Annotated in this window: 103 protein-coding genes (2 of these 103 cut by a window edge); 63 read left to right on the top strand and 40 right to left on the bottom strand. The window is 67.4% G+C overall.

The genetic code is table 11. From position 1 onward, the window contains the following. The 5 genes in view from AC5P8U_RS10505 to map (AC5P8U_RS10485) are tightly spaced (at most 31 nt apart) and all read right to left on the bottom strand, a layout consistent with a single transcriptional unit that may run on beyond the window. On the bottom strand, positions 1-362 hold the 5' portion of the coding sequence (locus tag AC5P8U_RS10505) for an arsenate reductase (RefSeq protein WP_172412123.1). Its footprint begins 10 nt before the window's first position; only the first 362 of its 372 coding nucleotides appear in the window; it begins with the start codon at positions 360-362; its stop codon lies beyond the left edge, outside the window. Between the two features lie 31 nt (positions 363-393). Continuing rightward, on the bottom strand, positions 394-1260 hold the full coding sequence (locus AC5P8U_RS10500; protein ID WP_088496942.1) for a hypothetical protein: 867 nt from the start codon (positions 1258-1260) through the stop codon (positions 394-396). Between the two features lie 2 nt (positions 1261-1262). Further along, a complete protein-coding gene (dapD, locus tag AC5P8U_RS10495) occupies positions 1263-2342 on the bottom strand; it encodes a 2,3,4,5-tetrahydropyridine-2,6-dicarboxylate N-succinyltransferase (RefSeq protein ID WP_088496941.1) in 1080 nt (359 codons plus the stop codon). Next, entirely contained in the window at positions 2342-4951 is a 2610-nt protein-coding gene (locus AC5P8U_RS10490; protein ID WP_447897401.1) for a [protein-PII] uridylyltransferase, read from the bottom strand. Before AC5P8U_RS10490 ends, dapD begins: the two co-directional genes overlap by 1 nt. A gap of 20 nt (positions 4952-4971) precedes the next feature. Next, complete coding sequence (map, locus tag AC5P8U_RS10485; protein WP_032955117.1) at positions 4972-5757, bottom strand: type I methionyl aminopeptidase; 786 nt, start codon at positions 5755-5757, stop codon at positions 4972-4974. Between the two features lie 230 nt (positions 5758-5987). On the opposite strand from map (AC5P8U_RS10485), the gene AC5P8U_RS10480 reads away from it, so the two are divergent. The 24 genes from AC5P8U_RS10480 (at position 5988) to AC5P8U_RS10365 (ending at position 34177) form a co-directional block, all read left to right on the top strand. After that, a complete protein-coding gene (locus AC5P8U_RS10480) occupies positions 5988-6518 on the top strand; it encodes a Csu type fimbrial protein (RefSeq protein WP_072166807.1) in 531 nt (176 codons plus the stop codon). Next, positions 6518-7267 carry a fimbrial biogenesis chaperone gene (locus AC5P8U_RS10475; RefSeq protein ID WP_072166808.1) on the top strand — a complete coding sequence of 250 codons (750 nt, stop codon included), beginning with the start codon at positions 6518-6520 and terminating at the stop codon, positions 7265-7267. Before AC5P8U_RS10480 ends, AC5P8U_RS10475 begins: the two co-directional genes overlap by 1 nt. 7 nt (positions 7268-7274) lie before the next feature. Next, entirely contained in the window at positions 7275-9647 is a 2373-nt protein-coding gene (locus AC5P8U_RS10470) for a fimbria/pilus outer membrane usher protein (RefSeq protein ID WP_188241140.1), read from the top strand. Next, positions 9644-10681, top strand: coding sequence for a Csu type fimbrial protein (locus tag AC5P8U_RS10465; protein ID WP_072166810.1), 1038 nt, complete (start codon positions 9644-9646; stop codon positions 10679-10681). The genes AC5P8U_RS10470 and AC5P8U_RS10465 overlap by 4 nt, the downstream gene beginning before the upstream one ends. Before the next feature lie 42 nt (positions 10682-10723). Continuing rightward, positions 10724-11050, top strand: a complete 327-nt coding sequence (locus AC5P8U_RS10460; RefSeq protein WP_245884942.1) for a hypothetical protein — start codon at positions 10724-10726, stop codon at positions 11048-11050. Then, positions 11050-11748, top strand: coding sequence for a fimbrial biogenesis chaperone (locus AC5P8U_RS10455; protein WP_334271697.1), 699 nt, complete (start codon positions 11050-11052; stop codon positions 11746-11748). The genes AC5P8U_RS10460 and AC5P8U_RS10455 overlap by 1 nt, the downstream gene beginning before the upstream one ends. A 219-nt stretch (positions 11749-11967) precedes the next feature. Then, positions 11968-12774: a 30S ribosomal protein S2 gene (gene rpsB / locus AC5P8U_RS10450; RefSeq protein WP_005408748.1), complete on the top strand. Its 807-nt coding sequence runs from the start codon at positions 11968-11970 to the stop codon at positions 12772-12774. Between the two features lie 124 nt (positions 12775-12898). Continuing rightward, positions 12899-13774 carry a translation elongation factor Ts gene (gene tsf, locus AC5P8U_RS10445; protein ID WP_053463562.1) on the top strand — a complete coding sequence of 292 codons (876 nt, stop codon included), beginning with the start codon at positions 12899-12901 and terminating at the stop codon, positions 13772-13774. Between the two features lie 259 nt (positions 13775-14033). Beyond that, positions 14034-15569: a GGDEF domain-containing protein gene (locus AC5P8U_RS10440; protein ID WP_005415855.1), complete on the top strand. Its 1536-nt coding sequence runs from the start codon at positions 14034-14036 to the stop codon at positions 15567-15569. 120 nt (positions 15570-15689) lie between these two features. Then, entirely contained in the window at positions 15690-16418 is a 729-nt protein-coding gene (gene pyrH / locus AC5P8U_RS10435; protein ID WP_005415854.1) for a UMP kinase, read from the top strand. 96 nt (positions 16419-16514) lie between these two features. Then, on the top strand, positions 16515-17069 hold the full coding sequence (gene frr, locus AC5P8U_RS10430) for a ribosome recycling factor (protein WP_005415853.1): 555 nt from the start codon (positions 16515-16517) through the stop codon (positions 17067-17069). A gap of 5 nt (positions 17070-17074) precedes the next feature. Further along, complete coding sequence (gene uppS / locus AC5P8U_RS10425; protein WP_049412139.1) at positions 17075-17842, top strand: polyprenyl diphosphate synthase; 768 nt, start codon at positions 17075-17077, stop codon at positions 17840-17842. Continuing rightward, entirely contained in the window at positions 17839-18675 is an 837-nt protein-coding gene (locus AC5P8U_RS10420; protein ID WP_061480179.1) for a phosphatidate cytidylyltransferase, read from the top strand. Before uppS ends, AC5P8U_RS10420 begins: the two co-directional genes overlap by 4 nt. A gap of 2 nt (positions 18676-18677) precedes the next feature. Then, positions 18678-19868 (top strand): 1-deoxy-D-xylulose-5-phosphate reductoisomerase, encoded by a 1191-nt coding sequence (locus tag AC5P8U_RS10415; RefSeq protein WP_072166812.1) that lies wholly within the window; start codon positions 18678-18680, stop codon positions 19866-19868. Between the two features lie 55 nt (positions 19869-19923). Then, a complete protein-coding gene (gene rseP / locus AC5P8U_RS10410) occupies positions 19924-21282 on the top strand; it encodes an RIP metalloprotease RseP (RefSeq protein WP_061480177.1) in 1359 nt (452 codons plus the stop codon). A 74-nt stretch (positions 21283-21356) separates the two neighbouring features. Next, positions 21357-23720, top strand: coding sequence for an outer membrane protein assembly factor BamA (gene bamA, locus AC5P8U_RS10405; RefSeq protein WP_053497093.1), 2364 nt, complete (start codon positions 21357-21359; stop codon positions 23718-23720). A gap of 435 nt (positions 23721-24155) precedes the next feature. Further along, the gene (lpxD, locus tag AC5P8U_RS10400) at positions 24156-25178 is read left to right on the top strand and encodes a UDP-3-O-(3-hydroxymyristoyl)glucosamine N-acyltransferase (RefSeq protein WP_072166813.1); all 1023 of its coding nucleotides are present in this window, start codon (positions 24156-24158) and stop codon (positions 25176-25178) included. Further along, positions 25175-25633 (top strand): 3-hydroxyacyl-ACP dehydratase FabZ, encoded by a 459-nt coding sequence (gene fabZ, locus AC5P8U_RS10395; protein ID WP_005415845.1) that lies wholly within the window; start codon positions 25175-25177, stop codon positions 25631-25633. Before lpxD ends, fabZ begins: the two co-directional genes overlap by 4 nt. A gap of 16 nt (positions 25634-25649) precedes the next feature. Beyond that, on the top strand, positions 25650-26441 hold the full coding sequence (gene lpxA / locus AC5P8U_RS10390) for an acyl-ACP--UDP-N-acetylglucosamine O-acyltransferase (protein ID WP_447897399.1): 792 nt from the start codon (positions 25650-25652) through the stop codon (positions 26439-26441). 53 nt (positions 26442-26494) lie between these two features. Further along, complete coding sequence (lpxB, locus tag AC5P8U_RS10385) at positions 26495-27697, top strand: lipid-A-disaccharide synthase (protein WP_227836671.1); 1203 nt, start codon at positions 26495-26497, stop codon at positions 27695-27697. Further along, entirely contained in the window at positions 27694-28353 is a 660-nt protein-coding gene (gene rnhB / locus AC5P8U_RS10380; RefSeq protein ID WP_049416727.1) for a ribonuclease HII, read from the top strand. Before lpxB ends, rnhB begins: the two co-directional genes overlap by 4 nt. 237 nt (positions 28354-28590) lie before the next feature. Then, positions 28591-32178: a DNA polymerase III subunit alpha gene (gene dnaE, locus AC5P8U_RS10375; protein WP_072166815.1), complete on the top strand. Its 3588-nt coding sequence runs from the start codon at positions 28591-28593 to the stop codon at positions 32176-32178. Between the two features lie 56 nt (positions 32179-32234). Then, positions 32235-33104, top strand: coding sequence for a YajG family lipoprotein (locus tag AC5P8U_RS10370; RefSeq protein WP_088496935.1), 870 nt, complete (start codon positions 32235-32237; stop codon positions 33102-33104). Positions 33105-33217: 113 nt separating this feature from the next. Then, on the top strand, positions 33218-34177 hold the full coding sequence (locus AC5P8U_RS10365; RefSeq protein WP_072166817.1) for an acetyl-CoA carboxylase carboxyltransferase subunit alpha: 960 nt from the start codon (positions 33218-33220) through the stop codon (positions 34175-34177). Between the two features lie 275 nt (positions 34178-34452). Here the strand turns inward: AC5P8U_RS10365 and AC5P8U_RS10360 are convergent, their stop codons facing one another. Further along, positions 34453-34908 carry a CopD family protein gene (locus AC5P8U_RS10360; RefSeq protein ID WP_227836664.1) on the bottom strand — a complete coding sequence of 152 codons (456 nt, stop codon included), beginning with the start codon at positions 34906-34908 and terminating at the stop codon, positions 34453-34455. Between the two features lie 187 nt (positions 34909-35095). Between AC5P8U_RS10360 and AC5P8U_RS10355 the strand changes: the two genes are divergently transcribed. Together AC5P8U_RS10355 and AC5P8U_RS10350 are read left to right on the top strand one after the other, a co-directional pair. Next, entirely contained in the window at positions 35096-35686 is a 591-nt protein-coding gene (locus AC5P8U_RS10355; RefSeq protein WP_111008404.1) for a class I SAM-dependent DNA methyltransferase, read from the top strand. A gap of 93 nt (positions 35687-35779) precedes the next feature. Then, on the top strand, positions 35780-37087 hold the full coding sequence (locus AC5P8U_RS10350) for a polyhydroxyalkanoate depolymerase (protein ID WP_061480170.1): 1308 nt from the start codon (positions 35780-35782) through the stop codon (positions 37085-37087). 110 nt (positions 37088-37197) lie between these two features. On the opposite strand, the gene AC5P8U_RS10345 is transcribed toward AC5P8U_RS10350, so the two are convergent. Beyond that, positions 37198-38187: a sensor domain-containing protein gene (locus AC5P8U_RS10345; RefSeq protein WP_061480675.1), complete on the bottom strand. Its 990-nt coding sequence runs from the start codon at positions 38185-38187 to the stop codon at positions 37198-37200. Next, complete coding sequence (locus AC5P8U_RS10340) at positions 38184-38549, bottom strand: PadR family transcriptional regulator (RefSeq protein WP_004150914.1); 366 nt, start codon at positions 38547-38549, stop codon at positions 38184-38186. The genes AC5P8U_RS10345 and AC5P8U_RS10340 overlap by 4 nt, the downstream gene beginning before the upstream one ends. A 136-nt stretch (positions 38550-38685) precedes the next feature. Here AC5P8U_RS10340 and AC5P8U_RS10335 point away from each other — a divergent pair, with 136 nt between their 5' ends. Further along, positions 38686-39588, top strand: coding sequence for a peptidylprolyl isomerase (locus AC5P8U_RS10335; protein ID WP_227836663.1), 903 nt, complete (start codon positions 38686-38688; stop codon positions 39586-39588). A 564-nt stretch (positions 39589-40152) separates the two neighbouring features. On the opposite strand, the gene AC5P8U_RS10330 is transcribed toward AC5P8U_RS10335, so the two are convergent. Next, positions 40153-41025, bottom strand: a complete 873-nt coding sequence (locus tag AC5P8U_RS10330) for a DMT family transporter (RefSeq protein WP_005415833.1) — start codon at positions 41023-41025, stop codon at positions 40153-40155. Positions 41026-41140: 115 nt separating this feature from the next. Here AC5P8U_RS10330 and AC5P8U_RS10325 point away from each other — a divergent pair, with 115 nt between their 5' ends. Beyond that, positions 41141-42085 carry a LysR substrate-binding domain-containing protein gene (locus tag AC5P8U_RS10325; RefSeq protein WP_088496930.1) on the top strand — a complete coding sequence of 315 codons (945 nt, stop codon included), beginning with the start codon at positions 41141-41143 and terminating at the stop codon, positions 42083-42085. A 68-nt stretch (positions 42086-42153) separates the two neighbouring features. Continuing rightward, positions 42154-42447 (top strand): hypothetical protein, encoded by a 294-nt coding sequence (locus AC5P8U_RS10320; RefSeq protein ID WP_005415831.1) that lies wholly within the window; start codon positions 42154-42156, stop codon positions 42445-42447. Between the two features lie 31 nt (positions 42448-42478). On the opposite strand, the gene AC5P8U_RS10315 is transcribed toward AC5P8U_RS10320, so the two are convergent. Together AC5P8U_RS10315 and AC5P8U_RS10310 are read right to left on the bottom strand one after the other, a co-directional pair. Next, positions 42479-43291 carry a DUF4349 domain-containing protein gene (locus AC5P8U_RS10315; protein WP_111008401.1) on the bottom strand — a complete coding sequence of 271 codons (813 nt, stop codon included), beginning with the start codon at positions 43289-43291 and terminating at the stop codon, positions 42479-42481. Next, positions 43288-43644 (bottom strand): GFA family protein, encoded by a 357-nt coding sequence (locus AC5P8U_RS10310; protein ID WP_072166825.1) that lies wholly within the window; start codon positions 43642-43644, stop codon positions 43288-43290. Before AC5P8U_RS10310 ends, AC5P8U_RS10315 begins: the two co-directional genes overlap by 4 nt. Positions 43645-43756: 112 nt before the next feature. Here AC5P8U_RS10310 and AC5P8U_RS10305 point away from each other — a divergent pair, with 112 nt between their 5' ends. After that, positions 43757-45565 carry a DUF885 domain-containing protein gene (locus tag AC5P8U_RS10305; protein ID WP_072166826.1) on the top strand — a complete coding sequence of 603 codons (1809 nt, stop codon included), beginning with the start codon at positions 43757-43759 and terminating at the stop codon, positions 45563-45565. Positions 45566-45649: 84 nt separating this feature from the next. Here AC5P8U_RS10305 and AC5P8U_RS10300 read toward each other — a convergent pair whose 3' ends face one another. The 3 genes from AC5P8U_RS10300 to AC5P8U_RS10290 all read right to left on the bottom strand — a co-directional run bounded on the left by AC5P8U_RS10300 (position 45650) and on the right by AC5P8U_RS10290 (position 49617). Then, the gene (locus tag AC5P8U_RS10300; protein WP_088496928.1) at positions 45650-45886 is read right to left on the bottom strand and encodes a hypothetical protein; all 237 of its coding nucleotides are present in this window, start codon (positions 45884-45886) and stop codon (positions 45650-45652) included. Positions 45887-46066: 180 nt separating this feature from the next. Next, complete coding sequence (smrA, locus tag AC5P8U_RS10295) at positions 46067-47899, bottom strand: multidrug efflux ABC transporter SmrA (protein ID WP_088496927.1); 1833 nt, start codon at positions 47897-47899, stop codon at positions 46067-46069. Positions 47900-48054: 155 nt separating this feature from the next. Further along, positions 48055-49617: a serine hydrolase gene (locus tag AC5P8U_RS10290; protein WP_447897067.1), complete on the bottom strand. Its 1563-nt coding sequence runs from the start codon at positions 49615-49617 to the stop codon at positions 48055-48057. Positions 49618-49727: 110 nt separating this feature from the next. Between AC5P8U_RS10290 and AC5P8U_RS10285 the strand changes: the two genes are divergently transcribed. Together AC5P8U_RS10285 and AC5P8U_RS10280 are read left to right on the top strand one after the other, a co-directional pair. Then, positions 49728-50171: a VOC family protein gene (locus tag AC5P8U_RS10285; protein ID WP_353761730.1), complete on the top strand. Its 444-nt coding sequence runs from the start codon at positions 49728-49730 to the stop codon at positions 50169-50171. Next, on the top strand, positions 50168-51040 hold the full coding sequence (locus tag AC5P8U_RS10280; RefSeq protein WP_111008399.1) for a DUF72 domain-containing protein: 873 nt from the start codon (positions 50168-50170) through the stop codon (positions 51038-51040). Before AC5P8U_RS10285 ends, AC5P8U_RS10280 begins: the two co-directional genes overlap by 4 nt. Here AC5P8U_RS10280 and AC5P8U_RS10275 read toward each other — a convergent pair. Then, entirely contained in the window at positions 50961-51575 is a 615-nt protein-coding gene (locus AC5P8U_RS10275) for a Pr6Pr family membrane protein (RefSeq protein WP_072166832.1), read from the bottom strand. The genes AC5P8U_RS10280 and AC5P8U_RS10275 overlap by 80 nt on opposite strands. Positions 51576-51654: 79 nt before the next feature. Here AC5P8U_RS10275 and AC5P8U_RS10270 point away from each other — a divergent pair, with 79 nt between their 5' ends. Continuing rightward, positions 51655-52602 carry a DMT family transporter gene (locus tag AC5P8U_RS10270; RefSeq protein WP_005415820.1) on the top strand — a complete coding sequence of 316 codons (948 nt, stop codon included), beginning with the start codon at positions 51655-51657 and terminating at the stop codon, positions 52600-52602. 30 nt (positions 52603-52632) lie between these two features. Here the strand turns inward: AC5P8U_RS10270 and AC5P8U_RS10265 are convergent, their stop codons facing one another. From AC5P8U_RS10265 to AC5P8U_RS10240, 6 genes are all read right to left on the bottom strand, one after another. Further along, entirely contained in the window at positions 52633-53793 is a 1161-nt protein-coding gene (locus AC5P8U_RS10265) for an AAA family ATPase (protein WP_061479505.1), read from the bottom strand. Between the two features lie 117 nt (positions 53794-53910). After that, the gene (locus AC5P8U_RS10260) at positions 53911-54981 is read right to left on the bottom strand and encodes a sensor domain-containing diguanylate cyclase (RefSeq protein ID WP_227836659.1); all 1071 of its coding nucleotides are present in this window, start codon (positions 54979-54981) and stop codon (positions 53911-53913) included. A 134-nt stretch (positions 54982-55115) separates the two neighbouring features. Then, on the bottom strand, positions 55116-55838 hold the full coding sequence (locus AC5P8U_RS10255) for a pseudouridine synthase (protein ID WP_019659152.1): 723 nt from the start codon (positions 55836-55838) through the stop codon (positions 55116-55118). Positions 55839-55872: 34 nt separating this feature from the next. Further along, positions 55873-57537 (bottom strand): sensor domain-containing diguanylate cyclase, encoded by a 1665-nt coding sequence (locus AC5P8U_RS10250; protein WP_447897065.1) that lies wholly within the window; start codon positions 57535-57537, stop codon positions 55873-55875. A 108-nt stretch (positions 57538-57645) separates the two neighbouring features. Further along, positions 57646-60069 (bottom strand): putative bifunctional diguanylate cyclase/phosphodiesterase, encoded by a 2424-nt coding sequence (locus tag AC5P8U_RS10245; protein ID WP_353761736.1) that lies wholly within the window; start codon positions 60067-60069, stop codon positions 57646-57648. A gap of 218 nt (positions 60070-60287) precedes the next feature. Beyond that, positions 60288-62234, bottom strand: coding sequence for a DEAD/DEAH box helicase (locus tag AC5P8U_RS10240; RefSeq protein ID WP_053497041.1), 1947 nt, complete (start codon positions 62232-62234; stop codon positions 60288-60290). Between the two features lie 268 nt (positions 62235-62502). Between AC5P8U_RS10240 and AC5P8U_RS10235 the strand changes: the two genes are divergently transcribed. Continuing rightward, positions 62503-62724: an RNA-binding S4 domain-containing protein gene (locus AC5P8U_RS10235; protein WP_014036469.1), complete on the top strand. Its 222-nt coding sequence runs from the start codon at positions 62503-62505 to the stop codon at positions 62722-62724. Positions 62725-62735: 11 nt separating this feature from the next. Here AC5P8U_RS10235 and ubiM read toward each other — a convergent pair whose 3' ends face one another. The 4 genes from ubiM to AC5P8U_RS10215 all read right to left on the bottom strand — a co-directional run bounded on the left by ubiM (position 62736) and on the right by AC5P8U_RS10215 (position 66163). Further along, positions 62736-63914: a 5-demethoxyubiquinol-8 5-hydroxylase UbiM gene (gene ubiM, locus AC5P8U_RS10230; protein WP_088496920.1), complete on the bottom strand. Its 1179-nt coding sequence runs from the start codon at positions 63912-63914 to the stop codon at positions 62736-62738. A 79-nt stretch (positions 63915-63993) separates the two neighbouring features. After that, positions 63994-64383 (bottom strand): MAPEG family protein, encoded by a 390-nt coding sequence (locus AC5P8U_RS10225; protein WP_072166838.1) that lies wholly within the window; start codon positions 64381-64383, stop codon positions 63994-63996. An 11-nt stretch (positions 64384-64394) separates the two neighbouring features. Beyond that, positions 64395-64940, bottom strand: a complete 546-nt coding sequence (locus tag AC5P8U_RS10220; RefSeq protein WP_111201443.1) for a DUF4019 domain-containing protein — start codon at positions 64938-64940, stop codon at positions 64395-64397. 59 nt (positions 64941-64999) lie between these two features. Next, positions 65000-66163: a COG3904 family protein gene (locus tag AC5P8U_RS10215; RefSeq protein WP_061479514.1), complete on the bottom strand. Its 1164-nt coding sequence runs from the start codon at positions 66161-66163 to the stop codon at positions 65000-65002. Between the two features lie 534 nt (positions 66164-66697). Here AC5P8U_RS10215 and AC5P8U_RS10210 point away from each other — a divergent pair. The 3 genes from AC5P8U_RS10210 to AC5P8U_RS10200 all read left to right on the top strand — a co-directional run bounded on the left by AC5P8U_RS10210 (position 66698) and on the right by AC5P8U_RS10200 (position 70202). Next, a complete protein-coding gene (locus AC5P8U_RS10210; RefSeq protein WP_445391447.1) occupies positions 66698-68176 on the top strand; it encodes an AlkA N-terminal domain-containing protein in 1479 nt (492 codons plus the stop codon). After that, the gene (locus tag AC5P8U_RS10205; RefSeq protein ID WP_061479516.1) at positions 68173-68664 is read left to right on the top strand and encodes a methylated-DNA--[protein]-cysteine S-methyltransferase; all 492 of its coding nucleotides are present in this window, start codon (positions 68173-68175) and stop codon (positions 68662-68664) included. Before AC5P8U_RS10210 ends, AC5P8U_RS10205 begins: the two co-directional genes overlap by 4 nt. A gap of 287 nt (positions 68665-68951) precedes the next feature. Beyond that, on the top strand, positions 68952-70202 hold the full coding sequence (locus AC5P8U_RS10200; RefSeq protein WP_227836653.1) for an alkaline phosphatase family protein: 1251 nt from the start codon (positions 68952-68954) through the stop codon (positions 70200-70202). 132 nt (positions 70203-70334) lie between these two features. Here the strand turns inward: AC5P8U_RS10200 and AC5P8U_RS10195 are convergent, their stop codons facing one another. After that, positions 70335-70514 (bottom strand): 30S ribosomal protein THX, encoded by a 180-nt coding sequence (locus AC5P8U_RS10195; RefSeq protein ID WP_004150462.1) that lies wholly within the window; start codon positions 70512-70514, stop codon positions 70335-70337. A 110-nt stretch (positions 70515-70624) separates the two neighbouring features. After that, positions 70625-71038: a MerC domain-containing protein gene (locus AC5P8U_RS10190; RefSeq protein WP_005415804.1), complete on the bottom strand. Its 414-nt coding sequence runs from the start codon at positions 71036-71038 to the stop codon at positions 70625-70627. 135 nt (positions 71039-71173) lie between these two features. Here AC5P8U_RS10190 and AC5P8U_RS10185 point away from each other — a divergent pair, with 135 nt between their 5' ends. The 4 genes from AC5P8U_RS10185 (at position 71174) to AC5P8U_RS10170 (ending at position 77040) form a co-directional block, all read left to right on the top strand. Continuing rightward, positions 71174-73381, top strand: a complete 2208-nt coding sequence (locus AC5P8U_RS10185) for a TonB-dependent receptor (protein ID WP_439426699.1) — start codon at positions 71174-71176, stop codon at positions 73379-73381. Positions 73382-73635: 254 nt separating this feature from the next. Then, on the top strand, positions 73636-74202 hold the full coding sequence (locus AC5P8U_RS10180; RefSeq protein WP_005415802.1) for a TetR/AcrR family transcriptional regulator: 567 nt from the start codon (positions 73636-73638) through the stop codon (positions 74200-74202). Beyond that, positions 74202-75875 (top strand): MFS transporter, encoded by a 1674-nt coding sequence (locus AC5P8U_RS10175; protein ID WP_227836651.1) that lies wholly within the window; start codon positions 74202-74204, stop codon positions 75873-75875. Before AC5P8U_RS10180 ends, AC5P8U_RS10175 begins: the two co-directional genes overlap by 1 nt. Positions 75876-75885: 10 nt before the next feature. Next, a complete protein-coding gene (locus AC5P8U_RS10170; protein ID WP_072166845.1) occupies positions 75886-77040 on the top strand; it encodes an HlyD family secretion protein in 1155 nt (384 codons plus the stop codon). Positions 77041-77134: 94 nt separating this feature from the next. Here AC5P8U_RS10170 and AC5P8U_RS10165 read toward each other — a convergent pair whose 3' ends face one another. The 7 genes from AC5P8U_RS10165 to creB form a co-directional block, all read right to left on the bottom strand. After that, positions 77135-77626 carry a Fur family transcriptional regulator gene (locus AC5P8U_RS10165; protein ID WP_005415799.1) on the bottom strand — a complete coding sequence of 164 codons (492 nt, stop codon included), beginning with the start codon at positions 77624-77626 and terminating at the stop codon, positions 77135-77137. A 34-nt stretch (positions 77627-77660) separates the two neighbouring features. Next, a complete protein-coding gene (gene gltX / locus AC5P8U_RS10160; protein ID WP_072166846.1) occupies positions 77661-79064 on the bottom strand; it encodes a glutamate--tRNA ligase in 1404 nt (467 codons plus the stop codon). Positions 79065-79219: 155 nt separating this feature from the next. Next, positions 79220-80812, bottom strand: a complete 1593-nt coding sequence (locus AC5P8U_RS10155; RefSeq protein WP_447897064.1) for a M20/M25/M40 family metallo-hydrolase — start codon at positions 80810-80812, stop codon at positions 79220-79222. Positions 80813-80966: 154 nt separating this feature from the next. Further along, positions 80967-81377 (bottom strand): hypothetical protein, encoded by a 411-nt coding sequence (locus AC5P8U_RS10150; protein ID WP_227836649.1) that lies wholly within the window; start codon positions 81375-81377, stop codon positions 80967-80969. 10 nt (positions 81378-81387) lie between these two features. Continuing rightward, positions 81388-82707, bottom strand: coding sequence for a cell envelope integrity protein CreD (creD, locus tag AC5P8U_RS10145; RefSeq protein ID WP_088496914.1), 1320 nt, complete (start codon positions 82705-82707; stop codon positions 81388-81390). An 81-nt stretch (positions 82708-82788) separates the two neighbouring features. Further along, positions 82789-84249 carry a two-component system sensor histidine kinase CreC gene (gene creC, locus AC5P8U_RS10140; protein WP_005415794.1) on the bottom strand — a complete coding sequence of 487 codons (1461 nt, stop codon included), beginning with the start codon at positions 84247-84249 and terminating at the stop codon, positions 82789-82791. 3 nt (positions 84250-84252) lie between these two features. After that, positions 84253-84978 (bottom strand): two-component system response regulator CreB, encoded by a 726-nt coding sequence (gene creB / locus AC5P8U_RS10135; RefSeq protein ID WP_072166850.1) that lies wholly within the window; start codon positions 84976-84978, stop codon positions 84253-84255. A 35-nt stretch (positions 84979-85013) separates the two neighbouring features. Here creB and AC5P8U_RS10130 point away from each other — a divergent pair, with 35 nt between their 5' ends. The 4 genes from AC5P8U_RS10130 to AC5P8U_RS10115 all read left to right on the top strand — a co-directional run bounded on the left by AC5P8U_RS10130 (position 85014) and on the right by AC5P8U_RS10115 (position 90789). Further along, a complete protein-coding gene (locus AC5P8U_RS10130; protein ID WP_072166851.1) occupies positions 85014-85871 on the top strand; it encodes a 23S rRNA (adenine(2030)-N(6))-methyltransferase RlmJ in 858 nt (285 codons plus the stop codon). 95 nt (positions 85872-85966) lie between these two features. Continuing rightward, positions 85967-86512, top strand: a complete 546-nt coding sequence (locus AC5P8U_RS10125) for a GNAT family N-acetyltransferase (protein WP_004150340.1) — start codon at positions 85967-85969, stop codon at positions 86510-86512. 149 nt (positions 86513-86661) lie between these two features. Further along, the gene (gene mfd / locus AC5P8U_RS10120) at positions 86662-90126 is read left to right on the top strand and encodes a transcription-repair coupling factor (RefSeq protein ID WP_353762313.1); all 3465 of its coding nucleotides are present in this window, start codon (positions 86662-86664) and stop codon (positions 90124-90126) included. Positions 90127-90171: 45 nt separating this feature from the next. After that, positions 90172-90789, top strand: a complete 618-nt coding sequence (locus AC5P8U_RS10115; RefSeq protein ID WP_088496912.1) for an HD-GYP domain-containing protein — start codon at positions 90172-90174, stop codon at positions 90787-90789. Between the two features lie 68 nt (positions 90790-90857). On the opposite strand, the gene AC5P8U_RS10110 is transcribed toward AC5P8U_RS10115, so the two are convergent. Next, a complete protein-coding gene (locus tag AC5P8U_RS10110; protein WP_088496911.1) occupies positions 90858-92951 on the bottom strand; it encodes a M13 family metallopeptidase in 2094 nt (697 codons plus the stop codon). Between the two features lie 209 nt (positions 92952-93160). Next, positions 93161-93910: a 2,3-diphosphoglycerate-dependent phosphoglycerate mutase gene (gene gpmA / locus AC5P8U_RS10105; protein WP_014036448.1), complete on the bottom strand. Its 750-nt coding sequence runs from the start codon at positions 93908-93910 to the stop codon at positions 93161-93163. A 94-nt stretch (positions 93911-94004) separates the two neighbouring features. Between gpmA and nfi the strand changes: the two genes are divergently transcribed. Then, entirely contained in the window at positions 94005-94679 is a 675-nt protein-coding gene (gene nfi, locus AC5P8U_RS10100) for a deoxyribonuclease V (protein ID WP_188241156.1), read from the top strand. A gap of 39 nt (positions 94680-94718) precedes the next feature. Here the strand turns inward: nfi and AC5P8U_RS10095 are convergent, their stop codons facing one another. Then, positions 94719-95699 (bottom strand): cation diffusion facilitator family transporter, encoded by a 981-nt coding sequence (locus tag AC5P8U_RS10095; RefSeq protein WP_188241157.1) that lies wholly within the window; start codon positions 95697-95699, stop codon positions 94719-94721. Between the two features lie 140 nt (positions 95700-95839). Beyond that, complete coding sequence (locus AC5P8U_RS10090; RefSeq protein ID WP_447897063.1) at positions 95840-98089, bottom strand: TonB-dependent siderophore receptor; 2250 nt, start codon at positions 98087-98089, stop codon at positions 95840-95842. 286 nt (positions 98090-98375) lie between these two features. Between AC5P8U_RS10090 and AC5P8U_RS10085 the strand changes: the two genes are divergently transcribed. Further along, the gene (locus AC5P8U_RS10085; RefSeq protein ID WP_188241159.1) at positions 98376-99791 is read left to right on the top strand and encodes a GGDEF domain-containing protein; all 1416 of its coding nucleotides are present in this window, start codon (positions 98376-98378) and stop codon (positions 99789-99791) included. Between the two features lie 99 nt (positions 99792-99890). On the opposite strand, the gene AC5P8U_RS10080 is transcribed toward AC5P8U_RS10085, so the two are convergent. Continuing rightward, a complete protein-coding gene (locus AC5P8U_RS10080; protein WP_188241160.1) occupies positions 99891-101108 on the bottom strand; it encodes an MFS transporter in 1218 nt (405 codons plus the stop codon). 75 nt (positions 101109-101183) lie between these two features. On the opposite strand from AC5P8U_RS10080, the gene AC5P8U_RS10075 reads away from it, so the two are divergent. From AC5P8U_RS10075 to map (AC5P8U_RS10005), 15 genes are all read left to right on the top strand, one after another. After that, a complete protein-coding gene (locus AC5P8U_RS10075; protein WP_072166856.1) occupies positions 101184-101633 on the top strand; it encodes a winged helix-turn-helix transcriptional regulator in 450 nt (149 codons plus the stop codon). Positions 101634-101706: 73 nt separating this feature from the next. Further along, positions 101707-102834, top strand: a complete 1128-nt coding sequence (locus AC5P8U_RS10070) for a metallophosphoesterase (RefSeq protein ID WP_072166857.1) — start codon at positions 101707-101709, stop codon at positions 102832-102834. A 132-nt stretch (positions 102835-102966) separates the two neighbouring features. Continuing rightward, the gene (locus AC5P8U_RS10065; RefSeq protein ID WP_008265770.1) at positions 102967-103650 is read left to right on the top strand and encodes a response regulator; all 684 of its coding nucleotides are present in this window, start codon (positions 102967-102969) and stop codon (positions 103648-103650) included. Further along, positions 103647-105026: a sensor histidine kinase gene (locus AC5P8U_RS10060; protein ID WP_447897062.1), complete on the top strand. Its 1380-nt coding sequence runs from the start codon at positions 103647-103649 to the stop codon at positions 105024-105026. Before AC5P8U_RS10065 ends, AC5P8U_RS10060 begins: the two co-directional genes overlap by 4 nt. Before the next feature lie 80 nt (positions 105027-105106). Next, positions 105107-105943 (top strand): alpha/beta hydrolase, encoded by an 837-nt coding sequence (locus tag AC5P8U_RS10055; RefSeq protein ID WP_005415777.1) that lies wholly within the window; start codon positions 105107-105109, stop codon positions 105941-105943. A gap of 1 nt (position 105944) precedes the next feature. Further along, a complete protein-coding gene (locus tag AC5P8U_RS10050) occupies positions 105945-106304 on the top strand; it encodes an EamA family transporter (RefSeq protein WP_021202495.1) in 360 nt (119 codons plus the stop codon). Continuing rightward, a complete protein-coding gene (locus AC5P8U_RS10045) occupies positions 106301-106699 on the top strand; it encodes a DMT family transporter (protein WP_088496398.1) in 399 nt (132 codons plus the stop codon). The genes AC5P8U_RS10050 and AC5P8U_RS10045 overlap by 4 nt, the downstream gene beginning before the upstream one ends. 10 nt (positions 106700-106709) lie before the next feature. Further along, positions 106710-107912: a DegT/DnrJ/EryC1/StrS family aminotransferase gene (locus AC5P8U_RS10040; RefSeq protein WP_072166859.1), complete on the top strand. Its 1203-nt coding sequence runs from the start codon at positions 106710-106712 to the stop codon at positions 107910-107912. A 174-nt stretch (positions 107913-108086) separates the two neighbouring features. Next, positions 108087-108803, top strand: coding sequence for an MtnX-like HAD-IB family phosphatase (locus tag AC5P8U_RS10035; RefSeq protein WP_227836641.1), 717 nt, complete (start codon positions 108087-108089; stop codon positions 108801-108803). A 64-nt stretch (positions 108804-108867) separates the two neighbouring features. Beyond that, on the top strand, positions 108868-110268 hold the full coding sequence (locus AC5P8U_RS10030; protein WP_061479537.1) for an aspartate aminotransferase family protein: 1401 nt from the start codon (positions 108868-108870) through the stop codon (positions 110266-110268). 28 nt (positions 110269-110296) lie between these two features. Beyond that, complete coding sequence (locus AC5P8U_RS10025; protein WP_414607711.1) at positions 110297-111361, top strand: GNAT family N-acetyltransferase; 1065 nt, start codon at positions 110297-110299, stop codon at positions 111359-111361. 3 nt (positions 111362-111364) lie between these two features. Then, the gene (locus AC5P8U_RS10020) at positions 111365-112249 is read left to right on the top strand and encodes an arginase family protein (protein WP_447897061.1); all 885 of its coding nucleotides are present in this window, start codon (positions 111365-111367) and stop codon (positions 112247-112249) included. Between the two features lie 142 nt (positions 112250-112391). After that, positions 112392-112751 carry a bleomycin resistance protein gene (locus AC5P8U_RS10015; protein ID WP_072166862.1) on the top strand — a complete coding sequence of 120 codons (360 nt, stop codon included), beginning with the start codon at positions 112392-112394 and terminating at the stop codon, positions 112749-112751. A 67-nt stretch (positions 112752-112818) separates the two neighbouring features. Then, entirely contained in the window at positions 112819-113031 is a 213-nt protein-coding gene (locus AC5P8U_RS10010; protein WP_005415768.1) for a ParD-like family protein, read from the top strand. Positions 113032-113041: 10 nt separating this feature from the next. Further along, a complete protein-coding gene (gene map, locus AC5P8U_RS10005; protein ID WP_172412105.1) occupies positions 113042-113824 on the top strand; it encodes a type I methionyl aminopeptidase in 783 nt (260 codons plus the stop codon). On the opposite strand, the gene AC5P8U_RS10000 is transcribed toward map (AC5P8U_RS10005), so the two are convergent. Then, positions 113821-114435: a LysE/ArgO family amino acid transporter gene (locus AC5P8U_RS10000; protein ID WP_065186715.1), complete on the bottom strand. Its 615-nt coding sequence runs from the start codon at positions 114433-114435 to the stop codon at positions 113821-113823. The two genes, map (AC5P8U_RS10005) and AC5P8U_RS10000, sit on opposite strands and share 4 nt — an antisense overlap. A 106-nt stretch (positions 114436-114541) precedes the next feature. Between AC5P8U_RS10000 and AC5P8U_RS09995 the strand changes: the two genes are divergently transcribed. Further along, positions 114542-114636: the 5' portion of a LysR family transcriptional regulator ArgP gene (locus AC5P8U_RS09995; protein WP_053498160.1), read on the top strand. 799 nt of this gene lie beyond the right edge of the window; the window shows 95 of its 894 coding nt (coding positions 1-95); its start codon is at positions 114542-114544; its stop codon lies off the right edge, out of view.

The raw sequence follows: 114636 nt of genomic DNA, 5'->3' as shown, positions 1-114636 counted from the left end.
CCCACGCCGAAGCGGGCCTTGAAGCCATTGTCACTGAAACCCTGGCTGACCGTGCCGTCGGCGGTGACCACCAGCGGGCGCTTGATCAGCTGCGGGTACTCGCGCAGCAGCAGCTTCCATTCGGCCTCGGAATCGGCGGCCTTGCGGTTGTCCGGCAGCTGCCGCCAGGTGGTGGAGGACCTGTTGACCATCGCGGCCAGGCCACCCAGCTGCTCAGCCCACGCCAGCAGTGTTTCCGGGCTCGGCTTGTTGTCGCGGTAGTCAACGAAGGTGTACGGCACGCCGAAGCGGTCCAGCCACTTGGTCGCCTTCTTGCAGGTATCGCAGTTCTTCAAACCGTAGACAGTGGTGCTCATGGCCATCTGTGATGCTGGAAAACAGAGGCCCAGAATCTCACAACAGGCGCTCGGACACGACCCGGAACGGTACCCTTGGCAGCCGGAAGGCCAGCCCCTCGTGCAGCGCCACGTCCATCGCCTGCAGGCGCGGGCACTGCAGTTCGCCTTCCAGCTGCAGCGGCTGCAGGCTGTCGACATCCACCGGCAGCGCGATGCGGGTGCTGGCCCAGCGCCGGTCACAGGTGCGCGCAACGGCCTCATCCTGGCAGGTCAGGAAGCGCAGCAGGGCCTGATGGCCACTGAAGGCCCCCCGCCACGCCCCGTCCTCCCAGCCCGCAGCGGCCCGCCACCGCAGGTGCAGCGCAGGCGCACTCCCCTGCCCGCCTTCGATCAGGGTGTACCCATCGCCATCGGCGCGCACCACATGCTCGAAGCGCGTGGGCAGGTGGGGCTGCATGGCATCGCTGAAAGCGCGCGCGCCGGCGACGAAGGCCAGCTGGTCCATCATGTTGCGATCGAACAGCACCACCGGGGTCCCGCCCGGATCATCGTCACGGCGCAGGTACCAGCGCCAGTTGCTCTGCCTTGGCGACGGCATCAAGCAGCGCAACGGTCCCGCCAGCACCGGCCCGAAATGGCCATGGCGATAGCTGAGAACGGTATAAGGCGTGCGTCCAGCATGGACCACGTAGTGGTGGCCAGGTGGCGCTGGCGGGGCATGGCGCACATCGACCCACCAGCTCGCGTAGACCACGTCGCGCACGTCGCTGGCCAGCACCGGCATCGGCCAGCGCCGCGACAGTGCCCGGCGCAACCGGGTCCAGCGCGGAGCGTGCAGCAGGCGCGGCAGCATCCGTCCGAACGCGTTGTCGGACGGATGCAGGTAGATCGCGGACTGCGCCAGGTCCTCCGGCGCACTCACCTTCAGTCGGCCAGGCCGCGCAGCAGGTCGTTGACGCTGGTCTTGCTGCGGGTCCTGGCATCAACCTGCTTGACGATCACCGCGCAGTACAGCGAGTGGGTACCGTCCTTGCTCGGCAGCGAGCCGGACACCACCACGCTGTACGGCGGGATGTAGCCGTAGCTGATCTCGCCGGTGGCGCGGTTGTAGATGCGGGTGCTCTGGCTGAGGAACACGCCCATGCCGATCACGCTGTGGTGGCCGACCACCACGCCTTCCACCACTTCCGAGCGCGCACCGATGAAGCAGTGGTCCTCGATGATGGTCGGGCTGGCCTGCAGCGGTTCCAGTACGCCGCCGATGCCGGCGCCGCCGGACAGGTGGCAGTGCTTGCCGATCTGCGCGCACGAACCCACCGTGGCCCAGGTGTCGACCATGGTGCCTTCGCCGACGTAGGCTCCGATGTTGGTGAAGCTCGGCATCAACACCACGTCCTTGCCGAAGTACGAGCCGCGGCGGGCAATCGCGCCCGGCACCACGCGCACGCCGCTCCGGCGGAACTTCGCTTCGTCGTAGCCGGCGAAGCGCGATTCGACCTTGTCCCAGAACGGTGCCGGTCGTGCATCGACCACCGCCATGTCGTTGACGCGGAAATACAGCAGCACGGCCTTCTTCAGCCACTCGTTGACCTTCCAGCCGCCTTGGCCGTCCGGCTCGGCGACGCGGAATTCACCGCTCTCGAGACCGTCGATCACGCGGTTGACCAGCGGCCTGGTCGAGCCTTCCAGCTCATGCAGGGTCAAGGTGGCGCGGCGCTCGAAGGCGCTCTCGATGCCGAACCTGAGTTCTTCCACGCCGGGTGCCGACGGCTTGCGCAGCGACTTGCGGGCGATGGTTTCGGCGCGGACGGCTTCGGCGCTCTTGGCCGGGGCCGGCTTCTTCACAGCACGCTTGACCGCAGCCGTTTTCTTCGCCGGGGCCTTCACCGCGGCGGCCTTCTTCGGCGCAGTGGCCTTCTTTGCGGCCGGTGCGGCTGCAGCAGGTTTCCGGGCCGCTGCGCTCTTGGGGGTCGCGGCGGTCTTCTTGGCGGGCTTGGTGGCCATCAGGCGGGGTCTCCGGCGTTTCGATCAGGGTCCAGGCAGGCCAGCATTGCGTCATGCAGCTGCTGCCGGGCAGGTTCAGTCAGGGGGAGGTCGTGTTCGTCACTGATCACGAAGGTGTCTTCGGCGCGCTCGCCGAACGTGGCAATGCGCGCATCATGCACGCGCAGGCCCTGGTTGCGCAGCACGAACGCCACATCGGCCAGCAGGCCGGGACGGTCGGGAGCGACCAGGGCAAAACGGGTTGCGCCCGGTTCATCGCGGAACTCGATGCGCGGGGCGAAGCGGAAGTGCCGCAGTTGCCGCGGTACCACACGGCGCGACGGCCGCAGGCGCGACAGGTCACCACTGAGTGCCTCGCGCAGCGCCGCCTCCAGGTTGGCACTGCTGCCATCGGCAAACGTGTCGGCCGGGTTCACTTCGAAGGTATCGAAGATGGTATCGGCCGGACCGTCCAGCACGCGTGCGCGGTGAATGCCATAGCCCTTGCGGTCCAGGGTCATCACGATCGCGGCGAACAGGCCGTCGCGGTCGGGCGAGTGCACGAACACTTCCAGCGCCGGGTCATCCACACTGATCCGGCGCACCTTCACCAGCACCTGGCCCTGCTTCACCGGCACCAGCGCGGCTGCCTGCCAGGCCAGCTGCTCGGGGCGCAGACGAATGAAGCCCTCATCCGGCATCACCGCGAACTGGCGATCGATGGTGGCGTCGTCGTAACCCTGCTCGCGCACCAGTGCGCGCACGCTGTCACGTGCCTCGGCCACGCGTTCGGCGGCCGGTACCGGATGCTCCAGCCCCTCGCGCAGCGCGCGCCGGGTGGCGAAGTACAGGTCGGCCAGCAGGCGGTCCTTCCAGGCATTCCACAGCTTCGGGCTGGTGCCGGCGATGTCTGCACAGGTCAGCAGGTACAGGTAGTCCAGGCGGTCGCGGCTGCCGACCAGGGTGGCGAAGCGATGGATCACTACCGGATCGGCGATGTCCTGCTTCTGCGCGGTCACCGACATGCGCAGATGCTGTTCGACCAGCCATGCCACCAGCTCGGTATCGGTGCCACTGAGCGCATGCGCCTGGCAGAACGCACGCGCGTCCACCGCACCCAGCTCCGAGTGGTCGCCGCCGCGGCCCTTGGCGATGTCATGGAACAGGCCGGCCAGCAGCAGCAGTTCCGGCTTGCGCAGGCGGGGCCACACTTCGTGCGCGATCGAGAAGCGTTCGTCGGCACGGCTGCTGGCGAACTGGCCGATGTTGCGCAGGACCATCAGCGTGTGCTGGTCGACCGTATAGACATGGAACAGGTCGAACTGCATGCGCCCGCTGACCTGGGCAAACGCGGGGATCCACTGGCCAAGCACACCCAGCCGCGCCATGCGCGAAAGCGTGTCGACCGGACGCTGGCCGCGCAGCAGGGACAGGAACTGCTCGCGTGCATCGGCATCGGCCTGGTCGTAGGCCGGCAACAACGGCAGCGCTTCGGCCAGCGCGCGCGCGGTCAGCGAATGCAGGCCTCGCACCTGTGGATTGTTGGCCCAGCTGGAAAACAGGGCGAACACCTGGCCGATGTCACCGCGCGGCCAGTCGGCCTCGTTGGCGGCCAGGTAGCCGCGGCGCAGGGAGAAGCCCACGGTCAGCGGTTCCGGCTGGGCCTCGCCATCGAACTGTTCCTCGAAGCGCTGCAGCAGGCGGTCGCTGATCCGGCGCACCACCAGCGCGGCGCGGTAGAAGCCCTGCATCATTTTCTCGACACCGAGATTCTCGGCATCGTCTTCGAAGCCCAGGCGCGCGGCCAGGGTCTTCTGGTAATCGAAGCGCAACCGTTCTTCCGGGCGGCGCGCGACCAGGTGCAGGCCGAAGCGCAGCCGCGCCAGCACCGCACGCTCGCGCTTCAGCGCAGCCGCTTCGTCGGCACCCAGGTGGCCCAGGCCGACCAGCGCTTCCAGGTCGCGTACGCCGAAGGCGCGCAGCGCCATCCAGCCCAGCGTGTTGAGATCGCGCAGGCCGCCGGGACCATCCTTGAGATCCGGCTCCAGGTTGTCGGCAGTGTCGCCGAAGCGCTGGTGGCGGTTGCGCAGCTCTTCCAGCTTGGCCAGGAAGAAGGCACGCGCCGGCCACAGCTCACGGTCGTCGATGGCCTCGCGCAGCGCACGGCGCGCCGCATCATCGGCCAGGATCGGACGCGCCTCGATCAGCGCGGTCAGCACGGTCTGGTCAGCCGCCGCCTCGCGGCACTGCAATGCAGAACGCACCGCATGGCTGACCGCCAATCCGCAGTCCCACAGCAGCGCGAACAGGCGTGCCAATGCCGCTTCATGCGCCCGTTGTGCGGGCGGGTCGCCGAACACCAGCAGGTCGATGTCCGAACGCGGAAACAGTTCACCCCGGCCATAGCCACCGACCGCGAACAGCGACAGGCCGCTGTCGGCCGGCAGGCAACGCTGCCAGGCCAAGCGGATCAGATGGTCGGCCGCGCGCGCCCGCAGCGCCAGCAGGCGCTCGATGTTGTCGCCCTGGTCGAAGCGGCGATACAGGCGCGCGTCGGCCTGCTGCAGCGCCTGGCGCGCGGCAGCAGCCCAATCCGGGTCGTTGAGCGACGCGGCCGGCGTGTCCAGCAGCGAACTCGCCGGCAGCATCGTCAGGAGACCTGCGACTCGCCCGGCGACAGCGTCAGCACGTCGACGCCGGTCTCGGTGACCGCGACCATGTGCTCCCACTGCGCCGACAGCTTGCGGTCCTTGGTCACCACGGTCCAGCCATCCGGCAGCACCTTGTTGTAGCGGGTACCCTCGTTGATCATCGGCTCGATGGTGAAGGTCATGCCCGGCTGCAGCACCAGGCCCTGGCCCGGGCGGCCGTAATGCACCACCTGCGGCTCGTCGTGGTAGACCTTGCCGATGCCGTGGCCGCAGTACTCGCGCACCACGCTGAAACGCTCGCCTTCGGCATAGCTTTGGATGGCATGGCCGATGTCGCCCAGGGTGGCGCCCGGGCGCACCGCGCGGATGCCGCGCCACATGGCTTCGTACGTGGTTTCCACCAGGCGGCGCGCCATCACCGACGGGGTGCCGACGAAGTACATGCGGCTGGTGTCGCCGTGCCAGCCGTCCTTGATGACGGTGACGTCGATATTGATGATGTCGCCATCCTTGAGCACCTTCCCTTCGCTGGGGATGCCGTGGCAGATGACATTGTTGACCGAGGTGCACACGGTCTTCGGGAAGCCGCGGTAGCCGACGTTGGCCGGAATCGCGCCCTGCACGTTCACGATGTGGTCGTGGCAGATGCGGTCCAGTTCCTCGGTGGTGACACCGGGCTTGACGTGGGGGGTGACGATGTCGAGCACTTCGCTGGCCAGGCGGCCGGCGATGCGCATCATCTCGATTTCCTGCGGGGTTTTCAGATTCACGCTCATGGCACCCATTATCGCCGATCCGGCCGCAATCTGAACGAACGCCACCCAACTGCCGATCCGGGTGATGCACGGTTCCGGCAAGGAAAGTGAAAGCGTGATGGTCTCCGCTCTTTCGTCTGCCTAATTATCACGGATTACAGACACTTACGCCTCCTAAGCTGGATCCACCGTCGTCAAAGCGGCACCGAACGTGCCGTCTTCGCCTTGTTCAACGGACCTTCGGGTCAGGGAGGTTGTTCATGCGATCCCCAGTTCGATCCCCGCTGGCATGGGCCGTGGCCGGGTTCCTGCTGTCCAGCCCGGCACTGGCCGCCGACACCACCACCTTCAATGTCACCCTGGTGGTCACCAAGGCCTGCACCATCACGGCGGCGGCCGCCACCAACGTGGACTTCGGCACCGCGGCATCAACCACCACCACGCCCACCCTGGGCCAGGGCACGGTGACCGCCCAGTGCTCGGCACTGACGCCCTACACGATTGCACTGAATGCGGGCGCCAATGCCAGCACCGCCAACGACGTCACCACCCGGCGGATGAAGAACACCAATGCGGCGGTGACCGCCAACAACTATGTCGGCTACCAGCTCTACCAGGATGCCGCACATACCCTGGTCTGGGGCGCCACAACCGGCACCAACACCCAGGCCGGCATCGGCACCGGCCTGGCCGTGCCCTACATCGTCTACGGCCAGATCCTGAACCTGAGCACCAACAACCCGGCCGCCGGTAGCTACCTGGATACGGTTACCGCCACGATCACCTATTGATGGAGCACGCCCGCATGGCCGGATCCCGCCCGTGGCGCGCCACCGGCGTGGCGCTGCTCGCCCTGTACCTGCTTGCCATCGCGGCCGCCGGCGCCACCAGCCTGCAGGTGGCCCCGACCAGCCTGCAGCTGGAAGCCCGCCAGCGTGCCGGCGAATTGTGGCTGACCAACAGCGGCACCTCGCCGGTGAAGCTGCAGGTACGCGTGTTCCGCTGGGTGCAGCAGGACGGCCAGGAACAGCTGCTGCCCACCGATGCGTTGATGGCCACTCCGCCGATGCAGGAACTGGCCGCCGGACAGCAGCAGCTGGTGCGGGTCATGCGTGCGGACAAGGAACCGCCAGCGGCACAGCAACATTACCGCCTGATCGTTGACGAGGTGCCCGACCTGGCCATCCGCGCGGGTGGCATGCAGTTCGTCCTGCGCTATTCGATCCCGGTGTTCGTGCAGCCCTCGGCCGGCACGCTGGCGCCGCAGCTGCAGGCCCGGCTGGTAAAGCTGGCGGACGGCCGCAACGGCGTCGAAGTAGCCAATTCGGGCAACAGTTACGCTCAGATCGCCGATCTCGCGCTGGGCAGCGCCACGCGCCCACGCATCGTCCATCCCGGGCTGCTGGGCTACGTACTGCCCGGCCAGGTGATGCGCTGGCCGATCGAACGCACGGCGATCGACCGCGACAACGACCAGATCACGGCCAAGCTCAATGGCGAGTCGGAACAGACGCCACTGTCGCCCCCACCGGCTCGCTGAGGCCATGATGGGCGCGTTGCTGGCTGCCCTGGTTCCCGCGGCGACCGAGGCCGCCGATGTGTCCGGCGTGGCCACGGCGGCTGATGTATCCGGCGTGTCGGCCGATGCGATCCTGCCCCCCCCCACCCCGCTGACCGCCAGCCAGACGCTGTACCTGGATGTGTCGCTCAACAGCACGCCGCGCGGCCTGCTGCCGTTCATCGAGAACCGTGGCCGGCTGCAGGCCAGCCCCGAAGTGCTGCGCCAGCTCGGCTTCAACGCCAGCGGCGATGCACCGGTCTACCTGGACCAGATCAGCGGTGCGGTGGTGCGCTACGACGCCCACATGCAGACCTTGGCGCTGGACGTGCCGCTGGACCAGCTGACACTGCCCACCACCGTGCTCAGCCGCCCGCAGACGCGCGCCCCCACCGGCAGCGCCTCGCCCGGCGTGCTGCTCAACTACAACGTCTACGGCAGCCGGGTGGACACGCTCGGCAACCTCAGCCTGAGCTCGGAGCTGCGCGTATTCGGTATCGGCAATGGCACTTTCGAGAACACCGCCATCAGCCGCCGCTACCAGCAACCCGGCGACCGCCATTGGCGCGGCGAGAGCGTGCGCTTGGACACGCGCTGGAGCCTGGATTTCCCCGATAGCGCAACGACCCTGGAGATCGGCGATTTCTACAGCGGGTTCGTCGACTGGACCCGCCCCGTGCGCCTGGGTGGCCTGCAGATCGGCCGCAACTATGGCCTGCAGCCCTACCGCGTGCTGACGCCCACGCCGAGTTTCCTCGGCCAGGCCGTGGTGCCCTCCACGGTCGAGCTGTATGTCGATGGCCTGCGCCAGTACAGCGGGCAGGTGCCGGTCGGTCCCTTCCAGCTCGCAGCACAGCCCGGCATCAGCGGCACCGGCAGCGCGCAGGTGGTGGTGACCGACGCATTCGGCCGCATGCAGACGCTGGACTTCAGTTTCTACGGCACCCAGCAGCTGCTGGCCAAGGGCCTGTCGGACTGGTCGGTCGGCGTCGGCCACCTGCGCCGGGATTTCGGCGAGCGCTCCTTCGCCTATGACGATCGCACGGTGGCCAGCGCCAGCTGGCGCGGCGGTGTCACCGACACGTTCACCGGCGAGGCGCATGCCGAAGGCGGCGGCGGCCTGGCCCAGGGCGGCATTGGCGGCTGGTGGTTGCTCGGCGCCGCCGGCGTGTTCAATGCCGCCTATGCGCACAGTGACTACCACGGCCTGCAGGGTGGGCAATGGGCGCTGGGCTACAGCTGGAACAACCGTCGCTTCAACGTCAATCTGCGCAGCGTGCGCAGCCACGGCGACTACCGCGACCTGGGCGCGCTGCAGGGCAACCTGCCACCAAGCATCAGCGAGCAGGCCACGGTCGGCCTGGACCTGCTGCGGCTGGGCACGCTCAGCGCCAGCTATCTGCGCCTGCGCTACCCCAACGGCGACGACAACCGCTATGCCAGCCTGTTCTGGTCGCGCACCTGGAGCCAACGCTGGTCGGCCTACCTGTCGGTGAACCAGAACCTGGACCGCAGCGATGACCGCAGCATCTACCTGTCGATGACTGCCAGCCTGGGCAACAATCGCCAGGCCAGCCTCTCCAGCCAGCGCAACGGCGACAGCCAGAGCTGGGTCGCGGACGTGACCCAGCCTGTGCCCGGCGATGGCAGCGCCGGCGGCGTCGGCTGGCGCGCGCAGCTGCGCCACGGCGAGGACGGCAACGGCGGCCTGGCCGAGGTCGGCATCCTCAACGATGTCGGCCGCTATTCTTTCGGTGCCTCGCGCCAGGGCGGGCTCAACTATGCCTACGCCAGTGCCAGCGGCAGCCTGGTGTGGATGGGCGGGCACGCCTTCGCCACGCGCGAGGTATCCGATGCCTTCGCGGTGATCAGCACCAATGGCGTCGGCGGCGTCCCGGTGCGGCTGGAGAACCGCTTGATCGGTGTCACCGACGATCGCGGCCTGTTGCTGGTCAGTCCGTTGCTGTCCTGGCAGCGCAACCGGGTCTCGATCGACACCCTGGACCTGCCCGAAGACATGCGTGCCGACCGCATCGAGGACTGGGTCACGCCGCGCCAGCGCGCCGGCACCCGCGTGACCTTCCAGCTGCGTTCGCGGTCGTCACTGAGCCTGACCCTGCTGGCGATGGACGGCCAGCCTCTGGAGGCGGGCAGCGAGGTGCAGCTGCCTGACGGTCGCCAGGCCACGGTCGGCTACGACGGCCTGCTCTATCTGGAAGACGTCGCCGCCGGCAGCGTGCTGTACGTCACCACCAGCCATGGCCCGTGCCGGGTGAAGGTACCGGACCTGCCCAAGGTGGTGGCGTCCGGTGCCCGCCCGAAGCCGGCACCGCAGCAGTGCATTCCGGAGGTGGCGCCATGAAGGTGCTGCTGCTCGTCCTGCTGCTGTGGGCCGGCCTGCTGGCAGCGGCGCCGGCCGGTGCCACCGCGGTCTGCACGGCGGTCGCCGATCCGACCCTGCCGTTCGGCAACATCAACAGCAATGCACCCGGCCCGAGCACGGCCAACCTCAACATCACGGTGACCTGCACCACCGCCGCGCTGAGCCTGTTGGCCACCACCGGCGTGCGCGTCTGCGTGGGCATCGGCGCAGGCAGTGGCGGCGGCAGCAGTTCCACGTCCCGCACGATGGCCACCTCCACCAGCGACACGATGAATTTCCAGCTATATAACAACGCCAGCTTCGGCCAGGTCACTGGCCTGGTCCCGCGCGGCACGCCGCCAGCGCAGGAGCTGACCATGAGCTACAACGTACCGCTGCTGACCGGCGGCAGTGGTGCGCAGACTGTGCAGCTGTTCGGTCAGATTCCGGCCAACCAGGTCCTGGCCTCCGGCGCGTACAGCAGCACCTTCAGCGGCGCCAGCGTGGTGCTGACCTGGGCCTGGAACGAAGTCCTGCTCGGCACCGCCACCGTTCCCGCCACCTGCAACGGCGGCGCCACCGGTACCAACAGCGCGAGCGCGGCCTTCAGTTTCACCGCCACCGCCAACGTGCTGCCGCAATGCGGCAGCTACGTCACCACCAACATGAATTTCGGCAACGTCACCGGCGGCATCCCGGCCAACATCGACCAGACCGCCACCCTGACCCTGACCTGCCTGAAGAACACCGCCTTCCAGGTCGGCCTGAACAACGGCCAGAACAATCCCGCCGCCACCACCACCCGGCGCATGGCCACCACCATCGGCAACAGCACCTATTACCTCCCCTACGAGCTGTACCGGGATCCGGCACGAAGCCAGCGCTGGGGCAACACCCTGACGGTTGACACGGCCAGCAGCACCGGCACCGGAAGCGCACAGCAGCTGACCATCTACGGCCGGGTACCGCCGGTCACCGGCCAGCCCCCGGCCGGCACCTACAACGACCTGGTGACGGTGACGATCACCTACTGACCTGCGTGCCGACCAACAGTCTGCACCCACCGGACGAAGGCCGTGCCGAGCGCGGGCTCGGCGCTACAGTTGCGGCGCATCCAGCCGATACCGCGCAGCAAGATCTTTCAGCACGGTGGGCAGGTGATTCGCGCATTTCTGATCGGGGCGATGCTGGTCGCCAGCACGCCGGCCCGCGCCGAACCGCGCAGCAGCACGCTGCAGATCCGGCTGACCGTGGTCGAATCCTGCAGCGACGATGCCGGCGCTCCCCGTTGCGCGGCGCCACACCAGCGCAGTGACGACCCCAAGGTGCCGCCCCAGGTCCGCGACCTCGCACCACCGACGACAGACGACAGCGCAATGCCCTCCGTGACCCTCATCTACTGATGCGCGCGCTGCTGATCCTGCTTGGACTGCTGCTGGCGCAGCCCTCGGCGGCGCTGGAGCTGTTGCCGACCACCCTGCAGCTACCCGCCGAAGGCGGCCGCGCCGAACTGTGGCTGCGTAATCCGGGGCCCGGCCGCTGGCAGGGCCAGGTGCAGGTGCTGGCCTGGGAGCAGCAACTGGACGCCGAACGACTGCAGCCCAGCGACCGGATCCGGGTCAGCCCTGCGCGGCTGGACCTGCCCCCTGGCAGCACCCAGCGCGTCTGGCTGCTGCCAGGCGGTCCGCCAGCATCCGTGGGTGAACAGGCCTATCGGATCGTACTGGCGCCGGCCTTGCCGGGATTGCCCCGCTACTCGCTGCCGTTGTTCCGCGGCCCAGCGGCGCCAGCGCTGCATGCCCGGTTGCAGGCCCGCGTCGAGGCACATGGGCCTCAGGCCATGCTGCGACTCAGCAATTCCAGTACGCTGCATGGCCGCCTGCACGATCTGCAGTTCATAGCGGCCGACGGCCAATCGTCGCTGCTGGTGGCCGGGCTGGCCGGCTATATCCTCGCAGGCCATGAACGCCGCTGGCCCCTGCCCGCCCGCCCCGATGGCTATGTGGGCGGCCACTTCCGGGCCCGTCTGCAGGACGGCCGCGAGGTCGATCTGGCCGCATCTGACCCTGCAATTGCAGCGGACGCCCCCAGCGGGCTATAATCGACCGGATTCCTGCCGCCTGCGTGCGCGGGAGCCCGTCCACACCGGACGTCACCGGTGAATCCACACCTGCTGCCCCCATCCGTGCCGGGGTGCTCCGCGAGGAGTTCGGCCACGGAGGCAACAGGGAAGCCCAACCCCGGAACCGATCGCGCTTCCACGCGTCCCGCATACCTATCCCGCGGGCGGAATCGCTGGTTCCATATCAGGAGTATTGCAATGCCCCAGGTCACCATGCGTCAGATGCTGGAAGCCGGCGTCCACTTCGGCCACCAGACCCGCTACTGGAACCCGAAGATGGCTCCGTACATCTTCGGCGCCCGCGGCAAGATCCACATCATCAACCTGGAAAAGACCGTCCCGCTGTTCAACGATGCGATGAACTTCATCTCGTCGGTTGCCCAGAAGCGCGGCACCGTCCTGTTCCTGGGCACCAAGCGCAGCGCCCGTGAAACCATCAAGGAAGAAGCCGAGCGTTGCGGCATGCCGTTCATGAACCAGCGTTGGCTGGGCGGCACCCTGACCAACTTCCGTACCGTCAAGCAGTCGGTTGCCCGCCTGAAGGAACTGGAAGCCGGTGAAACCGACGGCACCTTCGAGAAGCTGGTCAAGCACGAAGTGCTGGGCCTGCGTCGCGAGCGCGACAAGCTGGAAGCCTCGCTGGGCGGCATCAAGGACATGAACCGCCTGCCGGACGCCATCTTCGTGATCGACATCGGCCACGAAGACATCGCGATCAAGGAAGCCAAGAAGCTGGGCATTCCGGTCATCGCCGTGGTCGACACCAACTACAACCCGGAACTGGTGGACTACGCCATCCCGGGCAACGACGACGCCATCCGCGCTGTGCAGCTGTACGCCCGCGCCGCTGCCGACGCCGTGCTGGAAGGCAAGGCCGCTGCGCCGCACGCCGCTTCGGTGCGCGAGGAAGAGTTCGCGGAAGCCGCTGCTGAAGGCGAAGAGAAGCCGGCCCGCCGCGCTCCGGCCAAGAAGGCTGCCAAGAAGGGCGACGACGCCCAGGCCTGATCCAGGCCCGGGTGGACGCCCAGCGTCCACCCTCCCTGCACGCAGCCCCTGGCGCGTGACAGGACCGTGTCACACGGGCCGGCCACCATGCCGGCCCAACCCCTTTCTTTCGTGAGGTAATCCCGTGGAAATCACTGCTTCCCTGGTCAAGGAACTGCGCGAGCGCACCGGCGCCGGCATGATGGAATGCAAGAAGGCGCTTACCGAAGCCAACGGCGACATCAACGCCGCTGCTGAAGCCATGCGCAAGTCCGGCGCTGCCAAGGCCGACAAGAAGGCTGACCGCGTGGCCGCCGAAGGCCGTCTGGGCCTGGCCCAGGACGGCGGCAAGGCCGTGCTGGTCGAAGTCAACTCGGAAACCGACTTCGTCGCCAACGATGACAACTTCAAGTCCTTCGTCAACGCCGTCGCCGCCGCTGCCCTGGCATCGGGCGCCAATGACGTCGAAGCCGTGAAGGCCGCCACGCTGGCCGACGGCCGCACCGTTGAAGAAGCCCGCGCCACCGCCGTGCAGACCCTGGGCGAGAACATCCAGATCCGCCGCATGGTCAAGGTCGACACCACCGGCAACATCGGTGCCTACGTCCACACCAACGGCAAGGTTGGCGTGCTGGTCGACCTGATCGGCGGCGACGTCGAGCTGGCCCGTGGCCTGGCGATGCACGTGGCCGCGCTGAAGCCGCCGCACAACAAGGCTGCGGACGTTCCGGCCGAGTTCGTCGAAAAGGAAAAGGAAATCGAGCTGGCCAAGATGACCGAGAAGGACAAGGCCAAGCCGGCCGACATCCTGGAAAAGATCATCAGCGGCAAGATCAACAAGATCGTCAGCGACGTGACCCTGTACGGCCAGACCTACGTGCTGGGCGACACCACCGTCGAGCAGGTGGTCAAGGCCGCTGGTGCGGACGTGGCAGGTTTCAAGCTGCTGATCGTCGGCGAAGGCATCGAAAAGGTGGTGGAAGACTACGCCGCCGAAGTTGCCAAGGCGATGCAGGTCTGATTCCAGCCCTCCGGCTGTGAAGCGACCAGAAGGAGCCGCGGGAAACCGCGGCTCTTTTTTTATGCATGGGCCCAGGGATTAACCCATGGCCCATCGGTGGGTGCGCACCGTTGGTGCGCACAACCGGCACCTTTGCGTTGCGCTCGAATCAAGCCGATACTCAGTCGCAGGGAATCCTCAGTCACTTAGCAGGAACGAAAATCGCGGACTGTGATGCATTCCTAGGTATTCTTGTCCCAATGGAATTGAACGACCCGACATGCCTCCCGAGCTGACAGCTGCCCTGGCGCTCTGCCGCAACCTGCCTTCGCCACCCGGTATTGCCCTGCGCATCATCGAACTGGCTCAGGACCCGGAAGCGGACATCGCCACCGCCGCCGACATCATCGCCATCGACATGGCGCTGAGCGCTCGCATGCTGCGCATCGCCAATTCGCCGCTGTATGCCAGCCGCCGCCGCATCGAGAACCTCGGCCAGGCGCTGACCATGCTGGGCCTGAACGCCACGATCAGCCTCGCCCTCGGCTTCACCGTCACCCAGGGCCTGACCGGCGGTGGCGCCGATCATGACCTGCGCCAGCGCGCGTGGAAGCGCAGCATCCTCAGTGCCCTGGCCGCCAGCCAGCTGGGCCAGGCGCGCGGCCTGCGCCGGCTGGAGGAGCTGATGCTGGCCGGACTGCTGCAGGACCTGGGCGTGCTGTGCCTGGCCCAGGCCGAGTCGGAGCGCTACCTGCCACTGCTGCGCGAGGCACGCGACAACATCGACCTGGTTTCCCGCGAGCGCGAGGCGCTGGGCTGCAGCCACGCCGACGTCGGCGCCTGGGTGGCCGAGCAATGGGGCCTGCCACGTTACCTGGTGGAGAGCATCAGCCACAGCGAGGACGAGGACGCCGCCGAATCGCCATTCCAGGCCTGCGTGCAACTGTCCGGCGCAGTGGCCGACATCTGGCTGGATAACGATGCCGATGCCGCGCGCGAGCGCGCCCTGCAGCAGGTGCACGACCGCTTGGAGCTGGACAGCGCGCGCTTCGACCAGGTGCTGGCCCGCATCAGCGAGGCCCTGCCCGACATCGCCAGCCTGTTCGATGCCGGCCTCAATTCGCCGGCGCGGGTGCGCGAGCTGATCGATCACGCGCAGGAACTGGCCACGCTGCGCAACCTGCGCGAACTGCAGGATGCCGACCAGGCACGCCGCCGTGCCGACGAATTCGAGGCGCGCGCCAAGCGCCTGGCCGACCAGGCCCATCGTGATGCATTGACAGGCGTGCTCAACCGCCGCCAGCTGGAAGCGGTGCTGGAGCAGGAATTCCTGCGTGCCGGCCGCCAGGGCTGGCCACTGTCGGTGGCCTTCATCGACCTGGACGACTTCAAGAAGATCAACGACGCCCACGGCCACCTGACCGGCGACGAGGTGCTGCGCGCCTTCGCCGGCAAGCTGCAGGGCCAGTTGCGCAACAGCGACACCGTGGCCCGCTTCGGCGGCGAGGAGTTCGTCGCGCTGCTGCCCAACACCAGCGAAAGCGTGGCCCTGGACGTGATCCGCCGGGTGCTGGCCAACATCGTCGCCACGCCGATGGCCGAGCTGGAGGGTGGTCCGCTGTTCGTCACCTTCTCCGCCGGCGTGGCCACCCAGGGCGGCTACGAGCGCTTCGCCGACGTCCAGGACCTGCTGCGCGCCGCCGACGACGTGCTGTACCGCTCCAAGAACCTGGGCCGCAACCGGGTGATCGCCCGCTCGCCGGGGGCGCTGGGCCATGACGAGCTGTCGGCCACGGCCAGCGCCGAACTGGGCTGAACGGGACGCCCCGGCTGATCGGGCGAACCACCGGATTCTGCGCCGCAGTGCACAAAACACTTTGGCACAACGCCGCATGCGCGTAGAATCGCCCGCGATTTCCACGCACCCGAGGTCCCCATGTCCAAGCTCGCCTATCGCCGCATCCTTCTGAAACTGTCCGGGGAGGCGCTGATGGGAGACGAGGACTACGGCATCGACCCCAAGATCATCAATCGCCTCGCCCGTGAGGTCATCGAAGCCCAGCAGGCCGGTGCCGAGGTCGCGCTGGTGATCGGAGGTGGCAACATCTTCCGCGGCGCCGGTCTGGCCGCCGGCGGCATGGACCGCGTAACCGGCGACCAGATGGGCATGCTGGCCACCGTCATCAACGCCCTGGCCATGCAGGACGCCCTCGAGAAGCTGGGTGCCAAGGCCCGGGTGATGAGCGCGATCAAGATCAACGACGTGTGCGAGGACTACATCCGCCGCCGCGCCATCCGCCACCTGGAAAAGGGCCGCCTGGTGATCTTCGCTGCCGGCGTCGGCAGCCCGTTCTTCACCACCGACTCCGGCGCCGCCCTGCGCGCGATCGAGATCGGCGCCGACCTGCTGCTGAAGGCCACCAAGGTCGATGGCGTGTACGACAAGGACCCGAACAAGCACAGCGATGCGGTCCGCTTCGACAGCCTGAGCTACGACGAAGTGATCCGCCGCGGCCTGGAAGTGATGGACACGGCGGCCTTCGCTCTGGCCCGCGACAGCGACCTGCCGATGCGCGTGTTCGACATGGGCCAGCCGGGCGAACTGCTGAAGATCCTCAACGGCGCGAACATCGGCACCCTGGTCCAGGGCCGCGACCCGGCCTGACCCTGAGCGCAAAGCGACAACCGGGCCGATTCAGGCCCGGCAGCGTCCCGTATTCGCCTATAATCGCCCGATTCCAGATACATCCAGGACCGGGCGATGCTCAACGACATCAAGAACAACGCGCAGACGCGCATGGCCAAGAGCATTGACGCTCTGAAGCACACCCTCACCTCCATCCGGACCGGCCGCGCCACCCCGGCCCTGCTGGACCGCGTGACGGTCAGCGCCTATGGCAACGCCAGCACCCCGCTGAACCAGGTCGCGTCGATCTCCAACGCCGACGCGCACTCGCTGCTGGTCACCCCGTTCGACAAAGGCATGATCAAGGAGATCGAAAAGGGTCTCTACAACGCCGAGTTCACTCCGAACACGCTGGGCACTGCGATCCGCATCAACATGCCGCCGCCGACCGAAGAGCGCCGCAAGGAGCTGGTCAAGCAGGTGCAGAAGGAAGGGGAAGGCGCCAAGATCGCGATCCGCAACATCCGTCAGGACGCGAACAAGGAAATCGCCAAGCTGGTCAAGGACAAGGCGATCAGCGAAGACGAGAAGAAGCGCGGCGAAGACGACATCCAGAAGCTGACCGACGCCAACATCAAGGACGTCGACAAGGTCGTTGCCGACAAGGAAAAAGAACTGCTGTCGGTCTGAAGTCGATGCCTTCAGTCCCGCCTCCGTTGCCTGCCTCCCTGCCCCGCCACATTGCCATCATCATGGATGGCAATGGGCGTTGGGCACAGCAGCGCCGTCGCCCCCGCGTGATCGGCCACCGTGCCGGCGCGCGCGCGGTCAACCGCACCATCGAGCGCTGCCTTGAACTGGGCATCCCGGCACTGACCCTGTTCGCCTTCTCCAGCGAGAACTGGGGCCGGCCGCAGGAGGAAGTGGACGCGCTGATGAAGCTGTTCCTCGGTGCACTCGACCGCGAAGTGGACGAGCTGCACCGGCGTGGCGTGCGCGTGCGCTTCATCGGCGAACGCGAGCGCTTCGGCGCCGGGCTGGTCAGCCGCATGCAGCTGGCCGAGCAGCGCACCGCCGACAACACCACCCTGACCCTGTCGATCGCCGCCAGCTACGGTGGCCGCCAGGACATCGCCCGCGCCGCGCGCGCCCTGGCAGTCGAAGTGGCGGCCGGTCGCCTTCTGCCCGAGCAGATCGATGAATCGCTGCTGGGCAGCCAGGTGGCCCTGGCCGACCTGCCGCCGCCGGACCTGTTCATCCGCACCGGCGGCGACACCCGCATCAGCAACTTCCTGCTGTGGCAGCTCGCCTATACCGAACTGTGGTTCACCGAGGCCCTGTGGCCGGACTTCGACGCCGGGCAGCTGCAGCAGGCGCTCGACGCCTATGCCGGTCGCGAGCGTCGTTTCGGCCTGACCAGCGCCCAGATTGCCGCACTGGCCACCGAGACTTCCAGCCCATGACCAAGACCCGAGTCCTTGCCGCGCTGATCATGGCGCCGCTAGCCATTGCGGCGATCCTGCTGCTGCCCACGCAATGGCTGGCCGCCGCCGCCGCCGCCGTGCTGCTGATCGGCCTGTGGGAATGGCTGAAGCTGGCCGGTATCGAAGACACCCTGGCGCGCACCGTGCTGCTGGTGCTGAACCTGCTGCTGATGGTGCTGCTGGTCTGGGCCGATGGCAGCACCCTGGTCCTGTTCCAGATAACCACGCTGGCCGGCGTTGCCTGGTGGCTGGCCGCGCTGGTCTGGTTGCGCTTCTTCAACTTCGGCGCGCAGCCGTCGGCACCCTCGCGGATCCTGAAGATGCTGGCCGGTACCCTGGCCATCGTGCCGGCGTGGGCCGCGCTGGTGCTGATCCATGCCGGCGGCGATCCGCCGGGCCAGCAGGGCCACCTGTGGCTGCTGGCTGCGCTGGCGCTGGTGTGGGCGGCCGACTCGGGCGCCTATTTCGCTGGCCGCCATTTCGGCAAGCACAAGCTGGCGCCGCGGATCAGCCCCAACAAGACCTGGGAAGGCCTGTTCGGCGGCCTGCTGGCCGGTGTCGCCGTGGCCCTCGGCCTGGGCTGGCTGGCTGGCATCGATGCCGCACACCTGCCCGGCCTGTTGATCACTGCGGTGGTGGCGGTGTTCGCCTCGGTCCTGGGCGACCTGTTCGAGAGCCTGATCAAGCGCCATGCCGGCGCCAAGGACTCGGGCCACCTGATCCCGGGCCACGGTGGCGTGCTCGACCGGGTCGACGGCGTCCTCGCCGCCGTGCCGGTGTTCGCGCTGGGCAAGGAAATCTTCGGGTTCTGACCATGAATGCTGCTGCAGACCTGCGCCGGGTCGCCGTGTTCGGCGCTACCGGCTCGATCGGCGCCTCCACGCTGGACGTGATCGCCCGCCACCCGCACCGCTACCAGGCCACGGTGCTCGCTGCCGGCCGCCAGGTGCAGGCGCTGCTGGCGCTGTGCCGCCAGCACAGACCCGCGCACGCGGTGATCGCCGACGCATCGCTGTTCGCCGAGCTGCGTGACGGCCTGCGCGAGGCCGGACTCACCACCGAGGCCCATGCCGGCCAGGCCGCGCTGGACCAGCTGGCCGCCAGCGATGCCTGCGATACCGTGGTCGCGGCCATCGTCGGCGCGGCCGGCCTGTCCTCGACCCTGGCTGCCGCCGCCGCCGGCAAGCGCATCCTGCTGGCCAACAAGGAATCGCTGGTGCTGGCCGGCGAACTGCTGACCCGGACGGCCGAACGTGCCGGTGCCGAAATCATCCCGATCGACAGCGAGCACAGCGCGATCTTCCAGTGCCTGCGCTCGCGCGATGCCAGTGTCGACGGCGCCGGCGTGCGCCGGATCCTGCTGACCGCCTCCGGCGGCCCGTTCCGTGGCCGCAGTCGCGCCGAACTGGCCCAGGTCACCCCCGCCCAAGCAGTTGCCCACCCCAAGTGGTCGATGGGGCCGAAGATCTCGGTCGATTCGGCGACGTTGATGAACAAGGGCCTGGAAGTCATCGAGGCCCACCACCTGTTCGGCGTGCCCGGCGAGCGCATCGAGGTGCTGGTGCACCCGCAGAGCCTGGTCCATTCGCTGGTCGAGTTCGTCGATGGCTCGACCCTGGCCCAGATGGGCCTGCCGGACATGCGCACCACCCTCGCCGTTGGCTTGGGCTGGCCGCAGCGCATCGAATCGGGCGTGGCCGGGCTGGACCTGCTGGCCCAGGGCCGCCTGGATTTCGAGGCCCCGGATACCGACGCCTTCCCCTGCCTGGCGCTGGCCTGGCAGGCGATGCAGGCCGGCGGCACCGCGCCGGCGGTGCTGAACGCTGCCAATGAAGAGGCGGTTTCAGCGTTTCTTCAGGGCCGGATCGGTTTCCTGACGATCCCGGAGCTGGTTGCTAACGCTCTTTCAACACTGCCGACCCAGCCAGCCGATACACTGGAGGTCCTGTTGTCCGCCGACCAGCGGGCACGCCAGCTCACCCTGAACGCCATCGACGCCGCCTGAACGACCGCCTCGCCCAGCATGACGCCGCCGCCCTTGCCCACCACTGTGAGCCTGCATGACTGACTTCATCGGATCGGTCTGGTGGATGATCGTCAGCCTCGGGCTGCTGGTCACCTTTCACGAGTTCGGGCATTACTGGGTCGGGCGCCTGTGCGGGGTCAAGATCCTGCGTTTCTCGGTCGGCTTCGGCCGGCCGCTGTGGTCGCGCCGCGACCGGCACGGCACCGAGTTCGCCATCGCCGCCATCCCGCTGGGCGGTTACGTGAAGTTCCTCGACGAACGCGAGGTCGAAGTGCACCCGCACGAGCGCGGCCAGGCCTTCAACCACAAGACCGTCTGGCAGCGCATCGCGATCGTTGCCGCCGGCCCGATCGCCAATCTGCTGCTGTGCATCCTGCTGCTGTGGGCGATGTTCGTGATCGGCAAGCAGGATTACTCGCCCACCATCGGCCGTGTCAGCGGCATCGCCGCCAGTGCCGGCCTGGCCAGCGGCGACCGCGTGCTGCGCGTGGACGACCGCCAGGTGGTCACCCTCGGCGAGGCCAGCATGGCGCTGACCGCAGCCGCGATGGACCGCCGCGACGTGAAGCTGGAAGTGCTGGATACGGCCGACCAGGTACGCACGCGCACCCTGCCGCTGTCGCAGCTGCCGGCGGGTTTCGATGAGCGGCGGGTGCCGATCCTGGCTGGCCTGCACTGGCAGTCGTGGCTGCAGCCGGCGCAAGTGGAGTCGCTGACTGCGGACTCCGTGGTGGCAGGGCAACTGCAGCCAGGCGACCTGATCGTGGCCATCGACGGCCAGCGCATCGACAGCGTCGACCAGGTGATCGGCGAGATCCAGGCCCTGGGCCGTGCCGGCGGGCCGGGAATGATCGAGGTCCTGCGTGGCGGCGAGCGCCTGGCGCTGGAAGTCACCCCGCGCCAGGGCAAGGACGGCAAGGGCAATCCGGTCTGGCAGATCGGCGTCGGCTTCCCCACCAGCTACAGCCCCGCCTATGACACCCTGCTGCGCTATGGCCCGCTGGATGCGGTGACCGTGGCGGTGCGCGAGACCGGCCGCCTGGCCGCCGACTCGCTGGGCATGATGGGTCGCATCGTGACCGGCAAGGCCTCGCTGCAGAACGTTTCCGGGCCGGTCACCATCGCCCGCGTGGCCAATGTCTCGGCCAAGCGCGGCCTCGACTGGTTCCTGCAGTTCCTTGCCCTGCTGTCGCTCAGCCTGTGCATCATCAACCTGCTGCCGATCCCGATCTTGGACGGCGGCCACCTGCTGTATTACCTTATCGAGTTGGTCAAGGGCAGCCCGCTGAGCGAGCGTGCCATCGCCGCCGGCCAATACATCGGCCTGGCGTTGCTGGCCGGGCTGATGGGGTTGGCGTTCTACAACGACATCCTCGGCCTGGTCCCGCGATGAACTTTTCCACGTTGTTGCCGTCTACAGCGTCGGCATCCCGCACCAATGAAATCGACCTTCCTACCGGACGTGACATGACGCGACTCCCCAATCGCCGCCTGCTGGCCCTCGCCCTCGCCGCCGTCACCGGCGCTCCCGCCCTGGCCCAGGCAGCCGAGCCCTTCACTGTCAGCGACATCCGCGTCGATGGCCTGCAGCGCATCAGCTCGGGCACGGTGTTCACCTACCTGCCGGTGGAACGCGGCGAGACGATCACCGACAACAAGGTCGGCGAGACGATCCGCGCCCTGTACAAGACCGGCTTCTTCGAAGACGTGCAGCTGGACCGCCAGGGCACGATCCTGGTGGTGACCGTCAAGGAACGCCCGGCGATCAACAAACTGACCGTGACCGGCAACAAGGACATCAAGTCCGACCAGCTGCTCAAGGGCCTGTCCGACATCGGCCTGACCGAGGGCGGCACCTTCGATCGCCTGAGCCTGGACCGCGTGACCCAGGAACTGCGCCGCCAGTACAACGACCGTGGCAAGTACAACGTCGACATCACCCCGACGGTGAGCCCGCTGGACCGCAACCGCGTGGACATCGCCATCGCCATCAAGGAAGGCAAGGCCGCCAAGATCCGCCACGTCAACCTGGTGGGCACCGAAAAGTTCGAGAGCAAGGACATCCTGGAGACCTGGGAGTCCAAGGAGCACAACTGGGCGTCGTGGTACCGCCGTGACGACCAGTACTCCAAGGAAAAGCTGTCCGGCGACCTGGAAAAGCTCAACTCCTGGTACCTGGATCGCGGCTACGTCGATTTCAGCATCGATTCCACCCAGGTCTCGATCAGCCCCGACAAGCGCGACATGTTCCTGACCGCGGGCGTGACCGAGGGCGCGCAGTACAAGATCTCCGAGATCAAGGTCAGCGGCGACACCATCCTCCCGCAGGAGGACGTCGAGCGCATGGTGATCCAGAAGTCCGGCGACACGTTCTCGCGTGCCCTGCTGGAATTCAGCTCGGACACCATCACCAATTCGCTGTCCAACATCGGCTACGCGTTCGCCAAGGTGAATCCGATCCCGACCACCAACCGCGCCGAGCAGACCGTGGCCATCAACATGCAGGTCGTGCCCGGCCCGCGCGTGTCGGTGCGCCGCATCCTGTTCCGCGGCAACACCCGCACGTCCGATGAAGTGATGCGTCGCGAAATGCGCCAGTTCGAGAACAGCTGGTACTCGCAGGCCGCGATCGACCGCTCCAAGATCCGCCTGCAGCGCCTGGGCTACTTCGAATCGGTGGAAGTGGAGACCCCGGCCGTCAGCGGCAGCAACGACCAGGTCGACGTCGTCTACAACGTCAAGGAAACCACCTCGGGCAGCTTCGTGTTCGGCCTGGGCTACTCGCAGTCCTACGGCATGACCACGTCGGTGCAGCTGTCGCAGAACAACTTCCTCGGCGGCGGCAACCGCGTGTCGGTCGAAGCCTCGCGCAGCAGCTACCTGCAGCGCTACGGCTTCAGCTACACCAACCCGTACTTCACCGATGACGGCGTGTCACTGGGCTACAACCTGTCCTGGCGCGAACTGGATTACTCCGACTTCAACACCGCGCAGTACAACAGCACCAACGGTGCCGCGCAGGTGGTGTTCGGCGTGCCGCTGACCGAGACCGACACCGTCTCGCTGATGTTCGGCATCGACAGCAACCAGATCACCACCTACCAGGGCTCCACCCCGCAGTCGATCATCGACTACATCAACGCCGTCGGTAAGCGCACCTTCCATGCCTGGCGCACCGAGCTGGGCTGGGCGCGCGACTCGCGCAACGACTACTTCATGCCGACCCGCGGTACCTACCAGCGTGTGGGCCTGGAAACCACGCTGCCGGGTTCGACCATCGAGTACTACAAGCTGAACTACCAGATCAGCAAGTACTGGCCGATCATGCCGTCGCTGGTGATCAACACCCGCGCCGAAATCGGCTACGGCGATGCCTACGGCAAGGACTACACCCGTACGCTGACCAATCCGGATGGCACCACCCGCACCGTCACCGCCAGCGGCCTGCCGTTCTTCGAGAACTTCTACGCCGGTGGTACCAACTCGGTACGCGGCTTCGAGGACAACACCCTCGGCCCGCGCGAAGTCACCACTGGTTATCCGGAAGGCCAGCCGCTGGGTGGTTCGCTGAAGACCGTCGGTTCGGTGGAAGCCTACTTCCCGCGCCTGTTCGACAGCCCGTCGGCGCGCGTGTCGGCCTTCGTCGACTTCGGCAACGTGTATACCGGCGTGGACAACTTCAAGGCCAACGAGCTGCGCGTATCCACCGGTGTGGCCCTGCTGTGGCGCGCCCCGGTCGGCCCGATCTCGATCAGCTATGCCTTCCCGTTGAAGAAGGAAGACGATGACAAGATCGAGCGCCTGCAATTCACGTTCGGTGGGCAGTTCTGACGAACCGCGGGGCGGTTCGCCAGAACTGCCCCCGCATTCCACCTATCCCCCGCGCCGCTACGCATGCCATCCATGGCATGCGCCCTTCGGGCCGTTGCATAGCAACGTTGGGAATCGCTCCTGCGATTCCCAGGGGCGCGCCCCCCTTAACAAAGGGGGGCTCTCCACCAGACGGGGCGCGAAGCGCCGGGCATTGCCCGGCGTTTCCGTTTTACTTGCTCGCCGCCGTTACTTCCCGCGCTCGCGTGAAATCATCTGGTGATGGCGCAGGGGGCTGACCAGGACCGTTGGCGCCATGGATGGCGCCATCGAGCCCCCAGGGATGGGTTTACGGCGTGTCCTGGGCAGCCCCCTGCGCCATCGCCCCGGGACATCAGGCAGGCGCCGCTTTTGACCCTGCATGACCGCAATGGCGTCACACGTTAAACTCCCGCCGTGAATACTCCCACCTACACCGCCCAGCAACTCGCCGAGCAGTTCGGCCTGCAGGTCCATGGCGATCCCGCTACCGCCATCCATGGCGTGGCCACCCTCGCCCATGCCGGTCCTGGCCAGCTGACCTTCCTTGCCAACCCGCGCTACCGCGCCCAGCTGGCCGACAGCCAGGCCTCGCTGGTGGTGCTGCGTGCCGACGACGCCGAGTCCGCTCCCGGCGCCGCGCTCGTCGCCAAGGACCCGTACACCGCATTCGCCAAGATTGCCGCACTGTTCGACATCGCGCCGACCCGCCCGCCGGGCATCCATCCCAGCGCAGTGATCGATCCCAGCGCCCAGGTCGCGGCCAGCGCCCATATCGGCCCGTTCGTCTCGGTGGGTGCGCGCAGCGTCGTCGGCGAGAACTGCATCATCGGCACCGGCAGCGTGATCGGCGAGGACTGCAGCCTGGATTCCGGCTGTGAGCTGATCGCACGGGTCACCCTGGTCACCCGGGTCAGGCTGGGCAAGCGCGTGCGCGTGCATCCCGGTGCCGTACTCGGCGCCGATGGCTTCGGCCTGGCGATGGACGCCGGCAAGTGGATCAAGGTGCCGCAGCTCGGCGGCGTCCGCATCGGCGACGATTGCGAGATCGGCGCCAATACCTGTGTTGATCGTGGCGCGCTGGAAGACACCGTCCTTGCCGAGGACGTTCGCCTGGACAACCTGGTGCAGATTGCCCACAACGTGCAGATCGGCGCGCACTCGGCCATTGCCGGCTGCACCGGCATCGCCGGCAGCGCCAAGATCGGCCGCTACTGCCTGCTCGGCGGCCACGTTGGCGTGGTCGGCCACCTCGAGATCTGCGACAAGGTCGTGATCACTGGCAAGTCGGTGGTCCGCAACTCCATCCATGAGCCGGGCGAGTACTCGTCCGGCACCCCATTGACCGACAACCGCACGTGGCGCAAGAACGCCGCGCGCTTCAAGCAGCTGGACGCATTGGCTCGCCGCGTTCTGGCTGCTGGCAAGGAGAAAGAATGAACGATTCGCTGCAGCTTCCGATCGACGTCTGCCAGATCCAGGAACTGCTTCCACATCGCTACCCGTTCCTGCTGGTGGACCGGGTGCTCGAACTCGACGTCGAGGCCAAGCGGATCCTGGCGCAGAAGAACGTGAGCATCAACGAGCCGTTCTTCCAGGGCCACTTCCCGGGCCGCCCGATCATGCCCGGGGTGCTGATCATCGAAGCGCTGGCGCAGGCTGGCGGTGTCATGACCCAGCTCACGCTCGGCCGCGATGCGCAGTCCAAGCTGTTCTACATGGTCAAGGTGGAAAACGCCCGCTTCAACAAGCAGGTCGTGCCCGGTGACGTGCTGATGCTGGACGTGCAGATGAAGCGCCTGATCCGCAACATGGGCTGGTACTACGGCGAAGCCAAGGTCAACGGCGAAGTCGTCGCGTCGGCCGAGGTCATGTGTGCCGGCGCCAAGGGCTGATCCACTGGAGGCAGCAATGACTGACAACGCACCGCGGATCCACTCCACCGCCGTCATCGACCCGGCCGCACGCCTGGCCGACGATGTCCAGGTGGGCGCCTTCACCCTGATCGGCCCCGATGTTGAAATCGGTGCCGGCACGGTGGTGGGCCCCCATTGCAGCATCCACGGCCCGACCCGGATCGGCCGCGACAACCGCTTCGTCGGCCATGCCGCGATCGGTGGCGAGCCGCAGGACAAGAAGTTCGGCGGCGAGCGTACCGAACTGGTGATCGGCGATCGCAACGTGTTCCGCGAGTTCGTCACGCTCAACCGTGGCACCGGCGGCGGCGGCGGCATCACCACCATCGGCAACGACAACTGGATGCTGGCCTACACGCACGTGGCACACGACTGCCATGTCGGCAACTTCTGCGTGTTCTCCAACAACACCACTCTGGCTGGCCACGTGACCGTGGGCGACTACGTGATCATCAGCGGCTTCGCCGGTGCCCACCAGTTCTGCCGCATCGGCGCGCATGCCTTCCTCGGCATGGGCGCGCTGACCAATGGTGATGTACCGCCGTTCACCATGGTCGGCACCGATTCGCTGGGACGCCCGCGTGGCATCAACAGCGAAGGCCTGAAGCGGCGCGGCTTCGACGCTGACCGCATTTCGGCCATCAAGCGTGCGTACCGCACGCTGTACGTCGCGGGCCTGCCGCTGGCAGAGGCCAAGGTGCAGCTGACCGAACAGGCGCGTGACAGCGACGACGTGAAGGCGATGCTGGACTTCATCGAGCACGCCGAGAGGCCCCTGCTGCGATGAGCAGCTCGACCGGCCAGGCGCCGGCCGGCGCCGCGGTGATCCCGCTGGCCTCGATGGCCGGCAGCGTTCCCGCACAGCGGGTGCTCAGCGAGCGCCCGTTGCGGATCGCGCTGGTTGCCGGTGAAGCCTCCGGCGACCTGCTCGGTGCGGGCCTGGTGCGTGAACTGAAGGCGCGCTTCCCGAATGCCGAGTTCGCCGGTATCGGCGGCGATGCCATGCGCAGCGCCGGCTGCCAGACCTGGCACGATGCCAGCGAGCTGGCGGTGATGGGCCTGACCGAAGTGCTGCGCCACCTGCCACGCCTGCTCAAGCTGCGCTCGGCGTTCCGCCAGCGTGCGCTGGACTGGCAGCCGGACGTGTTCATCGGCATCGACGCCCCCGACTTCAACCTGGGCATCGAGCGCTGGTTGAAACAGCGCGGCGTGCGCACCGTGCATTACGTCAGCCCGTCAGTCTGGGCCTGGCGCGAAAAGCGCGCCGAGAAGATCGGCAGCAGCGCCGACCTGGTGCTGTGCCTGTTCCCGATGGAGCCGCCGATCTATGCCCGGCACGGCATCGACGCGCGCTTCGTCGGCCACCCGATGGCCGATGACATTCCGCTGCAGGGCAACCGCGAGGAAGCACGCGCCGCGCTCGGCCTGCCAGCCTCGGCCAAGGTGCTGGCGGTGTTGCCGGGCAGCCGCCTCGGCGAGATCTCGCGCCTGGGCGAGCCGTTCTTCGAAGCGGCCTGGCAGGTCTCCGAACGCATTCCGGGCCTGCACGTGGTGGTGCCTGCCGCCAACCCGGCCTGCAGGCAGCTGATCGAAGAACAGCTGTCGCGCTCGGCGCTGCCGGTGGCCTACTCGCACGTGCTGGACGGCCAGGCGCGCAACGCGATGATCGCCGCCGACGTGGTGGTGCTGGCCTCCGGTACCGCGACCCTGGAGGCCATGCTGGTGAAGCGGCCGATGGTGGTCGGTTACCGTGTCAACGAACTGACCTATCGACTGGTTAAGGCGCTTGGCCTGATCAAGGTCGACCGCTTCGCCCTGCCCAACATCCTGGCCGGGCAGGACCTGGCACCGGAACTGATGCAGCACGACTGCACGCCGGACAGGCTGGCCGCGGCCATCCAGCAGTGGTTCGACCACCCGCAGCGGGTGAGCGACCTGCAGGACACTTACGTGCGCCTGCACGAACGCCTGCGACGCAACGCCTCGGCGCGTGCCGCCGATGCCGTCGGCGAGCTGCTGATGCGCGACCAGGCCCAGGCATGAGCCGCCGCCACGCCGCAGCAGCCAGCCTGACCCTGTTCGACGGCGTGGCCGTGGTCGAGCCGGAGCGTCTTGTGGCCGGCGTCGACGAGGCCGGGCGTGGCCCGCTGGCCGGGCCGGTGGCGGTGGCGGCGGTGGTGTTCGACCCGGCGCGGCCACGGATCAACGGCCTGGACGACTCCAAGCAGCTCACCGCGGCCCGCCGCGAGCAGCTGCATGACCGCATCATCGAGCGCGCCCTGGCCTGGCACGTGGTGCTGGTGGACGTGGACACCATCGACCGCCTGAACATCTACCAGGCCACCCTGCAGGGCATGCGTGACGTCGTTGCAGCGGTCGCCCATGTGGCCGGCTTCGCCCGCATCGACGGCAATGTGGTGCCCAAGGGCCTGGTGCTGCCGGCGCAGGCGCTGGTCGGCGGCGATGGCATCGACCGCGCAATCATGGCCGCATCGATCCTGGCCAAGGTCTCGCGCGACCGCTACATGCAGGATGTGCATGCCCGCCACCCGCAATACGGCTTCGAGCAGCACAAGGGCTACGGCACTCCGGCCCACCTCGCCGCCCTGCGCGAGCACGGCCCCTGCGTGGAGCATCGGCGCAGCTTCGCACCGGTGCGTGAGTGCCTGGACCTGGCGCAGGCGGCGGCCATCGCCTGAGCCAGCTGGAGTTGTAGGGCCGAGCCCATGCTCGGCTGCTGTGGACAGCCGAGCATGGGCTCGGCTCTACAGAAGGCGGCCTCCCGCACGCCTGAATCCGGCGCCACGCCGTGCCCCTGTCAAGCCTTGTGGCAACCCCCTGCCCTCGCTACCCTGACCGGGCATTCCAGCGCTTCCCGACCCCGGCGACGAACCTCCGTCAGCACCCGGGGCCCGCGCGCTCCAACCTGGTCCGGCATGTCCAACTCCCGCTTCGTACATCTCCACGTCCACACCGAGTTCTCGCTGGCGGACTCCACCATCCGTGTGCCGGCCAAGCCGGACCAGGCGGACCCGAAGAAGGCCAAGCAGGCCAACCTGCTGTCGCGCTCGGTGGAGCTCGGCCTGCCCGCGCTGGCGGTGACCGATCTCAACAACCTGTTCGCCCTGGTCAAGTTCTACAAGGCCGCCGAAGGCGTCGGCATCAAGCCGATCGCCGGTGCCGACGTGCTGATCGCAGAGGAAGGCCAGGACCCGTGGCGGATGACCCTGCTGTGCCGCGACCGCGAGGGCTACCTGAGCCTGTCGCGGCTGCTGACCCGCGCCTGGATGGAAGGCCATCGCCCGGAAGGCGGCGTGGCCATCCACCCGGACTGGCTGAAGGCCGGCAATGCCAACCTGTTCGCGCTGGCCGGCCGGCAGAGCCTGGCCGGGCGCCTGGCACTGGACGGCAAGCATGAACTGGCCGAGCAGCAGCTGGCCGACTGGCAGCGCGTATTCGGCGATGGCCTGCACCTGGAGCTGACCCGTACCGGCCGCGAGGGCGAGGAAACCTTCAACCAGTTCGCGCTGATGGCCGCTGGCCAGCGCGGCCTGCCGGTGGTCGCCAGCAATGACGTGCGCTTCCTGTCGCCGTCGGATTTCAGCGCGCACGAAGCGCGCGTGTGCATTTCCACCGGCCGCGTGCTGGACGATCCCAAGCGTCCGCGCGAGTACAGCGACCAGCAGTACCTGAAGTCGGCCGAGGAGATGTGCGCGCTGTTCGCCGACATCCCCGATGCGATCGACAACACGCTGGCGCTGGCCGAGCGCTGCAACATCGAGATGCGGCTGGGCACCTACTTCCTGCCCAACTACCCGGTGCCCGACGACGAGACCCTGGACACCTGGATCCAGAAGATGTCGCGCGACGGCCTGGAAGAGCGCCTGGAGAAGAATCCGCTGGCGCCGGGCAAGACCCGTGAGGAGTACTTCGAGCGCCTGGAGTTCGAGCTCAACACCATCATCAAGATGGGCTTCCCCGGCTACTTCCTGATCGTGGCCGACTTCATCCAGTGGGGCAAGAACCAGGGCATCCCGATCGGTCCCGGCCGCGGCTCGGGTGCCGGCTCGCTGGTGGCCTGGGCGCTGAAGATTACCGACCTGGACCCGCTGCCGTACAACCTGCTGTTCGAGCGATTCCTGAACCCGGAACGCGTGTCGATGCCCGACTTCGACATCGACTTCTGCATGGACCGCCGCGACGAGGTGATCGACTACGTCGCCCGCAAGTACGGGCGCGAGCGCGTCAGCCAGATCATCACCTACGGCACCATGGCCGCCAAGGCGGTGGTGCGCGACTCCGGCCGCGTGCTCGGCTTCCCGTATGGCCTGGTCGACGGTGTTTCCAAGCTGATCCCGAACATCCTGGGCATCCACCTGAAGGATGCGCTGGGCAAGGGCAAGGAAGGCCCGAGCTCGGAAATGGCCTCGGCCGAACTGATCCAGCGCTATGAGACCGAGGACGATGTCCGCGACCTGATCGATCTGGCGCTGCAGCTGGAAGACCTGACCCGCAACGCCGGCAAGCACGCCGGTGGCGTGGTGATCGGGCCCGAGCCGCTGAGCGAGTTCTGCCCGCTGTACGCCGAACACGACGAAAATGGGCTCGGCAAGAACCCGGTCACCCAGTTCGACAAGAACGACGTTGAAGAAGTGGGCCTGGTGAAGTTCGACTTCCTCGGCCTGCGCACGCTGACCATCATCGACTGGGCAGTGAAGGCGATCAACAAGCGCCACGAACGCGCGGGCATTCCGCCGGTCGACATTGCCGCGATCCCGCTCGACGATGCGCCCACCTACAAGGACATCTTCGCCAACGGCAACACCGGCGCGGTGTTCCAGTTCGAGTCCTCGGGCATGCGCCGCCTGCTGAAGGACGCGCGCCCCGACCGCTTCGAAGACCTGATCGCGCTGGTGTCGCTGTATCGCCCCGGCCCGATGGATCTGATTCCCTCCTTCAACGCGCGCAAGCACGGCCAGGAAGAGATCATCTATCCCGATCCGCGCACCGAAGCGATCCTGAAGGACACCTACGGCATCATGGTGTACCAGGAGCAGGTGATGCAGATGGCGCAGATCGTCGGCGGCTACTCGCTGGGCGGCGCTGACCTGCTGCGACGCGCGATGGGCAAGAAGGTGCCGGCGGAAATGGCCAAGCATCGCGAGATCTTCCGCGAAGGTGCAGCCAAGGGCGGCGTCGACGGCCCCAAGGCCGACGAAATCTTCGACCTGATGGAGAAGTTCGCCGGCTATGGCTTCAACAAGTCGCACGCCGCTGCATACGCACTGGTCAGCTACCAGACCGCCTGGCTGAAGCGCCATTACCCGGCAGAGTTCATGGCGGCCACGCTGTCTTCGGACCTGGACAACACCGACAAGGTGGTTGGCTTCCTCGACGAGGTGCGCAACCTCGGCCTGACCGTGCTGCCGCCGAAGGTGAACCAGTCGGCCTTCATGTTCGAAGCGGTCACGCCGGACACGATCCAGTACGGTCTGGGCGCGATCAAGGGCGTCGGCCAGGGCGCCTGCGAAGCGGTGGTCGAGGAACGACTGAAGGGCGGACCGTTCAAGGATCTGCTGGACTTCTGCACCCGCGTCGGCTCGGCCAAGCTCAACCGGCGCACGCTGGAAGCGATGATCAACTGTGGCGCGCTCGATGAACTCGGCCGCAACCGTGCCTCGCTGATGCTGCAGCTGCCGGAAGTGATCAAGGCCACCGACCAGATGGCACGCGAGCGTGCGTCCGGGCAGAATTCGCTGTTTGGCGGGCCCGATCCGAGCACCGTTTCGATCCAGCTGGACCTGCCGGAAGCTGAAGAATGGCCGCTGCTGCAGCGCCTCAACGGCGAGCGCGATACGCTGGGCTTCTACCTCAGCGGCCACCCGTTCGATCCCTGGCGCGACGATGTGCGCGATCTGGTAGGCAACGACCTGGGTTCGGTGGAGAAAATCTGGAGCGCCAACAGCGGCGGCGGTGGCGGCGAGAAGCGCTGGCGCCCGGAAGTGCAGACCGTGCTGGCCGGCCAGGTGGTCGGCGTGCGCCGCAAGGGCGAAAGCCAGATTTTCATCCAGCTGGAGGACGGTCGCGGCCGGGTGGAGTGCAGCGCGTTCTCCGATGCGATGGCCGAGTTCGGCCACCTGATGACCAAGGACCGCATCCTGGTGGTGAAGGGTGGCCTGCGTGAGGACGAATTCAACGGCGGCTTCGCGTTGCGCATCCGCCAGTGCTGGGACTTCGACGAAGTGTGCGCCAACTACGCCACGCGGCTGTCGCTGCGCCTGGACCTGCGCCAGCAGCGCCCGGTCTGGGAGCGCATCAATGCCCTGCTCGACCGCCATCGCCCGGGGCGCACGCCGCTGCGCCTGGACCTGCTGCTGAAGGGCCCGCACGGCGGTGTCGCCGGCATGCTGGATGTCTCCGGGCAGAGCGCAGTGCGCATCGATTCCAAGCTGATGGAGGCGCTGCGCGCCGACCCGGCCGTACGTACGCTGAAGGTGCGCTACAGCCCGCCGTGGGCCAGCTGAGGCTGGCTACTTCGTGTTCCTGTTTTTCCCGTTCCAGTCATCAAGGACGATTGCCGATGAAGACCCTGCTGTTCCCGTTCGTTGCCGCACTGGCGCTGGCCGCCTGCTCGCCGTCGAAGATCGAGTTCCAGATCGACAACCCGACCGACACGCCGCTGGCGCTGAGCATCGACGGCCAGGACCTGCCAGTGGCTGCGCACGGCTCGCGCCCGGTCTCGCTGGCCATTGGCGAGCATCGCCTGCACACCGACACGCTCGGCGATGTGCGCTTCATCGTCTACGTCGATGGCCGCGGCGGCCTGATCAACCCGACCCTGAGCGAGTACGTGATCGCTCGCGAGGTCTATGTCACCGACGAGAGCAAGCTGAAGAACTTCGGCACCGGCAAGGCCGGCATCGAGCTGGGCGGCGTCGACTTCGAGGGCCCGTTCGAGAAGAGCCACGAACTGTTCATCGACAAGACCTGGACCTACGGCGTGCGCGAACCCTTCCCGACGGAAAAGGTGGTGGCCCACGTCGACGCCAGCGGCGGCCAGATCGTGGCCAAGGTGTTCACGGCACCGGATTTCATCGCCTACGTCGAAGAAGGCATGGGCGAACCCGGTGCATTCAAGCGCGAACAGCCGGCCGGCTACGTGGCCCCGGCGTTCAGCCTGGAACCGGCCCCGGCCAGCCTGCCGGCACTCGACCCCGCCTTCGAGGCGCACGCCGCGCCGCTGCGCGAGGTCTATGCCCGCTGGCTGAAGGCCACCACCGCCGATGAACAGAAGGCCCTGCGCAAGCAGGACTTCGACGCGCAGATGGCCTTCACCTCGGCTACCGCCGCCCTGGGCAGCGGCCTGGGCCGGGAGGCCAACGAGGCCTACAACGACTTCGTTTCCCGGCGCAGCCAGTTGATGGGCCGCAGCGCCCTGGTGGTGCCCTGAGCTGACTGGCGCCGCCTGCCCGGCTGCGCTACCGTCGCCTTCCAGACGAAGGCGTACGGGTGGTTTGCACGCATTCGGCTAGAATTGCCCCCTTCTTTACACGACGGCTTCCGATGAATCCGAACTACCTCGACTTCGAGCAACCCATCGCCGACCTGGAAGCCAAGATCCAGGAACTGCGCAACGCCAGTGCCGGGCCGGCGGTCAATGTCGAGGCGGAAGTGCACGCGCTGCAGGACAAGCTGCGCATGCGCACCGCGCAGATCTTCCGCAACCTGACCTCGTGGCAGGTGCTGCAGCTGGCCCGGCACCCGTCGCGTCCGTATACCGCCGACTACATCCGCGTCATGTTCGATGAGTTCCAGGAGCTGGCCGGTGACCGCGCCTTCGCCGACGACAAGGCGATCATGGGCGGCCTGGCCCGCATCAATGGCCGCGCGGTAATGGTGATCGGCCACCAGAAGGGCCGCGATACCAAGGAAAAGATCAAGCGCAACTTCGGCATGCCCAAGCCGGAGGGTTACCGCAAGGCGCTGCGCCTGATGAAGATGGCCGAGCGCTTCGGCCTGCCGGTGCTGACCCTGATCGACACCGCCGGCGCCTGGCCGGGTATTGACGCCGAATCGCGCGGGCAGTCCGAGGCCATCGCGCGCAACCTGATCGAGATGGCCGAGCTGAAGGTGCCGATCATCTGCACCGTGATCGGTGAAGGCGGCTCCGGCGGCGCGCTGGCGCTGGGCGTGGGTGACCGCACCGTGATGCTGGAATACGCGGTGTACTCGACCATCACCCCGGAAGGCTGCGCCTCGATCCTGTGGAAGGACGCGGGCAAGGCCAAGGAAGCGGCCGAACAACTGGGCCTGACCGCCCCGCGCCTGAAGAGCCTGGGCCTGGTCGATAAGGTCGTGCGCGAGCCGACCGGTGGCGCCCACCGCAACCCGACGCAGATGGCCAAGCGCCTGAAGGCCGTGCTGCTGAACGAGCTGGACGCGCTGGAGAAGCTGTCCACCGAACAGCTGCTGGAGCAGCGCTACGCGCGCCTGCGCAGTTACGGTACGTACGAAGCGGCCTGATTCATCGGCTTGTTACTTTCTTGCTCGTGCAAGAAAGTAACCAAAGAACACGCCGCCGAACGCGAGCCGGTGCCACGCACCGGTTCCCTGCGCTTCTCGGTGAATCAGGGGACGGCGCCGAACTCGCTGCGCTCAGACATCGGCGCCTCTTCGCCCCTGTTTCACCTGCGATGCTCGGCTCGCTCATGGCGGACCTGAACATCAAAAGCCACAGCTGCACCCAGTAGATCCACGCCATGCGTGGATGCATCTGTGCGATGCGCTGCGCGCCCCGTTCAGAACGGCTTGGCCAGCACCAGCCACACGATCGGAATGAACGCCAGCAGCGGGATCTCGTTGATCCAGCGCAGCGCGCGCGACGACGGCAGCGCCCTGCCCTTGGCCACGCCCTTCAACAGACGGCCGATCCAGCTGAAATACACCAGCAGCACCGCCACCAGGCCCAGCTTGGCGTGCAGCCAGCCAGCGCCGCCCGGCGCGACCATGGTCGGGAAATCCGGGATGACCTTGTAGCCCAGCCACAGCACCAGGCCCAGCACAAAGGCCAGGCCGAACATCGAGTGGCCGAAACGGTACAGGCGCAGGCCCATCAGCTGCAGGCGCTCGGTCACCGCCGGCTGGCCTGCGGTCTCGGCCAGGTTGACCAGGATGCGCGGCAGGTAGAACACCGTGGCCATCCACGCCACCACGAATACGATGTGGAAGGTCTTGACCCAGTAGTAGCTCTGCATGCGCTCGCTCCGGCGGCTGGCGTAGATGGGCGCCTATTGTCGCAGTAGAGCCACCTCCTGGGTGGCTGCCGCGTCCAATCGCCGCATCAGGACAGCCATGCATGGCGTGGCTCTACTGCGGGTCCGCCACACCCGGGGGCGCAACGCCGTACGATAGGCACCGTTTTCCCCGATCGCGCACCGCCCCATGGACAAGACCTACGACGCCGCCTACTTCCAACGCTGGTACCGCCGCGCCGACATCGGCGGCAGCGCCCGCCTGGCGCGCAAGGTTGCCCTGGCGGTGGCCAGTGCCGAGTACTACCTCGAACGACCGATCCGCAATGTGCTGGACATCGGCTGCGGCGAAGGCGCCTGGCGCGCACCGCTGCTGAAGCTGCGTCCGAAGGTCGAATACCTGGGCTTCGACAGCAGCGAGTACGCTGTGCGCCGCTATGGCCGCACCCGCAACCTGCACCTGGCCAGCTTCGGCGACTTCGCCTGGCTGCGGCCCTGCGCCCCGGTCGACCTGCTGGTGTGTTCGGACGTGATGCACTACGTGCCCGACCGCGAGCTGCGCGCCGGCCTGTCCGGCGTGGCCGAGCTGACCGGCGGTGTGGCCTTCCTGGAGACCTTCGCCGCCGAGGACGCGTTCGAAGGCGACCACGACGGCTTCCAGGCCCGCCCAGCACGCTGGTATCGGCGGACGCTGGCCCGGCACGGCCTGCAGCCGGTCGGGTCGCACTGCTGGCTCGGCCCCGCCCTGGCAGGCGATGCCGCCGCGCTGGAACGGATGTGAATCCAGATTCATTATTTTCAGCCAACTTAACCTGCGGGACACCCGGATGGGATATGCTGCGCGGCAACATATGACCATACATATTCGGTCGTCATGCTCTATCAACTGCACGAACTGACCCGCAACCTGCTCGCCCCCTGGGTGCACCAGGCCCAGGCCAACGCCAGATTCTTCGCCAACCCGGGCCACTGGTGGTCGCAGATGCCCGGCGCCGATCGCCTGGCGGCGGTCAATGAGCTGTTCCACCGCATCGGCAAGGATTACGAGAAGCCCGAGTGGGGCATCAACGAAATCGAGGTCGACGGCGAGCGCGTGCCGATCGTCGTGCACGAGGAAGTGAGCAAGCCGTTCTGCAAGCTGCTGCGCTTCAAGCGCCACAGCAATGAAGCCGAACAGCTGCACACCATGCTCAACCAGCCGTTCGTGCTGGTCGTGGCACCGCTGTCCGGGCACCACGCCACGTTGCTGCGCGATACCGTGCGCACGCTGCTGCGCGACCACCGTGTGTACGTCACCGACTGGGTGGACGCGCGCATGGTGCCGGCCAACGAAGGCGAGTTTGGCCTGGACGATTACATCGCCTACATCCAGGAGTTCATCCGCCATCTGGGCGTCGAACGCCTGCACGTGGTCAGCGTGTGCCAGCCGACGGTACCGGTGCTGGCCGCGGTTTCGCTGATGGCCAGCCGTGGCGAGCCGACACCGCGCACCCTGGTGATGATGGGCGGCCCGATCGATGCACGCTGCAGCCCGACCGCAGTGAACAACCTGGCCACGCAGAACCCGCTGTCGTGGTTCGAGAACAACGTCATCCACACCGTGCCGGCCAGCTATCCCGGCGCCGGCCGCCGCGTGTATCCGGGCTTCCTGCAGCACGCCGGCTTCCTGTCGATGAACCCCAGCCGCCACTTCAGTTCGCACTGGGATTTCTACACCGACCTGGTCAAGGGCGACCTGGAAGACGCCGACGCGCACCGTCGCTTCTACGACGAGTACAACGCGGTGCTGGACATGCCGGCCAAGTACTACCTGGATACCATCCGCGTGGTGTTCCAGGACTTCCTGCTGCCGCGTGGCGAGTGGGTGGTCAATGGCGAGAAGGTCGATCCGTCGGCGATCCGCGATACCGCGCTGCTGAGCATCGAGGGCGAACTGGACGACATCGCCGGCCTCGGCCAGACCGAAGCAGCGCAGGCGCTGTGCACCGGCATTGCTGCTGACCGCCGCGAGCATTTCATCGTCGAAGGCGCCGGCCACTACGGCATCTTCAGCGGCCGTCGCTGGCGCGAAGTGGTGTACCCGAAGGTCCGCGACTTCTTCGCTGCGCATGCCGAGGCACCGGCGGCAAAGGCCACGAAGAAGAAGAGCAACGTCACTCCGTTGCGGCGAAAGGCGGGGTAACTCCCCGCGGTGGGGTCGGATCCCTTTCCAACGGAAAGAGCTCTGACCCAGCATGATGGGATCCGGGGTCAGAGCCCTGTTCTGCGAACAGGGATCCGACCCCTGGCCTGTTACAACCGCACCAGCAGGTTCTTGGCAATCAGCCCGTGCAGCTTGCCGATGCCCCGTGCCAGGTGCATCGTCAACAGCAGCAGCAGCACGCCCACGGCTGCGATCACGATGCCCACCAGCGGCGAGGCGGCCATCGGCAGCACGTTCACGCCATCGACGTAGACACCCGGAATGTCACCGCTGAACAGCGCGGCCACCGGCGCCCAGATGAACCCCAGTGACAGCGACAGCAGCGTCACCGCGATGGTGAAGTAGACCACGCCCAACGGCAGCATCAGCACGAAGTACAGCAGGGTCAGCCAGGTACGGCCATCGGTGAACATGTCGCCGATGCGCTGCAGCCACGTGCGGCTACGGTCGGTGTAGCGCGGACGGCGCGGCATGCGCTCGCCCAGCAATGCTTCCACCAGCCGCCCTTCCAGCAGCGCCAGCCCGCGCACCGAGCCGAAGAACAGCACGGTCAGCGGAATCCCGACGATCAGGATCAACAGGCCGAGCGAGAGCGACAGGCCGGTCACCACCCAGGTGAAGAAGAAGATGCCGGTGGCCAGCGACAGCAGCATGTAGAACAGCGCGCCATAGGTATGCGGATCGGCCACCACGCCGAAGAAGCGCGCCAGCAGTGAGCGTTGCACTGGCGCCGGCGGCGGCGCAGCCGGTTCGACGCCGCTGGCTTCGGCGGCGGCACGCAGTACCGGCGCGGTATCCGCACGCGGCGTACGCAGCGCGCGGTTCACCGTCACTTCGGTCTCGCGGTAGATGTCGGCCACTTCGTCCGGCGCGCCATAGCTGCCGGCAACATCGGCGATCACCTCGGCCTCGCTGCGGCCGGGCTGTGCTGCCAGCTCCGAACGCAGGTATTCCTCGGCGTCGTACAGCGCGTCCTGCACCATCGCCGGATCGGCGCCCTCCAGCGCCGCGCGCAGCTGCGCCAGGTACTGCGGAATGGTCGTGGGCAGGGCACGGCCTGCCAGGCTCGGGTCGTTCATTGCGGTACCCCCTCCAACACGGAATCGACGGAATCACGGGTGGCCTGCCACGCTTGGCGCCACTGCGCCAGCACCTCGCGGCCACGTTCATTGATGCGGTAGTAGCGTCGCGGCGGCCCGCTGCTGGACGGCTCCACATGGCTTTCCAGCAGGCCGGCGCCCTCCAGGTTGCGCAGTACCGGGTACAGCGCGCTCTGCTTGCCGCTCAGCACGCCCTCGCCCACCCGCTCCAGCTCCTTGGCAATGAGGTAGCCGTACAGCGGCTCCCCGGCCCGGGCCAGCACCGCCAGCAGGGCCAGCGACACCGTTCCGGCGCTGAGCTCCTTCTGGAACTTCTTCAGGTGGACATCGTCCTCGGACATGGCCGGCCCTCCACTACGTTGAAGTCCACAGTAGTGCGAAGTTCGGTATAGCGAATGTGTCGTTAGTCACTCTGCCGGTTGGCGTGACCGAATTGCTCGCGCAGAATCGAAGCCTCGTTCATGTTCCGGGGTTTCCATGCCGCACCGTCGTCGCCTTGCCCTGACCGCCCTCGCCCTCGCCTTCCTGCTGCCCGCCGTGGCCAGCGCGGCCACGCCCTACCGCAGCCCGCAGCAGATCCTGGACGCTTCGGCCGCCAGCGACTGGCGCACCCCCGACCCGGCCAACCTGCTGTACATGGACCTGCCGGCCGGGCGGGTGATCATCGAGCTGGCACCGCAGTTCGCCCCGCGCCATGTCGCCAACATCCAGACCTTCGCCCACGAGCATTTCTGGGACGGCACCAGCATCTACCGCTCGCAGGACAACTTCGTGGTGCAGTTCGGCGATGCCGACGCCGATGACGCGGCCAAGGCCAGGCCGTTCGGCAGCGCCGCGCGCAAGCTGCCGGCCGAGTTCGAACGCGCCAGCGCCGGCCTGAAGGTCAACGTGCTGCCGGATCGCGATGGCTGGGCCGCACAGACCGGATTCGTCGACGGCTTCCCGGTCGGCCAGGACCCGCAGGCCGGCAAGACCTGGCTGGCGCACTGCTACGGCATGCTCGGTGCCGGCCGCAGCAACGAGGAAGACAGCAGCATCGGCGCCGAACTGTACGTGGTGACCGGGCAGTCACCGCGCCAGCTCGACCGCAACATCACGCTGGTTGGTCGCGTGCTGAAGGGCATGGAGCTGCTCAGCGCAACGCCGCGCGGACCGGCGCCGATGGGCTTCTACACCGACCCGAAGCTGCGTACGCCGATCATGTCGATCCGCCGCGCCAGCGATGTGCCGGCGGCCGAGCGCACGCCGATCCAGGTACTGCGTACCGACTCGAAGACCTTTGCCGATACGGTGGAGGCGCGGCGCAACCGCGTGGATGATTTCTACAAGCGCCCGGCGGGGCATATCGACCTCTGCAATATTCCGGTGCCGGTGAAGTAACGCCGTCGCGGATTCTGCGCGAGGCGCGTGCTGAAGGGGCTTCATTGTTCATGGGCGTCACTTTTCTTTTCGCGCGAAAAGAAAAGTAACCAAAAGAAACGCGCCGCCGGGTCGCGAGCCGCCGTGCTTCGCACGCCGGTCCCCTGCGCTTCTCGGTGAATCAGGGGACGGTGCCGAACTCGCTGCGCTCAGACATCGGCACCTCTTCGCCCCTGATTCCCCTGCGATGCTCGGCTCGCTCAAGGCGGACCCAGTTCAAAGGCCACAGCTGCACCCAGTAGATCCACGCCATGCGTGGATGCTCTTGCTGTTGATCTTGACCTTCCAGTCCGCCTTGAGCGAGCCGAGCACCGCAGGTCCGGCGAGGGCGAAGAGGCGCGGGTGTCTGAGCGCAGCGAGTTCCCGCGCCGTCCCTCGACGGGCGGAGGAGCGCAGGGCACCGGTGCGCAGCACCGGCTCGCGGCCGGCGGAACGTTTCTTTTGGTTACTTTTCTTTGCGTACAAAGAAAAGTAACGCCCATGAACAGTGAAGCACCTTCAGCACGTGCCACGTGCAAAAACGTCTCAGCCCTTCTGACTCACCGCCACGCTACCCAGAATCAACGCACCGGCAATCAACATCTGCAGCGTCACCGCCTCCCCCAGGAACAACCACGCAAACGCCGCGCCGAACAGCGGAATCAGGTAGGTCACCGTCGACGCCCGCGACGGGCCGATACGGCCGATCAGGCGATAGAACATCAGGAACGCCAAGCCGGTACAGGCCACGCCCAGCGCGATCGCAGCGCCCCAGGCCTTCACCGGAATCGCCGCCTGCGGCCAGTGGCTGACCGCCATCGGCAGCATCCACAGTGAGGCGCACGACAGCGTTGCCGCCGCGGCGGCGGCCGACGGCAACCCGGTCATGTGCCGCTTCACCAAGTTCACGCCCAGGCCGTACAGCAGCGATGCCGCCGCACCGGCCAGCACTGCGGTGCCGATGCTCAGGCCGGAAACCTTGGCCGTGGCCAGCACCACCACGCCGGCGAAGCCGACCAGCAGCGCCCCGGCACGGCGCATGCCGATCTTCTCGCCGAAGAACAGGAACGCGATCAGCGCGGCGAACAGCACCGTCATCGCATTGCAGATCGCACCGATCGCAGCCGGCGCCTGCTCGGCGGCATAGGCAAACAGCACGAACGGCAGCGCCGAATTGATCAGGCCGATCGGCGCCAGCCACAGCCAGCGCCGCGGCGGGAACTGCGCGCGGGCGCGCCACAGGAACGGCAGCAGCACCAGCGCGCCCAGCGCCAGCCGCACCTCGACCAGCGCGAATGGGCCGAACGACGGCACCGCCACCCGCATGAACAGGAACGAGCAGCCCCAGATGGCGCCCAGCAGGGTCAATTCCAGCGGCGTGCGCCAGTCGCGCTCGGCCGCCTGTGGGATCGCATTCATGTCCTGCCTCCGTCCATCGTCTGTTCCTCGCCAAGGCAGACAGGATCAGGCGCAGACGCCCGCCGCACAAGCGCGTAGTATCGCTGTCAGCCACAAATATGGTTTGAGGCTCGACATGCTGCTCCGTCCTTCCCTGCTCCCCGCACTGGCCGTGTTCGCGGTCGCCGCACGCCACCAGAATTTCGCCCAGGCCGCGCAGGAGCTGCACCTGACCGCCAGCGCGGTCAGTCACCACGTGCGCCGCCTGGAAGAAGTACTTGAAGTTCGCCTGTTCCTGCGCCACGCCCGCGGCGTGCGCCTGACCGCCGAGGGCCGGCAGCTGGCCGACGCCGCCAGCGCCGCCTTCACCGATGTCGCGGCGGTGGCCCATCACCTGCAACCGGATGCCGACAGCGTGCCGCTGCGGATCACCACGCTGCGCTCGCTCTCGTACTGCTGGCTGCTGCCGCGACTGCCACGCTTCACCCAGGCCTATCCACACATCCGCATCGAGCTGCACACCGGCAGCGGGCTGGACCGCTACGACGACAACGGACCGGAAGTCGGCATCCGCTACGGGCTGGGCCAATGGCCGGGCCTGCGTGCACAGCACCTGATGGATGACTTCCTGTTCCCGGTGGCCTCACCGGCGCTGGCCGGGGTCGAAGCACTGGTTGATCCGGCGCGCATCGCCGGCCTGCCGCTGCTGACCGACCTGTCGCCGCAGGGCTGGCGTGACTGGTTCCGCCACGCCGGTGTGCGCCCACCGTCGCCCCTGCCGCCGATGCACACGTTCGCCGACAGCACCGACGCGATGCGTGCGGCGGTGTATGGCATGGGCGCGGTGCTGGCGCGCACCCACATCGCCCAGCCCTACCTGCAGCGCTACGAGGTGGTGCGCCTGCCCGGTCCGGCATTGAAGGCACGCTATGCCTACCACGTGGTGCACGCAGAAGGGCAACCGCCGAGCCCGGCCGCGCGCCTGTTCATCGACTGGTTGCTGGAACAGGCGCAGGACGAGCGCACGCCGGTCCCGGCATTGCCGGACAGCCTGCTCGGGCGGCCGGCGACGCACGCCTGACTGCGCCCTCACCCGTTCTTTGCCTCACGCTGGCTAGGCTGCTGGCGAACCCACAACGTACCTATGCCATGGCCATGCTGCGACTGCGCATCACCGGAACCGAAGACGACGCCCGCGCCATCAGCGACCTGCTGCTCGGCCTGGACGGCATCGAACATGTCGAGGAAACCGACGACCTGATGCCGCATATGGACGACGACGATTCCAGTTCGGCCGGGCTGTCCGATGACATCGGCCCGGGCATCCACGAGTTGGAAGTGGAAGTCGGCAATGAAAGCACCGCGCAGAAGGTGCGCGATGCGGTGCAGGAACTGGCGCTGGAGCTGGATGTGTTCGTCGAGTACGAGACCGACGAGGGCTGATGCCGGCTGACGGCCGGCATCAGCCTTCACCTCAGCGGTTGGGCGGTAGCTTGCGGCGGCGACGCCACCATGCCCGCACACCCCAGGCCGCGATCAAGGCCAGCACGGCCACCGGCAGCAGTGCGGCCGCAGCGCGGATCAGGAACGCGATGCTGGTGCTGAGGATGCCGCCCGACTCGCTCAGCGCCTCACCGATCTCGCTGCGGCTGCGCTGGCCAGAGGTGGTGTCGAAGTGGATCGCCACCAGCTGGGTATCGATGCGCCGGCGCTGCTGCGCGGCATCCTTGTCGGCCTGCTCGACACCCGCCTCGATCTCCGACAGGCGCGTGGTGATCGCCATCAGGTCTTCGATCTTCAGGTCCTTGCGGTCCTGGTAGGACAGCAGGCGGGCGTGTTCCTTTTCAAGCCGTGCCTTGGTCAATGCCGTGTCGGCCACCGCCTGCGCGAGATCCTCGGCGCGCGTATTGCGCGACTGCAGCTTGCCGCCTTCACCAGCCATCGCGATCAGCGGCTCGGTACCCTTCGGCGCGACGCGCACCTTGACCTCGCCGCTGGGCTGCTCGCCGCCGTGCTGCTCGACCTGCAACACTGCACAGTCGCCGAACTTCGCGCTCTGGCAGGCCTGAGCGATCTGCTGGATGCGCGGTGCTATCTGCGCCGCTTCCAGCTGCACCTGCACGTCATGTTCGTAGGCCAGGAAGGCGCCTTCCGGCGAAGCGATGGCAGCCTCGGCGGCCGTGGCGCCCGCATCCCCCACCATGTCGCCCTGCTTGGCGCAGGCGCCCAGCGCCAGCAGCAGTACCGGCAGCGCCGCCCTGCGCGTCCACGCTCGCACCGGCCTCACAGTGCCGCTCCGTCGTAGGAGGTCACCGAAAGGCCCGCCAGATCGACCTGCGGCACGCAGCGCACGTTCACCGCCACCATCGGTGTGCCGGTACGCGGATCGACCGCTTCGCTGTAGGGCGCGATACCGCATTCGCGGCAGTGGTGGTGGTCGATGTGGGCCTTGTTGAAGTGGTAGGTGGCCACGTCAGCCGGATCGGTGGCCAGCTGGAACGCCGCACGCGGGGCGAACCACAGCAGGCTGCCGCGACGCCGGCACATCGAACAGTTGCAGTCGATGACGTCGCTGATCGGCGCCTCGGCCTGCACGGTGAATGCGATCCTGCCGCAATGGCAGCTTCCCTGGTATTCCATGTCCTGCGCTCCTTTGGAGGGTCCTTGAATCGGCCCATGGTAATCCTATGGCACGGGGACAAAGCAGCAACGGGGCCCTATGCTCAGGGTTTGACCCCGTACAGGAATGCCGATGCGCCCGCATCTTCTTGCCCTCGCCCTGGTCGCCGCGCTGGCCGGTTGCCAGCCGGCCGACGCCCCGACCAACGCTTCCACCCCGGCCGCCAGCCAGCAGGCAGGTGACGCGGCGGTCGATGCCGCCTTCGCCGATCTGTCCAAGCGCGCCATGGACACCTGGATGCAGCTGTCGCCGGTCAGCGCCACCCAGATCGGTGACCACCGCTACGACAGCGAGCTGGACGACCTGAGCGCCGCCGGCCAGCAGAAGACCGTGGCCGCCTACAAGGCGCTGCTGGGCGAGCTGGACAAGATCGAAGTGGCCAAGCTGGGCCGCGAGAACCAGGTGGACGCGGCGATCCTGCGCAACCAGCTGCAGTCGGAAATCTGGAACGCTGAAGTGCTGCAGTCCGGCAAGTGGGACCCGCAGCTGTACAACGGTATCGCCGGCAGCGCGATCTACGGCCTGATGGCGCGCGAGTTCGCACCGCTGCCGGAGCGCCTGAAGGCGGCGACCGCGCGCATGGAAAAGCTGCCGGCGATCTTCGCCCAGGCGCGCGAGAACCTGGATCCGGCCCGCGTGCCGAAGATCCATGCCGAGACCGTTGCCAAGCAGAACAAGGGCATCCTCAGCATCGTCGATACCTTCATCACCCCGCACATCGGCGAACTGCCGCAGGCCGACCAGCAGCGCCTGCAGGCGGCCATCGACGGCCTGAAGAAGGCCGTGGACGAGCAGCAGACCTGGCTGGACAAGACCCTGGTGCCGAACGCCAAGGGCGACTTCCGCATCGGTGCGGAGAAGTACGACCAGAAGCTGAAATTCGCGCTGAGCTCCTCGCTGTCTCGCCAGGAGATCGGTGAGCGTGCGCGCGCCGAACTCAAGCGCGTGCGCGAGGACATGTACGGTATCGCGCAGACCGTGCTGAAGGACAAGCCGGGTGCGCCGGAGATGCCGGCCCAGCCGACCGACGAGCAGCAGCAGAAGGCGATCGAGGCCGCGCTGGAACTGGCCTACGCCGACAAGCCGGCACGCGACAAGGTTGTTGACGATGCCAAGGCCGCGCTGGAGCAGTCCACCGCGTTCGTGCGCGAGCACGATCTGATGACGCTGCCCGATGCGCCGGTGGACATCATCCTGATGCCGGAATTCCAGCGTGGCGTGGCCGTGGCCTACTGCGATTCGCCGGGCCCGCTGGACAAGAACCTGAAGACCTTCTACGCCGTGTCGCCGATTCCGGACGACTGGAGCGAGAAGCAGGTCGACTCGTTCCTGCGTGAGTACAACTCGCGCATGATCCACCTGCTCAGCATCCATGAAGGTACTCCGGGCCATTACCTGGAAGGCTGGCACTCGGCCAAGTTCCCCTCGACCCTGCGTGCGGTGCTGCGTTCGGGCCTGTTCGCCGAAGGCTGGGCGGTCTACACCGAGCGCATGATGCAGGAGCAGGGTTACCTCAACAATGATCCGCTGTTCCACCTGGTGCAGCTGAAGTTCTACCTGCGCACCATCTCCAACGCGATCCTCGACCAGGGCGTGCACGTGGACAACTGGGATCGCGAAAAGGCGATGCACCTGATGACCCACGACGCGTTCCAGCAGGAAAGCGAAGCGGCCGGCAAGTGGGTGCGCGCGCAGCTGACGTCGGCACAGCTGCCGACCTACTTCGTCGGTGCGCAGGAACACTTCGACACCCGCAAGGCAGTGCAGGAGAAGCTGGGCGACAAGTTCAACCTGAAGGCGTACCACGACCAGGTGCTGTCCTACGGCGCGCCGCCGGTGCGTTTCGCCCGCCAGCTGATGCTGGACCAGCCAATCGAGTGATCGGGACGGTGTGAGACGAAGCGGAGCGGCCCGGGGAAACCCGGGCCGCTTTCTTTGTTCGCCCCGGCTTGGGCTGCTGCCGGGTCAGAGCAGATGGATGTACATTTTCTTTGAGCCCAGCCGCAGATCCACGAAGTACTCGGCACCACAACCACGACACGCTGCAGGACAATCCTCATCACTGCCACGCTCGTTTTCCAATGAGCCAGCCACGACCGGATATCCGCACTCGAAACAGTTGAAAGCCACATGGTGGCCATGCGGATCAGCAGGGATCTGGTCACCCTCACCGTCCATCACCAGGAAATCCGTGATTCTCATTTCCACTCCCTCCCGCTGAATTGAGGACGAAAGACGAGCCGAACATCTAGCGTCAGTTGTGCAAAAGCAACGCGCGGATTGCACCACAGCGTGGCGCTTTACGTCCGCATCAGATCTCGATGCGTCGAAGCAGTTCCCTGGGCTCCGCCTCCGTGCCCCGTTCAAAAAGCCTTGAAGCAATCACTGCTCCGCAGCCACGAAACCACCGGTCTGTCGCGCCCACAAGCGCGCGTACAGGCCACCGGCCGCAATCAGTTCGGCATGGCTGCCGGTCTCGACGATGCGGCCCTGGTCCATCACCACCAGCCGGTCCATGCGCGCGATGGTCGACAACCGGTGCGCGATTGCGATCACCGTCTTGCCGCCCATCAGCTCATCCAGGCTGTCCTGGATCGCCGCTTCGACTTCCGAGTCCAGTGCCGAGGTCGCTTCGTCCAGCACCAGGATCGGCGCATCCTTCAGCAGCACGCGGGCAATGGCGATGCGCTGGCGCTGGCCACCGGACAGCTTCACGCCGCGCTCGCCGACATGCGCGTCGTAGCCACGGCGCCCCTGCCCGTCTACCAGCGTATCGATGAAGGCCTCGGCACGCGCCTTGGCTACGGCAGCACGCAGCTGCTCCTCGGTCGCATCGGGGCGGCCGTACAGCAGGTTGTCGCGGATCGAGCGATGCAGCAGCGAAGTGTCCTGGGTGACCACGCCGATCTGCTGGCGCAGGCTTTCCTGGGTGACGTAGGCGATGTCCTGGCCGTCGATCAGGATGCGGCCGCTTTCCAGGTCGTACAGGCGCAGCAGCACGTTCACCAGGGTCGACTTGCCGGCACCGGAAGGACCGACCAGGCCGATCTTCTCGCCCGGCTTCACCACCAGGTCGAGGCCGGCGATCACGCCGCCCTTCTTGCCGTAATGGAAGTGGATGTCCTGGAACTGCACGCCACCGCGGGTCACCTGCAGCGGCACCGCGTCCCCGCGGTCCTGCACGGTCAGCGGCTGGGCGATGGTGGTGATGCCATCCTGCACCGTGCCGATGTCCTCGAAAATGCCGTTGATGGTCCACATGATCCAGCCGGACATGTTGTGGATGCGGATCACCAGGCCGGTCGCCAGGGTGATCGCGCCCACGGTGATATGGCCACCATTCCACAGCCACAGCGCGAGCCCACAGGTACCGGCAATCAGGAACCCGTTGACGATGGCGATGGTCAGGTCCATGCCGGTGGTCACCCGGGTCTGCGCGCGGTGCTTGACCGCCAGCTCCTGGATCGACTCGGCCACGTAGGCCTGCTCGCGCCCGCCATGGGCGAACAGCTTCAGCGTGGGAATGTTGGTGTAGCCATCGACGATACGGCCCATCGCCTTGGAGCGCGCTTCGGACGCAATCCAGGCCCGTTCCTTCGCGCGCGGCACGAAGTAGACCATGATCACCGCATAGGCGAGCAGCCACAGGACCAGCGGCACCATCAACCGCCAGTCCGCCTGCGCGAACAGGTACAGCGCCGTGCCGGTATAGACCACGATATACCAGAGCGAATCGACCATCTGCACCGCCGACTCGCGCAGCGAGGTACCGGTCTGCATAACCCGGTTGGCGACACTGCCGGCGAAGTCGTTCTGGAAGAAGCTCAGGCTCTGCCGAACCACGTAGTTGTGCATCAGCCAGCGCGAGCGGTTGCTCAGGCCGGGCACGATCGCCTGGTTGACCAGCAGGTTGTGCAGGCCCACCAGGATCGGCCGCGCGATGACCGTGATGAACAGCATCCAGCCCAGTTCATTGGCATGGCGCTTGAAGAAATCGGCACCGGGCTGCTCGGCGACCATGTCGACGATGCGGCCCAGGTAGTCGAACATGGCCACTTCCACCAGCGCCAGCAGCAGACCGGCAATCAGGGTCGCCAGCAGCACCGGCCAGACCGGGCGCAGGTAGTGCAGGTAGAACGGCAGCACCTTGCGCGGTGGCATGCGCCCATCCACGGGCGGGAAAACCGGGATCAGGGATTCAAACCAACGGAACATCGCATTCCCTCGCCATCAATAGCCGGCGGAGTATCCCACGCCGGATGTGTACGCCGGCCGACGATGCCGTGGCGCCGGTAGTGCCGGCCGCCGGCCGGCAACCTCGCGACGTTTCCAGGGATCATGAGGTTGCCGGCCAGCGGCCGGCGCTACCCTCATTCTTTGACCGGGGTGAACAGCAGGTCCTGGAAATCGAAACTGAAATCGGTCAGGTCGGAAATCGGCTGCATGCGCACCTCACGCACTTTGCCATCCGGGTCCAGGCTGAAGTTCACGAACGCATCGGCGTTGAGCGAACGGTCGTCCCAGCGCACGATGAAGGTGTCGTGCTGCCAGTGCTCCAGGCGCCCGCTCAGCTGCGCGGTCTTCGTAAAGCGCAGGCGCAGGCCCTTGCCTTCGGCGCTGATCTGCATGTCGCCATACCAGCGGTCACGGAAGCTGCCGGTGTAGCCGGCCAGCGCCAGCGATGGCCTGCTGCCCTTGTCGCGTGCGCTCTGGTGCTTGGCCCAGGCCTCGTCGGCCTTGTCCTGACCCTTGGCCACGGCCTTGGCATAGGCGTCCACCCAATCGTGCTTTTCTCCGCCCAGGTAAGCGTCAAGCACGCTCAGGGTGATCGCATTGAACGCCGCACCCACTTCCTGGTTGGTCAGCACCACCACGCCCAGCTTCTCGCCTGGCACCAGGGTCAACCGCGAGACCATGCCCGGCCAGCCACCGGTGTGCCAGACCAGCTTCTGCCCGCGGTAGTCGCTCAGGCTCCAGCCTTCGCCATAGCCGGCGAAGTTGGCCCGCGCCGGTGCCAGCTCCGGAACGCTCGGCGCCGGGATCGACTGCGGGGTGATCATCCGCCACATCTGCTGCTGGCTCTTCTCGCTGAACAACGGCGTGCCGTCAGCCAGCTTGCCTTCTGCCAGCTGCACCTGCATCCAGCGCGCCATGTCGTGCGCGCTGGAATAGATGCCACCGGCGCCGGCATTGTTCGACCAGGTCAGCGGTGCAACGGTGCGCAGGTCCTTGAAATCGTACTTGGCGTGGCCGACCGCCGCCTTGTCACCTGGCTTCAGGTGGTCGGCGTTGTAGCGCGTGCCGGCCATCCCCACCTTGTCGAAGATGCGCGTCTGCAGGAACTGCTGGTAGCTCATGCCGGACACGCGCTCGATCACCTGTTGGGCGACCGCGTACAGGATATTGTCGTAGGCATAGCTTTCGCGGAAGCCGCCCTTCAGCGGCACCCTGCCCAGTCGCTCCACCACTTCGGCGTTGCTGTAGGAGGTAGCCGGCCAGAACAGCAGGTCACCGGCGCCCAGGCTCAGCCCGCTGCGATGCGACAGCAGGTCGCGGATCGTCATCTGCCCGGTCACGAACGGATCGGACATGCGGAACGACGGCAGGTGGTCGATCACCTTGTCATCCATCTTCAGCTTGCCGTCCTCGGCCAGCAGGTTCAGCGAGGTGGCGGTGAACGCCTTGGTATTGGAAGCGATGGCAAACAGGGTGTCGGCCTGCACCGGTTCCGGCTTGCCCTGCTCGCGCACGCCCCAGCCACGTTCCAGCACCACCTGGCCGTCCTTGACCACGGCCACGGCGATGCCGGGCACGTCGAACTGCGTGCGCACGCGCTCGACGGTCGCATCCAGGTCCTGCAGCTGCTGCGGGGTCGCCGCATTGGCCATGGTCGTGCACGCCAGCAGCACGGCTCCTCCGATCCAGGTTTTCATCCAGCACCATCTCCGAACAGGGGTCGCGGCCATGTGCAGGCCGTCACCGGGGTTTCGCAGGATGGTAACGGTCGCCGATGCACCCTGCCCCGTGCCATAGGAGGGGTGTCATGGGCGGCAACGGCCAACCAAGCAACGGCTCCACCATCATTCCGTGCCTGCGCTACCGCGACGCGCTGGCCGCCATCGACTGGCTGCAACGGGCCTTCAGCTTCCATGCCCAGGCCGTGTATGCCGATGGCGATACGGTTTTCCATGCCCAGCTCACCTTCGGCAACGGCATGATCATGCTCGGCTCGGCCAACAACCAGAGCGCGTGGAGCGAACACGCGGTCCTGCCCGGAGAAGTCGGCGGCCGCCAGACCCAGAGTGCCTGCGTGATCGTCACCGATGTCGATGCGCACTATGCGCGGGCCAAGGCGGCTGGAGCGCGCATCGTCATCGACATTGCCGACCAGGACTACGGCGGCCGCGGCTATGCCTGTGCCGATCCTGAAGGCTACCTGTGGTGGTTCGGCAGCTACGACCCCTGGCGCGAGGACCACAGCCAGTGACCGCTGCCGGCCAGATGGCGATCCGCTGCGGTATTGGCGGCTGGGTGTTTCCTGAGTGGCGCGGCGGCATGTTCTATCCGGTGGGACTGCCGCAGCGCGAGGAACTGGCCCATGCCAGCCGCGCCCTGCGCTGCATCGAGATCAACGGCACCTTCTACCGCACGCCGACTGCGGCCCAGTGCGCGCAGTGGGCCGCGCAGACGCCGGAAGGCTTCCGTTTCTCGATGAAGGCGCCACGCTACCTGGTGCAGCGCCGCGACCTGGCCAGCACCGTGGAAGCGGCCACGCCGTTCCTGCAGGCGGCACTTGCGCTCGGTGACCGGCTCGGCCCGCTGCTGTGGCAGTTCGATCCGTACCATCCGGCCGACGCCGATGCATTGGAAGCGCTCATGGCGCAGCTGCCGAAGCAGCTCGAGGGCGTGCCGTTGCAGCACGCTCTGGAAGTGCGCAACGCCGAGGCACATGGACCGGCTCTGGTCGCCGCCGCGCGCCGCCACGGCGTGGCGCTGGTGATCGAGGACAGCGACGAGGCGCCATTGCATGGCGATGTCAGTGCTGGCTTCGTCTACGCGCGGATCAAGCGCAGCCAGGCCCGCTTGAACGAGGGCCTGCCTGCGTCCGTGCAGCAGCGTTGGGCTGAACGCGCACGACGCTGGTCACGCGGCGAGCCGGTGGACGACCTGCCCTGCCTGGCCGCGCCCGCCCCGGAAACCCCGCGCGAGGTCTACCTGCTGTGCATCGGTGCCGGCAAGGCCCGCAACCCGGCCGCAGCGATGGCCCTGCAGCGCCTCATCGACGGCGCCAGCGGTCCAGCCCCCACAGCAGGGTCCACCCCACCACGAACACGCCCGCAACGCGCAGCACGTTGAGCAGGAAGGCCGCCAGCCCCAGGCGTTGCAGTTCGAGGAATGGATACGGCGCCTGTCCGGTCATTGCAGCGACCAGCATCGCCCAGCCAAGGTAGACCAGCGGTACCAGCAGCACGCCGCCCAGCGCGCGCCAGCGCAGCGCCCCATGCGGCAGCAGCCACCACCACCCCAGCAGGTACAGCGCCGGCACAGCGTAGTGCAGGCCGGCATCGACCCACCATTGCAGCCCGGTGGGCTGCCACAGCCCCTGCAACGCCAGCACGTAGATGCACGCGGTCACCCCGATGCACAACGCGATCACCGCGGCGACAGTCGTGTCCAGCACACCCGCACGGATCAGCCTGACGCATCCCAGGCACACCGCCAGGTTGCTGAGAATCGTGAAGTAACCAACGAAGCGCAGTGTCGCCATGCCGACCCCGGCAGCCGCCCCGGGGCCGCGTAGCAGCAACAGGTATTGCAGCAGCAAGGCGGTGGCGGCCACCAGTGCAGTCAGTGCTGCCCATGCACGCAGGGCGGAGCGGTTGGCAGCCATTGCAGGGTTCCCCTGAGGAGTTTCCGCGAGCATGCCACAGGCGTCGCCGGCGACCATACGATTGCCTCACAATAGGCCGATGAGCACACCCGACACCCGCAAAGCGCTGTGGCAGATCCATTTCTGTGTCCTGCTGTGGGGCATCACGGCCATCCTCGGCAAGCTGATCACCCTGCCCGCACTGCCGCTGGTGTGGTGGCGCATGCTGCTGGTGACGGCGATGCTGGCCCTGCTGCCGCGGGTCTGGCGCGGGTTGCGCACCCTGCCCCCGCGGCTGGTCGCCGGCTACGCCGGTATCGGCGCGCTGGTCGCCCTGCACTGGCTGACGTTCTACGGCGCGGTGAAGCTGGCCAATGCCTCGGTGGCTGCCACCTGCATCGCACTGGCACCGGTGTTCACCTCGATCATCGAGCCGTGGGTGGCCAAGCGGCCGTTCCAGCTGCGTGAGCTGGCGTTTGGCCTGGCGGTGCTGCCGGGTGTTGCGCTGGTGGTCGGTGGCGTGCCCGATGGCATGCGCCTGGGTGTGTTGATCGGCGCGATCTCGGCGCTGCTGGTGGCGGTGTTCGGTTCGCTCAACAAGCGCATGGTCAGCCATGCCGATCCGCTCACGGTCACCGCGCTGGAGCTGGGTGCCGGCACCCTCACCCTGACCCTGCTGGCGCCGCTGATGCCCTATCTGCTGCCGGCGCTGGCCAGCCCGCTGTGGGTGGTCCCGAATCTGCACGACGGGATCCTGCTGCTGGTGCTGGCCGGGTTCTGCACGCTGCTGCCGTTCGCCCTGGCCCTGGTCGCGCTGCGCCACCTGAGTGCCTACACGGTGCAGCTGGTGACCAACCTGGAGCCGGTCTATGCGGTGGTACTGGCGGTGGTGCTGCTGCGCGAGCAGCACGAAGTCACCCCGTGGTTCTACCTGGGCGTGGCGATCATCGTCGGCGCGGTGTTCCTGCATCCGCTGCTGAACCGCCGCAAGCCGGTGCAGCATCCGGAAATCCTCGGCACGGCCGAAGCGCGCAACATCGCCGATTGAGTGCATCCACGCATGGCGTGGATGGCCGCATCAGCGCTGCGGCCAATGCCAGGCCGGCGCATCCAGCAGGCCCTGCCCGCTCAACAGCGTGCGGCCCTGTTCCTTGTACAGATGCAGCGAATGGCACCCTGGCGCCTGTTCCAACGCCGCGATCAGCCGGCTGGCGTGCGACACCACCCATACCTGGCTGCGCGCACTGGCTGCGATGATGAGCCGCGCCAGCGCCGGCAGCAGGTCCGGGTGCAGGCTGGTCTCCGGTTCGTTGAGCACCATCAGCGGCGGTGGGCGTGGTGTGTGCAGCGCCGCCGCCAGCAGCAGGAAGCGCAGCGTGCCGTCGGAGAGCTCGGCCATCGACAATGGCCGCAGCAACCCAGGTTGGTGGAAGCGCAGCGCCAAGCGTCCATCCAGCGCCTCGAAATCGACCGTGGCGCCCGGGAACGCGTCGTCGACGCTGCGTGCCAACGCAACCGGGTCGCCGATCTCGAGGATGGTCACCCAGGCCGCCGCCAGGTCCCGGCCATCGTGATGCAGCACCGGCGTGCGCGTGGCCATCGCCGGTTGCCGCGCCGGGGCATCGCCATCGCTGCGGAAATGGTCATAGAAGCGCCAGCAACGGATGTACTCACGCAGGGTGATCGTTTCGGGCATGCGCTGCGGATCGCCGACCTGGGTGAACAGGCTGTCGAACAGCGACAACCGGTCATCCACCAGATCCCAACCGCGCGCATGGCGCTGCCGCACCATCGCCCCGCGACGATCGACCAGCTGGTTGGCGCTGCGCAGGAACGGCCCCGCCCAGATCGCCTCGGCCTTGATCTGCGGGTCCAGCGCAAACGCCGAACGGCTGGGCGGCGGGTAGCCGAGATCGATGGCGTAGCCGAATTCGTCGGTGGTGAAGCCGAGCTTCAATCCCACCGATTCCTGGCGTGGGCCGCCCTGCAAGGGGATTTCGCCGGCAGCAACCCGACGGTCTATTTTTTCCGGGCCCGCCCACAGCGCCGAGCCCAGCCCACCTTCGCGGGCCAGCACCGCCGCGACGCCGCCCTGCGCGGTCTCGGCCAGCAGGCGCAGCGCGCGGTAGAGGCTGGACTTGCCACTGCCATTGTCGCCGGTCACCACATTCAACTGCTGCAGCGGCAATACCAACCCGTGCAGCGAGCGATAGTGGGCGATGGCCAGGGTCTGCAACATGGTCGGCTTCCGGGAAAACAGGGCGTCATGCTGCCCGCTCTTGATCGCAGGCGCTGCGACGCGATGTGAATCGGGAAGAGCATCCACGCATGGCGTGGATCTACCGGACGGGGCGCTTCAGCCCGCCACTTCCACCCGGTTGCGGCCATTGCCCTTGGCCCGGTACAGCGCCTTGTCGGCACGTGCCAGCGTGTCGTCCACGCTTTCACCGGGCTGGTGCTGGGCGATGCCGATACTGATCGTGACCGGGAAGCCCAGTGGCAGGTCGGCCACGGCCAGGCGCAGGAACTCGCACTGAAGTTCGGCGGTGCGCAGGTCGGTTGCGGGCATCACTGCCACGAACTCCTCGCCGCCATAGCGCGCCGCCATGCCACGGCCGGCAAAGTGCGACCGCAGCAGCGCGCCCAGTTCGGCCAGCACGCGGTCGCCGGTGGCGTGGCCCTGGAAGTCGTTGATGTGCTTGAAATGATCGATGTCCAGCAGCGCGACGCAGGCCTCAGCGGGCTGCTCCCCGGTCATCGCCACGGCCTCGTCCAGCGCCGCTGCCATCGCGCGGCGGTTCGGCAGGCCGGTCAGCGCATCAGTGCGGCTCTGCTCGGCCAGGTCGGCGTGCTGCGCCAGCAGCACGTCGTGGTACTCCGACAGCAGGCGCTCATAATCATCGCGTTCCAGCATGTGGTTCTGGATGTCGAGCGCGAAACGGCGCAACTCCATCACCAGCATCACCTGCCGCGACAGTGCGGCCAGCGCCTCGGCCTTGTCGCTGGCCAGGTGTTGCGGCTGTGCGTCGAACACGCACAGCGTACCCAGCGGCAAGCCGTCGGAGCTGATCAGCGGCGCGCCGGCATAGAAGCGGATGTGCGGATCGCCGACCACCACCGGATTGTCGTGGAAGCGCACATCCTGCAGCGCATCCTCGACCACCATGATCTGCTGCGGCTGCAGGATGGCATGGCCACACATCGATTCGCTGCGCAGGTTTTCCGCCGCATCGATGCCCTGGATCGACTTGAACCATTGCCGTTCGACATCGATCAGGGTCACCGCCGCCATCGAGGTGCCGCAGACCGCCTTGGCGATCACCACCAGGTCGTCGAAGGATTTTTCACGCTCCGAATCGAGGATGCGGTAGCGGTACAGCGCCTCGAGCCGAAGGGCTTCGTTGGCGGGCTTGTCGGGCTTGATCATGCAACGTCACGTTCCGGCAGGTCACCGCGAAGTCTAGCGGAAGCCGGTGCGCAATCCGCATGGCAGGTCGTGCCGGCCGTTGGCCGGCATCCCGGATACCTCGCGCGCCCATTGCAGCCGGCCAGCGGCGGGCACTACCAGTCCAGCTGCTTCGGCAGCAGGCCCTGCAGCTCCTGCTCGGTCAGGTTGCGCCACTGGCCCGGCTTCAGCGCGCCAATCTTGATGTTGTCGATGCGCACGCGGCGCAGCTGGGTCACGCGATAGCCGAACTCGGCGGCCATCAGGCGGATCTGCCGGTTCAGGCCCTGCTGCAGGGTGATGCGGAAACCGAACTTGGCGATGCGCGAAGTCTTGCATGGCAGCGTCATCTGGTCGTGGATGCGCACACCACGCGCCATGCCGCGCAGGAACTCATCGGTGACCGGCTTGTTGACCGCCACCAGGTACTCCTTCTGGTGGCCATTCTCGGCACGCAGGATCTGGTTGACGATGTCGCCGTTGCTGGTCATCAGGATCAGGCCTTCGGAGTCCTTGTCGAGGCGGCCGATCGGGAAGATGCGCTGTTCATGGCCGACGAAGTCGACGATGTTGCCCTTGACCGACGTCTCGGTGGTGCAGGTGACGCCGACCGGCTTGTTCAGCGCGATGTAGACGTGGCGGCGGGCGCCGGGCTTGCGGGCCACGCGCGCGCGCAGTGGCTGGCCATCCACCAGCACCTGGTCTTCCTCGCCCACCACCGCGCCGGTGCCGGCCGGATGGCCGTTGACGGTGACCCGGCGGGCGGCGATCAGGCGATCGGCCTCGCGGCGGGAGCAGAAGCCGGTGTCGGCGATGTGTTTGTTGAGTCGGGTGGTCATCGCCCTATTATCCGGCATCGCCGCCCGCCGCGCTTCATGCCAGGCCGGGTGGATCGAGTTCTTCGCCGTCGAACACCCGGTTGCGGCCGGCACGCTTGGCCACGTACATGGCATGGTCGGCCCGGCGCAGCAGCGCGGCGAGATCGTCCTCGCCCGACCGCCACTGCGCCAGGCCGATGCTGGCGGTGACCTCCAGGCCGGGCACCTGCAGCGCCCGGGCCGCCTCCGTGATGTGCCGGCGCAGGCGATCCAGGCGCGCCGACGCCGCCTCGCGGGGCATGCCCGGCATCAGCAGCAGGAACTCTTCGCCGCCCATCCGCACTACCTGGTCCTGGCTGCGTACCGCGGCACGCAATGCACGCGCCACCGCCACCAGCACCTGGTCCCCCACGGCGTGGCCATGGCGGTCATTGATGTCCTTGAACAGATCGATATCGAGGAAGCCGATCACCAGCGGGCCACGTTCGCGGTCAACCTGCTCCAGGTGGCGTGCCAGCTGCTGCAGGCCGGCACGGCGGTTGGGCAGGCCGGTCAGGCCATCGGTCTCGGCCAGCTGGCGCAGTTCATCGCGCTGCTGGCGCAGGCGACCCAGCCGCTGGTTCAGTGCGTAGGCGGCCATCATCAGCAGCCAGGTCACCGCCAGCTGCAGGGCCTCCACGCGGTATTCCAGCAACCACGCCGCGCGGCAGGCGTCGGCCAGGATCAACACCAGCATCGGCGCCAGCGCCGCCAGCCCCGCCTGCGCCCAGCGGTCACCGCGCAGCCGTGCCCACACCCCGGCCATCAACGCCAGGCCACAGCCCAGCAGATAGGACACCTGCAGGCCCTGCGCCACCCAGGCCAGGCTGTCCCATGGCAGCCAGGGCACCAGTGCAGCCAACACCAGCAATCCCCAAAGCGCCACCAGCTGGAACGGACGCGAACGCGGCAACAGGCGATCACCGCCATTCAGCCGCCACAGCGCCGGCAGCACCAGGGCCTGCGTGGCCGCAGTCAACACCAGCAGCCACCAGGCACCGCGCTCGCCCACCGGCAGCCAGGGTTCCGGATAGCCGCAGAGGCCACCGAGGATGGCCTGCCACAGCACCAGCACGGTGGTACCGGCGATGTAGACCAGGAAACTGCGGTCGCGGGTGGTGAGGAAGGCCATCAGTGCCGACAACGCCAGTGCGATCGCCACGGCGATGCAGGCCGCGCGCACCAGCAGGCGGGCGGTATCGTTCTGCTGCACGGGACTGGGCGCGCCCAGCCGAAGGGTGGGTACCCAACGCGCCTTCAACGGCGTCTGCCACGACACCAGGAATGGATCGTGACTGCCCGCTGGCGGCACCGCCACCAGCCCGATGCCTGCGCGGAAGCGTGAGTCTCGGGTACGGGCATCATGCATGTTGCCGCAGATCTCGCGATCGCCATACTGCACGCGGACTTCGCCAGCGAACACATTGAACACGTCCAGGGCCTGCGGTTGCCCCGACCAGCCGCCCGGCGGCGCAGGCACCTGCACCTGCTGCCGGTGACCGGCCAGCATGTCCGGCGTGCATGCGCGATGTGGAGTGGGTTCATCGGTGGCTGCGCCGACCAGCAGGTAATCGCGGCCGGCTTCGACGGCAGCGGCCCACAGTGGCCACGGCGTCGCCAACCACACCAGCAGCACGACCAGCACCGCCCCTGTTCCGTACTGCCACTGCCTGCCGCCCACGCCACGTCCTGTTCCTGCTTACGCCCGCGCCCACTGCGCGTCGCCCCTGGCGGGCATTATCGCAGCCGCGGCTGCAACGCATGTGTAGACCAAAGTCGCCGACGGCGTTCAACCTGCGGCGGGAGGACCTTTCACGGCCACCAGACGCACCGGCCGCAGGTCGGCCAGGGTCATCCGTTCCAGTGGCTGCGGCCGCTCGACCGCATAGCCCTGCAGGCCCTGCACCCCAAGCCGGGTCAGCGCGGCGGCGACTTCGGCGGTCTCTACCCATTCGGCCACCACCTCCATCTGCAGCTCGCGCCCCAGTTCACTGATCGCGCGCACGGTGGCGTGGCTGACTGGATCGGTATCCATGTCGCGCACGAAGGCCCCGTCGATCTTCAGGATGTCGGCCGGCAGCTGGCGCAGGTAGCCGAACGAGGACAGCCCGGAGCCGAAATCGTCCAGCGCCATCCGGCAGCCGCGCGCCTTCACCGCATCGATGAACGCGCGCGCCTGGCTGAGGTTGCTGATTGCGGCGGTCTCGGTGATCTCGAAGCACAGCTTGGAGGCCAGCGCGCGATTGCGCTCCAGCAGGTCGCAGACGAAGGCGAGGAAGCCGGGTTCGGCGATCGACTGCGCCGACACGTTGACGTTGCACAGTCCCAGCTGCCGCACATGCGCCGGGCACACCTGCAGGTGCCGGAACAGCAGGCCGAGCACGTGCCGGTCCAGCGCCACGGCCATGCCATAGCGCTCCACCGCCGGCATGAACTGGCCCGGGAGGTGCAGGCTGCCATCGCTGCCGCGCATGCGTACCAGCACCTCGTAGTGCAGGTAGGTGGGATCGCCGACGCGGGCGATGCGCTGCGCATACAGCACCATGCGGTTCTCGGCCATGGCCAGGCTGACGCCCTGCAGCCGCTCGGCTTCCCGGCGCCGTTCCTCCAACGCCATGCGGTTCTCGTTGAAGCAGTGCACGCGGTTGCGCCCGGCCTGCTTGGCCGCATAGCAGGCACTGTCGGCGGCGCTCATCAACCAGTTCACATCCGGTGCATCGGCGCTGACCTCGACCACGCCGATGCTGCAGCTCAACTGCGGGCTGCCCTCGCTCACCGGGAACGTCGCCTGCCCCAGATTGCGGATCACGCGCTGCAGCACGCGCTTGGCCTCGTCCTGCCCGGCATGGGCGAGGAACACCGCGAACTCGTCCGCACCCAGCCGGCCCACCCAGTCACCATCGCGCACCGCCGCCACCAGGTAATCGGCGAAGCTGCGCAGCATCTGGTCGCCGGCGGCATGGCCGAAGCTGTCATTGACCAGCTTGAAATGGTCCAGGTTGATGTAGCACAGCGCGTGCGTGCCACCTTCGCTGCGCACCTGCAGCAGTGCGCGTTCCAGCAGGCGCTCGATCTCGCGCCGGTTGATCAGGCCGGTTAGCGGGTCATGGCTGGCGTGGTGCTCGATCTCGCGCGCCAGTGCATGGTTCTGGCTGACGTCTTCGATGATCGCGAACACTGACAGGCCGCCGCCGGCGCTGCGCACACCGGTGCCGCTCCAGCGGCCCCAGACCAGGCTGCCATCACGACGGCGGAAGCGCAGTTCGCTCGGGCGCAGCTGGCGGTCCCAATCGATGCGCCCCACCCCATCAATGACCAGCTCGCCGTCCATCAGCAGGTCAGCCAGCGACAGCTGCAGCAGCATGTCACGACGATGGTCGAGGATATCGGCCATCGCCTGGTTGGCCTCGATCACCTTGCCTTCGGTATCGAGCTTGAGCATGCCGACGTTGGCCTGGTAGAACGCTGCGCGGAAGCGGCTCTCGTGTTCGGTCAGGTCCTTGCCGACGCGGCGCGCCAGGGCCACCGCCATCAGGCTGATCGCCAGCACCGACAGGCCCGCGACCATCAGCGTGGCCAGCCTCACCAGCGTCGCCATCCGCAGCAGCGCCTGCGAGAACGCCTGGCTCTGCACCTGCATCCGGCGGTCGAGATCACGCAGTTGCTGCAGGTACTGGTCACGCGTGGCTGCCAGTAAGGGGCCACCCTCGTGCCGCCGCTGCAACTCATCGACCAGGCGCTGCAGCGCCATCAGGTCCCCGTCGGTCTGCCGCCATAACGCGGTCGCTTCGCGGAAGGCACCGATATCGCGCGCGTAGCGGAACGAAAACACCAGGCGCGGAATGTCGGCGTGCGCGTTGCCCCCCTGCAGGAAGCCCTGTCGGGCCTTCTCTTCGTCAGGCTCCGCCTGTTCCAGCGCCAAGCGCGCCTGCAGATCGCCCAACGGCACCTGCAGGGCCTGGCGTGCATCGTCCAGGTCCCGGGCATCACCGCGCGCCAGGTAGCGACTGAGCGCGGCGGTCGCATCCTGCTGACCGCGCGACCAGTATCCCTGGCCGGCGATCCAGGCGGTGGAGGCCGCCTGCAGTTCCTGGATCAACGCCGACAATGCGACCAGTCCGATCGCCATGCCGGTCAACAACGCAAATCGCAGTCCCAGCCCCCGGGTCATCGGCACCCGCCGGCTGTGTTGGTCCGTGCCACTCCTACCCATCCCGGATCCCCCCGAATGTGCTGCGGTGACAACCTCCTTTGGAACCGGACCAGCCTATGACCGGCAATGTGTTGACCGTGCGAAAAAGGGGACGGAGGGGATTAAGTCGTCTATGGCAGGCCATGCGCCTATGCCGAAAACGACTTAATCCCCTCCGTCCCCTTTTCCTGTACGCCGGCCCGGGGGCCGGCGTCGCTCTGGACGGCTGTGGGTGCGGCTTAGAAGCTGCGCGGGCCGCGCGGCTTGAAGCCATCACGACGTGGCGGGCGGCTGTCGCGGTCACCGCCGCGGTCGCCCCCATGGCCACCCGGACCACCCGGACCACCACGACGCGGGCCACCGGGGCCGCCCGGACCACGCTTGTCGAAGCGCGGCTTGAACGGACGCGGGGCCGGGTTGATCTCTTCACCGGCCGCCAGCGGTCGCATCTGCAGCTGCTGGCCGGACACCCACACCTTCTGCAGGTGCGAAAGCACGTCCGGCGGCATCTGTGCCGGCAGGTCCAGCAGCGAGAAGTCGTCGTGGATGTCGATGCGGCCGATGAAACGGCTTTCCAGGCCGGCTTCGTTGGCGATGGCGCCGACGATGTTGGCCGGCTTCACGCCGTGCTGGTGGCCCACCGAAATGCGGTAGGTCTCCATGCCCTGCTCCGGCGCACCACGCGGCGGAACCTCGCGGCGCGGACGCGGCTCGAAACCACCTTCGGCGTCGTCGCGACGCGGGCCACGCTCGAAGCGCGGCCCCCGCTCGTTGCGGTCGAAGCGATCGCCACGCTCCGGGCGGTCGCCACGGTCGAAGCGCTCGCGCGGCGCGCGCTCTTCACGCGGGGCACGCACCGGCGGCTGCAGCAGGAACGGGGTATCGCCCTGCAGCATCCTGGCCAGCGCGGCGGCGATCTCGATGGCCGGCACGTTCTGCTCGTTCTCGAAGCGCTCCAGCAGCTGGCGGTAGAAGTCCAGGCCGCCGGCGCCGAGCGTTTCGCTGATACGCGAGGTGAACTTGTTGATGCGGGTGTCGTTGACCGCTTCCACGCTCGGCAGCTGCATCTCTTCGATCGGCTGGCGGGTGGCACGCTCGATCTGGCGCAGCATGCCCTTCTCGCGCGGGGTGGCGAACAGGATCGCCTCGCCGCTGCGGCCGGCACGGCCGGTACGGCCGATGCGGTGCACGTAGCTCTCGGTGTCGTACGGGATGTCGTAGTTCAGCACGTGGCTGATGCGCTCCACGTCCAGGCCGCGGGCGGCCACGTCGGTGGCGACCAGGATGTCCAGCTTGCCTTCCTTCAGCATGGCAATGGTGCGCTCGCGCTGGGCCTGCTGCATGTCACCGTTGATGGCGGCAGCGGCCAGGCCACGCGCCTGCAGCTTGCTGGCCAGTTCTTCGGTGCCGGCCTTGGTGCGCGCGAAGATGATCATCGCGTCGAACGGCTCGACTTCCAGGATGCGGGTCAGCGCGTCCAGCTTGTGCATGCCGCTCACCCACCAGTAGCGCTGGCGGATGTTGGCCGAGGTGGTGGTCTTGGCCGCGATGGTCACTTCCACCGGGTCCTGCAGGTAGGTCTGCGCGATGCGGCGGATCTGCGGCGGCATGGTGGCCGAGAACAGGGCCACCTGGCGCTGCTCCGGCAGCTTCTTCAGCACGGCTTCGACATCGTCGATGAAGCCCATGCGCAGCATTTCATCGGCTTCGTCCAGCACCAGGGTCTTCAGCTCGGACAGGTCCAGGGTGCTGCGGTCCAGGTGATCGATCACGCGGCCGGGAGTACCGACCACGATGTGCACGCCACGGCGCAGGGCCGACAGCTGCTGGCCGTACGGCTGGCCGCCGTACACTGGCAGCACGCGGAAGCCCGGGATCTTCGACGAATAGGACTGGAATGCCTCGGCAACCTGGATGGCCAGTTCGCGGGTCGGCGCCAGGATCAGGGCCTGCGGCTTGATCTGCTGCAGGTCGATGTTGGACAGTACCGGCAGCGCGAACGCGGCGGTCTTGCCGGTACCGGTCTGGGCCTGGCCCAGCACATCGCGGCCTTCCAGCATCGCCGGGATGGTGGCGGCCTGGATCGGCGACGGGGTTTCGTAGCCGATGGCGGTGACCGCCTGCATCACGGGCTCGGACAGGCCGAGCTGCGCGAACTGCAGCGGCGCTTGGGAATCTTGGGACATGGGGAACTCCGAAGGCACTGCCGTCTTCCTGGCAGTGCGATAAAAAGGGTGATGGTCCGCGCTTTGGGCGCCCTTCTTATCGCGTGCCCTGGCGCTGCTCGGTCGGAGGAGATTTCACTCGCTCAGAGCGGAATGATACCGCATTGATCCTGAACGAGGCGTACAGCTTTCCATGTGCGTGCCGTCGTGCCCCGTGCTGGCGCACAATACGCGCCCTCTCCCCGGCCCGGCCGCTGGCCTGCGCCCTCTTTCCAGGACCCCTCGCTCCATGCAGATTCTCGAATTCGACCTCGACGGCGACTACGTCGAACTCAAGCAGCTGCTGAAGCTGGCCGACCTGGTCACCAGCGGCGGCGAGGCCAAGATGGTCATCAGCGAGGGCCAGGTGCGGGTCGACGGTGAGGTCGAACTGCGCAAGGCCTGCAAGATCCGCGCAGGCCAGGTGGTCGAGTTCGCCGACAGCCAGATCCGCGTGCTGGCCGCTGGCTGATCCGAGGGTGTTCAGGCCACGCGCTGGGTCAGGTGCGAGGCGATCAGCTGCCTGAACGGCGCCACGCCCTGCGCCAGCCGCAGGCCCGCGGCCCGCAGCAGGCGTGCCGGGCGACGATCGTCGGTGTACAGGCTGGCGATCGCGTTGGTGGCCTCGTACAGCGGCCGCGACGCCAACCGATGACCGCGTTGGTAGCTGGCCAGCATGCCGGCGGCGGCAATGTCGGCACCGCGCCGCTGCTGCGCGACGATGCCCTGTGCCAGCCGCTGTGCGCTGGCCAGTCCCAGATTGAAGCCGTGCGCGGTGACCGGGTGCATGCCCACCGCGGCATCGCCGATCAGCGCGGAACGCTCGCGGACGAAACGGTGCGCGTACACCCCCACCAGCGGATACGCCTGCGGTGTGGCCACCGGCTGCATGCGGCCCAGCCGATGCTCGAAGCAGGCACTGATGGCCTCACCGAAAGCCACCTCGTCCATCGCCAGCAGTTCTTCGATCTGCCGCGGCGGCAGCGTGATCACCGCCGATGCCTGGCCCTCGTTGAGCGGCAGCAGCGCCATGGTGCGGCCGTAGGCGAACCACTCCCAGGCCGTATGGTGATGGTCGCGCTCGACCTGCATGCGGCATACCAGCATCGACTTGCCGAAGTCGCGCATCTGCGCACCGATGCCAAGCATGCGGCGGGTGGCGGAGAAGCGGCTGTCAGCCGCGACCAGCAGGCGCGCGTGCAGTTGACTGCCGTCATCGAGTCTGACCACCTGGCCCTGCGCATCGGCCTGCACGCCCAGCACCTTGCGCCCGTCGAACAGCTCCAGCCCATCCTGGCCCTGCACGGCGTCCCAGGCGGCGCGGCGGATCAGGTGGTTGGGCACCAGCCAGCCCAGCGGCTGGCCATCAACCTGGCTGCTGGCGAAGGTCAACGCGAACGGCGAGCCGCCGTTCATCACCCTGGCATCGCGCAGCTCGGCGACTTCGGCCTGCGGCAGCCGCTGCCACAGCCCCAGTTGCTCCATGCTCTGCCGCGAGGCATGGGTCAGCGCGATCTCGCGGCCATCGAAGGCGGCGTCGGCCAGGGCCTGGCGCGGCTGCACTTCGACCAGCCCGACCTGCAGGCCACTGCCGGCCAGCGCGCGCGCGAAGCACAGGCCCGCCGGTCCGGCGCCGACCACCACCACGTCCATCCTGCGCATGCGCGCCTCCTGCCGTTGATTCAGTCCGGGCCAGCATAGCGCCGCGCGCCTGAGCGGCCTTGATCTGGATCAGGCCGACTTACAGAAGTGCGAACACGAGCGCCAGGATCGACAGCAGCGATACGAGCCAGACCAGGCTGCGCACGTAGGGCACGCCCGCGGCATACAGCGGCAGGTAGACCACACGCGCCCAGACGTAGGCCTGCGCAGCCAGCGCCGTGGTGTCGTTGCTGCGCCCGGCCACGACCACTGCGATGGCGGCAGCGGCGAAGAACGGGAAGGTCTCCAGGAAGTTGGACTGCGCGCGCTGCAGGCGGCCGGCCAGCGGGCTGAGCGGCTTTGAATTGCCATCCCGTGCCGAGGCATTCCACTTCATCCCGCGCTCGCGGGTGACCACGGTGGAGGTGGCGAAGATGTAGACGAAGCCCAGCAGCACCGACCAGGCCAGCATCGTCAGCTCAGTTGCCATCGTTCATCTCCTCAGGGCGCCGACGCGCGCAGGCTGTAACCGGCCAGGCGCCAGACCTGGTCCTCGTCGAAACGGAACGAGACCAGCTCGCGCACCGGCTGCACGCTGTTGGCGAAACGGGTCGGGAAGCTGACGTTGATGTACAACCCTTCCGGCACTGCGGCGCCGGGGCTGTACTTGACCCGGGTGATGGTCGGCTGGCCACGCCCGGCCAGCGCACCCAGGCGCGTGCGCTCGGCGGCCAACTGGCTGACGAAGGTGGCCTTCGGCACCGCACGGCGCGCGACGGCCGAAGCACCATCCCACAATTCGCCGGCGCGGTTGGCATCGACCAGCTGTGCCGCCTTCAACGCAGCCGCGCCCATTTCCGCGTCCTGCTTCTGCACCTGGGCCTGCTGCGCAGCGGTCAACGCCGGGGCACCGGCAGTGGCGGGCTTCGCGGCCGCCGGCGATGTCGGGGCCGGGCGTGCCGGAGCCGGTGCCGGCGTGGCCGGTGCAGGTGCCTGCGCCAACGCAGTCAGGGGCAGCAGGGACAGCAGCAGGAGCACGCGCTTCATGGACACCGCCGGTTCTGGAGGAAAGGACCGCAGTCTACGCCAGCGCAGTGAGCGGTTCGTCAGCGCGCGTGGGCGTTGCCTTCCACCGCCGCCGCATCGGCCTGAGCGGCCGGCGTGCCGGTCTCTGCTGGCGCCTGTTCGGCCACCGGCGGCGGCTCCGGCGGCGCTGGTGGCAGCGTCGCCACATCGATCTCCGACAGCGGGCTTTCGTCGGGGCAGACCGCGTCCGGGAAGCCGAAGCGCTGCTTCAACGCCTGGCCGCAGCTGTTGATCGACTCCATGTCGGCGCCTTCGCGCTTGCACTGCTGGTCGAAGGCGACCAGGAACGCGTCCTTGCGCTGCACGAAATCGTCGCCGCAGGCACGCATCTGCTTGATCCGTTCCAGATCGTCCTGCACCGCATTGGTGCCATCCAGGCCGTACTGGCGCAGTTCGTCCGGAGTCAGCAGCCGCAGGCTGCGGTTGGGCACGGTCATCATCAGATCGGCCACACCGACCGCCACGCCGTTGCGTTGCAGGTAGTCCTTCACGTTGTCGTAGACCTCGTGCAGCTCGCGGTTGAGCTCGGCGCGCGAGGTGGCCTTGGAACTGATGCGCATCATGCGGTGGATGCCGACCTTGCCCGACAGCAGGCGGTTGTCGCCGGCGGCCAGCACGAACACGCAGGCGCTATGGCAGATCGAGCCTTCGCGCACCCAGATGGTCCAGCCCGATTCACCGATGCTGTCACCGGCGACAATCGCCGACTCCACCTGCCCCCCGCTGGAATCCAGATCGAGGATGCGCTTGTGGATCTTCTGCTCGTCAGCAACCACGGCCAGTCGCCACATCATCTCGGCGAAGCCCGGATTGATCTTGCCGGCGTAACGCACGCGCATCAGGCCGCGCTCGGCGCACGGGGCCAGCGCCTGGGTGATCTGCTCGCGCTGCAGGCCTTCCAGCTCGACACCGTCGCCGGCATCGCCAGCATATTCCGTGCTGCAGCTGACCCAGGCACGGCCATTCTCAAGCTGCGCCTGCGGCCACGGCCGATCCGCCTGGCTGCGCGGCGGCGCTGGCGGTGGCGGTGCATCGGCCGCATTGATCGACACCATGTTCTCGCCATCGCTGGCCGGCGCCCGCGCAGCCTTGTCAGCAGCGGTCACATTGCCCGGATTTTCCAGCTGGCTGCAGCCCGCCAGGGCCAGGCACAACAGGGGCAACCAGCGGCGTTTGGCGGACATCGGGCAACCAGTCTTCAGGTGAGCAGGAGCCACAGTCTACCCGTCCGGGGGACGCATTCAGCGCGTGGCACTGAACCCCTTGTGACCCCCTGGTTCCATCCATTTCATTACAGCGTCTTCCACCACCCCATCCACGCATGGCGTGGATCTACCGTGTCGACCAAGGTCGACACCTACCAGAGCGGGATGCCCTTCCGGCAGGCCGCGGGAAACTGTCGAAGGCGGGGTGGATCCGGTGGCAGGGGCGTGAGCGCCATGGATGGCGCGACCGAGCTTCCATGGGTGAGGGCGCTTTGTTTGCGAAGCACTGCTTCGCAAGCGCCCGAACGCCCAGCCGCCAGCGGCTGGGCCGGGCCCCGGAGGGGGACTTGCAGCGTCCCCTGCCACCGGACCCACCCCGCCCTCCCCCAGGAAGCCCGCTGTTGTTGTTGCTCTGGCCTCCGCGGGTGCAGGGCGCAGCCCAGCCTGACCCCCTTCAGCATCCATGTCCGAATGTGGCGAGTATCGCCGCCCGCGCGGGCCTAGACTGGCGCCATGGACACCGCCCTCGCCCTCGACACCGCCGCCTGCGACCGCGCCCGCCTGGCCCGCGACGCACGCTTCGACGGCGTGTTCTTCACCGCCGTGCGCAGCACCGGCATCTACTGCCGCCCGGTGTGCCCGGCACCGCCACCGAAGCCGCGCAACATCACCTACTTTCCGACCGCCGCGGCCGCCGCGGCCGCTGGGTACCGTCCCTGCCTGCGCTGCCGCCCGGAATTGGCACCGCAGGCCCAGCAGGCCCTGGCCGGACAGACCGTGCAGCGGGCACTGGCGCTGATCCAGGGAGGCTTCCTGCAGGAGCAGCCGGTGGCCGATCTTGCAACGAAGCTCGGCCTCAGCGCGCGCCAACTGCAGCGCCTGTTCGTCGAACATCTCGGCGCGACGCCCGGGCAGATCCACGCAACCCATCGCCTGTTGCTGGCCAAACAGTTGCTGACCGAAACCACGCTGGCGGTGACCGACGTCGCGCTGGCTGCCGGCTACAACAGCCTGCGCCGCTTCAATACCGCGTTCCTGCAGGGCTGTGGGATGGCGCCGACCGCCCTGCGTCGCCAGCATCAACCGTTGGCTGCAGATGATGGCGGCCTGGTGCTGCGCCTGGGCTACCGTCCACCACTGGACTTCCCACGCATGCTGGCCTTCCTGCGCAAACGCAGCCTGCCCGGCATCGAACTGATCGGCGAAGACAGCTACCAGCGCGTACTGGGCACGCCGGAGCGCCCCACCCTGCTGCGCGTCACCGCCGATTCGAAGCGGCCGGAACTGCGCCTGCAATTGGGCGCGGTGGATCCGCGCCTGATCCCCGACATCGTGCGCCGCGTGCGTCGGGTGTTTGATCTGGATGCCGACCTGCAGCAGGTCCATGCCGCGCTGGGCGAAGAACCGCTGCTCGCGCGTGGCATCGCCGAACGCCCCGGACTGCGCGTACCCGGCGGCTGGGATGGCTTCGAGGTAGGCGTACGCGCGGTACTCGGGCAGCAGGTCAGCGTGGCCGCGGCCACCACCTTCGCGCGGCGCCTGGTCGATGCCTACGGCGCACACCTGCCGGGCATGCCATCGGAATTCGATCGCCAGTTCCCCGCGCCCGAGGTACTGGCCGAGGCACCATTGGAATCCATTGGCCTGCCGCGCAGCCGCGCGGCCACCGTGCGCGCCCTGGCCGCCGCCTGCGCCAGCGGCCGGCTCGACTTCGGGCCCGGCCAGGCCTTGGAGGAATTCGTGGCCCGCTGCGTTGCACTGCCCGGCATCGGCCCCTGGACCGCTCAGTACATTGCCCTGCGCGGACTCGGCCAGCCCGATGCCTTCCCGGCCGGCGATCTTGTACTGCAGCAGGTGCTCGGCCACGCCCAGGGCCAGCGCCTGAGCGAACGTGCGACCGAAGCGCGCTCGCAACCGTGGCGCCCGTGGCGCGCCTACGCGGTGCTGCACCTGTGGCACCTGTCCGGCACGTTCGTTGGAGAACCGACATGACCCTGTTGTTCGATCGTTTCGACAGCCCGATCGGCGTATTGACCATCGCCGGTGACGAGCGTGGTCTTGCGCACGTGCTGTTCCCGGAGAACCGCCACCCCGCGCGCGGGCGCGACGGCTGGCATCACGCGCCGGGCGCATTGCCCGAAGCGCGCGAACAGCTGCTCCAGTTCCTGCACGGTGAACGCAGCCGGTTCGACCTGCAGCTGGCACCACGGGGCACGCCTTTCCAGCTGCGCGTGTGGCAGGCGCTGGCGTTGATTCCGTTCGGCCAGACCTGGAGCTATCTGCAGTTGGCGCAGCACCTGGGCCAGCCCAGCGCGACCCGCGCGGTGGGCGCGGCCAATGGCCGCAATCCATTGCCGATCATCCTGCCCTGCCACCGCGTGATCGGCAGCAACGGCGCACTGACCGGCTTCGGCGGCGGCCTGGAAACCAAGGCCGCGCTGCTGCGGCTGGAACAACGCCAGGCCCCGCTGTTCGCCTGAGAGGGCTGGCCGGGCTGCGCCCGGCACCCGCAGAGGCTAGAGCAACAGCAACTGCAACAGCGGGCTTGTTGCGGGGAGGCGGGGCGGCTGGTAGGTGTCGACATTGGTCGACACGGTAAATCCACGCCATGCGTGGATGGAAGCATCAGGAATACGTCTGGAGAAAAGCCCCCTGCTTGTTGAAGGGGGGCGCCGACAGGCGCGGGGATAAGGAAAAATGCGCGGAGACGGCGCGCGATAGTGCGCCGTGTCTTGGGCGCGTCATTACCTCGCACTATCATGCGCGGATGACTTCCGTACGCCTGACCTGCGCGCTGGCGCTGCTGCTGCCCTTGGCCGCCTGCACCACCGCGCCTGCCCCTTCCGCCTCCGTTCCCACACCCGTCGCTGCGGCGGCACCGCCCAAGCTGCTGCTGATCTCCATCGATGGCCTGCGTGCCGACGCGCTGGATCGCGGCCTGACCCCGAACCTGCAGCGACTGATCGACGGCGGCGTGCGTGCACGCTGGATGACCCCGTCCTATCCGTCACTGACCTTCCCCAACCACTACACCCTCGTCACCGGCCTGCGCCCGGACCACCACGGCATCGTCAACAACAGCATGGACGATGCAACCCTGGGCCGGTTCGAGCTGAGCAATCGCGAAGCGGTTACCACCAGTGGCTGGTGGGGCGGTGAACCGATCTGGGTCGGCGCCGAGAATGCCGGCGTTCGGTCGGCCACCACCTCATGGCCGGGCAGTGAATCGGAAATCCGCGGCGTCCGCCCCAGCCAGTGGCGTGTGTACGATGGCAAGGAACCACTTGAGCAACGCGCCGGCATCGTGCTCGATTGGCTTGCACAGACCGACGCCGATGCCCCCCGCCTGACCACGCTGTACATGGAACACGTGGACAAGGCCGGCCACAACTACGGCCCCGAATCGAAACAGTATGCCGACGCCATCGTGCGCGCCGACCAGATCGTCGGCCAAGTGCTCGATGGACTGCAGCAGCGCGGCCTGGCCGCGACCACCAACGTGATCGTGGTCTCTGACCATGGCATGGCCAGCGTGCCGGTCGGCCACGTGATCGCCACCGAATCGATGGTCGACCCGGCGATTGCGCGCAATGTCAGCCAGGGCCAGTCGGTCGGCTTCGCACCAGTGGTCGGCCATGAAGCCGCCGCCGAACGCGCTCTGCTCGGCCGCCACGCGCACTACGAATGCTGGAAGAAAGAAAAACTGCCGGCGCGCCTGCACTACGGCACCCATCCGCGCATTCCCGCCATTGTCTGCATGATGGATGAAGGCTGGGATGCCCTGCATCAGGAAAAGATCGCCAAGCGCGAACAGCAGGACCGCGGCTCGCACGGCTACGACAACGCGCTGCCGTCCATGCGCGCGGTGTTCGTGGCCAGTGGCCCGTCGTTCCGCCAGGGCCTGGTGATCGATGGCTTCGACAATGTCGATGTCTATCCACTGCTGGCACACCTGCTGCAGGTGCCGGCCGCGCCGAACGACGGCAACCCGGAAACGCTGAAGCAGACGCTGCGCTGATCCGGTTGTAGAGCCGAGCCCACGCTCGGCTGCATTGCGCCAGCCGGGCATGGGCTCGGCTCTGCAAAATCGTGCATAAAAAAACGCGGCGCCAGGCGCCGCGTTCTTCCTTGGACCAGTCGCGCGGCCGGATCAGGCCTTGGCGACGGCCTTCTTCGCCACGGCCTTCTTCGCCGGAGCCTTGGCCACGGTCTTCTTGGCAACCGGGGCGGCGGCGCCTACGGCGACCTTGCTCGCGGTATGCGAACGGGCGTTGCCGTAGCTGGCGTTGTAGCGCTTGCCCTTGGCGGTCTTGCGGTCACCCTTACCCATGTCTTCAACTCCTCAAGTGTGAAATCTGGTTACCCCGTACTGACACGGGTTCGGCGGGGCCGCCTTGCTGGGCGCCCCCGCGCACGATCAAAAATCCTATCACGGAGCGCCTAGTGCGCGCAGCTGGCGTCGTGTACGTGGCCGTGGTTCAGGCGCAGGTTGACCAGATGGGCAACGCCCACCAGCAGGCCACCGATGGTCATCACCACCGCATGCGGCACGGCGTTGTGATGCAGCGGCTCGTACAGCACGCCGGCCCACAGCGCGACCAGGCCGGGGATCAGGAAGCCCAGCGCACGCAGCGCGCCGTGGCGGCGGTAACCCCAGACCAGGCTGAACAGCCCAAGCAGGGTCACGAACAGCACCAGCGCCTGTTCGACGCCGTCGCTCAGCCAGAACGACAGGCCCAGCGAGGGCGCTGCCGCCAGCAGCACCGGGATGACTGCGCAATGCACCGCGCACAGCATCGAACCGGTGGCACCGAAACGGTCGAGCAGGTGGCGCAGGCGTGAGGACAAGGACATGACTTCCAGCAGGGTCGGCGAATCGTTATGGAATAATATAACATCCCTCTCCGACCCGCACGCTTTCCCTCCCCCTGTCCCATCGACGGGATTCGTGCGCCCCGCGATTGATACAGTGTAACAAAGGACCCATCCATGCCCGCCCACACCGCACGGCTCAAGCCGCATTCCCTGGCCCTGGCCCTCGCCGCCCTGCTGCCGTCCGTCGCCTTTGCAGCCGGTCAGGACACCGCCCATCGTGACCGCCACCTGACCGAGCTGTCCTCGGTGCAGGTCACCGCGTCGCCGCTGCAGGGCGATGCCGAATCCCTTGCGCGCCCGGTGGAGGTGCTGGCCGGTGAGCGCCTGGACGAACAGAAGGCCGGCACCCTCGGCGATACCGTGGCCAAGCTGCCCGGCGTGCAGAGCACCTTCTTCGGCCCCGGCGTCGGCCGCCCGATCATCCGTGGCCAGGAAGGCCCGCGCGTGGCCGTGCTGTCCAACGGCATGGGCAACATGGATGCGTCCACGGTCAGCGCCGACCACGCCACCAGCATCGAACCGTTCCTGGCCGACCAGATCGAAGTGCTGAAGGGCCCGGCCACGCTGCTGTTCGGCAGCGGTGCCATCGGTGGGGCGGTCAACGTGGTCGATGGCCGCATCGCGCGCGAGCTGCCCGAGCGCCCGCTCAGCGGCCGCGCCGAGCTGCGTGGCAATTCGGTGAACAACGAGCGCAGCGGCATGTTCCGCCTCGATGGCGTCAGCGGCAATGTCGTGCTTCATGTGGACGGCCTGGTGCGCAATGGCGACGACTACCGCATTCCCGGCTATGCGGTGATCGACAGCCTGGAAGACCACCACGACGACCACGACCATGATCACGCGGGCGAGGAAGGCGAAGAGCCGCGTCGCGGCCGCCTCGAGAACAGCTCCATCCGCACCCGCGCCGGCGGCGTCGGCGCAACCTGGCTGGGCGACGGCGGCTACTTCGGCGTGTCGGCCAGCACCTACCGCACCAACTATGGCATTCCCAACGGCGCGCACGTGCACGCCGACGGTGATGATCATGGGCATGACCATGGTCACGACCATGGTGATGAAGAGGAAGGCGGTGACGAACACGACGTGCGCATCGACATGGTGCAGAACCGCTTCGAGACCAAGGCCGGCATCTACGACCCGGTCTCGTTCCTGAAGAACATCAACGCGCGCGTGGCCTACACCGACTACGAGCACGTGGAGCTGGAGGCCGGCACACCGTCCACCCGCTTCACCAACCGCGGCATCGAGGCACGCCTGGAAGCGGTACAGCAGCAGATCGGCGGCTGGGACGGCGCCTTCGGCCTGCAGTTCGGCAACAGTGATTTCGGTGCCAAGGGCGAAGAGGCGTTCGTTCCGGATACCGGCACGAAGAACATCGGCCTGTTCGTACTGCAGGAAAAGCAGTTTGGCCCGTTCAAGCTGGAACTGGGTGGCCGCCACGACCAGGTCAAGCTGGACCCGACCGGTGACTACCGTCGCCGCACCTTCGGCGCCACCAACCTGTCTGCCGCTGGCATCTGGAAGCTCAACGATGCGGTTGACCTGCGCATCGGCGTGGACAGCTCCGAACGTGCACCGACCAACGAGGAGCTGTATGCCGCCGGCGCGCACATCGCCACCCGCTCGCTGGAAATCGGCGATGCCAACCTGAAGACCGAGCGCGGCCAGCGCGTGGAACTGGGTATCCACACCCACAGCGAACGCCTGGACTTCTCCGCCTCGGTCTACCAGACGAAGTTCAAGGACTTCATCTACCTGGCCGACACCGGCGTTACCGAGGGGCTGCCGGTGCGCGCCTGGACCCAGCAGGACGCGGTGTTCCGCGGCGCCGAGGCCGAAGCGCTGGTGCACCTGTTCGAGGGCGGCGCCGGTGACTGGGACCTGCGCGTGTTCGGTGACTACGTGAAAGCCAAGCTGGATGGCAGCGGCAGCCGCAACCTGGACATCGCCGTGCCGCACGGCGACCACAACCACAATTACAACGTGGAACTGGCCAACACCGGCTACCTGCCGCGCATCGCCCCGGCCCGCGTCGGCGCCGACCTGCGCTGGTCGAAGGACGGCTGGCGCGCCTCGGTCGGTGCGGTGCGCTACAGCCGCCAGAAGGACGTGGCGCAGAACGAGGCACCGAGCGATGGCTACACCCTGGTCGATGCGCACCTGGCCTACCGCTGGGACCGCAACGCCAGCAACAGCTACGAAGTCTTCCTGGATGGCAGCAACCTGACCAACCGCGAAGTGCGCCCGCATACCTCGCTGCTGCGCGACTACTCGCCGCTGCCGGGCCGTGGGGTCGCATTCGGCATCCGCGCGTTCTTCTGATCGGATGCAGGGGGGATCCCTTTCCGCGGGAAAGGGCTCTGCCCCCACTCGCCCTTTCAACGCATGGCGGGGCCGCACCACGAATACCATTCTCTCTCCCGGGGGGCCGTCTGGCCCCCCGTTCCTTTATGCGTGAGCGAGGTCGCGGCGCCCCCGCTCACACACCCGTCACAAAGATGTGCGTACCACAACAAGCGGACAATCCCGTCACCCAATGTCTCGCCAATCGGACACTTTTGTCCGAAAATAATTCCATGACTGCCCAACGTGCCGATGCCGCTGCCCGCCGTGCCCTCATCCTCGACGCCGCCGATCATGTGTTCGGCCAACACGGTGTCACTGCCCCACTGGACCTGGTGGTCGAACGCGCCCAGGTGGGCCGCGCTACCCTGTACCGCAACTTCCCCGACCGCACCGCGCTGATCCAGGCGCTGCTGCAGCGCACGGTTGATCGCATCCGGCGCCAGGTCGAACAGCTCGGTGACCGCGACGACGCGCTGTTCGAGGTGTTCGAGGGCATGGCCCAGCGCATCATCGATTCGCCCGCACTGGCCGATTACTGGCGGGCGGTTGATTCGGACGTGCCGGCCATGCGCGCGGCGCGCGAGACCGTGCGCGACCTGCTGGAGGAGCCGATCGCCCGCGCCAAGGCCGCCGGACTGTGCCGTGCCGATCTGGAGAAGACGGATATTTCACTGATCTCGGGCATGCTGGGCGCAGCCCTGCGCGGCAAGACCCGCGACGAGCGCGCCCACCTCGCCGGGCGCGCCCTGCAGCTGCTGCGCGGGGGTCTCCAGGGAGCAACCAGCGAGGCGCGCTGATGGTCCAGCCGTATCTGAAGCCGGTTCCGGATTGGGAGGAGCACGAGAAGCCGACCATGCCCGGCTCGGCGTCGATGCCCTGGCACCCGCCGTACCGGCGTGCGGCCTATGCGCTGGTATCGCTGCTGGTGGCGATCACCGGCGGCCTCGGCAATGCGCTGGTCACCGCCAACCTGCCGTTCCTGCAGGGCCAGCTGGCGCTGACCCCGACCCAGGGCAGCTGGCTGGTAGCGGCCTATGCCATGGTCAACGTCACCGCCAACCTGCTGGCCTTCAAGTTCCGCCAGCAGTACGGCATCCGTCTGTTCGCCGAGATCGGGCTGGGCCTGTATGCGGCGCTGGCGGTGCTGCACCTGTTCGTCGGCAGCTTCGAGACCACGATGCTGACCCGTGCCGCCAGCGGCTTCGCCGGCGCGGCCTGTTCGACACTGGGCACGCTGTACATGCTGCAGGCGCTGCCGCGGCGCTTCACCGGCAATCTGCTGGTGGTCGGCGTCGGCCTTTCGCAGCTGGCGGTGCCGATCGCCTGGATCGTTTCACCAGGCTTGGTGGATACCGGCCAATGGCACCAGCTCTATTCGTTTGAAGCCGGGCTGGCGCTGTGTGCGTTCGCCGCCGTGGTGGTGTTGAAGCTGCCGCCGGGCATCCAGGTGAAGGCGTTCGAGCCACTGGACTTCCTCACGTTCGCGCTGCTCGCCCCGGCCGTCGCCCTGCTGGTGATCGTGCTGGCGCAGGGCTACACGCGCTGGTGGCTCAACACGCCGTGGCTGGGCTGGGCCCTGGTCGCGTCGATCGTGCTGTCCACCACCGCCTTGATCATCGAGCACTACCGGCGCAATCCACTGCTGCAGATCCGCTGGCTGTCGACGCTGCCGGTGCTGCATTTCATCGTCGGCGCCTTCCTGATCCGCTTCCTGACCACCGAGCAGTCCTATGGCGTGGTCAACCTGATGCGCACGCTCGGCATGGGGCCTGACCAGATGCGGCCGCTGTTCGTGGTGATCCTGGCCGGGGTGATCGTGGGCATCGCCGGTGCCTCGCTGACCTTCGGCCCGAAGCGGCTGATCGCCCAGCTGCTGATGGCGATCCTGCTGCTGGGCGCTGCCGCCTTCTTCGACCAGCACCGCACCAGCATGGATCGGCCGCACGATTTCTACGCCAGCCAGTTCCTGGCCTCGGTCGGCGCCGGCATGTTCATGGGCCCGTTGATCATGCTCGGCATTTCGGCGGCGTTGAAGCAGGGGGTGGACCACATCGTCACCTTCCTGGTGACGCTGTCGATCACGCAGACGCTGGGCGGCCTGGCCGGCTCGGCGGTGCTGGGCACCTTCCAGCTGCATCGCGAGCAACTGTACTCCAGCGCGCTGACCAGCCAGCTCGACCCCGCCGATCCGGTGGTGGCACAACGCCTGCGCATCCAGCAACAGCTGTACAGCGCACAGATCACCGACCCGGTGCTGCGCAGCGCGCAGGGCAGCGCGCAGCTGGCGCAGACCACGCGCCGCGAAGCCAATGTGCGCGGCTTCAATGATGTGTTCACCCTGAGCGGTTGGCTGGCGATCGGTTTCCTGTGCTGGTTGCTGCTGCTGTCGCTGCGCACCGCCGTGCTCAAGCAATGGCGCAAGCGCCACCCCACTTCACCCGTTGCGGCCACCCCGGCCGCACACCGCTGAGTCCTCCGCCATGCCCCCCGTTCCGCCCCGATCCGACGACGCCGACAATGTGACTCCACCGCCGCCGACCGACGCGGCACCTGCGCCCACGCCCGTTGAACCGGCAGTCGCGCCGAAGTATCTCAAGCCCAGCGCGCGCAGCGTGGTGGTGATGGTGGTGGTGGCCCTGCTGGGCATTGCGCTGATCCTGCGCGCCTGGCATCTGTGGCCGTTCACCAGCAGCGTGATGGTGACCGACAACGCCTATGTGCGCGGCCAGATCACCGTGATGGCGCCACAGGTCAACGGCTATGTGACCGAAGTGCTGGTGAAGGATTTCCAGCATGTGAGGCAGGGCGAGCCGCTGCTGCGCATCGATGACCGCATCTATGCCCAACGCGTCGCCCAGGCGCAGGCGACGCTCGACAGTGCGCGCGCGGCGCTGGCCAACTCCGACCAGTCGCAGGCGCAGAACCGTGCGCAGATCGCCTCCGCGCGCGCCACGCTCTCGGCCGGGCAGGCCGAACTGCAGCGCTCGCGCAACGAGCTGAAGCGCTACGAGGAACTGGCCGCGCAGCAGCTGGTGTCGATCAATGACCGCGACAAGTTCCGCACCAGCCAAGCCTCGGCGCAGGCCAGCGTGCAGCAGTCGCAGGCGCAGATCCGCATCGCCGAGGAAACACTGGTGTCGACCCAGGTCGCGCGCAAGAGCCTGGAGGCCCAGGTGGAAAGCGCACAGGCGCAGCTGGAACTGGCCCGCATCGACCTGGCCAACACGGTGATCCACGCACCGCGCGACGGCCAGATCAGTGAAGCCAGCGTGCGCGTGGGCCAGTATGTCGCCGCCGGTTCGCAGCTGCTGTTCCTGGTACCTGACACACTGTGGGTGGTGGCCAACTACAAGGAAGGCCAGACCTGGGGAATGGCGATCGGCCAGCCGGCCACGTTCTCGGTCGACGCGTTCCAGGGCCAGGTGCTGAGGGGCCGCGTGCAGGAGATCGCGCCCGCCACCGGATCGGAGTTCAGCGTGTTGCGCCCGGACAATGCCAGCGGCAACTTCACCAAGGTGGTGCAGCGGCTGCCGGTGCGGATATCGATCGATGAAGGCCAGAAGCTGGCCGCGCAGCTGCGGCCCGGCATGTCGGTGATCGTGCGGGTGGATACCGCAAGCAAACCGAAGGACTAGCCCTTGTCATGAAACGGGGTCAGATCCCTTTGCCAATGGCAAAGGGATCTGACCCCACTCAGGATGCCGGCCAGCGGCCGGCACTACCATTGCGTTACCCCGCGCAGCGCGCGCAGAGACCGTGGACTTCCAGCGTCTGCGCCTGCGGCTGGAAACCCAGCTCCTTGGCGCGCTTCTCCAGCTGGCTGACGATCTCGCGGTCTTCCAGTTCCACTGCGCTGTGGCAGCTGTTGCAGATCAGGAATGGCACCGAATGCGCAGCGCTGCTGGGATGATGGCAGGCCACGAAGGCATTCACCGACTCCAGCTTGTGCACGAAGCCATTGGCCATCAGGAAGTCCAGCGCGCGGTACACGGTGGGCGGGGCATCAGCGCCCACGCCCTTGCCGTTACGCACCCATTCCAGCAGCTCGTAGGCCTTGACCGGCTTGCCGGCCTCGGCGATCAGCTTCAGCACATTGGCGCGGATCGGGGTCAGGCGCAGCCCGCGTTCGCGCGAGACACGCTCGACCACCGCCACGAAATCCGATGCGTCGTGGACATGGTGGTGCGGGGCGGTACAGGCAGTGGCGGTCTTGGCGGGCATGCGTGTTCTCCGGTTCGGGCCTGGCAAGGATGCCTCAGGCCGTTGCTACCTTGGTGATGGCCACATCAATGCGTTTCAAGGCCTGCTCGCGGCCGGCCAGGTAAACGGTATGGGAAATGTCAGGGCTGACCTGGGTGCCGGTGATGGCCACGCGCAGCGGCTGGGCGACCTTGCCCATGCCGATTCCCAGCGCTGCGGCCGCGTCGTGCAGGGCGACGCCCACCGACTCGGCGGTCCATTCCGGCAGCGCGGCCAGCAGCTCGCGGGCCTTGCCCAGCGCCACCTCGGCACCGGCCTTGAAGTGCTTGGCCACCGCCGCTTCATCGTATTCGGTCAGCGGCTGGTACCAGACCACGGCCTTCTCGGCCATTTCCTTCAGGGTCTGCACGCGTTCACGCAGGGCGATCACCACATCCTCCGGAGCCGGGCCGGCGGCCACGTCCAGCCCCAGCTTCTGCAGCTGGTAGACCAGGTGCGGCACGATCGCGGCCACCTCCTCGGTCTTCAGGAAGTGCTGGTTGACCCAGCCCAGCTTGGCCATGTCCAGGCGCGAGGCCTTGGAATTGCAGTCCTTCACGTCAAACAGGTCGATCAGTTCCTGGCGGCTGAACAGCTCCTGGTCACCATGCGACCAGCCCAGGCGGGCCAGGTAGCTCAGCAGCGCATCGGGCAGGTAGCCGGCGTCCTTGTACTGCATCACGTCAGCCGCACCGGTGCGCTTGGACAGCTTGGCGCCCTGCTCGTCCAGGATCATCGGCATGTGGCCGAACTTGGGCACCGGCGCGCCGATGCCTTCATACAGGTTGATCTGGCGCGGGGTGTTGTTGATGTGGTCGTCGCCGCGGATGACCTCGGTGATGCCCATGTCCCAGTCGTCCACCACCACCGCGAAGTTGTAGGTGGGGTAGCCGTCCGGGCGGAAGATGACCATGTCATCCAGCTCGCTGTTGGCGATCTCGATGCGGCCCTTGATCAGGTCATCGAACACCACCGTGCCTTCCAGCGGGTTCTTGAAGCGGATGACGCGGTTCGGGTCGTCCCGGTAGGGCAGGCCCAGATCGCGCGCAGCGCCGTTGTAGCGCGGCTTTTCCTGCCTGGCCATGGCGGCCTCGCGCATGGCATCCAGCTCCTCGCGGGTCTCGTAGGCGTAGTACGCCTTGCCCTCGGCGATCAGTTGCTCGGCCACTTCCCGGTAACGGGCGACGCGGTCGGTCTGGTAGATCGGGCCTTCGTCGTAGTCCAGGCCCAGCCACTCCATCGCCTCCAGGATGGCGTCGATTGCGCCCTGGGTGCTGCGTTCGCGGTCGGTGTCCTCGATGCGCAGCACGAACTCGCCGCCGCGGTGACGGGCCTCCAGCCAGCAGTACAGCGCGGTGCGGGCACCACCGATGTGCAGGTAGCCAGTGGGACTGGGGGCGAAGCGGGTGCGGCAGGTCATGGACGGCTCGAGGAACGGGAATCCCCCGATTTTACCAGCCCACCGCCCCCGACGGAAAAAGGGGACGGAGGGGATTAAGTCGCGATTGCCCAGCCCTGGGGTGCTGTAACCGGGAAGCGGAGGGGGAGATACGACTTAATCCCCTCCGTCCCCTTTTACGGTTCTGCCTTTCGCGGGAAGGACGGCTCGCGCATTGCGGCGTTGTAGGCGAACGAAGCGACGATGGCCGCGGCCTGCTTCAGGTCTTCCGGTTCGGCGTGGTCCCAGGTGTCCAGGTGGCTGTGGTGGACGTTGGTGAAGTAGTCCAGCCGGTCCTGGATGAACTGGAAGCCCGGCAGGCCGATGCGATCGAAGCTGATGTGGTCGGTGCTGCCGGTGTTGCGGGTGGCCACGGTGGTGGCGCCCACGTCATGGAACGGCGCCAGCCAGGCTTCGAAGATCGGCATCGCCGCCAGGTTTTCCTGCGCGTAGATGCCACGGAAGCGGCCCGAGCCGTTGTCCATGTTGAAGTAGACCTGGAACTTGCTGTAATCGCGGGTCTTCTGCACTGCACCGGTCGGCTCGCGCAGCGACGCCGGCAGCGCTTTCTGGGCCGCGTCAGTGGGTTCGGGGAAGCGACCGAAGTGCTTGGCCACATAGGCCTGCGAGCCGATCAGGCCCTGCTCCTCGCCGCTCCACAGCGCCACGCGGATGGTGCGCCTGGGCTTGGCGCCGGTGGCCTTGAGGATGCGCATCGCCTCCATCATCACCGCCACGCCGGCGGCGTTGTCGGCCGCACCGGTGCCGCTGTGCCACGAATCCAGGTGCGCACCGATCATCACCACTTCATCGGGCTTGCTGCTGCCGCGGATCTCGGCCAGCGTGTTGTAGCCGGGCTGGTCGGCCTCGTCGGTGAAGCGCGCCGCCACATCCACGCGCAGGCGCACCGTCTGCTTGGCCTGAAGCGCGCGCACCAGCGGATTGAAGTGTTCGCTGATCATCGCCAGTTCGGGGATGCCCACCGGCTCACCGGCCTTGCGCGAACCGCCGCCGGCAACGCGGATGATGCCGTTGTCCCAGCTGCTGATGCTGATCGAGGCCAGCGCGCCCTCTTCGACGAAGAACGCATTGACCTTGGCCGCCAGCTGCTGGCGTTCCTGGTACTCCTTGACCCGCTTGGCGCGCTCGGCGGTAGCGTCCTTGTCCTTGGGCAGGGTGAACTCCTGCAGGCCCTCCAGCGAGGTCGCGTCGTGGCGGTGCGAATCGGGCTCGGTGCCCCGCTTGTATTCGCGTGCCTCGCCCAGCAGGAGGATCTTGCCGCGCAGCTTGCCGCGGTACTTCTCGATGTCTTCGGGCTTCTTGATCTCGACCTGCACCAGCTCGCCTTCGACCGGGCCCTTCGTACCGGGCGTCCAGGCCTTGGGCAGTGCATGCAGCGGCTGCACGCGGTCGCCCAGCATCTCCACGCTCGCCGAAGTGAACTCCCAGCCGCGCCCGAAGTCATCGAAGGCTTCGTCGTGGACGTTGTCCAGCTTCCATTCGTTGAACTTGCCGCGGGTCCACGCATTGGCGCGGCCCATCGCCGGCGAATTGCTCAGGCGCGGGCCGATGCGCTCGGTGAGATAGCTGAAGGTGTCCATCACCTGCGAACGGTGGAACGCCTCCTGGCGGATGCGGCTGACCATGTCCAGGTCCACCGTCTCGCGCTGCTGCGCCCCTGCATTGCCACCCATCACCAGCGCTGCGGCCAGCACGCCCCACTTCAACACATCGCACTCCTGCCCTTCGGCTCGATCATCAACCCATCGAGTCTAGCCAGCCGGGGCGCGGCGATACCGTCCCATCGGTCATGGACGGCGCGGAAGCATGCGAACCAAGGTTCGCACCCACAGGAGAGTGTTGGTTCGTACCCGCAAAGCCGAATCACCCGCTCCATCCCAGCCACAACTGCGCCCGCTCCGGCAGCAACAGCAACCAGTGCCGCCGGTCGATGCTGCTGCAGCCATACACCGCCGCGTGTGCCGGCCAGTCATCCGGAAGGCCGCCGATGCCGATCTCGGCCAATGCCTCTGCGCCGGCCTTCCATGGCCGGTAGCGCGGCACCCGGCCGGCCACCACGCCGCGTCCCTGCCGCGCACCCTGCAGCCAACGCAATCCCTGCCCCTGCAATCCTTCGCAGGTCACCGCCGCCAGCTGGAAGCGGACCAAGCCGGGGGCGATCCGCGCCCCCGGCAAGGCCGCCAGCACGCCATGTGCCTGCAGCAGTGCATCCACTTCCAGCAGGGCCGGAATGCCCTGCCGTGCCCGTTGCCGCAATCCCTGGCGCCAGCCCATGGCGTGCTCCTTACTTCAGGTCCGCGCCGAGCGCGTACCAGTCGACCCGGCGGGTCACCCACATCGCCAGCGCCAGGATCACGAACAGCAGCAGCGACCCCATCAGCAGTGCGTTGTTCTCCGACACCAGCAGGCCATACAACGCGCCGTACAGCACGGTCAGCAGGGCCGCAAAGCCGAGGCCGCGCTTCCAATGGCCCAGCACGTTGGCCAGGTACACCGCCTGCAGGCCGATACAGGCCACCGCCGAAACCAGGTAGGCCTTCCAGAACGCGATGTGTTCGGACAGGCTGATCAGCAGCAGGAAGAAGATCGCCAGCGCCAGGCCGACCATCAGGTACTGCAGCGGGTGGATGCGTAGCGACTTGATCAGCTCGAACAGGATGAAGCCGACGAAGGTCAGCAGCACGAACAGCACCCCGTACTTGGACGCACGGTCGGCCTGGGTGTAGGTATCGACCGGATCGACCAGCGACACCGTAACCGCCTGCGAGTCGACCGAACCTTCATTGCGCAGCTGCCGCTGTGCGTCGGAGGCCAGCGAGGACACCGCCCAGCGCGCGTCGAATCCCTGTGCATCAACGCGCCGCTCGTTGGGCAGGAACGCACCGCTGAACGACGGATGCGGCCAGCTCGAACGCAGCGCGATGTGGGTGTCATCGCCTACCGGCACCACCGACAGCATGCGGCTGCCATCCAGGCGCAGCTCCAGTTCAACGGTGCTGGCCGCCAGCGTGCCGCCCTGATCCGCAGCGAAACCGGCCACTGGCGCATGCAGGCCACGGCCGACTTCGCTGGCCACGCCGACGCCCGGCAGCAGGCGCAGCTGCTTGCCATCCACGCGCAGGTTCGGTGTACCGACCAGGCCGCGCACATCGGAAATTCCCACCGCCACATACGGCTGGCCATACGTGCGCCCTGCCTTCACCGGATAGTCGTCAGCGGCGAAGCTCGCCTTCATCTGGCCGTTCCAGCTGTACACGGGCACCTTGAACAGGCCGACTTCGCGCTGGCTCGGCAGCATCTCGCCGCTTACCGCCAGCGACGCCGGCATCTGCAGCCAGTGCCCCTCGGTGACCTGCACCTCGGTCTTCTTGACGCCCAGCGGGTCAACCAGTTCAACCTGCTTGCGTTCCACCCACGGCACCACCCGCACCGGGCCCACCAGCTGCTGCGTGCCGGCACGGCTGTCGGCCACCCGCGCAAAGGCCTCGTCGCGGTACTGGCTGCGCTCGGTGATCACCCCGCGGATCATCATCAGCGGCACAAGCAACAACAGGATCAGCCCGCCGACAATGGCGAACCGCAGCAGCATCTTCAGGGATTTCATGGTCCATCCTCGTTGGAGAGGGCTGCAGGATGGACCGCTGCGGTGAGCAGGGTTTGTGGCGAATTTGAAGCGAGTGTGAAGTCAGCGGCGCGGGCGCTGGCCCGCAGCACCCAACGGCAGCCACAGGCTGGCCACCGTGCCACCGCCATCGCGGGCGTCGAGGCTGGCGCGTCCGTCATGCAGGCGAGCCACTTCCTGCACGAACGGCAGGCCCAGGCCGGAACTGCGCCGGCCGCTGCCGGGGCGGGCCAGCGAATAGAAGCGTTCGAACACCCGTTCGCGCGCGTAGTCGGGAATGCCGGCACCGCGATCCGCTACCTGCAGGCGCACGCCCGGCCCGTCCACCTCGGCCTGCAGCGCGATGTCCGCGCCGGGCGGTGAGAAGGCAATGGCGTTGTCGATCAGGTTGTGCAACGCCTGCCGCAGCAGATAGGCATCACCCTGCACGCGCATGTCGGGCACGCTGCCGATGCGCACCTGCACGCCGGCCGCCTGCGCGCGCACCTGCGCGGCCGCCGCTGCGTCGGCCAGCAAGGTTGGCAGCGCGATCGGATCGCGGGTCTGCAGCCAGCCGTGCTGTTCCACTTCGGCCAGCGCCAGCAGCTTGTCGATCGTCTCGGTCAGCCGCTCCTGCTGATCGACGATGCTGCGTGCGAAATGCACGCGGTCGGCCTCCGGCAGCGGCTCCTGCAGCAGCTCGGCGGCACCGCGGATCGCCGCCAACGGACTCTTCATTTCATGCGTCAGCGACTGGACGTACTGCTCGACGTAGGCCTTGCCCTCCAGCTTGCGGCGCATCGTTTCCAGGGCCTGGCCCAGGTCGCCGATCTCGTCGCGGCGCCGCCGCGGCGGTGGCACCGGTTCGCCGGCGCTGACCGCCCGTGCATAGCGGCTGAGCTGGCCAAGGCCCGTGGTGAGCCACATCGTCACCAGCACGCCGACCAGCGCCGACAATCCGATCAGCCAGGCGCCGCGCTCGATGATGGCGCGCTGGCTGGCCGCAATGAACGGATCGATGCTGCGGTTGGGCTGGGCCAGGCTGAGCACGCCGATCAGGGTGCGGCCATCGGCCGGGTCGTATACCGGCGCCGCCACATGCATCACCGTATCGCCTTCTTCGCCTGGCACTTCCGGGCTGGAGCGGGCACCGTACTCGCCACGCAGGGTGCGGTAGACATCGTTCCAGCGCGAATTGTCACGCCCCAGGTCGCGGCCCAGCGAGTCGTAAATGACGATGCCCTTGGCATCGGTGATGGTCACCCGGTAGTCCAGTGAGCGCTTGGGAAAGCGCCAGACCATCGCCTTCAGGTCACGCTGCCGCGCCTTGGCCAGGTTGCGGGTGAAGCTGCCGCTGCGGATGGTGCCGTCCTTGACATCGGCCGCCGCCATCTCGGCCAGCACGTTGGCGGCATCGACCAGGGTCGATTCCATCGCCTGGCGCACACCCGGCTTCACTTCGTTGACGAACACGCGCATCACGAAGAACGCGGCGATGCCGGTGATCAGGAAGAAGCCGAGGAACAGCTTCAGGACCAGGCGCATCGGCTAGACCTCCAGCGCGTAGCCGAGGCCACGGTGGGTGCGGATCGGGTCGTCGCTGGCACCGGCTGCGCGCAGCTTGGCGCGCAACGTCTTTACATGGGTGTCGACGGTGCGGTCGGCACTGTCGGCGCTGCTGTCCCAGCCGCGATCCATCAACTGGGCGCGACTGAGAATGGCGCCCGGCCGCTGCAGCAGCGCTTCCAGCAACGCGTACTCGTAGCGGGTCAGGTCCAGCGCGTGGCCGCGGAAGCGGATGCGCCGGCCTTCGCGGTCGATGGCGAAGGCACCATGTTCCTGCCAGCCCGCATCGGCGCCGGGGGCTGCCGCGACCGGTGCGGCGCGACGCAGGCGCGCACGCACCCGCGCCACCAGCTCACGCGGCGAGAACGGCTTGGTCATGTAATCGTCGGCGCCCAGTTCCAGGCCCAGCACGCGGTCCACTTCATCGTTGCGGGCGGTCAGGAAGATCACCGGCAGCTGGGCCGCCGGCCCGGGCTGCGCGCGCAGCCGCCGGCACACCTCGAAACCGCCCAGGTCGGGCAGGCCCACGTCCAGCACCACCACGTCGATATCCCCGGCCTGCAGGCGCTTCAGGGCCTCGCCACCGAGCAGGCAGTGGCTGGCGGCATAGCCCTCGCTGCGAAGCGCATAAAGCACGGTTTCGGCGATGGCGGCTTCGTCCTCGACGACCAGGACATGGGCAACAGGAGCTGTCATGGCGCGCAGCATAGCCGCTGCGGCCGCCGCCCCGTACACTGCCGCCCATGAACTATCGCCACGCCTTCCATGCCGGCAACCACGCCGATGTGCTCAAGCACATCGTGCAGCTGGCCCTGATCGACAGCTTCAAGCGCAAGGACAGCCCGTTCTTCGTGCTCGACACCCACGGCGGTGCCGGCCGCTACCTGCTGGCCAGCGAAGAGAGCCGCAAGACCCTGGAGGCCGAGTCCGGGATCATGCGGCTGATGGCCCAGCCCAAGCTGCCGGAGGTGGTCGAGCGCTACCTGAAGGCGGTGCAGGCCGACAATCCGGTGGGCGCGTTGACCAACTACCCGGGCTCGCCGCTGCTGAGCGCACAGGCCATGCGTGCGCAGGACCGCATGGCGGTCTGTGAGCTGCAGGAAGCCGAAACGGCCACGCTGAAGGCCCTGTTCGCCCATGACAGCCGCGTCGATGTGCGCCCCGGCGATGGCTATGCCCTGCTGCGTTCGCTGCTGCCGCCGAAGTTCAACGGCAGCAAAATCGGCCGTGGCCTGGTCCTGATCGACCCGCCGTACGAGGCCCAGGACGCCGAATACCAGAACATCCTGGCCGCCCTGGCCGAGACCCTGGCACGCTGGCCGCAGGCCACCTGTGCGGTCTGGTTCCCGATCAAGCAGCGCCGCACCATCCTGCACTTCCTGCGCAAGGCCACCGCCCTGCCGGTGAAATCGGCGATGACGATCGAGTTCCTGGTGCGCCCGGACGACTCGCCGCTGCGCCTCAACGGCAGCGGCATGCTGCTGCTCAACCCGCCGTGGCAGTTCGACCGCGTGGTCGGTCCGGCCCTGCCGGCGCTGCGCCAGCACCTGGGCGAACCCGGGGCCAGCACCCGCCTGGACTGGCTCAAAGCCCCCGAATAACGGCCTTCACGAGGCTGTACCGCCGTGAGCCTTTCGTTCACGGAACGCAGCCCCGGTGATGCCACAATCGATGGACCACCAAGGAATCACCCGGTATGGCCACTCGCAACCGCATGCCGCCCTGGCATGAGATCTTCAAGGCTCCCAGCGGCCACGAGCTGCTGATCCGCCCCATCCGCCCGGAAGATGGCGCACCGCTGCAAGCGGCATTCAGCCTGTTCGGGCCGGAAGAAATCCGTGATCGTTTCCTGCAGGCGGTGACCGAGCTGTCGCCGGAAACCACCCAGCGCCTGACCCACCCCAACCCCAAGACCGAGATCACCCTGGTCGCAGCCGAGTCCCTGCCCGCTGGCGAAGCGGTGGTCGGCGCGGTCGCCCGGGCCTCGATCATCCCCGGCACCCGTGAAGCCGAGTACGCGATCCTGATCAGCCGCTTCCTGATCGGGCAAGGCCTGGGACGGCAGCTGATGCGCAAGCTGGTGAAGTGGGGCCGTGGCAAGTACCTGGACCGCCTGTACGGCGACGTAGCCGCCGAGAACGAACCGATGAAGCAGCTGGCCGCGTCGCTGGGCTTCAAGCCGGTGCCGCACCCGACCGGCGCCGAAGGCCTGGTCCGGATGGTGCTGGAGCTGGACAACTGACGGATGCGCCGGGCCCTGCCCGGCCACGTCTCCCGGTAGTGCCAGCCGCTGGCCGGCATTCCGCTCCGCCAACGGCACATGAGGCTGCCGGCATCCGGCCGGCGCGACGCACAGGAGCCGGATCGGGCTTCTGCTAAAATCCGGGGTCCATGTCGCGTACCTCATACCCCGCCCCGCCGCTGCCGCGCGCCGGCCAGCTCCGCGCCTGGTGGCGCGCCCCCGCCTCGCCCACCGCACTGGCCTGGTACCTGGCCCAGGCAGCGCGCGTGCACGACGCTCCGCTGCTGGTGATCGCCCGTGACAACCACGGCGCCAACCAGCTCGAAGCCGACCTGCAGACCCTGCTCGGTGGCGACCCGGCCCTGCCGGTGGTCGCCTTCCCGGACTGGGAAACCCTGCCCTACGACCGCTTCAGCCCGCATCCGGACATCATCTCGCAGCGCCTGGCTGCCCTGCACCGCCTGCCCACGCTGAAGCGTGGCCTGGTGATCGTGCCGGTGCAGACCCTGCTGCAGCAGCTGGCCCCGCGCAGCTACGTCATTGGTGGCAGCTTCGACCTGAAGGTCGGCCAGCGCCTGGATCTGGAAGCCGAGAAGCGCCGCCTGGAAAGCGCCGGCTACCGCAACGTGCCGCAGGTGATGGACCCGGGTGACTTCGCCGTGCGCGGCGGCCTGCTCGACGTGTTCCCGATGGGCGCCGACGAGCCGCTGCGGGTGGAACTGCTGGACGAGGACATCGATTCGATCCGTGCCTTCGATCCGGAAAGCCAGCGTTCGCTGGACAGGGTCGAGGCCGTGCACATGCTGCCGGGCCGCGAAGTGCCCATGGACGAGGCCAGCATCGCCCGCGTGCTGGCCACGCTGCGCGAGCGCTTCGATGTCGATACCCGGCGCAGCGCGCTGTACCAGGATCTGAAATCCGGGCTGGCGCCGGCCGGCGTCGAGTACTACCTGCCGCTGTTCTTCGAGCGCACCGCAACCCTGTTCGACTACCTGCCCAGCGGCAGCCTGCCGGTGGTCTGTGCCGGTGCCGGCGAAGCCGCCGAGGCGTTCTGGGCGCAGACCAGCGAGCGTTATGAGCAGCGCCGCCACGATGTGGAACGGCCGCTGCTGCCACCGTCGGCGCTGTACCTGTCGCCGGAGCTGCTGCGCGAGCGCCTGAACGATGCCCCGCGCATCGAGGTATGGGCCGCCGACCACGCACGCATCGCCGACGCGCACGCGCTGGGCGACCAGCCGCTGCCCCCGCTGCCGGTGGCCGCACGCGAAGCCCCCGCCGGCGATGCGCTGAAATCCTTCCTCGGCCACTACCCGGGCCGGGTACTGATCGCCGCCGATTCGCCCGGCCGCCGCGAGGCACTGCTGGAAGTGCTGCAGGCCGCCGAGCTGAAGCCGCCGGTGGTGGCCGACCTGCCCGGTTTCCTCGCTAGCGATGCGCGCTTCGCGATCGCAGTGGCGCCGCTGGAAGATGGCTTCGCGCTGGACGATCCGCGCATCGCGGTGCTGACCGAGCGCCAGCTGTTCCCCGAGCGCGCCGGCAGCACCCGCCGCACGCGCCGTGCCGGTCGCGAGCCGGAGGCGATCATCCGCGACCTCGGCGAGCTGACCGAGGGTGCGCCGATCGTGCACGAGGACCATGGCGTCGGCCGCTACCGTGGCCTGATCGCGATGGACGTCGGCGGCATGCCGGGCGAGTTCCTCGAGATCGAATATGCCAAGGGCGACCGCCTGTATGTACCGGTCGCCCAGCTGCACCTGATCAGCCGTTACTCCGGTGCTTCGGCGGAAACCGCACCGCTGCATTCGCTCGGTGGCGAGCAGTGGAGCAAGGCCAAGCGCAAGGCCGCGGAGAAGGTGCGCGATGTGGCCGCCGAACTGCTGGAGATCCAGGCCCGCCGCCAGGCGCGTGCCGGCCTGGCACTGCAGGTGGACCGCGCGATGTACGAGCCGTTCGCCGCCGGTTTCCCGTTCGAGGAAACCCCCGACCAGCTGGCCGCGATCGATGCCACCCTGCGCGACCTGGCCAGCAGCCAGCCGATGGACCGCGTGGTCTGCGGCGACGTCGGCTTCGGCAAGACCGAGGTGGCGGTGCGCGCTGCATTTGCTGCGGCCAGTGCCGGCAAGCAGGTGGCGGTGCTGGTGCCGACCACGCTGCTGGCCGAGCAGCATTACCGCAACTTCCGCGACCGTTTCGCCGATTACCCGCTGAAGGTCGAAGTGCTGTCGCGCTTCAAGACCAGCAAGGAAATCAAGGCCGAACTGGAGAAGGTGGCCGCTGGCACCATCGACGTCATCGTCGGCACCCATCGCCTGCTGCAGCCGGACGTGAAGTTCAAGGACCTGGGCATGGTCATCGTCGACGAGGAGCAGCGATTCGGCGTGCGCCAGAAGGAGGCGCTGAAGGCGCTGCGCGCCAATGTGCACCTGCTGACCCTGACCGCCACGCCGATCCCGCGCACCTTGAACATGGCCATGGCCGGCCTGCGTGACCTGTCGATCATCGCCACGCCACCGCCGAACCGGCTGGCGGTGCAGACGTTCATCACCCAGTGGGACAACGCGCTGCTGCGCGAAGCCTTCCAGCGCGAACTGGCGCGCGGTGGCCAGCTGTACTTCCTGCACAACGACGTGGAGAGCATCGGCCGCATGCAGCGCGAGCTGTCCGAGCTGGTGCCGGAGGCACGCATCGGCATCGCCCACGGGCAGATGCCCGAGCGCGAACTGGAAAAGGTGATGCTGGATTTCCAGAAGCAGCGTTTCAACGTGCTGCTGTCGACCACGATCATCGAATCGGGCATCGACATCCCCAACGCCAACACCATCATCATCAACCGTGCCGACCGCTTCGGCCTGGCCCAGCTGCACCAGCTGCGTGGCCGCGTGGGCCGTTCGCACCACCGTGCCTACGCCTACCTGATCACCCCCGACCGTCGCGCGATCACCCCCGACGCCGAGAAGCGCCTGGAAGCGATCGCCTCGATGGACGAGCTGGGCGCCGGCTTCACCCTGGCCACGCACGATCTGGAAATCCGCGGCGCCGGTGAACTGCTTGGCGAGGACCAGAGCGGGCAGATGGCCGAGGTCGGCTTCAGCCTGTATACGGAGCTGCTGGAACGCGCGGTACGCAGCATCAAGCAGGGCAAGCTGCCCGACCTGGATGCCGGTGAGGAAGTGCGCGGCGCCGAGGTCGAGCTGCATGTGCCGGCACTGATCCCGGAAGACTACCTGCCGGACGTGCACACCCGCCTGACCCTGTACAAGCGCATTTCAAGCGCGCGCGACAGCGATGCACTGCGCGAACTGCAGGTGGAGATGATCGACCGCTTCGGCCTGCTGCCGGATGCAGCCAAGCACCTGTTCGCCATCGCCGAGCTGAAGCTGAAAGCCAATACGCTGGGCATCCGCAAGCTCGACCTGGGCGAGAACGGCGGCCGCATCGTGTTCGAGTCCAAGCCGAACATCGATCCGATGGCGGTGATCCAGCTGATCCAGAAACAACCGAACCTCTATGCCATGGAAGGGCCCGACAAGCTGCGCATCAAGCACCCGCTGCCGTTGCCGGAAGACCGCTTCAATGCGGCCCGCGCCCTTCTGACCACACTTGCCCCGGGTTGATCGCCCCCCGAACACCCCGCACCGGTCCCCACCCGGTGCGGGCGGATGACCATGTTCCCTGACGCCGTACCCGCCCCCGACCTGATGCACGCGCAGGCCTGCCTGATCGATGCCCTCTCGATGTCGCTGCAGATGCGCGACGCCTACACCCGCCACCACTGCGACCGCGTTGGCCTGCTCGCGCAGCGCCTGGCCACGCACTGCGATCTTGATGACGAGGCCCGTGCGCAGATCGGCCTGGCCGCGCGCTTCCATGACATCGGCAAGATCGGCATACCCGATGACGTGCTGCTGGCACCCCGCCGGCATACCGACGAGGAGCGCGCGATCATGCGCGAGCATCCGGTACGCGGCGAACACATCTTCCTGGCCACCGGCCGCAGCGACGCCTTGCCGGTGGCGCGGCTGATCCGCGCCCATCACGAGGCCTTCGATGGCAGCGGCTACCCCGATGGGCTGCGCGGCGAATCCATCCCGCTGGGCGCGCGCATCGTCACCATCGCCGATGCCTACGATGCGATGACCAGCGTGCGCCCGTATCGCGACGCGATGGAGCATGAGGCCGCATTGCGGATCATCGACGAGCAGGCCGGCGGGCTGGTGGATCCGTACGTGCTGCAACGCTTCCATCGCATGCTGGAGCGGGAACCGGCGCTGGCCTGAGATCGGCCGGGCAAACGAAAGGCCCGGCGTTCGCCGGGCCTTTCGCTCCACGCGTCACGGGTGATCGATTACCAGATCACCACACGCTTGTCGTCGGCGCGCACCATCGCATCACCCGCCTTGCACTGGAACGCCGCAGCGAAGGACGGCATGTTCGACGGCGCACCGTTGGCACGGAAGTTGGCCGGCGCGTGCGGATCGGTGTTCAGGCGCACGCGCAGCTCACCATCGGTGAAGTTGCGGCGCCACACGGTGGCCCAGTTCATGAAGAAACGCTGATCCTGGCTATAGCCGTCAACTTCGACATTGGCCTTCGGGTCTTCCTTCAGCGCCATCTGCAGCGCGTCATAGGCCACGGTCAGGCCGCCCAGGTCGCCGATGTTCTCGCCCAGGGTCAGCTTGCCCTTCACGAACACGCCCGGCACCGACTCGTAGCCGTCGAACTGCGCGACCAGCTGGTCGGTACGCTCGGTGAAGGCCTTGCGGTCGGCGTCCGTCCACCAGTTGTCGAAGTTGCCGTTGGCGGCGAACTGGCTGCCCGAGTCGTCGTAGCCGTGCATCATCTCGTGGCCGATGACTGCGCCGATGCCGCCGTAGTTCAGCGCCGGATCGGCCTTGGCGTCGAAGAACGGCGCCTGCAGGATCGCCGCCGGGAACACGATCTCGTTCTTGGTGGCGTTGTAGTACGCATTGACGGTCTGCGGCGTCATGCCCCACTCGGTCTTGTCCACCGGCTTGCCGATCTTGTCCAGCATGTGGCGGTAGTTGAACGCGCGTGCTGCCTGCATGTTGCCCAGGTAGCTGTCGCCGTTGGTCTGCAGGCCCGACCAGTCACGCCACTTGTCCGGGTAACCGATCTTCGGGGTGAAGCTGGCCCACTTTTCCAGTGCCTTCTTCCTGGTTTCCTCGCCCATCCACGGCAGCTGCTCCAGCCGCGCCTTCAATGCCTGCGACAGGTTCTCCACCAGGTGCTGCATGGCCACCTTCGACTCGGCCGGGAACACGGCGTCGACGTACAGCTGGCCCAAGGCTTCACCCATGCCACCGTTGACCGACTCCAGCACGCGCTTCCAGCGCGGCTGCATTTCCTTCTGGCCACGCAGGGTGGTGCCGTAGAAATCGAAGTTGGCCTTCTCGAACTGGCTGCTCAGGTACGGCGCGGCATCGTCGATGGTGTGGAAGCGCAGGTAGGCCTGCCAGGTGCTGGCCGGCACGTCGGCGAGCATTTTGTCCATTTCACCGAAGAAGCCCGGCTGGGCCAGCGAGAACTTCTGCGCGGCCGGTACCTTCAGGGTGTCGAACAGCGCGGTCCAGCTGAAGTTCGGGGTCAGCCTGTCGGCGTCGGCGGCGCTGAGCGGGTTGTAGCGCTTGGCCGGGTCACGCATTTCGATGCGCGACATCGAGGCCTTGGCCAGGCGGGTTTCGAAGGCCATCACGGCCTTGGCCTGCTCGGCGGCCTGCGCCGCGTCCACACCGGACAGGGTCAGCACCTGTGCGATGTAGGCCACGTAGGCGTCGCGGATCTTGGCCTGCGCATCGTCGAAGTAATAGCCCTTCTCCGGCAGGCCCAGGCCGCCCTGGCCGACATAGGCGATGACGTTGGCCGAATCCTTGTAGTCGGCATTGGCGAACAGCGAGAACAACACGCCCTTGCCTTCGGCCTGGCTGTCGCGCAGGTACTGGGTGATGGCGGCGGTGTCGTTCAGCGCGGTGATCTTGTCCAGCTGCGGCTGCAGCGGCGCCAGGCCGGCGGCTTCGATCTTGGCCTCGTCGTTGCCGGTCTTCCAGATGTCACCGATCTTGGCTTCCACCGAGCCGGCCTTGGCCTGGCTGGCGGCGGCCTGCTGCACCAGCGCGTGCTGCACTTCCAGCGAGCGCTCGCGCAGGATCTCGAAGCTGCCCCAGGTGGTCTGGTCGCCCGGCACCGGGTTGGCCTTCAGCCACTTGCTGTTGACGAAGCCATTGAGGTCGGTACAGGCCGAAATGGCCGGATCGAGGTCGGCGCTGTTGAGCGAGATCAGCGGCGTCTTGATCTGCGACAGGTCGAAGGCCGGCTTGGCGTCGGCACTGGCCGCCGGCGCGGTTTCGTTCTTGCCACAGGCGGCCAGCGAGGCAGCGATGGCGATGGTCAGGCCCAGCGGGACCAGGTTGCGGACGTTCATGAGGCTCTCCTGCGGGTAATTTCACAGGGTAGCCGGGGGCGTGAGGTTGGGGACCGGCCAAAGGTCACAGAGCGTCCTTCTGTAGAGTCGAGCCATGCTCGACTGCTCTCCGTTCCGGGTTCATGCTTCCTGCGGCAAAGGCCCAAAGCAGCCGAGCGTGGGCTCGGCTCTACAAAAAGAAGGGCCGGCTTGCGCCGGCCTTCTGTTTCTTATTTCGCCTTGCCCTGGTTGGCTACGGCTTCGGCGGCCTTGCGCGCCGCTTCCGGGTCGCCCAGGTAGCGGAACGACTGCACGGTCAGGTCATCGTTCAGTTCGAACAGCAGCGGGATGCCGGTCGGGATGTTAAGCTCGAGGATTTCCTCGCGCGAGACGTTGTTGAGGTACTTGTACAACGCACGCAGCGAGTTGCCGTGGGCGGTGACCAGCACGGTCTTGCCGTCCTTCAGCTGCGGCGCGATGGCGTCGTGCCAGTACGGCAGCACGCGGTCCAGGGTGGTGGCCAGCGATTCGGTGCCCGGCAGCGCGTTGCGGTCCAGGCCGGCGTAACGGCGGTCATGGATCGGGTGGCCCGGATCTTCCAGGTCCATCGGCGGCGGCGGGATGTCGTACGAACGACGCCACACCTTGACCTGCTCTTCGCCGTGCTTGGCAGCGGTCTCGGCCTTGTCCAGGCCCTGCAGGCCGCCGTAGTGGCGCTCGTTGAGGCGCCAGGACTTGTTCACCGGCAGCCAGTCCTGCTCCAGCTCGGCCAGCGCACCCTGCAGGGTGTGGATGGCGCGCTTCAGCACGGAGGTATGGGCGACGTCGAACTGCAGGCCTTCCTCGCGCATCAGGCGACCGGCGGCAGCCGCTTCCCGGCGCCCCTGCTCGGTCAGGTCGACATCGACCCAGCCGGTGAAGCGGTTGTCCAGGTTCCACTGGCTCTGGCCATGGCGCAACAGTACGAGTTTACGGGTCACTGCAGGGTCTCCAACGCGAGGAAAGGCAGGCCGCCATTGTAGCCCCGGTGGCCGCTCACCGTGCCGTGGCGCCGCGCATGCGATGCTGCAGCCAATGAATACGGTGATCGACCCCGGGCGCTGGGAAGGCAGCGTCACCGCCGCTCGAGCGCAACAGCTGCAGCTGGCCGGCCGCGTGGAACGCCAGGACCGCCTGCCACGCAAGGTGCGCTGGCTGGCCGGGCTGGATGTCGGATTCGAGGACAACGGTGCCATTACCCGCGCCGCGGCGGTGCTGCTGGATGCAAGGACGCTGCAGCCCGTGGCGCAGGAGATCGCGCGGATTCCTACACTCATGCCCTATATCCCGGGCCTGCTCAGCTTCCGCGAGCTGCCGGCACTGCTGGCCGCACTGGCACTGCTGCCACGAACGCCGGACCTGGTGTTCGTCGATGGCCACGGCATCAGCCATCCGCGCCGGCTGGGCGTCGCCGCGCATCTGGGCGTGGTCACCGATCTGCCGAGCATCGGCGTGGCGAAATCGAAACTGGTGGGAAGGTTCGTCGAACCGGGCGCCGAAGCTGGTGCGCATACACCGCTGCTGGATGGCGACGAGCAACTGGGCTGGGTGCTGCGCAGCAAGGTGCGCTGCAAGCCGCTGTTCGTGGCCGGTGGCCATCGGGTCAGTGCCGATACCGCGCTGGGCTGGGTGCAGCGCACCCTGCGCGGCTACCGGTTGCCGGAGCCAACCCGGCTGGCGGATCGGCTGGCCTCGCGGCGGGACGAATAGCTGCGCCGGCCATCTCCCGGCGCGCGCGTCAATCGTCGATCAACGATGCACGTGGCCACGATGGCCCTGCGCGTCCTCCCCGTGGTCGTGGCCCTCATGGCCCTTGTGTCCGCCGCCGTTGGCCGGCGCCGGTTCGCCACAGGCTTCGCCGCAGTGGTCCGCCTCGATCTGCAGCGTCACGTGCTCGATACCGAAGTCATCATGCAGGCGACCGCCCAGCTCGCGGCGCAACGCATCGGCGTCGGTGCCGTCGCGCATCACAATGTGCGCGGTCAGCGCCGGCGTGCTGGAAGCCAGCGCCCACACGTGCAGGTCATGCACGTCCAGGACTGCGACGTGGCCGGACAGGCTGTCGCGCACCTTGGCCACGTCCATGCCCTTGGGCACGCCTTCCAGCAGCACGTTGATCGCCTCGCGCATCAGCACGTAGGTACGCGGTAGCACCCACAGGCCGATCAGCACGGCCAGGATCGGGTCGATCGGTTTCCATCCGGTCCACTTGATCAACAATGCGCCCGCAATCACAGCCACCGAGCCGAGCATGTCGGCCCACACTTCCAGGTAGGCGCCCTTCACGTTGAGGCTCTCGCCACTGCCCGCCCGCAGCAGGCGCATCGAGATCAGGTTGATGACCAGGCCCGCAGCCGCGATCACCAGCATGCCGGAGGAGGCGATCTCCTGCGGCTGGCGGAAGCGGCCGACCGCCTCCCACAGGATGTAGGCGGCGACCACGAACAGCATGGCACCGTTGATCATCGCGCCCAACGCTTCCAGCCGTGCATAGCCGTAGGTGCGGCGCGCATCCGGCGGGCGCCGGCTCAACCGTACCGCGACCAGCGCGATCATCAGCGCCAGCGCATCGGTGGCCATGTGCGCGGCGTCGGACAACAGCGCCAGGCTGTTGGTCCAGAACGCGCCCACCACTTCGACGACGAGGAAGGTGGTGGTCAGGCCGAGTGCCCACCACAAGGGATTCTCGTGGCGGATCTGGGATGGCAGGTGATCGTGGTCGTGGCCCATGGCAACAGCTCCTTTGCGATGCGGTGCAGGCTACGCGGTGCCGGCGGAGGAGACTATTACGATGTTTATAACATTGCAGGCCACACGAGCCCTCGTCGGGCATGGCCCGGCGAGGGCTGCAGATCGACGCCGGCCTGCGGTCAGAAGCCGAAGCGCAGGCTGGCCCAGTACGCGCGGCCCGGCTCGTTGTAGGTCGCCGCCCCGGCATCACTGCTGTTGGCCTCGCGGAACAGGCGCTTGTCGGCCAGGTTGTTCACGCCGAAGCCGAAGCTGACCGTCTCGGTCACCTTGTAGCGCGCGCTCACGCCCCAGATGTTGTACGCGCCACGATCCTGCAGCGCGATCGATGCATCGCAGCTGCCGGTGCAGCGCGGGTCGTTGTTGATGTTGGTCGTGGCCGGTTCCTGCTTGCCGTAGAAGGTGCCGGTCAGCAGCACGGACAGCCTGTCGGTGGCCTGCCAGTCCAGCATGGTGTTGATCGTGTACTTCGGGATCACCGACAACGGCTGGTGCGTGGTCTTGTTCTCGTTTTCCACCATGTAGGTGAAGTTGTTGCTCCACTTCAGGCGGTTGCCCTGCTCGCCCAGCAGCGGAATGACCAGGTTGCCTTCCAGCCCCTGCACGATCGCCTTCGGCGCGTTCTCCCAGCGGAAGATGCGGCCCTTGGTGTCGGCGGTCAGCCCGATCTGGGTGTAGCCGGCCTGGATCTTGTCCTTGTAATCGTTGTGGAAGTAGGTCAACGACGCCTGCCAGCCGCTCTGCGGTGCCCACTCGATGCCCAGTTCCTTGTTCAGGCTGGTTTCCGCCTTCAGGTCTGCGTTGCCGCGCATGTAGCAACCGGCGCCCAGGCTCGGCAGCGCATTCGGGCAGCCGTTGCCACGGGTGTAGTACAGATAGTCCGGATTCGACTGGTACAGGTTCGGCGCCTTGAACGCGCGGGCGATGCCGCCCTTCACCACCCAGTCGCTGCTGATGCGGAACTGCGCATTGAGGCTGGGGCTGGTGTTGTTGCCGAACTGGCTGTGGTGGTCAAAACGCAGGCCCGGGGTAACGATCCAGCGCTCACCCAGGTAGATGTTGTCTTCCACGAACACCGCCGTGGTCTGCGCATCGGCCTTGCCGCGCGCACGATCGGCCGACAGCCCCGGGATGCCACCGCCGCTGCTGCTGGACTGGCTCATCGAGTACGGGTCGGTCAGCCGGCTGTCCAGGTATTCAAAGCCCAACGTCCAGATGTTCTCGGCGCCGCCCAGCGTGGTCGGGAAGCTCACTTCGCCATCCAGCTGGTAGTTGCGCAGGCGCGAGGTCGACCAGTCGGTGCCGTTGAAGCTGCCTTCCGGGCCACCGGCCAGGCCTTCATTGATGCGCGAGTTGTTCACCGCTTCAACTGCAGCGGTCACCCGCGAGGTGACATCGCCCCAGCGGCCACGATGGGTGATCGCGCCGGTGTTGCGGTACATGCGGTTGGTTTCCGCCTTGCCGTCGGCCAGGGCGGCCAGATCGATGCCGGTCGAAGTGCCGGTGGTGCTGACCGCGCGGTCACCAGCATAGATGTTGCCCTGGCGGCTGGTGCCGGCCTCGAACTCGACCACCTGGTCGGCGGTCACGTCCCAGCGCAGCAGCGCGTTGATGTCGCGGTTCTTGACGCCCTCGCGGCCAGCCGGTGGCACTGCGTTCGGCTGGGTGGCGTACTGGCGGTTGAGATCGAGTGAATCGGCGTCGGTCTTGTTGAGGTTGCCGTACAGGCGGAACGACAGCGTGTCGGTCATCGGCCCACTCAGCTGCAGGCCGACGCGCTCGCTGCCACCTTCGGCGCTGTGTTCGGGCACCAGCCCGTACAGGTCGACCGCACCGGTCAGGTCGCCGGTCGGGCGCTTGGTGATGATGTTGACCACGCCACCGGAAGCACCGGAGCCATAGCGTGCCGCCGCCGGTCCGCGCAGCACTTCGATGCGCTCGATCATCTCCGCCGGCACCCAGTTGGTGTCGCCGCGCGTGTTGCGCTCGCCACTGCGGCCCATGCGCACGGCATCGCGCGCACCGATGCGCTTGCCGTCGACCAGGATCAGGGTGTTTTCCGGGCCCATGCCGCGCAGGTCGATCTGGCGGTTGTTGCCATACTGGCCCGAGGCGCTGTTGCCGGTGAGGTTGACGCCCGGCATGGTGCGCAGCAGTTCGGCGATGTCGTTGGCCGGTGGGCGCTTGGCGATGTCCTCGGCGGTGATGGTCGAGGTACCCAACGCCTGGCGGGCAATCTGCGAGGCGGTGACGTGCACCGTGTCGATATCGGTGGCGTCGGCTTCAGCCTGGGCGGTCAGGGCGCTGCCCGCCAGCAGGGCGGCAACGGCGAGCGCCAGCGGGCGCGGCGAGAGGACAACGGCAGGAGACATGATCTGGACCTTCTGGCAGGGCAACGGGGCCTCTGGCAAAGGGCTTGAGGCAACGACGAGGGGGAGGCGGAGCGTCGCTGCAGTCGCCTGCGGCCCGATCCGTGCGCGCATTCTCCCATCAATGCGAGTGATTCTCAAATGCGTTCGCTCATTGCTACCGCAGGCGTGATGTGACCTGCGTGCCGGACGACCCTGCATCGCGCTTAAACTGGCCGGCTTGCCCACCATCAACCGCACGCCACCGCGGCCGATACCCGTGGTTTGCCGTACGCAGTCAGAGATCGACGTGGAACCACCCCAACTGGACGATGCCAGCCAGCCGCTGGCCGAGGCCTGGCAGCACTGCCTGCAACAGGCCGGCCCTGCCGCCACCGCGCTGCTGCACGCCGCCGCAACCGATGCCCCGCCGGCGTTGGCCCAACGCTTCTACGAAGTGCTGTTGCAGGACGGGCGTGCACGCCGCTTCCTGTCCCACGATCAGGTCAAGCAACGCCTGCAACCGGCCATGCAGCGCTGGCTGGTGCAGCTGCTGACCACCGATGCCGACGGCATTGCCGCCACCGTTGCCTCGCAACGGGTGATCGGCGATGTGCATGCCCGGGTCGGCATTCCGGTCGACCTGGTCACCCGAGGCGCGCGCGTACTCAAGCACGAGCTGTTCGTGCGCCTGCGCGACGACGCGCCCGACAGCGCCACCGCGTTCGCCGCCATCGACTGCCTCAGCGCGATCATGGACATCGCCATGGAAGGCATGACCCTGGCCTACACCCATGCACGTGAGCGCTCCACCCGCGCCGATGCTGCCTACCGGTTGTTCTCGCTGGTGCAGAATGTCGGTACTGAACGCGAGCGTCAGCGTGCACTGCTGCTGGACTGGGAGAACGCCCTGCTGTACGCACTCGCCGGCCACGTGCAGGCCAGCGAAAGCGCCAGCCTGGCGACCTCGGAATTCGGCCTGTGGTTCACCCACAAGGGCATCCCCAGCTTCGGCGAGAGCAGCGAAACCCAGCAGGTCGGCCAACTGATGGCCCGCATCGACGGCAACCTGCAGCGGGCAAGCCATGACACCCCGGCGCAACGACTGGCGGTGCTGCCGGCCATCCGCGAGGACCTGGCCGCCATCCGTACCCTGATGACGCTGTTGTTCGAACGCATCGGTGAACTGGATGCCGGCAGCGATGCCCTGACCAACCTGCTCAACCGCCGCTTCCTGCCTACCGTGCTGCGCAGGGAGATCGAGCTGGCCACGCGCAACCGCACGCCGTTCTCGCTGCTGCTGCTCGACCTGGATCACTTCAAGGCGATCAACGACGGCCACGGCCACGATGCCGGCGACCGCGCGTTGCAGCACGTGGCCGGCCTGCTCGGCCAGCTGACCCGCGGCAGCGACTACCTGTTCCGCTACGGCGGCGAGGAGTTCGTGGTGGTGCTGGTTGCCGCCAGTGAGTCACAGGCCTCGGTGATCGCCGAGAGCCTGCGCCGGCAGATCGCGCAGTCGCCAGTGGCACTGGCCAACGGCCAGGTTCTGTCGCTGACTGCCAGCATCGGCGTGGCCGGCCATGATGGCCACCCGGACTACGAACGCTTGATGGCACGTGCCGACGCGGCGATGTACGAGGCCAAGCGCAGCGGCCGCAACCGCGTGGTGGTGGCCAGCGCCGACCTGCAGGAAGCGCCGGGGCGGCGCGCGTTGCAGCGCTGAACTGGCGGAAATGAAGAATCCCGGTGGCGGATAGAGTCGACTGTTAGTACTACCGCGCGCAGCGCGGAGCTTTTCGCCGTCGGAACGAGGAGCAGTCGACTAACAGTCGACTCTACCGATTCGCGCGGCAGCCGCTGCTTTCACCGCCCGCCTCCGCCACGCTGCCCACCACAGCAGCGCCAGCAGCGCGATGCCGGCGCCCAGCAGGCACACGGCAGGCCAGCCGTGCCGGGCGTGCACCCAGGGCCCGGCAGCCGCACCGGCACCACTACCCACCGCATAGAAGAGCATGTAAAGCGCCACCAGGCGTCCATGCTGCTCGCCCGGCGCGCGCAGCAGCAGCGCCTGGTTCGAGACATGCAGCGCCTGCCCACCCAGATCGAGCACGATCACGCCCAGCAGCAGCAACGACAGCGACTGCGGCAGGCCCAGCAGCGGCCACCACGCGACCAGCATCAACAGCAGCGCGCCAAGACTGACCCGATCGGCAAAACCGCGGTCCATCCAGTGCCCGACCCGCGACGCCATCAATGCACCTGCCACCCCAGCCAGGCCGAGCGCACCGATGGCCGCAGTGGACCACTGCAGCGGTGGGGCCGACAGCGGCAAGGGGGCCGCCGCCCAGAACACGTTGAGTCCGGCATACAGCAGCAACGCCAGTGGACCGCGCTCGCGCAGCGTTCGATCCCGGCGCAGCATGCCCAGCATCGAGCCGATCAGGTCGCGCCAACGCGGCGGCACCACGGGTATCGGCACCGCCGGCAGGCGCCGCCACAGCAGTGCGGCCAGGGTCGCCATCAGCGCTGCCGACAGCAGATAGACTGCTTGCCAGCCGGCAATGGCCGCCACCGTGCCGGACAGCACGCGCGCCAGCAGCAACCCGATGAACACCCCGCCCTGCACCACCCCCACCACGCGCCCGCGCTGCGCGGCCGGAGCCATCGCTGCCGTGTAGGCGATCAAGCCTTGGGTCAGCGCGGTGCCCAACAGCCCGGCCAGCAGCAGGCCCGACAACAGCCAACCGGCCGTGCGTGCCGCTGCCAGCCACAGCAGGGCCGCGACCAGTGCCGCCAGCTGCAGCCGCAGCAGGTGCCGCCGGTCACCGCGATCAGCCAGCGGCAGCAACCCGAGCAATGCCAGCACGCTGCCGGCCTGGGTCGCGGCCAGCACCGCGCCGGCAACCGCCCGCTCCAGCGCGAAGGCGTGTGCAAGCTGATCCAGCAGCGGCTGCGCGTAATAGACGTTGGCAACGCTGGCGCCGGCGGCAACCGCAAGCAGCACCAGCAGGGGGCGTGGAATCGGCATGGCATTCGTCATCTGGTTTCATATTGAAACCAGATGCAGGCTAGCTACTTTGGTTTTAAACTGCAACCACATAGGACGGAGACCGCCATGCACGCAGACAGCCCCTGCCCCGTTGCCCGCAGCGCCGACCTGCTCGGTGATCGCTGGGCACTGCTGGTGATCCGCGATGCCTTCGACGGCGTCAGCCGCTTCGGCGACTTCCAGCGCAGCCTGGGCGCCGCCCGCAACATCCTCAGCGATCGCCTGCGCAGGCTGGTCGAGGCCGGCATCCTGCAACTGCAACCGGCCTCCGACGGCTCGGCCTACCAGGAATACGTGCTCACCGCCGCGGGCCAGGCGCTGTTCCCGGTGCTGGTCGCGCTGCGCCAATGGGGTGAACGCCATCGCTTCGGTGCAGACGAAGCTCATTCGCAGCTGATCGAATCCAGCACGCGGCGACCGCTGCCGTACATGCAGCCGCGCGGGCGCGACGGTCGGCCCCTGCAGGCCGCCGCCACCCGTGTGCGCAAGCTCAGGGACGACGGGCACAGCGCCTGACCCGCCCATTCGCGCACACCGCGACCCGGTCGCGCCGGTTAGCATCGGATGTTTCCGCCGCCGGACAACGACGATGTCGCGCTATCGCTCTTCCCTGATGACCGCCCTGCTGCTGCCGTTGCTGGCCTGCAGCGCCGGAACCACGCAGGCCCGCGAGGTTGCCGCGCCCGCCGACCACGTGCAGGCCGATGGCCCCTATGTGTTCCGCCAGGGCGACCGGGTGCAGGCCAAGTGGATCTGCGCCGACAAGGTCGAATCGCGCACGCTTGCCTCCGGGGCAACAGGGACCGATATCGCACCGCGCTGCGGCTACGAACACACCGTGCATGTGGCTGCGCCGAATGCAGCCTCGGTCTCGGTGCTGCCGGCCACACCGCGCATCGTCGCGCTGTCCGACATTCACGGCCAGTACGGGTTGCTGGTGCGCCTGCTGCGTGCCCATCACGTGATCGACGCGCAGGATCGCTGGGCGCTGGGCAAGGACACGCTGGTCATCGCCGGCGACGTGTTCGACCGCGGCCCGCAGGTGACCGAGGCGTTCTGGCTGCTCTACGGCCTGCAGCAGCAGGCGGCCGCCGCCGGTGGCGCCGTGCACTTCGTGCTCGGCAACCACGAAACCATGGTGCTGTACGACGACCTGCGCTACGTCAACCCCAAGTACCTGCGCAGCGCCCAGCTGCTGGGCCGCAGCTACCCGCAGCTGTATGGCGCCGACTCGGTGATCGGGCAGTGGCTGCGCACCCGACCGGTACTGCTGAAGATCGGCGATACCCTGTTCCTGCACGGCGGCATCTCGCCCGAGGCGGTGCAGCTGGCGCTGGACCCGGCACGCACCAACGCGGCCTACCAGGCCTCGCTGGGCCTGCCCAAGGCCGAAGTGAAGGCCGACCCGGCCACCGCACCGCTGTATGACGGCAAGACCAGCCCGATCTGGTACCGCGGCTATTTCGATGGCCGCCTTGACACCGCGGGTGTGCAGGCCGTGCTCGACCGCCTGCAGCTCAAGCGCATCGTGGTCGGCCATACGTCGATGCCACACGTCAGCAGCTTCCACGGCGACCGCGTGATCGCCATCGACAGCAGCATCAAGAACGGCGAGAACGGCGAACTGCTGTTCATCGAGGAGGGCAAGCTCAGCCGTGGCCTGCTGGATGGCTCCCGGATGCCGCTGGCGCTGGGTGAGCCGGGGCTGCAGGACTGAATGGAGGGACAGCGTGACGGCGCCGGGAGGTGCCGGCGCGCTCCACCTTCACCCGGTTTGCGGCTACCCTTCGGCAGCCGAGAGGCCCGCCCCGTCCAGCCGGTGGGCCTGACCGTTACAGGAGCCCCGCGCATGCGCGTTCTGATTGCTGAAGACGACCCGGACATCGCCTCCGGCCTGTGCGCCTCGCTGCGCCGGCAGGGGCACGTGGTCGACCACGTCGACAACGGTGCGCACGCCGATGCAGCACTGGGCTCGACCCAGTATGCACTGCTGGTGCTGGACCTGGGGCTGCCGCAACTGGATGGCCGCGACGTGCTGCAACGACTGCGCCAGCGTGGCGATGGCCTGGCGGTGCTGGTGGTGACCGCGCGTGACGGCCTGGCCGAGCGGGTGCGCGTGCTCGACCTCGGTGCCGACGACTACCTGGTCAAGCCGTTCGCACTGGATGAATTCGAAGCCCGCGTGCGTGCACAGCTGCGGCGGGTCACCAGCAATGGCAATCCGGACCTGCGCATCGGCCGCTTGCGCCTGGACCTGGCCGGGCACCGTGTATGGATCGACGACCAATCACTTGAACTGACCGCACGCGAGTTCGGCCTGCTGTCGGCGCTGGCGGTGCGTGCAGAGCGCATCGTGTCACGCGCGCAACTGGTGGAAGCGCTGTGCGACTGGGGCCAGGACCTGACCGACAACGGCCTGGACATCGCCCTGCACCGCCTGCGCCGCAAGCTGCAGCCGGGCGGCATGGGCATCCGCACCGTGCGCGGGCTGGGCTACATGCTGGAAGATGCGCAGGACGACAGCGCCCCGTGATCAGTGGACCGCCCAGCCTGCGCCGGCGCCTGCTCGCCTTCCTGGCGTTGCCGATGCTGGGCCTTCTCACCTTCAATACGATCCTGGCCTATTACGTTGCGCTGGACTATTCCAACCGCATCCACGACCGCAACCTGATCGACGACACGCACTCGTTCGCGCAGATGCTGAGCACCATGCCGGTGACCAGCGACCTGTCTCCGCAGGCGCGCTTCCTGATCGAGTACGAACCCGACGGCCATCGCTATTTCAACGTCGACAGCAGCCGCCAGGGGACGCTCAGCGGCAATGCAGATTTCAGTGCCTACGCGCCTTCGCAGGAATGCACCGGCGTGGACCCCACCCTGTACGATGGCATTCTCAACGGCCAGCCGGTGCGCATGGCCACCGTCTGCACGCGTGCGATGAACGATCCGCAGGACCAGCTGGCGGTGACCGTGGCCGAAAGCATGGCCGAACGACGCCAGCGCGCGCGAGAGATCCTGATGATCATCATCCCGCTGATGACCATGCTGGCGCTGGGCACTGCCGCGCTGGTCTGGTTCGGGGTGACCCATGGCCTGCGCATCCTGACCCCGCTGAGGACCCGCCTGGCACAGCGCCGCGGCGAACTGGCGCGGATCTCCGACGCCGACGTGCCGGAGGAAATCCAGCCACTGATCAGCACCATCGACGATCTGTTTGCCCGCCAGGCGGAAATGATCACCCTGCAGAACCGTTTCATCGCCGACGCCGCGCACCAGCTGCGCTCGCCGTTGGCCGGCATGGCCCTGCACGTGGACCAGGCACTGGCGCATGGCGACCCGGACACGGTGCGCGAGGCACTGCAGCACATCCGCCGGCTCAACCAGCGCACCGCGCGGGTCAGCACCCAGCTGCTGGCGCTGAGCCGGGCCCAGACCGTGCCGGAGACGGTGGAGGCACTGGACCTGTGCGAACGGGTGCCGCAGTGGGTCGGTACACGCGTGCCTGAAGCGATCCGCGATGGCATCGATCTGGGTTACCGCGGCAGCCCCCAGCCGCTGCGCGTGCTCGGCAACGGTGCCCAGCTGCAGGAAGCACTGGACAACCTGATCGACAATGCGCTGCGCTATGCCGGCCGCGATGCGACCGTCACCGTCGGCGTGCACGCGCTGGATGACAATGACGTCGAACTGTACGTGGAGGACAACGGGCCCGGCGTACCCGAGGACGTGATGCCGCGGCTGGGTGAGCGCTTCTTCCGCGCCCCCGGCACCACCGCCAGCGGCACCGGCCTGGGCCTGGCCATCGCCCACGAGGCGGTGGAGCACTTCGGCGGGCGCCTGACCTTCCTCAACCGCCCCGGCGGCGGACTCAAGGTCGCCATCACACTGCCGCTGCTGAAGGCCCCCTGACCCGGACCGGGGCGCTGAAAGGCTGGCGAAAATCGCGGTTGCGATCCTGACCCTCCCCACTGCCGTCCCGGAGCCGCCAGGTGACCGACTCGCACGACTTCTTCCTCCCCGGTGGCCCGCAGGGCGTGCTGCTGGTTCACGGCCTGACCGGTACCCCGGCGGAAATGCGCATGCTGGGCAAAGGGCTGAACAACGCCGGCTTCACCGTACACGGCGTGCAGCTGCCCGGCCATTGTGGCACCGTGGATGACCTGCTGGCGACCACCTGGGAACAGTGGTACCAGGGCGTGGAAGATGCGGCGGCAAGCCTGCGCGGCAAGGTCGACCAGCTGTTCGTCGGTGGCCTGTCGATGGGCGCGGTGCTGTCGCTGGCACTTGCTGCTCGACGACCGGACTGGGTGTCCGGCGTCGGCGTGTATGGCGCCACGTTCCGCTACGACGGCTGGAACATACCCGCTGTCGCCCGCCTCTCGTTCCTGCTGCCGTGGTTCAAGCGCTTCAACATCGGCCGCGACCGCATGTTCATGGAAGAACCGCCGTACGGCCTGCGCGACGAGCGCCTGCGTGCGCAGGTCAGCGCCGCCATGCTGTCCGGCGACAGCGCGGCGGCAGGCCTTCCGGGCAATCCCTGGCACGCGCTGGCCGAGATGCGTGCGCTGAGCAACTGGACCCGCCGCCACCTGCACCAGGTCACCGCCCCGTGCCTGGTGATGCACGCGCGCGAAGACGACGTGGCCAGCATGGGCAATGCCGAACTGGTGATGTCGCGGGTCAGTGGCCCGAAGGAACTGGTGGTGCTGGAGGACAGCTACCACATGATCACGATCGACCGCGAACGCCGCGAGGTGATCCGCCGCAGCGCGCGCTTCTTCACCGGGATCGGTGAACGCAGCGGCGTCCTCAAGGCGGTGGCCTGAGATGGGGGCACTTGCCACGCTGCTGTGGCTGGCCAATGTCGTGCTCGATACCGGTGGCCAGCTCGCCTTCAAGGCCGCCGCCAGCGACCCGCAGGAGGGCGAGGGACTGCAGCGCTGGAAGCACATGCTCAGCCGCCCCTGGCTGTGGATCGGCATCGCCTGTTACGTGCTTGAGTTCGTCGCCTGGATCGCCTTCCTGTCACTGGTTCCGCTGTCCAAGGGCGTGCTGCTGGGCTCGATCAACATCGTGGCGCTGATGATCGCCGGCCGCATCCTGTTCCGCGAGAAGCTCACGCCATTGCGGGTGACCGGGATGCTGCTGGTCACAGCCGGCGTGGCGGTGGTGGGGGCCGGCTCATGAGGCGCCTGTATGTGATCGGTTTTCCGCTGCTGATGGCCTTCGACACGCTGGCCCAGCTGTGCTTCAAGTACGCCGGTGAGGCGGCCCTGCCGGTCGAGGCCAACACCGCCTGGCTGCTGCGCGTGCTGTCGCAACCATGGGTGTACGGCGCCGTCCTGGGCTACGTGGGTGCGTTCTTCACCTGGATGAGCCTGCTGCGGCATGCGCCGATCGGCCCCGCATTCGCTGCCTCGCACCTGGAAGTGATCAGCGTGCTGCTGCTGTCGGCGTGGCTGTTGAACGAGCCACTGACCCTGCACCACCTGGTAGGTGCGGTCCTGATCGTGGCCGGCATCGTCTGCCTCGGTCGCGCGGAAGCGGACGACCCGCACAGCCCCGCCGAAAGCACCTCGTGAGCGGGCTGCGATGAGCCTGTTCGCGCGCGAACTGCCACCGACCGCCGGCCTGCCGATGCAGGCCACCGACTTCCTTCCCGGTGGTGGTGACCTGCGCGGGATCCTGGCCAACCAGCTGGGCACGCCGCCGCTGCAGCTGACCTGTTCCGGCACGCACGCGCTGCTGATCGCCCTGCGCACCTTGCGCAAGCGCGCGCCCAGGCGCGACACGGTGATCATGCCGGCCTACACCTGTCCGCTGGTGCCGATCGCGGTGCACAGCCTCGGCCTGCGCGTGCAGCTGTGCGATACCCGGCGCGGCCACTTCGACTTCGATCCCGGCCAGCTCGAACGGTTGGCCGATGCGCGTACGTTGGCCATCCTGCCAACCCACCTCGGCGGTCGCATCGCCGATGTCGAACGGGCCTGCGACATCGCCAGCAGCGCCGGCGCCTGGGTCATCGAAGATGCCGCACAGGCGCTGGGCGCACGGGTGGGCAACAGCAGTGTCGGCCTGCGTGGCGACATCGGATTCTTCAGCCTGGCCGCCGGCAAGGGGCTGAGCCTGCACGAAGGCGGCCTGCTGGTCAGCCGCGATGACGAACTGCGCGCCGAACTGGCCGAGCATGCCGCCGAACAGGTGCGCTTCAACCTGCGCTGGGAGCTGCTTCGCAGTGTGCAGCTGCTTGGCCTTGCCGCCTGCTATCGCCCCTCGCTGCTGTCGCTGGTGTACGGCAATCCGCTGCGCAGCGCACTGCAGCGTGGCGATCTGGAAGACGCGGTCGGTGACATTTTCCCGCTGGACATACCGCAGCACCGGGTCAGTCGATGGCGACAGAACATCGGTGCCCATGCCGCGCGGCGATTGCCGGCGTTCCTGCAGGCCGGGCGCCTGCGCGCACTGCAGTTGCGCGTGCAGCTGGCACAACTGCCGGCGGTGGAGGTGGTCGATGGCCTGGCCGGCACCGGCGGCACCTGGCCGATGCTGATGCTGCTGCTGCCCAGCCAGCGCGCGCGCGATGCCGCGCTGGACGACCTGTGGCCGCGCGGCCTCGGTGCCAGCCGCATGTTCATCCATGCCCTGCCCGACTACGCCTACCTGCGTGGCATCGTGCCGCAGGAGGACGTGCCCAATGCACGTGACTTCGCCGCACGCATGCTCACCCTTGGCAACAGCGCTTGGCAGACCCGTGAGGAGACGGCCGAAATACTGCAGGTCCTGGCCCGCGCCTGACCCGCACGTGCATGCGTGGCCTGCGCTCCGCGCATTCATCCATGTACTTTCCTGAACGCTTTCCCAGCCCGTCAAAAGCGCCTTTCAACAGGAAAGGAACGAGAAAGGCGGCCTGCCTACATTGAGCCTGCCCCGGCAATGTGCCGGACGCCTTTCTCATCGACGGACCTGCCCATGCGCTGGAGCATCCTGTGTGACTTCGACGGCACCATCAGCCTCGAAGATGTCATCGACTCGCTGCTGGAAAAGTACGGCCAGCCGGGCTGGCAGGAACTGGAAGACCAGTGGAAGGCGGGAAAGATCGGCTCGCGTGAATGCATGCAGGGCCAGGTGCGGCTGCTGGAACTGGATCCGGCCACGCTTGATGCCCATCTGGACCAGGTGCAGATCGATCCAGGTTTCGTCGCCTTCGTCGCTCGCACCGAGCAGCTGGGCCTGCCACTGCGCATCGTCAGCGACGGCCTGGACTATGCGATCCATCGCATCCTCGCCAACCACGGCCTGGCGCAGCTGCCGGTGGTGGCCAACCATCTGCGCTGGTGCGATGACCACTGGGAACTGGAATCGCCCTACCAGGCCGAAGGCTGCCGCAGTGGCACCTGCAAATGCACCTGTGCCGCACAGGCGCGCGCCAACGAAGCGCCGCGCGTGCTGATGATCGGCGACGGCAGTTCGGATTTCTGCGTATCCGAAGACGCCGACTTCGTGTTCGCCAAGCGCCGCCTGATTACCCATTGCACGAATGCCGGCATCGAGCATGCCGCCATCGACACCTTCCACGATGCAATCGCACTGCTGCCGCGCTTGCTCGATGGCAGCCTGCTGCAGCCACGTCGCCTCGACGCCAGCCCGCAGCCCGCCGCACTGCCCCTGCTGCTGGCCACCGCCTGAGCACTCCTTTGCAGGCGCGCTCCCCTGTTACCCCTTTCGAACGTCCTTCACGGAACCGAACTGCATGAACATTTTTGACAAGAACGCCGCCGCCGCTGCCTCCGATGCGCAGCTGCTGGCCGACGAAGCCCGCTACAGCTCCTTCGGCGATACCGTCCACTACGTCGATCCGCCTAAGATCTTCCAGCGCGGCGAAGGCAGCTACATGTTCGACGGCGCAGGCGTGCCCTACCTCGACCTGCAGATGTGGTACTCGGCGTGCAACTTCGGCTACAGCAACAAGCGCCTGAACGATGCACTGAAGGACCAGATCGACACCCTGCCGCAGGTCGCCAGCCAGTACCTGCACCCGACCCGCGTGCAGCTGGCCAAGACCATTGCCGTGGACATGCACGAGAAGTTCGGCCTCGACGGCCGCGTGCACTTCAACGTTGGCGGTGCGCAGGCCATTGAAGACTCGCTGAAGATCGTGCGCAACGCGCGCGGCGGCAAGAGCCTGATGTTCGCCTTCGAGGGCGGCTACCACGGCCGCACCCTGGGTGCGTCGTCGATCACCTCCAGCTACCGCTACCGCCGCCGCTACGGCCACTTCGGCGAGCGCGCGATGTTCATCCCGTTCCCGTACCCCTTCCGTCGCCCGAAGGGCATGACCCCGGACGAGTACTCCGACCACTGCGTGTGGCAGTTCGAGCGCCTGTTCGAAAGCGAGTACAACGGCGTGTGGGATCCCAAGGTCGGCCAGGCCGAGTACGCCGCGTTCTACGTCGAGCCGATCCAGGGCACCGGTGGCTACGTCATCCCGCCGCGCAACTTCTTCACCGGCCTCAAGCGCGTGCTGGACAAGTACGGCATCCTGATGGTCGTCGATGAAATCCAGATGGGCTTCTGGCGCACCGGCAAGCTGTGGTCGATCGAGCACTTCGGCGTGACCCCGGACGTGCTGGTGTTCGGCAAGGCGCTGACCAACGGCCTGAACCCGCTGTCGGGCCTGTGGGCGCGCGAAGAGCTGATCAACCCGACCGTGTTCCCGCCGGGCTCCACCCACTCCACCTTCAACTCCAACCCACTGGGCACCCGCCTGGGCCTGGAAGTGCTGAAGCTGGGCAAGGAAATGGATTACGAGCGCACCGTGCCGGAAAAGGGCGCGTACTTCCTCGACGGCCTGCGCGGCCTGCAGAAGCGCCACCCGGAAATCGGCGACGTCGACGGCCTGGGCCTGGCGCTGCGTGCGGAAATCTGCCAGGCCGACGGCTACACCCCGAACAAGGAGCTGCTGGACCGCATGGTCGACATCGGCCTGGCCGGTGACCTGCTGCACGACGGCAAGCGCATGGGCCTCGTGCTCGACGTGGGTGGCTGGTACAAGAACGTGATCACCTTCGCGCCGTCGCTGGACATCAGCTACGAAGAGATCGACCTGGCGATCACCCTGCTCGACCAGGCGCTGACCAAGGCCAAGGGCTGAGGTCGATGCGCTGCCGGTTCCCGTGCCGATGGAAATGACGTCACGCGCATCCAGCACCGCGCTGGAACCGGCCGCGCTGCTGGAGGGCTTCCTGGCCCACCCGCCGCTCGGATTCGAGGCGGGCCGCCTTCCCAGCGGCCTGCCGACCTTCCGTGCGCCGTTGGACCTGACCACCACGATGGACGACGAACTGCGCGGCAGGCTGCTCGGCCTGCCGCTGTCGCGCCTGTGGCGGCCTTGGATCACCTGGAAGACGCGCTTCGTCGGTGCCACCAGCACCGAGTACACCCCGTTGCCGGCGCACGTGGCGCCGGAGGCGCTGGCCGAGGACGTGACACGTCACGCGATCGGCGATACCCGGCTGCTGGTGGTGAAGGACCTGGCGATCGATTCACCGCTGCTGGACGACGCCGCCAACGCACACAGCGGCGCCTTCCTGCAGGCGCTGCTGGCACGCGGCTTCGTCGAACTGGAAGGCATGCCGCTGGCCTGGGTGGCGATCGATTTCGATTCGCTCGAGGACTATCTCGGCCGCCTGTCATCCTCGCGCCGCAAGAACATCCGTCGCAAGCTGCGTTCGCGCGATGACCTGCAGATCGACTGCATCGCCACCGGCAACCCGGCCCTGGCCGACCCGCAACTGCAGGCCGAACTGTACGCGCTGTACCTGGGCGTATACGCGCAGAGCGCGGTGCATTTCGACCAGCTCGACCTGCCCTATTTCCAGTACCTGCTGGCCGACAGCCAGGGTCAGGGACGGATGTTCCTGTACCGCCACCAGGGCCGGCTGATCGGCTGGAACCTGTGCTACGTGCATGCCGGCAAACTGGTGGACAAGTACATCGGCCTGGCCTATCCGCAGTCGCGCGAGCACAACCTGTACGCGGTCAGCTGGATGCACAACCTCGAGTACGCGCAGCAGCACGGCCTGAGCCACTACGTGGCCGGCTGGACCGACTCGCGGATCAAGGCCGAGCTGGGCGCCCGCTTCACCTCCACCCGGCACGCGATCCACGCACGCTCCCCGCTGCTGCGCGCCGCCCTGCGCAAGCTGGCCCCGCACCTGCAGGGCGAACCTGATGGAGGCGGTTGAACGATGCCGTTGCGTTCCCCGCTGATCCTGGACCTGGACGGTGGCGTGCTGCCGCTGCCACAGGCGCAGACCCTGGCCCTGCCGCAGTGGCACGATCCGCTGCGCTTCGCCTGCAGCAATGCCATCCTCGACCGTTTCGCCGCTGACGTGCTGGCACCACTGCCGGCCCAGCTCGGAACCGTCATGCTCGGCAGCGGCGACTTCCACCACCTCACCCTGCCACTGCTGCGCCGCATGCATGGGCAGGCCCCGTTCCAGCTGGTGGTGCTGGACAACCATCCGGACAACATGCGGTTCCCGCTCGGCATGCACTGCGGCTCGTGGGTGAACGCCGCCAGCAAGCTGCCGCAGATCTCGCACATCCATGTGCTCGGCATCACTTCCAGCGACATCGGCCTCGGTCATGCCTGGGAGAACCACTGGCGACCGCTGATGGGTGGATGCCTGACGTACTGGTGCATGGACGTGGACGTGGGCTGGGGCCACCGCCTCGGCATGGGCCGTGCGTTCCGACGCTTCGAGCACCCGGAAGCACTGGTCGCCGCGTTCGCCGCCGAGCAGGCCACATCCCCACAGCCGACCTACCTGTCGATCGACAAGGATGTATTCGCCGAGGACGTTGCGCGCAGCAACTGGGACCAGGGCCGCTTCCAGCTGGAACACGCACTGGTGGTGATCGAAGCACTGCGCGCCGGTGGCCTGGTCGGCAGTGACATCACCGGCGAAGTCTCGCTGGCGAACTACCAGAGCCGCTTCAAGCGCTGGTTGTCGTCGCTGGATGGCCAACCGGACATCAGCGCCGATGATCTTCCCGTCTGGCAGGCGCGTCACCAGCAGGTCAACCGCGAGCTGCTGGCGGCAATCGCCGCCGCACCGACGGCCTGCTGACCGCGTCGGCAATGCCGGCCGTTGGCCGGCGTGGCTTCGGTAGTGCCGGCCGCTGGCCGGCAACCTCGTTGTTCCCGGGCTCACAGGAATGCCGGCCAGCGGCCGGCACTACACTGGGCTCCTGTCCCCAAGAGCCGCCGCCATGCCCCAGACCGTCATCCCGCAACTGCGCATGCGCCACGCCGACACCACCCTGCCGTTCTACGTGCAGGGGCTGGGTTTCGTGGTCGACTGGGAACACCGCTTCGAGTCCGGCTTCCCGCTGTTCGCCCAACTCACCCGCGATGGCCAGACGATCTTCCTCACCGAGCACAGCGGTGACTGCGAGGTCGGCGGCGCGGTGTACTTCATCGTCGACGACGTCGACAGCCTGTACCGCGCCTTCAGCGCCGCCAACGTGCCGATCGAGCAGCCACCGCATGACACCGACTGGGGCAGCCGCGAAATGCTGCTGCGCGACCCCGACGGCAACCGCCTGCGCTTTGCCACCCACCTGGACTGAACAACGCGGGCTTGAGGAGGATATACGAAACATATACGCTTCGTATATTCCCACTCCAGGACCGCCGATGGGCATCGTCAACATCGATGACACCCTGCACGACCAGCTGCGCCGTGCCTGCACCGTCTCCAGCCGCTCGATCAACGCCCAGGCCAACTTCTGGATCCGGGTCGGCATGCTGTGCGAAATGAATCCCACGCTGAGCTTCCAGGACATCGTCGCCAGCGAACTGCGGGCTGCCGGCGTGCAGCCGCCGCTGCTGGCACCGGGACAGGTCTGAGCAGATGGCGATCATCAAGCGCCCCGACGAGATCGCGCTGATGGCCGAATCCGGGCGCCTGCTTGCGCAGGTGTTCGCCGCGCTCGACCGGCTGCCACTGCAGGGCCGCAGCACGATGGAGATCAACGATTTCGTCGAACGCATGATCGTTGACGAGCTGCAGGCGCGGCCGGCCAGCAAGGGCCAGTACGGCTTCCCGTACGTGCTCAACGCCTCGATCGACAACGTGATCTGCCACGGCGTACCCAGCACCACCGACGTGCTGCGTAACGGCCAGATCGTCAACCTCGACATCACCCTGGAGAAGAACGGCTACATCGCCGACTCCAGCACCACCTACCTGGTGGGCGAGGTCGACTACGCCGCGCGCAGGCTGGTGCGGACCGCCTACCAGGCGATGTGGAAAGGCATCGCTGCGGTGCGCCCCGGTGCACGCCTGGGCGACATCGGCCACGCCATCGCCCGCCACGCGCGCAGCCACGGCTACAGCGTGGTGAAGGAATACTGCGGCCATGGCATCGGCCAGGAAATGCACGAGGAACCGCAGATCCTGCACTACGGCCATCCCAACACCGGCAGGGTGCTGGAGGAGGGCATGGTGTTCACCATCGAGCCGATGCTCAACCAGGGCAAGCCGGCCATCCGCCAGCAGCCGGACCAATGGCCGGTCTACACCCGCGACGGCAAGCTGTCGGCGCAGTTCGAGCACACGGTGGCGGTCACCCGCAACGGTGTGCGCGTACTGACCCTGCGCCCCGGCGAAACGCCATTGTGCGCGGTGGATACGGCCTAGAGCGGACGCAACAGAAGCACTGTTGCCAGGCAGAACATGAAGATCGCGACGCCCCCATCCAGCACCCGCCAGGCGTCCGGCCTGCGGAACACCGGCTGCAACAGGCGCGCGCCATAGCCCAGCGTGCAGAACCAGGCCACGCTGGCGGCGCACGCACCGGCGGCGAACGCCCAGCGCAGGTCACCCGGGTAACGCGTGGACAGGCTGCCCAGCAGCACCACCGTATCCAGATAGACATGCGGGTTGAGCAGGGTGAACGCCAGGCAGGTCAGCAGCACCTGCCGTCCGCTGCCGCCCTGCGCCTCGGTGGCGGCCAGTACGCCACCACCGCGCCACGCACGCAGTCCCGCCTGCACGCCATACCAGAGCAGGAACGCCGCACCACCGAAGCGCAGCACCTGCAGCAGCAACGGCCACTGCAGCACCAGCGCGCCCATGCCACCGACGCCGGCCAGGATCAACGCGATGTCCGCGCCGGCGCAGGCCAGCACCACCCTGCCCACATGCCGCTGCTGCAGGCCCTGGCGCAGCACGAAGGCATTCTGTGCGCCGATGGCGATGATCAGGCCGGCACCTGCGAACAGGCCGGCGGCGGTAGCGGCGATCCACATCAGGACAGGCCAGGCAGCGAGGGGACACGCAGGGTGAGGCCAATGGCGATGTTTAGACAATCTGATTTTTCTTTATCCTGTGCAGGAAAACTGAAGGGGCACCGGCATGGATCTGGTACATCCACAATTGGCCGCATTCGCTGCGGTGCTGGAAGAAGGCAGCTTCGAGGCCGCGGCACGCCGCCTGTCGATCAGCCCATC

Source organism: Stenotrophomonas sp. YJH_SMC_81, from assembly GCF_059370875.1.
This window is presented reverse-complemented; position numbering and strand designations above follow the sequence as displayed.

Bases quoted from the DNA above. Each gene is read 5' to 3' on its own strand.
- dapD (WP_088496941.1), bottom strand. From the start codon at position 2,342: ATGGCCACCAAGCCCGCCAAGAAGACCGCCGCGACCCCCAAGAGCGCA.
- map (WP_032955117.1), bottom strand. From the start codon at position 5,757: ATGGGTGCCATGAGCGTGAATCTGAAAACCCCGCAGGAAATCGAGATG.
- AC5P8U_RS10480 (WP_072166807.1), top strand. From the start codon at position 5,988: ATGCGATCCCCAGTTCGATCCCCGCTGGCATGGGCCGTGGCCGGGTTC.
- AC5P8U_RS10475 (WP_072166808.1), top strand. From the start codon at position 6,518: ATGGAGCACGCCCGCATGGCCGGATCCCGCCCGTGGCGCGCCACCGGC.
- AC5P8U_RS10470 (WP_188241140.1), top strand. From the start codon at position 7,275: ATGGGCGCGTTGCTGGCTGCCCTGGTTCCCGCGGCGACCGAGGCCGCC.
- AC5P8U_RS10465 (WP_072166810.1), top strand. From the start codon at position 9,644: ATGAAGGTGCTGCTGCTCGTCCTGCTGCTGTGGGCCGGCCTGCTGGCA.
- AC5P8U_RS10455 (WP_334271697.1), top strand. From the start codon at position 11,050: ATGCGCGCGCTGCTGATCCTGCTTGGACTGCTGCTGGCGCAGCCCTCG.
- rpsB (WP_005408748.1), top strand. From the start codon at position 11,968: ATGCCCCAGGTCACCATGCGTCAGATGCTGGAAGCCGGCGTCCACTTC.
- AC5P8U_RS10440 (WP_005415855.1), top strand. From the start codon at position 14,034: ATGCCTCCCGAGCTGACAGCTGCCCTGGCGCTCTGCCGCAACCTGCCT.
- pyrH (WP_005415854.1), top strand. From the start codon at position 15,690: ATGTCCAAGCTCGCCTATCGCCGCATCCTTCTGAAACTGTCCGGGGAG.
- frr (WP_005415853.1), top strand. From the start codon at position 16,515: ATGCTCAACGACATCAAGAACAACGCGCAGACGCGCATGGCCAAGAGC.
- uppS (WP_049412139.1), top strand. From the start codon at position 17,075: ATGCCTTCAGTCCCGCCTCCGTTGCCTGCCTCCCTGCCCCGCCACATT.
- AC5P8U_RS10420 (WP_061480179.1), top strand. From the start codon at position 17,839: ATGACCAAGACCCGAGTCCTTGCCGCGCTGATCATGGCGCCGCTAGCC.
- AC5P8U_RS10415 (WP_072166812.1), top strand. From the start codon at position 18,678: ATGAATGCTGCTGCAGACCTGCGCCGGGTCGCCGTGTTCGGCGCTACC.
- rseP (WP_061480177.1), top strand. From the start codon at position 19,924: ATGACTGACTTCATCGGATCGGTCTGGTGGATGATCGTCAGCCTCGGG.
- bamA (WP_053497093.1), top strand. From the start codon at position 21,357: ATGACGCGACTCCCCAATCGCCGCCTGCTGGCCCTCGCCCTCGCCGCC.
- fabZ (WP_005415845.1), top strand. From the start codon at position 25,175: ATGAACGATTCGCTGCAGCTTCCGATCGACGTCTGCCAGATCCAGGAA.
- lpxA (WP_447897399.1), top strand. From the start codon at position 25,650: ATGACTGACAACGCACCGCGGATCCACTCCACCGCCGTCATCGACCCG.
- lpxB (WP_227836671.1), top strand. From the start codon at position 26,495: ATGGCCGGCAGCGTTCCCGCACAGCGGGTGCTCAGCGAGCGCCCGTTG.
- rnhB (WP_049416727.1), top strand. From the start codon at position 27,694: ATGAGCCGCCGCCACGCCGCAGCAGCCAGCCTGACCCTGTTCGACGGC.
- dnaE (WP_072166815.1), top strand. From the start codon at position 28,591: ATGTCCAACTCCCGCTTCGTACATCTCCACGTCCACACCGAGTTCTCG.
- AC5P8U_RS10370 (WP_088496935.1), top strand. From the start codon at position 32,235: ATGAAGACCCTGCTGTTCCCGTTCGTTGCCGCACTGGCGCTGGCCGCC.
- AC5P8U_RS10365 (WP_072166817.1), top strand. From the start codon at position 33,218: ATGAATCCGAACTACCTCGACTTCGAGCAACCCATCGCCGACCTGGAA.
- AC5P8U_RS10360 (WP_227836664.1), bottom strand. From the start codon at position 34,908: ATGCAGAGCTACTACTGGGTCAAGACCTTCCACATCGTATTCGTGGTG.
- AC5P8U_RS10355 (WP_111008404.1), top strand. From the start codon at position 35,096: ATGGACAAGACCTACGACGCCGCCTACTTCCAACGCTGGTACCGCCGC.
- AC5P8U_RS10350 (WP_061480170.1), top strand. From the start codon at position 35,780: ATGCTCTATCAACTGCACGAACTGACCCGCAACCTGCTCGCCCCCTGG.
- AC5P8U_RS10345 (WP_061480675.1), bottom strand. From the start codon at position 38,187: ATGAACGACCCGAGCCTGGCAGGCCGTGCCCTGCCCACGACCATTCCG.
- AC5P8U_RS10340 (WP_004150914.1), bottom strand. From the start codon at position 38,549: ATGTCCGAGGACGATGTCCACCTGAAGAAGTTCCAGAAGGAGCTCAGC.
- AC5P8U_RS10335 (WP_227836663.1), top strand. From the start codon at position 38,686: ATGCCGCACCGTCGTCGCCTTGCCCTGACCGCCCTCGCCCTCGCCTTC.
- AC5P8U_RS10330 (WP_005415833.1), bottom strand. From the start codon at position 41,025: ATGAATGCGATCCCACAGGCGGCCGAGCGCGACTGGCGCACGCCGCTG.
- AC5P8U_RS10325 (WP_088496930.1), top strand. From the start codon at position 41,141: ATGCTGCTCCGTCCTTCCCTGCTCCCCGCACTGGCCGTGTTCGCGGTC.
- AC5P8U_RS10320 (WP_005415831.1), top strand. From the start codon at position 42,154: ATGGCCATGCTGCGACTGCGCATCACCGGAACCGAAGACGACGCCCGC.
- AC5P8U_RS10310 (WP_072166825.1), bottom strand. From the start codon at position 43,644: ATGGAATACCAGGGAAGCTGCCATTGCGGCAGGATCGCATTCACCGTG.
- AC5P8U_RS10305 (WP_072166826.1), top strand. From the start codon at position 43,757: ATGCGCCCGCATCTTCTTGCCCTCGCCCTGGTCGCCGCGCTGGCCGGT.
- AC5P8U_RS10300 (WP_088496928.1), bottom strand. From the start codon at position 45,886: ATGAGAATCACGGATTTCCTGGTGATGGACGGTGAGGGTGACCAGATC.
- smrA (WP_088496927.1), bottom strand. From the start codon at position 47,899: ATGTTCCGTTGGTTTGAATCCCTGATCCCGGTTTTCCCGCCCGTGGAT.
- AC5P8U_RS10290 (WP_447897067.1), bottom strand. From the start codon at position 49,617: ATGAAAACCTGGATCGGAGGAGCCGTGCTGCTGGCGTGCACGACCATG.
- AC5P8U_RS10285 (WP_353761730.1), top strand. From the start codon at position 49,728: ATGGGCGGCAACGGCCAACCAAGCAACGGCTCCACCATCATTCCGTGC.
- AC5P8U_RS10275 (WP_072166832.1), bottom strand. From the start codon at position 51,575: ATGGCTGCCAACCGCTCCGCCCTGCGTGCATGGGCAGCACTGACTGCA.
- AC5P8U_RS10270 (WP_005415820.1), top strand. From the start codon at position 51,655: ATGAGCACACCCGACACCCGCAAAGCGCTGTGGCAGATCCATTTCTGT.
- AC5P8U_RS10265 (WP_061479505.1), bottom strand. From the start codon at position 53,793: ATGTTGCAGACCCTGGCCATCGCCCACTATCGCTCGCTGCACGGGTTG.
- AC5P8U_RS10260 (WP_227836659.1), bottom strand. From the start codon at position 54,981: ATGATCAAGCCCGACAAGCCCGCCAACGAAGCCCTTCGGCTCGAGGCG.
- AC5P8U_RS10255 (WP_019659152.1), bottom strand. From the start codon at position 55,838: ATGACCACCCGACTCAACAAACACATCGCCGACACCGGCTTCTGCTCC.
- AC5P8U_RS10245 (WP_353761736.1), bottom strand. From the start codon at position 60,069: ATGGGTAGGAGTGGCACGGACCAACACAGCCGGCGGGTGCCGATGACC.
- AC5P8U_RS10240 (WP_053497041.1), bottom strand. From the start codon at position 62,234: ATGTCCCAAGATTCCCAAGCGCCGCTGCAGTTCGCGCAGCTCGGCCTG.
- AC5P8U_RS10235 (WP_014036469.1), top strand. From the start codon at position 62,503: ATGCAGATTCTCGAATTCGACCTCGACGGCGACTACGTCGAACTCAAG.
- ubiM (WP_088496920.1), bottom strand. From the start codon at position 63,914: ATGCGCAGGATGGACGTGGTGGTGGTCGGCGCCGGACCGGCGGGCCTG.
- AC5P8U_RS10225 (WP_072166838.1), bottom strand. From the start codon at position 64,383: ATGGCAACTGAGCTGACGATGCTGGCCTGGTCGGTGCTGCTGGGCTTC.
- AC5P8U_RS10220 (WP_111201443.1), bottom strand. From the start codon at position 64,940: ATGAAGCGCGTGCTCCTGCTGCTGTCCCTGCTGCCCCTGACTGCGTTG.
- AC5P8U_RS10215 (WP_061479514.1), bottom strand. From the start codon at position 66,163: ATGTCCGCCAAACGCCGCTGGTTGCCCCTGTTGTGCCTGGCCCTGGCG.
- AC5P8U_RS10210 (WP_445391447.1), top strand. From the start codon at position 66,698: ATGGACACCGCCCTCGCCCTCGACACCGCCGCCTGCGACCGCGCCCGC.
- AC5P8U_RS10205 (WP_061479516.1), top strand. From the start codon at position 68,173: ATGACCCTGTTGTTCGATCGTTTCGACAGCCCGATCGGCGTATTGACC.
- AC5P8U_RS10200 (WP_227836653.1), top strand. From the start codon at position 68,952: ATGACTTCCGTACGCCTGACCTGCGCGCTGGCGCTGCTGCTGCCCTTG.
- AC5P8U_RS10195 (WP_004150462.1), bottom strand. From the start codon at position 70,514: ATGGGTAAGGGTGACCGCAAGACCGCCAAGGGCAAGCGCTACAACGCC.
- AC5P8U_RS10190 (WP_005415804.1), bottom strand. From the start codon at position 71,038: ATGTCCTTGTCCTCACGCCTGCGCCACCTGCTCGACCGTTTCGGTGCC.
- AC5P8U_RS10185 (WP_439426699.1), top strand. From the start codon at position 71,174: ATGCCCGCCCACACCGCACGGCTCAAGCCGCATTCCCTGGCCCTGGCC.
- AC5P8U_RS10180 (WP_005415802.1), top strand. From the start codon at position 73,636: ATGACTGCCCAACGTGCCGATGCCGCTGCCCGCCGTGCCCTCATCCTC.
- AC5P8U_RS10175 (WP_227836651.1), top strand. From the start codon at position 74,202: ATGGTCCAGCCGTATCTGAAGCCGGTTCCGGATTGGGAGGAGCACGAG.
- AC5P8U_RS10170 (WP_072166845.1), top strand. From the start codon at position 75,886: ATGCCCCCCGTTCCGCCCCGATCCGACGACGCCGACAATGTGACTCCA.
- AC5P8U_RS10165 (WP_005415799.1), bottom strand. From the start codon at position 77,626: ATGCCCGCCAAGACCGCCACTGCCTGTACCGCCCCGCACCACCATGTC.
- gltX (WP_072166846.1), bottom strand. From the start codon at position 79,064: ATGACCTGCCGCACCCGCTTCGCCCCCAGTCCCACTGGCTACCTGCAC.
- AC5P8U_RS10150 (WP_227836649.1), bottom strand. From the start codon at position 81,377: ATGGGCTGGCGCCAGGGATTGCGGCAACGGGCACGGCAGGGCATTCCG.
- creD (WP_088496914.1), bottom strand. From the start codon at position 82,707: ATGAAATCCCTGAAGATGCTGCTGCGGTTCGCCATTGTCGGCGGGCTG.
- creC (WP_005415794.1), bottom strand. From the start codon at position 84,249: ATGCGCCTGGTCCTGAAGCTGTTCCTCGGCTTCTTCCTGATCACCGGC.
- creB (WP_072166850.1), bottom strand. From the start codon at position 84,978: ATGCTGCGCGCCATGACAGCTCCTGTTGCCCATGTCCTGGTCGTCGAG.
- AC5P8U_RS10130 (WP_072166851.1), top strand. From the start codon at position 85,014: ATGAACTATCGCCACGCCTTCCATGCCGGCAACCACGCCGATGTGCTC.
- AC5P8U_RS10125 (WP_004150340.1), top strand. From the start codon at position 85,967: ATGGCCACTCGCAACCGCATGCCGCCCTGGCATGAGATCTTCAAGGCT.
- mfd (WP_353762313.1), top strand. From the start codon at position 86,662: ATGTCGCGTACCTCATACCCCGCCCCGCCGCTGCCGCGCGCCGGCCAG.
- AC5P8U_RS10115 (WP_088496912.1), top strand. From the start codon at position 90,172: ATGACCATGTTCCCTGACGCCGTACCCGCCCCCGACCTGATGCACGCG.
- AC5P8U_RS10110 (WP_088496911.1), bottom strand. From the start codon at position 92,951: ATGAACGTCCGCAACCTGGTCCCGCTGGGCCTGACCATCGCCATCGCT.
- nfi (WP_188241156.1), top strand. From the start codon at position 94,005: ATGAATACGGTGATCGACCCCGGGCGCTGGGAAGGCAGCGTCACCGCC.
- AC5P8U_RS10095 (WP_188241157.1), bottom strand. From the start codon at position 95,699: ATGGGCCACGACCACGATCACCTGCCATCCCAGATCCGCCACGAGAAT.
- AC5P8U_RS10090 (WP_447897063.1), bottom strand. From the start codon at position 98,089: ATGTCTCCTGCCGTTGTCCTCTCGCCGCGCCCGCTGGCGCTCGCCGTT.
- AC5P8U_RS10080 (WP_188241160.1), bottom strand. From the start codon at position 101,108: ATGACGAATGCCATGCCGATTCCACGCCCCCTGCTGGTGCTGCTTGCG.
- AC5P8U_RS10075 (WP_072166856.1), top strand. From the start codon at position 101,184: ATGCACGCAGACAGCCCCTGCCCCGTTGCCCGCAGCGCCGACCTGCTC.
- AC5P8U_RS10070 (WP_072166857.1), top strand. From the start codon at position 101,707: ATGTCGCGCTATCGCTCTTCCCTGATGACCGCCCTGCTGCTGCCGTTG.
- AC5P8U_RS10065 (WP_008265770.1), top strand. From the start codon at position 102,967: ATGCGCGTTCTGATTGCTGAAGACGACCCGGACATCGCCTCCGGCCTG.
- AC5P8U_RS10050 (WP_021202495.1), top strand. From the start codon at position 105,945: ATGGGGGCACTTGCCACGCTGCTGTGGCTGGCCAATGTCGTGCTCGAT.
- AC5P8U_RS10045 (WP_088496398.1), top strand. From the start codon at position 106,301: ATGAGGCGCCTGTATGTGATCGGTTTTCCGCTGCTGATGGCCTTCGAC.
- AC5P8U_RS10040 (WP_072166859.1), top strand. From the start codon at position 106,710: ATGAGCCTGTTCGCGCGCGAACTGCCACCGACCGCCGGCCTGCCGATG.
- AC5P8U_RS10035 (WP_227836641.1), top strand. From the start codon at position 108,087: ATGCGCTGGAGCATCCTGTGTGACTTCGACGGCACCATCAGCCTCGAA.
- AC5P8U_RS10030 (WP_061479537.1), top strand. From the start codon at position 108,868: ATGAACATTTTTGACAAGAACGCCGCCGCCGCTGCCTCCGATGCGCAG.
- AC5P8U_RS10025 (WP_414607711.1), top strand. From the start codon at position 110,297: ATGGAAATGACGTCACGCGCATCCAGCACCGCGCTGGAACCGGCCGCG.
- AC5P8U_RS10020 (WP_447897061.1), top strand. From the start codon at position 111,365: ATGCCGTTGCGTTCCCCGCTGATCCTGGACCTGGACGGTGGCGTGCTG.
- AC5P8U_RS10015 (WP_072166862.1), top strand. From the start codon at position 112,392: ATGCCCCAGACCGTCATCCCGCAACTGCGCATGCGCCACGCCGACACC.
- AC5P8U_RS10010 (WP_005415768.1), top strand. From the start codon at position 112,819: ATGGGCATCGTCAACATCGATGACACCCTGCACGACCAGCTGCGCCGT.
- AC5P8U_RS10000 (WP_065186715.1), bottom strand. From the start codon at position 114,435: ATGTGGATCGCCGCTACCGCCGCCGGCCTGTTCGCAGGTGCCGGCCTG.